At 61.3% G+C, this 111160-nt stretch carries 120 protein-coding genes, 1 other RNA gene and 1 riboswitch (1 of these 122 cut by a window edge); of the genes, 38 read left to right on the top strand and 83 right to left on the bottom strand.

The features are described from left to right. The 3 genes from aceE to ampD form a co-directional block, all read right to left on the bottom strand. On the bottom strand, positions 1–2337 hold the 5' portion of the coding sequence (gene aceE, locus ACVDHI_RS13220; protein WP_039040509.1) for a pyruvate dehydrogenase (acetyl-transferring), homodimeric type. 324 nt of this gene lie to the left of the window's left edge; the window shows 2337 of its 2661 coding nt (coding positions 1–2337); it begins with the start codon at positions 2335–2337; its stop codon lies off the left edge, out of view. 83 nt (positions 2338–2420) lie between these two features. Beyond that, on the bottom strand, positions 2421–3185 hold the full coding sequence (gene pdhR / locus ACVDHI_RS13215; RefSeq protein WP_010675815.1) for a pyruvate dehydrogenase complex transcriptional repressor PdhR: 765 nt from the start codon (positions 3183–3185) through the stop codon (positions 2421–2423). Positions 3186–3461: 276 nt separating this feature from the next. Further along, positions 3462–4034 (bottom strand): 1,6-anhydro-N-acetylmuramyl-L-alanine amidase AmpD, encoded by a 573-nt coding sequence (ampD, locus tag ACVDHI_RS13210; protein ID WP_048208561.1) that lies wholly within the window; start codon positions 4032–4034, stop codon positions 3462–3464. A gap of 128 nt (positions 4035–4162) precedes the next feature. On the opposite strand from ampD, the gene ACVDHI_RS13205 reads away from it, so the two are divergent. From ACVDHI_RS13205 to yacG, 9 genes are all read left to right on the top strand, one after another. Further along, positions 4163–4633, top strand: coding sequence for a retropepsin-like aspartic protease family protein (locus ACVDHI_RS13205; RefSeq protein WP_042015101.1), 471 nt, complete (start codon positions 4163–4165; stop codon positions 4631–4633). A 3-nt stretch (positions 4634–4636) separates the two neighbouring features. Next, positions 4637–5500: a carboxylating nicotinate-nucleotide diphosphorylase gene (gene nadC / locus ACVDHI_RS13200; RefSeq protein WP_041213995.1), complete on the top strand. Its 864-nt coding sequence runs from the start codon at positions 4637–4639 to the stop codon at positions 5498–5500. Positions 5501–5810: 310 nt separating this feature from the next. Continuing rightward, positions 5811–6245 carry a pilin gene (locus ACVDHI_RS13195; protein ID WP_042015100.1) on the top strand — a complete coding sequence of 145 codons (435 nt, stop codon included), beginning with the start codon at positions 5811–5813 and terminating at the stop codon, positions 6243–6245. Between the two features lie 3 nt (positions 6246–6248). Continuing rightward, complete coding sequence (tapB, locus tag ACVDHI_RS13190; RefSeq protein WP_041213997.1) at positions 6249–7955, top strand: PilB family type IVa pilus assembly ATPase TapB; 1707 nt, start codon at positions 6249–6251, stop codon at positions 7953–7955. Positions 7956–8082: 127 nt separating this feature from the next. Further along, positions 8083–9324 (top strand): type II secretion system F family protein, encoded by a 1242-nt coding sequence (locus tag ACVDHI_RS13185; protein ID WP_010675822.1) that lies wholly within the window; start codon positions 8083–8085, stop codon positions 9322–9324. Positions 9325–9402: 78 nt separating this feature from the next. Then, a complete protein-coding gene (locus ACVDHI_RS13180) occupies positions 9403–10278 on the top strand; it encodes a prepilin peptidase (RefSeq protein ID WP_167826411.1) in 876 nt (291 codons plus the stop codon). An 18-nt stretch (positions 10279–10296) separates the two neighbouring features. Beyond that, positions 10297–10911 (top strand): dephospho-CoA kinase, encoded by a 615-nt coding sequence (gene coaE / locus ACVDHI_RS13175; protein WP_114522704.1) that lies wholly within the window; start codon positions 10297–10299, stop codon positions 10909–10911. Between the two features lie 37 nt (positions 10912–10948). Further along, positions 10949–11671, top strand: coding sequence for a cell division protein ZapD (gene zapD, locus ACVDHI_RS13170; RefSeq protein ID WP_010675825.1), 723 nt, complete (start codon positions 10949–10951; stop codon positions 11669–11671). Positions 11672–11681: 10 nt separating this feature from the next. Then, the gene (gene yacG / locus ACVDHI_RS13165) at positions 11682–11876 is read left to right on the top strand and encodes a DNA gyrase inhibitor YacG (RefSeq protein ID WP_039040499.1); all 195 of its coding nucleotides are present in this window, start codon (positions 11682–11684) and stop codon (positions 11874–11876) included. A 55-nt stretch (positions 11877–11931) separates the two neighbouring features. On the opposite strand, the gene mutT is transcribed toward yacG, so the two are convergent. The 20 genes from mutT to ACVDHI_RS13065 all read right to left on the bottom strand — a co-directional run bounded on the left by mutT (position 11932) and on the right by ACVDHI_RS13065 (position 34844). Next, a complete protein-coding gene (gene mutT / locus ACVDHI_RS13160; RefSeq protein ID WP_174213873.1) occupies positions 11932–12336 on the bottom strand; it encodes an 8-oxo-dGTP diphosphatase MutT in 405 nt (134 codons plus the stop codon). A gap of 8 nt (positions 12337–12344) precedes the next feature. Further along, a complete protein-coding gene (locus tag ACVDHI_RS13155; protein WP_447212162.1) occupies positions 12345–13529 on the bottom strand; it encodes a tetratricopeptide repeat protein in 1185 nt (394 codons plus the stop codon). Between the two features lie 65 nt (positions 13530–13594). Beyond that, positions 13595–16315, bottom strand: a complete 2721-nt coding sequence (gene secA / locus ACVDHI_RS13150; protein ID WP_041211791.1) for a preprotein translocase subunit SecA — start codon at positions 16313–16315, stop codon at positions 13595–13597. A 57-nt stretch (positions 16316–16372) separates the two neighbouring features. Beyond that, a complete protein-coding gene (locus ACVDHI_RS13145; protein ID WP_039040495.1) occupies positions 16373–17278 on the bottom strand; it encodes a M23 family metallopeptidase in 906 nt (301 codons plus the stop codon). A gap of 140 nt (positions 17279–17418) precedes the next feature. After that, positions 17419–18342: a UDP-3-O-acyl-N-acetylglucosamine deacetylase gene (gene lpxC, locus ACVDHI_RS13140; protein WP_010675831.1), complete on the bottom strand. Its 924-nt coding sequence runs from the start codon at positions 18340–18342 to the stop codon at positions 17419–17421. A gap of 102 nt (positions 18343–18444) precedes the next feature. Continuing rightward, positions 18445–19596, bottom strand: coding sequence for a cell division protein FtsZ (gene ftsZ, locus ACVDHI_RS13135; RefSeq protein ID WP_005305686.1), 1152 nt, complete (start codon positions 19594–19596; stop codon positions 18445–18447). Positions 19597–19635: 39 nt separating this feature from the next. After that, positions 19636–20895, bottom strand: coding sequence for a cell division protein FtsA (gene ftsA / locus ACVDHI_RS13130; RefSeq protein WP_010675832.1), 1260 nt, complete (start codon positions 20893–20895; stop codon positions 19636–19638). Beyond that, on the bottom strand, positions 20876–21628 hold the full coding sequence (locus ACVDHI_RS13125) for a cell division protein FtsQ/DivIB (protein ID WP_029314839.1): 753 nt from the start codon (positions 21626–21628) through the stop codon (positions 20876–20878). The genes ftsA and ACVDHI_RS13125 overlap by 20 nt, the downstream gene beginning before the upstream one ends. A gap of 97 nt (positions 21629–21725) precedes the next feature. Next, positions 21726–23180: a UDP-N-acetylmuramate--L-alanine ligase gene (gene murC, locus ACVDHI_RS13120; RefSeq protein WP_167826409.1), complete on the bottom strand. Its 1455-nt coding sequence runs from the start codon at positions 23178–23180 to the stop codon at positions 21726–21728. Between the two features lie 110 nt (positions 23181–23290). Then, positions 23291–24358, bottom strand: coding sequence for an undecaprenyldiphospho-muramoylpentapeptide beta-N-acetylglucosaminyltransferase (gene murG / locus ACVDHI_RS13115; protein ID WP_042880173.1), 1068 nt, complete (start codon positions 24356–24358; stop codon positions 23291–23293). Continuing rightward, positions 24355–25539, bottom strand: a complete 1185-nt coding sequence (ftsW, locus tag ACVDHI_RS13110; protein WP_042880174.1) for a cell division protein FtsW — start codon at positions 25537–25539, stop codon at positions 24355–24357. Before ftsW ends, murG begins: the two co-directional genes overlap by 4 nt. Beyond that, positions 25536–26819: a UDP-N-acetylmuramoyl-L-alanine--D-glutamate ligase gene (murD, locus tag ACVDHI_RS13105; RefSeq protein ID WP_042015091.1), complete on the bottom strand. Its 1284-nt coding sequence runs from the start codon at positions 26817–26819 to the stop codon at positions 25536–25538. Before murD ends, ftsW begins: the two co-directional genes overlap by 4 nt. A 3-nt stretch (positions 26820–26822) precedes the next feature. Further along, positions 26823–27905, bottom strand: coding sequence for a phospho-N-acetylmuramoyl-pentapeptide-transferase (gene mraY, locus ACVDHI_RS13100; protein ID WP_010675838.1), 1083 nt, complete (start codon positions 27903–27905; stop codon positions 26823–26825). Beyond that, entirely contained in the window at positions 27899–29254 is a 1356-nt protein-coding gene (murF, locus tag ACVDHI_RS13095) for a UDP-N-acetylmuramoyl-tripeptide--D-alanyl-D-alanine ligase (RefSeq protein ID WP_201969874.1), read from the bottom strand. Before murF ends, mraY begins: the two co-directional genes overlap by 7 nt. Beyond that, a complete protein-coding gene (murE, locus tag ACVDHI_RS13090; protein WP_447212161.1) occupies positions 29251–30735 on the bottom strand; it encodes a UDP-N-acetylmuramoyl-L-alanyl-D-glutamate--2,6-diaminopimelate ligase in 1485 nt (494 codons plus the stop codon). Before murE ends, murF begins: the two co-directional genes overlap by 4 nt. Before the next feature lie 95 nt (positions 30736–30830). Beyond that, the gene (locus ACVDHI_RS13085) at positions 30831–32597 is read right to left on the bottom strand and encodes a peptidoglycan glycosyltransferase FtsI (protein ID WP_010675841.1); all 1767 of its coding nucleotides are present in this window, start codon (positions 32595–32597) and stop codon (positions 30831–30833) included. Then, complete coding sequence (gene ftsL / locus ACVDHI_RS13080) at positions 32594–32908, bottom strand: cell division protein FtsL (RefSeq protein WP_010675842.1); 315 nt, start codon at positions 32906–32908, stop codon at positions 32594–32596. Before ftsL ends, ACVDHI_RS13085 begins: the two co-directional genes overlap by 4 nt. 3 nt (positions 32909–32911) lie before the next feature. After that, positions 32912–33850 (bottom strand): 16S rRNA (cytosine(1402)-N(4))-methyltransferase RsmH, encoded by a 939-nt coding sequence (gene rsmH, locus ACVDHI_RS13075; RefSeq protein ID WP_042015088.1) that lies wholly within the window; start codon positions 33848–33850, stop codon positions 32912–32914. Next, positions 33851–34309, bottom strand: coding sequence for a division/cell wall cluster transcriptional repressor MraZ (gene mraZ / locus ACVDHI_RS13070; RefSeq protein ID WP_223953960.1), 459 nt, complete (start codon positions 34307–34309; stop codon positions 33851–33853). 238 nt (positions 34310–34547) lie between these two features. After that, positions 34548–34844: a hypothetical protein gene (locus ACVDHI_RS13065; RefSeq protein WP_041211797.1), complete on the bottom strand. Its 297-nt coding sequence runs from the start codon at positions 34842–34844 to the stop codon at positions 34548–34550. A 255-nt stretch (positions 34845–35099) separates the two neighbouring features. Between ACVDHI_RS13065 and ACVDHI_RS13060 the strand changes: the two genes are divergently transcribed. After that, positions 35100–35957: a lytic transglycosylase domain-containing protein gene (locus tag ACVDHI_RS13060; RefSeq protein ID WP_045522257.1), complete on the top strand. Its 858-nt coding sequence runs from the start codon at positions 35100–35102 to the stop codon at positions 35955–35957. Here the strand turns inward: ACVDHI_RS13060 and ACVDHI_RS13055 are convergent. The 11 genes from ACVDHI_RS13055 to lafA (ACVDHI_RS13005) form a co-directional block, all read right to left on the bottom strand. After that, on the bottom strand, positions 35893–36351 hold the full coding sequence (locus ACVDHI_RS13055; RefSeq protein ID WP_042015087.1) for a PilZ domain-containing protein: 459 nt from the start codon (positions 36349–36351) through the stop codon (positions 35893–35895). The genes ACVDHI_RS13060 and ACVDHI_RS13055 overlap by 65 nt on opposite strands. Next, positions 36338–37285 carry a lateral flagellar motor protein LafU gene (lafU, locus tag ACVDHI_RS13050; protein ID WP_447212160.1) on the bottom strand — a complete coding sequence of 316 codons (948 nt, stop codon included), beginning with the start codon at positions 37283–37285 and terminating at the stop codon, positions 36338–36340. The genes ACVDHI_RS13055 and lafU overlap by 14 nt, the downstream gene beginning before the upstream one ends. Further along, positions 37285–38142 carry a lateral flagellar motor stator protein LafT gene (gene lafT / locus ACVDHI_RS13045; protein WP_041211799.1) on the bottom strand — a complete coding sequence of 286 codons (858 nt, stop codon included), beginning with the start codon at positions 38140–38142 and terminating at the stop codon, positions 37285–37287. The genes lafU and lafT overlap by 1 nt, the downstream gene beginning before the upstream one ends. Before the next feature lie 50 nt (positions 38143–38192). Then, a complete protein-coding gene (gene lafS, locus ACVDHI_RS13040; protein WP_045522170.1) occupies positions 38193–38903 on the bottom strand; it encodes a lateral flagellar system RNA polymerase sigma factor LafS in 711 nt (236 codons plus the stop codon). A 5-nt stretch (positions 38904–38908) separates the two neighbouring features. Beyond that, positions 38909–39367 carry a lateral flagellar basal body-associated protein LafF gene (lafF, locus tag ACVDHI_RS13035; RefSeq protein ID WP_041211801.1) on the bottom strand — a complete coding sequence of 153 codons (459 nt, stop codon included), beginning with the start codon at positions 39365–39367 and terminating at the stop codon, positions 38909–38911. Positions 39368–39406: 39 nt separating this feature from the next. Beyond that, positions 39407–40435: a flagellar hook-length control protein FliK gene (locus ACVDHI_RS13030; protein ID WP_447212159.1), complete on the bottom strand. Its 1029-nt coding sequence runs from the start codon at positions 40433–40435 to the stop codon at positions 39407–39409. Between the two features lie 11 nt (positions 40436–40446). Continuing rightward, a complete protein-coding gene (locus ACVDHI_RS13025) occupies positions 40447–40785 on the bottom strand; it encodes a LafX (protein WP_447212158.1) in 339 nt (112 codons plus the stop codon). A gap of 120 nt (positions 40786–40905) precedes the next feature. Next, entirely contained in the window at positions 40906–41298 is a 393-nt protein-coding gene (gene lafC, locus ACVDHI_RS13020; protein ID WP_041211804.1) for a lateral flagellar export chaperone LafC, read from the bottom strand. Between the two features lie 39 nt (positions 41299–41337). After that, positions 41338–42621 (bottom strand): lateral flagellar capping protein LafB, encoded by a 1284-nt coding sequence (gene lafB / locus ACVDHI_RS13015; RefSeq protein WP_447212157.1) that lies wholly within the window; start codon positions 42619–42621, stop codon positions 41338–41340. Positions 42622–42734: 113 nt separating this feature from the next. After that, complete coding sequence (lafA, locus tag ACVDHI_RS13010) at positions 42735–43601, bottom strand: lateral flagellin LafA (RefSeq protein ID WP_447212156.1); 867 nt, start codon at positions 43599–43601, stop codon at positions 42735–42737. A 179-nt stretch (positions 43602–43780) separates the two neighbouring features. Continuing rightward, positions 43781–44647, bottom strand: a complete 867-nt coding sequence (lafA, locus tag ACVDHI_RS13005) for a lateral flagellin LafA (RefSeq protein WP_045522180.1) — start codon at positions 44645–44647, stop codon at positions 43781–43783. A gap of 210 nt (positions 44648–44857) precedes the next feature. On the opposite strand from lafA (ACVDHI_RS13005), the gene fliB reads away from it, so the two are divergent. Continuing rightward, positions 44858–46021, top strand: coding sequence for a flagellin lysine-N-methylase (gene fliB / locus ACVDHI_RS13000; RefSeq protein WP_447212155.1), 1164 nt, complete (start codon positions 44858–44860; stop codon positions 46019–46021). A gap of 60 nt (positions 46022–46081) precedes the next feature. On the opposite strand, the gene ACVDHI_RS12995 is transcribed toward fliB, so the two are convergent. The 12 genes from ACVDHI_RS12995 to lfgB form a co-directional block, all read right to left on the bottom strand. Further along, on the bottom strand, positions 46082–47083 hold the full coding sequence (locus tag ACVDHI_RS12995; RefSeq protein ID WP_042015081.1) for a hypothetical protein: 1002 nt from the start codon (positions 47081–47083) through the stop codon (positions 46082–46084). A 19-nt stretch (positions 47084–47102) separates the two neighbouring features. After that, a complete protein-coding gene (gene lfgL / locus ACVDHI_RS12990) occupies positions 47103–48002 on the bottom strand; it encodes a lateral flagellar hook-associated protein LfgL (protein ID WP_447212154.1) in 900 nt (299 codons plus the stop codon). A 10-nt stretch (positions 48003–48012) separates the two neighbouring features. Beyond that, positions 48013–49332 carry a lateral flagellar hook-associated protein LfgK gene (gene lfgK / locus ACVDHI_RS12985; protein ID WP_041211811.1) on the bottom strand — a complete coding sequence of 440 codons (1320 nt, stop codon included), beginning with the start codon at positions 49330–49332 and terminating at the stop codon, positions 48013–48015. After that, positions 49332–49730, bottom strand: a complete 399-nt coding sequence (locus ACVDHI_RS12980) for a rod-binding protein (RefSeq protein WP_041211812.1) — start codon at positions 49728–49730, stop codon at positions 49332–49334. Before ACVDHI_RS12980 ends, lfgK begins: the two co-directional genes overlap by 1 nt. A gap of 8 nt (positions 49731–49738) precedes the next feature. Beyond that, on the bottom strand, positions 49739–50845 hold the full coding sequence (gene fgIL / locus ACVDHI_RS12975; protein WP_041214014.1) for a lateral flagellar basal body P-ring FlgIL: 1107 nt from the start codon (positions 50843–50845) through the stop codon (positions 49739–49741). A gap of 8 nt (positions 50846–50853) precedes the next feature. After that, positions 50854–51525 carry a flagellar basal body L-ring protein FlgH gene (gene flgH / locus ACVDHI_RS12970; RefSeq protein WP_041211814.1) on the bottom strand — a complete coding sequence of 224 codons (672 nt, stop codon included), beginning with the start codon at positions 51523–51525 and terminating at the stop codon, positions 50854–50856. After that, positions 51525–52310, bottom strand: coding sequence for a lateral flagellar basal-body rod protein LfgG (lfgG, locus tag ACVDHI_RS12965; protein WP_041211815.1), 786 nt, complete (start codon positions 52308–52310; stop codon positions 51525–51527). Before lfgG ends, flgH begins: the two co-directional genes overlap by 1 nt. A gap of 74 nt (positions 52311–52384) precedes the next feature. Beyond that, positions 52385–53119, bottom strand: a complete 735-nt coding sequence (gene lfgF, locus ACVDHI_RS12960) for a lateral flagellar basal-body rod protein LfgF (protein WP_041214015.1) — start codon at positions 53117–53119, stop codon at positions 52385–52387. 10 nt (positions 53120–53129) lie between these two features. Then, positions 53130–54323 (bottom strand): lateral flagellar hook protein FlgEL, encoded by a 1194-nt coding sequence (gene flgEL, locus ACVDHI_RS12955; RefSeq protein WP_045522183.1) that lies wholly within the window; start codon positions 54321–54323, stop codon positions 53130–53132. Between the two features lie 17 nt (positions 54324–54340). Further along, entirely contained in the window at positions 54341–55024 is a 684-nt protein-coding gene (locus tag ACVDHI_RS12950) for a flagellar hook assembly protein FlgD (RefSeq protein ID WP_447212153.1), read from the bottom strand. Then, positions 55025–55450: a lateral flagellar basal body rod protein FlgCL gene (gene flgCL, locus ACVDHI_RS12945; protein WP_041211819.1), complete on the bottom strand. Its 426-nt coding sequence runs from the start codon at positions 55448–55450 to the stop codon at positions 55025–55027. A gap of 2 nt (positions 55451–55452) precedes the next feature. Next, positions 55453–55842: a lateral flagellar basal body rod protein LfgB gene (gene lfgB, locus ACVDHI_RS12940; RefSeq protein ID WP_041211820.1), complete on the bottom strand. Its 390-nt coding sequence runs from the start codon at positions 55840–55842 to the stop codon at positions 55453–55455. 61 nt (positions 55843–55903) lie between these two features. Between lfgB and lfgA the strand changes: the two genes are divergently transcribed. From lfgA to flgN, 3 genes are all read left to right on the top strand, one after another. Beyond that, positions 55904–56695, top strand: coding sequence for a lateral flagellar basal body P-ring formation protein LfgA (gene lfgA, locus ACVDHI_RS12935; RefSeq protein ID WP_447212152.1), 792 nt, complete (start codon positions 55904–55906; stop codon positions 56693–56695). Positions 56696–56774: 79 nt separating this feature from the next. Next, a complete protein-coding gene (gene flgM / locus ACVDHI_RS12930; RefSeq protein ID WP_041211822.1) occupies positions 56775–57047 on the top strand; it encodes a flagellar biosynthesis anti-sigma factor FlgM in 273 nt (90 codons plus the stop codon). Further along, entirely contained in the window at positions 57044–57487 is a 444-nt protein-coding gene (gene flgN, locus ACVDHI_RS12925) for a flagellar protein FlgN (RefSeq protein ID WP_042015073.1), read from the top strand. The genes flgM and flgN overlap by 4 nt, the downstream gene beginning before the upstream one ends. A 4-nt stretch (positions 57488–57491) precedes the next feature. Here flgN and lfiJ read toward each other — a convergent pair whose 3' ends face one another. The 16 genes from lfiJ to rsmI form a co-directional block, all read right to left on the bottom strand. After that, on the bottom strand, positions 57492–57908 hold the full coding sequence (gene lfiJ / locus ACVDHI_RS12920) for a lateral flagellar protein LfiJ (protein WP_041211824.1): 417 nt from the start codon (positions 57906–57908) through the stop codon (positions 57492–57494). Positions 57909–57917: 9 nt separating this feature from the next. Next, positions 57918–59249, bottom strand: a complete 1332-nt coding sequence (lfiI, locus tag ACVDHI_RS12915; protein WP_041214019.1) for a lateral flagellar FliI-like assembly ATPase LfiI — start codon at positions 59247–59249, stop codon at positions 57918–57920. Beyond that, positions 59242–59934, bottom strand: a complete 693-nt coding sequence (gene lfiH / locus ACVDHI_RS12910; protein WP_041211826.1) for a lateral flagellar assembly protein FliH — start codon at positions 59932–59934, stop codon at positions 59242–59244. Before lfiH ends, lfiI begins: the two co-directional genes overlap by 8 nt. A gap of 12 nt (positions 59935–59946) precedes the next feature. After that, positions 59947–60975: a lateral flagellar motor switch protein FliGL gene (gene fliGL, locus ACVDHI_RS12905; protein WP_447212151.1), complete on the bottom strand. Its 1029-nt coding sequence runs from the start codon at positions 60973–60975 to the stop codon at positions 59947–59949. Then, on the bottom strand, positions 60962–62707 hold the full coding sequence (gene fliFL / locus ACVDHI_RS12900; protein ID WP_373369055.1) for a lateral flagellar M-ring protein FliFL: 1746 nt from the start codon (positions 62705–62707) through the stop codon (positions 60962–60964). The genes fliGL and fliFL overlap by 14 nt, the downstream gene beginning before the upstream one ends. Before the next feature lie 17 nt (positions 62708–62724). Further along, positions 62725–63051: a lateral flagellar hook-basal body complex protein LfiE gene (gene lfiE / locus ACVDHI_RS12895; RefSeq protein ID WP_080767903.1), complete on the bottom strand. Its 327-nt coding sequence runs from the start codon at positions 63049–63051 to the stop codon at positions 62725–62727. Between the two features lie 11 nt (positions 63052–63062). Continuing rightward, positions 63063–64325 carry a lateral flagellar response regulator transcription factor LafK gene (gene lafK, locus ACVDHI_RS12890; RefSeq protein WP_324061498.1) on the bottom strand — a complete coding sequence of 421 codons (1263 nt, stop codon included), beginning with the start codon at positions 64323–64325 and terminating at the stop codon, positions 63063–63065. A gap of 251 nt (positions 64326–64576) precedes the next feature. Beyond that, positions 64577–64664, bottom strand: a riboswitch (cyclic di-GMP riboswitch). 194 nt (positions 64665–64858) lie between these two features. After that, positions 64859–66934, bottom strand: coding sequence for a lateral flagellar biosynthesis protein LfhA (gene lfhA, locus ACVDHI_RS12885; protein ID WP_041211829.1), 2076 nt, complete (start codon positions 66932–66934; stop codon positions 64859–64861). A gap of 3 nt (positions 66935–66937) precedes the next feature. Beyond that, positions 66938–68074: a flagellar biosynthesis protein FlhB gene (gene flhB / locus ACVDHI_RS12880; protein ID WP_128312872.1), complete on the bottom strand. Its 1137-nt coding sequence runs from the start codon at positions 68072–68074 to the stop codon at positions 66938–66940. After that, positions 68071–68853 (bottom strand): lateral flagellar biosynthetic protein LfiR, encoded by a 783-nt coding sequence (lfiR, locus tag ACVDHI_RS12875; RefSeq protein WP_324061500.1) that lies wholly within the window; start codon positions 68851–68853, stop codon positions 68071–68073. Before lfiR ends, flhB begins: the two co-directional genes overlap by 4 nt. Beyond that, positions 68850–69119, bottom strand: a complete 270-nt coding sequence (fliQ, locus tag ACVDHI_RS12870; protein WP_041211832.1) for a flagellar biosynthesis protein FliQ — start codon at positions 69117–69119, stop codon at positions 68850–68852. Before fliQ ends, lfiR begins: the two co-directional genes overlap by 4 nt. Before the next feature lies 1 nt (position 69120). Further along, positions 69121–69855 (bottom strand): flagellar type III secretion system pore protein FliP, encoded by a 735-nt coding sequence (gene fliP, locus ACVDHI_RS12865; RefSeq protein WP_041211833.1) that lies wholly within the window; start codon positions 69853–69855, stop codon positions 69121–69123. Further along, entirely contained in the window at positions 69855–70232 is a 378-nt protein-coding gene (gene lfiN / locus ACVDHI_RS12860) for a lateral flagellar motor switch protein LfiN (protein ID WP_041211834.1), read from the bottom strand. Before lfiN ends, fliP begins: the two co-directional genes overlap by 1 nt. A 7-nt stretch (positions 70233–70239) precedes the next feature. Then, entirely contained in the window at positions 70240–71115 is an 876-nt protein-coding gene (gene lfiM / locus ACVDHI_RS12855) for a lateral flagellar motor switch protein LfiM (protein ID WP_190285528.1), read from the bottom strand. Between the two features lie 219 nt (positions 71116–71334). After that, positions 71335–71721: RNase P RNA component class A (rnpB, locus tag ACVDHI_RS12850), an RNA gene on the bottom strand. 62 nt (positions 71722–71783) lie between these two features. Next, positions 71784–72617 (bottom strand): 16S rRNA (cytidine(1402)-2'-O)-methyltransferase, encoded by an 834-nt coding sequence (gene rsmI, locus ACVDHI_RS12845; RefSeq protein ID WP_041211835.1) that lies wholly within the window; start codon positions 72615–72617, stop codon positions 71784–71786. A gap of 199 nt (positions 72618–72816) precedes the next feature. On the opposite strand from rsmI, the gene ACVDHI_RS12840 reads away from it, so the two are divergent. The 4 genes from ACVDHI_RS12840 to dolP are packed head-to-tail and all read left to right on the top strand — an operon-like array spanning position 72817 to position 76103. Further along, positions 72817–74607, top strand: coding sequence for a penicillin-binding protein activator (locus ACVDHI_RS12840; protein WP_447212150.1), 1791 nt, complete (start codon positions 72817–72819; stop codon positions 74605–74607). Further along, entirely contained in the window at positions 74525–74920 is a 396-nt protein-coding gene (locus ACVDHI_RS12835; RefSeq protein WP_080770042.1) for a YraN family protein, read from the top strand. Before ACVDHI_RS12840 ends, ACVDHI_RS12835 begins: the two co-directional genes overlap by 83 nt. Positions 74921–74929: 9 nt before the next feature. After that, the gene (locus ACVDHI_RS12830; protein WP_010675848.1) at positions 74930–75520 is read left to right on the top strand and encodes a D-sedoheptulose-7-phosphate isomerase; all 591 of its coding nucleotides are present in this window, start codon (positions 74930–74932) and stop codon (positions 75518–75520) included. Between the two features lie 4 nt (positions 75521–75524). Then, positions 75525–76103 (top strand): division/outer membrane stress-associated lipid-binding lipoprotein, encoded by a 579-nt coding sequence (gene dolP / locus ACVDHI_RS12825; RefSeq protein WP_010675849.1) that lies wholly within the window; start codon positions 75525–75527, stop codon positions 76101–76103. 43 nt (positions 76104–76146) lie between these two features. On the opposite strand, the gene ACVDHI_RS12820 is transcribed toward dolP, so the two are convergent. The 8 genes from ACVDHI_RS12820 to zapE all read right to left on the bottom strand — a co-directional run bounded on the left by ACVDHI_RS12820 (position 76147) and on the right by zapE (position 82329). Beyond that, complete coding sequence (locus ACVDHI_RS12820; protein ID WP_029314842.1) at positions 76147–76578, bottom strand: ClpXP protease specificity-enhancing factor; 432 nt, start codon at positions 76576–76578, stop codon at positions 76147–76149. Next, a complete protein-coding gene (sspA, locus tag ACVDHI_RS12815) occupies positions 76575–77204 on the bottom strand; it encodes a stringent starvation protein SspA (RefSeq protein WP_039040485.1) in 630 nt (209 codons plus the stop codon). Before sspA ends, ACVDHI_RS12820 begins: the two co-directional genes overlap by 4 nt. A gap of 87 nt (positions 77205–77291) precedes the next feature. Continuing rightward, positions 77292–78026 (bottom strand): cytochrome c1, encoded by a 735-nt coding sequence (locus ACVDHI_RS12810; RefSeq protein ID WP_039040484.1) that lies wholly within the window; start codon positions 78024–78026, stop codon positions 77292–77294. Further along, entirely contained in the window at positions 78023–79240 is a 1218-nt protein-coding gene (locus tag ACVDHI_RS12805; protein WP_010675853.1) for a cytochrome b, read from the bottom strand. The genes ACVDHI_RS12810 and ACVDHI_RS12805 overlap by 4 nt, the downstream gene beginning before the upstream one ends. Positions 79241–79242: 2 nt before the next feature. Beyond that, entirely contained in the window at positions 79243–79833 is a 591-nt protein-coding gene (petA, locus tag ACVDHI_RS12800; protein WP_010675854.1) for a ubiquinol-cytochrome c reductase iron-sulfur subunit, read from the bottom strand. A 299-nt stretch (positions 79834–80132) separates the two neighbouring features. Further along, complete coding sequence (gene rpsI, locus ACVDHI_RS12795) at positions 80133–80525, bottom strand: 30S ribosomal protein S9 (RefSeq protein ID WP_005336286.1); 393 nt, start codon at positions 80523–80525, stop codon at positions 80133–80135. 14 nt (positions 80526–80539) lie between these two features. Then, positions 80540–80968 (bottom strand): 50S ribosomal protein L13, encoded by a 429-nt coding sequence (gene rplM / locus ACVDHI_RS12790; protein WP_005336289.1) that lies wholly within the window; start codon positions 80966–80968, stop codon positions 80540–80542. A 266-nt stretch (positions 80969–81234) separates the two neighbouring features. Further along, the gene (zapE, locus tag ACVDHI_RS12785) at positions 81235–82329 is read right to left on the bottom strand and encodes a cell division protein ZapE (protein WP_042015058.1); all 1095 of its coding nucleotides are present in this window, start codon (positions 82327–82329) and stop codon (positions 81235–81237) included. Positions 82330–82468: 139 nt separating this feature from the next. Between zapE and ACVDHI_RS12780 the strand changes: the two genes are divergently transcribed. The 12 genes from ACVDHI_RS12780 to ACVDHI_RS12725 all read left to right on the top strand — a co-directional run bounded on the left by ACVDHI_RS12780 (position 82469) and on the right by ACVDHI_RS12725 (position 93432). Then, the gene (locus tag ACVDHI_RS12780) at positions 82469–82849 is read left to right on the top strand and encodes a YhcB family protein (RefSeq protein ID WP_010675856.1); all 381 of its coding nucleotides are present in this window, start codon (positions 82469–82471) and stop codon (positions 82847–82849) included. Positions 82850–82930: 81 nt separating this feature from the next. Then, positions 82931–84289, top strand: a complete 1359-nt coding sequence (locus ACVDHI_RS12775) for a Do family serine endopeptidase (protein WP_041214027.1) — start codon at positions 82931–82933, stop codon at positions 84287–84289. A gap of 89 nt (positions 84290–84378) precedes the next feature. Beyond that, positions 84379–85506: an outer membrane-stress sensor serine endopeptidase DegS gene (degS, locus tag ACVDHI_RS12770; protein WP_010675858.1), complete on the top strand. Its 1128-nt coding sequence runs from the start codon at positions 84379–84381 to the stop codon at positions 85504–85506. Between the two features lie 308 nt (positions 85507–85814). Then, entirely contained in the window at positions 85815–86177 is a 363-nt protein-coding gene (locus ACVDHI_RS12765; RefSeq protein ID WP_010675859.1) for a transcriptional regulator, read from the top strand. Then, positions 86178–86543 (top strand): SFCGS family glycine-rich protein, encoded by a 366-nt coding sequence (locus tag ACVDHI_RS12760; RefSeq protein WP_010675860.1) that lies wholly within the window; start codon positions 86178–86180, stop codon positions 86541–86543. It abuts the gene before it with no gap. Beyond that, entirely contained in the window at positions 86543–86839 is a 297-nt protein-coding gene (locus ACVDHI_RS12755) for a DUF4312 family protein (RefSeq protein WP_134996879.1), read from the top strand. Before ACVDHI_RS12760 ends, ACVDHI_RS12755 begins: the two co-directional genes overlap by 1 nt. A gap of 25 nt (positions 86840–86864) precedes the next feature. Beyond that, positions 86865–87641, top strand: a complete 777-nt coding sequence (locus ACVDHI_RS12750) for a DUF4311 domain-containing protein (RefSeq protein ID WP_010675862.1) — start codon at positions 86865–86867, stop codon at positions 87639–87641. Between the two features lie 11 nt (positions 87642–87652). Further along, complete coding sequence (locus ACVDHI_RS12745; RefSeq protein WP_041211843.1) at positions 87653–88303, top strand: DUF4310 family protein; 651 nt, start codon at positions 87653–87655, stop codon at positions 88301–88303. Between the two features lie 142 nt (positions 88304–88445). After that, positions 88446–89585 (top strand): amidohydrolase/deacetylase family metallohydrolase, encoded by a 1140-nt coding sequence (locus ACVDHI_RS12740; RefSeq protein WP_447212149.1) that lies wholly within the window; start codon positions 88446–88448, stop codon positions 89583–89585. Further along, a complete protein-coding gene (locus ACVDHI_RS12735; RefSeq protein WP_447212148.1) occupies positions 89569–90684 on the top strand; it encodes a DgaE family pyridoxal phosphate-dependent ammonia lyase in 1116 nt (371 codons plus the stop codon). Before ACVDHI_RS12740 ends, ACVDHI_RS12735 begins: the two co-directional genes overlap by 17 nt. Beyond that, positions 90684–91424 (top strand): 2-dehydro-3-deoxy-phosphogluconate aldolase, encoded by a 741-nt coding sequence (dagF, locus tag ACVDHI_RS12730; protein ID WP_128296245.1) that lies wholly within the window; start codon positions 90684–90686, stop codon positions 91422–91424. The genes ACVDHI_RS12735 and dagF overlap by 1 nt, the downstream gene beginning before the upstream one ends. Before the next feature lie 103 nt (positions 91425–91527). After that, on the top strand, positions 91528–93432 hold the full coding sequence (locus ACVDHI_RS12725; protein ID WP_323884392.1) for a BglG family transcription antiterminator: 1905 nt from the start codon (positions 91528–91530) through the stop codon (positions 93430–93432). Between the two features lie 15 nt (positions 93433–93447). On the opposite strand, the gene npr is transcribed toward ACVDHI_RS12725, so the two are convergent. From npr to ACVDHI_RS12675, 10 genes are all read right to left on the bottom strand, one after another. Continuing rightward, positions 93448–93720 carry a PTS phosphocarrier protein NPr gene (npr, locus tag ACVDHI_RS12720; RefSeq protein ID WP_010675868.1) on the bottom strand — a complete coding sequence of 91 codons (273 nt, stop codon included), beginning with the start codon at positions 93718–93720 and terminating at the stop codon, positions 93448–93450. Positions 93721–93740: 20 nt separating this feature from the next. Then, positions 93741–94607, bottom strand: coding sequence for an RNase adapter RapZ (gene rapZ, locus ACVDHI_RS12715; protein WP_010675869.1), 867 nt, complete (start codon positions 94605–94607; stop codon positions 93741–93743). Positions 94608–94647: 40 nt separating this feature from the next. Next, a complete protein-coding gene (gene ptsN / locus ACVDHI_RS12710) occupies positions 94648–95094 on the bottom strand; it encodes a PTS IIA-like nitrogen regulatory protein PtsN (protein WP_010675870.1) in 447 nt (148 codons plus the stop codon). 2 nt (positions 95095–95096) lie between these two features. Continuing rightward, positions 95097–95384, bottom strand: a complete 288-nt coding sequence (gene hpf, locus ACVDHI_RS12705; protein WP_005305957.1) for a ribosome hibernation promoting factor — start codon at positions 95382–95384, stop codon at positions 95097–95099. A gap of 20 nt (positions 95385–95404) precedes the next feature. Next, positions 95405–96844, bottom strand: coding sequence for an RNA polymerase factor sigma-54 (locus ACVDHI_RS12700; protein ID WP_039040474.1), 1440 nt, complete (start codon positions 96842–96844; stop codon positions 95405–95407). Positions 96845–96909: 65 nt separating this feature from the next. Beyond that, positions 96910–97635, bottom strand: a complete 726-nt coding sequence (gene lptB / locus ACVDHI_RS12695; RefSeq protein WP_010675872.1) for an LPS export ABC transporter ATP-binding protein — start codon at positions 97633–97635, stop codon at positions 96910–96912. Positions 97636–97647: 12 nt separating this feature from the next. After that, positions 97648–98166 (bottom strand): lipopolysaccharide transport periplasmic protein LptA, encoded by a 519-nt coding sequence (lptA, locus tag ACVDHI_RS12690; protein WP_010675873.1) that lies wholly within the window; start codon positions 98164–98166, stop codon positions 97648–97650. Beyond that, positions 98153–98713 carry an LPS export ABC transporter periplasmic protein LptC gene (lptC, locus tag ACVDHI_RS12685; protein ID WP_039040473.1) on the bottom strand — a complete coding sequence of 187 codons (561 nt, stop codon included), beginning with the start codon at positions 98711–98713 and terminating at the stop codon, positions 98153–98155. The genes lptA and lptC overlap by 14 nt, the downstream gene beginning before the upstream one ends. Then, on the bottom strand, positions 98710–99264 hold the full coding sequence (gene kdsC / locus ACVDHI_RS12680; RefSeq protein ID WP_041214035.1) for a 3-deoxy-manno-octulosonate-8-phosphatase KdsC: 555 nt from the start codon (positions 99262–99264) through the stop codon (positions 98710–98712). The genes lptC and kdsC overlap by 4 nt, the downstream gene beginning before the upstream one ends. Continuing rightward, a complete protein-coding gene (locus ACVDHI_RS12675) occupies positions 99264–100259 on the bottom strand; it encodes a KpsF/GutQ family sugar-phosphate isomerase (protein WP_447212147.1) in 996 nt (331 codons plus the stop codon). The genes kdsC and ACVDHI_RS12675 overlap by 1 nt, the downstream gene beginning before the upstream one ends. Before the next feature lie 206 nt (positions 100260–100465). On the opposite strand from ACVDHI_RS12675, the gene mlaF reads away from it, so the two are divergent. Genes mlaF through murA form a run of 7 tightly spaced genes read left to right on the top strand, consistent with a single transcriptional unit; the run spans position 100466 to position 104987 of the window. Next, a complete protein-coding gene (gene mlaF / locus ACVDHI_RS12670; RefSeq protein WP_029314846.1) occupies positions 100466–101266 on the top strand; it encodes a phospholipid ABC transporter ATP-binding protein MlaF in 801 nt (266 codons plus the stop codon). Further along, on the top strand, positions 101266–102045 hold the full coding sequence (mlaE, locus tag ACVDHI_RS12665; RefSeq protein WP_010675878.1) for a lipid asymmetry maintenance ABC transporter permease subunit MlaE: 780 nt from the start codon (positions 101266–101268) through the stop codon (positions 102043–102045). Before mlaF ends, mlaE begins: the two co-directional genes overlap by 1 nt. A gap of 7 nt (positions 102046–102052) precedes the next feature. Beyond that, the gene (gene mlaD / locus ACVDHI_RS12660) at positions 102053–102550 is read left to right on the top strand and encodes an outer membrane lipid asymmetry maintenance protein MlaD (protein WP_279987305.1); all 498 of its coding nucleotides are present in this window, start codon (positions 102053–102055) and stop codon (positions 102548–102550) included. A 2-nt stretch (positions 102551–102552) separates the two neighbouring features. Further along, a complete protein-coding gene (mlaC, locus tag ACVDHI_RS12655; RefSeq protein ID WP_039040470.1) occupies positions 102553–103185 on the top strand; it encodes a phospholipid-binding protein MlaC in 633 nt (210 codons plus the stop codon). Next, a complete protein-coding gene (locus ACVDHI_RS12650; RefSeq protein WP_279987306.1) occupies positions 103182–103454 on the top strand; it encodes an STAS domain-containing protein in 273 nt (90 codons plus the stop codon). Before mlaC ends, ACVDHI_RS12650 begins: the two co-directional genes overlap by 4 nt. Next, the gene (ibaG, locus tag ACVDHI_RS12645) at positions 103454–103711 is read left to right on the top strand and encodes a BolA family iron metabolism protein IbaG (protein ID WP_010675882.1); all 258 of its coding nucleotides are present in this window, start codon (positions 103454–103456) and stop codon (positions 103709–103711) included. The genes ACVDHI_RS12650 and ibaG overlap by 1 nt, the downstream gene beginning before the upstream one ends. Positions 103712–103730: 19 nt before the next feature. Then, entirely contained in the window at positions 103731–104987 is a 1257-nt protein-coding gene (gene murA, locus ACVDHI_RS12640) for a UDP-N-acetylglucosamine 1-carboxyvinyltransferase (protein ID WP_041211853.1), read from the top strand. Between the two features lie 91 nt (positions 104988–105078). Here murA and pmbA read toward each other — a convergent pair whose 3' ends face one another. Continuing rightward, positions 105079–106422 (bottom strand): metalloprotease PmbA, encoded by a 1344-nt coding sequence (pmbA, locus tag ACVDHI_RS12635; RefSeq protein WP_010672690.1) that lies wholly within the window; start codon positions 106420–106422, stop codon positions 105079–105081. Between the two features lie 114 nt (positions 106423–106536). Between pmbA and yjgA the strand changes: the two genes are divergently transcribed. Next, complete coding sequence (gene yjgA, locus ACVDHI_RS12630) at positions 106537–107061, top strand: ribosome biogenesis factor YjgA (RefSeq protein WP_010672689.1); 525 nt, start codon at positions 106537–106539, stop codon at positions 107059–107061. An 86-nt stretch (positions 107062–107147) separates the two neighbouring features. Here the strand turns inward: yjgA and ACVDHI_RS12625 are convergent, their stop codons facing one another. Together ACVDHI_RS12625 and tmaR are read right to left on the bottom strand one after the other, a co-directional pair. Then, a complete protein-coding gene (locus ACVDHI_RS12625; RefSeq protein WP_029313573.1) occupies positions 107148–110231 on the bottom strand; it encodes a transglycosylase domain-containing protein in 3084 nt (1027 codons plus the stop codon). A 213-nt stretch (positions 110232–110444) separates the two neighbouring features. Continuing rightward, on the bottom strand, positions 110445–110762 hold the full coding sequence (gene tmaR, locus ACVDHI_RS12620; RefSeq protein WP_010672687.1) for a PTS system regulator TmaR: 318 nt from the start codon (positions 110760–110762) through the stop codon (positions 110445–110447). Positions 110763–111160 lie beyond the last annotated feature (398 nt).

Genomic DNA, 111160 nt, shown 5'->3' with positions numbered 1-111160 from the left:
CGGGTGCAGCATGTTCCAGCGATCCGCGTCCTGACCGTCACGAGCCAGTTCGTTGAAGGAGGTGACGCTGAACACGTCGGAACCCACGCCGTACTCGCTGGCCAGGATCTGGGCGGCAGTGCGCACGTGCCCCAGGATGGAACCACAACCCAGCAGCTGTACCTTGGCCTTGGTGCCGGCCACGGTTTCCAGCTTGTAGATACCCTTGCGGATGCCTTCCTCTGCGCCTTCCGGCATGGCCGGCATGGCATAGTTCTCGTTCAGGGTAGTGATGTAGTAGAACACGTTTTCCGGGTTCTCACCGTACATGCGGCGCAGGCCGTCCTGTACGATCACCGCCACTTCATAGGCGTAGGACGGGTCGTAGGAGATGCAGTTCGGGATGGTGTTGGCCAGGATGTGGCTGTGACCATCTTCGTGCTGCAAGCCCTCTCCGTTAAGAGTGGTACGACCGGAGGTCGCGCCCAGCAGGAAGCCACGGGCTTGCTGGTCGCCGGCTGCCCACGCCATGTCGCCGATCCGCTGGAAGCCGAACATGGAGTAGTAGATGTAGAACGGGATCATCGGGCAGTCGTTGGTGCTGTAAGAGGTGGCAGCAGCCAGCCAGGAGGACATGGCGCCCAGCTCGTTGATGCCGTCTTGCAGAACCTGACCCTGCTTGTCTTCCTTGTAGTAGGAGACGATGTCGCGGTCTTGCGGGGTGTACTGCTGACCGTGCGGGCTGTAGATACCGATCTGGCGGAACAGGCCTTCCATACCGAAGGTACGGGCTTCGTCAGCCAGGATCGGGACGATGCGCTTGCCGATGGACTTGTCTTTCAGCATCACGTTCAAGGAACGCACGAACGCCATGGTGGTGGAGATTTCGCGCGCCTGTTCACCCAGCAGCGGACCGAAGGCATCCAGCGCCGGGATTTCCAGCTTGGTGGTGCTCTCGCGCAGACGGGTCGGTACATAGCCCTTCAGTGCGGCACGGCGGGCGTGCAGGTACTTGTGCTCTTCGGTACCCTCTTCGATCTTCAGGTACGGCAGGTTTTCCAGCTGCTCGTCGGTGACCGGCAGGTTGAAACGATCGCGCAGGTGACGCACGGAGCCCAGATCCATCTTCTTGACCTGGTGAGCGATGTTCTTGCCTTCGGCCGCTTCGCCCATGCCATAGCCCTTGATGGTCTTGGCCAGGATCACGGTCGGCTTGCCCTTGGTCTGTGCAGCCTTGGAGAAGGCAGCGAACAGTTTGCGGGGGTCGTGACCACCGCGGTTCAGGGCGAAGATCTCCTCGTCGGTCATGTCTTTGACCAGCGCGGCGGTTTCCGGGTAACGGTTGAAGAAGTGCTCGCGCACGTAGGCACCGTCGCGGGACTTCATGGTCTGGTAGTCACCGTCCACGGTCTCGTTCATCAGCTGGATCAGCTTGCCGGAAGTGTCTTTCTTCAGCAGCTCATCCCACTTGCGACCCCAGATGACCTTGGTCACGTCCCAGCCAGCGCCTGCGAACAGACCTTCCAGCTCGTTGATGACCTTGCCGTTGCCGACAACCGGACCATCCAGACGCTGCAGGTTGCAGTTGACCACGAACACCAGGTTGTCGAGCTTTTCACGCACGGCAACGGTCAGGGCACCCTTGGCTTCCGGCTCGTCCATCTCGCCGTCACCCAGGAAGGCGTAAACGGTCTGCTCGGAGCAATCCTTGATGCCACGGTCGGTCAGGTACTTCAGGAAACGCGCCTGATAGATGGCGGCGATGGGGCCCAGACCCATGGAAACGGTCGGGAACTGCCAGAATTCCGGCATCAGTTTCGGGTGCGGGTAGGAAGGGATACCCTTTCCATCCACTTCCTGACGGAAGTTGTCCAGCTGCTCTTCGGTCAGACGACCTTCGGCGAATGCACGGGCGTAGATGCCCGGGGAGATGTGACCCTGGAAGTAGACCAGATCGCCACCGTCCTTCTCGTTGCGGGCACGGAAGAAGTGGTTGTAGCAGACTTCATAGATGGTCGCGGAAGAAGCGAAGGAAGACATGTGACCACCCAGGTCCAGGTCTTTCTTGGAGGCGCGCAGCACGATCATCATGGCGTTCCAGCGGATGATGGCGCGAATGCGGCGTTCCATTTCCAGGTCGCCCGGGTAGGCCGGCTCGTCGCTGGACGGGATGGTGTTGATGTAGTCGCGGTTTGCCTTGGCAGCCACGTCCACACCGCTTGCGCGGGCTTTCTCGGCCAACTGTTCAAGGATGAACTGAGCGCGTTGCGGACCCTCTTCACGCAGCAGGGATTCCAGAGAGGCAAGCCACTCCAGCGTTTCTATCGGGTCCACATCGTTCTTCAGGATATCAGACATGGCTGGTTCCTATGTTGTTGTGATTGCACGGCATTGCACGGCGAAGGGCGCAAGCATTCGACAATTAAGAAAGCCTTGTGGGATTAGTTTTCCTGCTGACGGATCCGACGCATGGATCGCTGGATCCGGCTGTCTTCCCTCTGCATATCCAACAAGGTGTCCTCGATAAAGGCCAGGTGCTCATGACAAGCAGCCCTGGCCCGCTCCGGAGCCCCCGACAGGATAGCCTCGATCAGGCTCGCACGATGGCGACGGATCTTGGCGACCACTCCCGGACGGCGATTCAAAATTTCGTTATTGCGTAAAATGTTCTGCTCGAGCATGGGGCCCATGGCCCGCAACAGATGCAGCAGCACCACGTTGTGGGAGGCCTCGGCCACGGCCAGATAGAACTGGGTCACGGCGGCCGATTCGACCACCAACGACCCTTGCTGACCGGCTTCTTCGATGGCGGCTTGCGCCAGGCGAATCCGTTCGAAATCAGCCTCGGTGCCCCGCAGCGCCGCATAGTAGGCACAGATGCCTTCCAGCGCGTGACGAAACTCCAGCAGGTCGTACTGGGCTTCCGGGTGAGTGCTGAGCAGTTCGAACAGGGGGTCGGCGATCCCCTTGCTCAGGGCATTTTGTACGTAAGTGCCACCGCCCTGACGACGATACAAGAGTCCTCTCGCTTCCAGGCGCTGGATGGCTTCGCGCAAGGAAGGGCGCGACACCTGAAACTGGATGGCGAGTTCCCGCTCGGGCGGCAACTTCTGGCCCGGCTGCAGGCTGCCTTCCAGAATCATGCTTTCCAGCTCGGCGACGATGGCGTCGGCCAGCTTGGGCTGAGTTATCTTGATATAGGGCATGAGGCTACTTTGTTAAATTGGTATTACCAATTTTATGGTTGGGGCGAAAATTAGCAGAGGGCTTGAAAAAAGTCCACCCAAAAGATGATCTGAATCAAGAAGCTCGGTTGCCACTTTGGGGGTAAAAGCGCGGAATCATGATATAGCTCATAGAAAATGGTCTGACCAATATTTGTGAGCTTGCTCACCGATAACATTTGGCCAACAGCATGAAAAATGGCTTGCCAGACAAGGCAAGCCATTGATTCTAAAAACACAAAATAATTTTTAGATTTTTCACTCAAAGTGAAGCTTTTCCCGATAGCGAGGCCATTCGAAACTGTCACCCGGATCCGTCTTGCGGCCCGGCGCGATGTCGCAGTGGCCGACAATACGGTCCGCCGTGATGGCGGGATAACGGTGAACAATCGCCCGGCTGAGGTCCGACAGTACCTCGTATTGCTTGTCGCTGTAGGGAAGCTCGTCGGCCCCTTCCAGTTCGATCCCGATGGAAAAATCGTTGCACGCCTCCCTCCCCTCCCAGCTCGAGACTCCCGCATGCCATGCCCTGGCGCCAAAAGGCACGTACTGTACCAGCTCCCCATCGCGGCGGATCAGACAGTGGGCCGAGACCCTCAGTTGGTGAATACCGGCGAAATAGGGGTGAGCACCGGGATCGAGGCGCCCCAGAAACAGATCGTCGATAAAGGGGCCACCAAACTGCCCAGGGGGCAGGCTGATGCCGTGTATCACCAGCAAGGAGACATCCTCCGGGCTGAGCCTCTCATTGTGATGGGGGGAAGGCACCTTGCGGGCCTGCTCGCACCATCCTTCTCGATCGATGGAAAACAGGGTTGTGGGTTGTGTCATCGTCTGCTCGACTCACAAATGGAAGCGATGTGCCTCTGGCGGGATGGGAAAACTGGGAACAAGTCTCTGAATTCATGGATAACGCTATGTTAGGCTGAGCCATTCACTCGCGCGATATGGGACACACTATGCACCCGATGGCACGCCGTCTCTGGCTGCTCGCCTGGCTCTCGCTGCTGGGTCTGCTGACCCTCTACTTTCATGGTCGTGAACAACCGTCGGTGACCGCCAGCGGCGATCTGCTGCTCAGGGCCGATGCCAGCGGCCATTATCGTCTGGAGGGTGCCATCAACGACCAGCCGGTGCAACTGCTGCTGGACACAGGAGCAACCCGGGTGACCATACCGAGCCAGGTGGCCGCCCGGCTCGGCCTCGTCGCCACGGGCCGCAGCCGGGTCAACACGGCAGCCGGAGAGATCCAGGTCGAAACCGGCCGGATCGAAAGTCTGGCGATGGGTCCGCTGACCCTGTACGATTTGTCCGTCTTTATCAATCCGGCTGCCGACGGGGAGGAGATCCTGGTGGGCATGAATGCCCTGGGCAGGCTGGAATTGCGCCAGAAAGACAGGCAATTGCTTCTCAGACCCTTGCAGGAATAAGGCATGTTACAACAGGACATCCGCCGCGCCGTGCGCGCCGCACTTCTCGAAGACTTGGGCGATGCCCTCACCGCGCTGGATCAACCGGATGCCAGCGCCGACATCACGGCCCAGCTGATCCCGGCCGATCGCATCTCGACCGCGCGAGTCATCACCCGCGAGGCGGGCGTCTTCTGCGGCCAGCCCTGGGTCGACGAGGTGTTTGCCCAGCTCGGTGGCGAAGTGAAGGTCGAGTGGAAAGTGCAAGATGGTGAACGCCTTGCCCCCAATCAGGAGCTGTTCCGCCTCCATGGCCCCGCCCGCGTGCTGCTGACCGGCGAGCGCAATGCGCTGAACTTCGTGCAGACCCTTTCCGGGGTCGCCACCCTGACCGCCCGTTATGTAGCCGAGCTGGAAGGCACTGACTGCCGCCTGCTCGATACCCGCAAGACCCTGCCAGGCCTTCGCAGCGCCCAGAAGTATGCGGTCACCTGCGGGGGCGGCAAAAACCACCGTATCGGTCTGTTTGATGCCTACCTCATCAAGGAGAACCACATTCTCGCCTGCGGCGGCATCGCTGAAGCAATCAGCGAAGCGCGCCGTCTCAATCCGGACAAACCGGTGGAAGTTGAGGTCGAATCCCTGGCCGAGCTGGAGCAGGCCTTGGCCGCACGGGCCGACATCGTGATGCTGGACAACTTCGACATCCCCATGATGCAGGAAGCCGTTCGCCTCAATCAGGGAAGAGCCAAGCTGGAAGTCTCCGGCAACGTCACCCTCGATACCCTTGCCGGATACGCCGCGACCGGGATCGACTTCATCTCGGTGGGAGCGCTGACCAAGCATGTGCGGGCACTGGATCTCTCCATGCGCTTTGTCGCGGCTTGAGCAAGCCCCATCCGTTGCTCGTGCCCAAAAATATTACAGGGCTCGAAACTTGCAAAAGGCGCCATCGGCGCCTTTTCTTTATGCAGGATCCCACGACATAAGGAGTGTGAAGATGGGCCCTCCCGCCTCATGACAAGTGCCAATGGAAGCCATTTAATCTTTGATTTTTCTACACATTTCACTAAATGACATAAAAGTGGCTAACAAGGTCCCCGCCTCTGTTGCCAACCCGAAGCGCTCGGATAAGATACCAGCGTGGATAGCATTCCACCGGTGCTTATCAGGAAACATGGAAAAAAGGATATTTCACATGAAAAGACAGTCAGGGTTTACGCTAATCGAATTGATGATCGTCGTTGCGATCGTCGCCATCCTCGCCGCCATCGCCTTGCCGGCGTATCAGAGCTATACCAAACGCGCCAAATTCTCCGAGGTCATTGCCGCTGTAGGTCCGGCCAAGACCGCCGTAGAAGTCTGCGTTCAAGGGTGGGCTGGCACATCTGCAGCCCTTGGTAACAGTTGTGCAACTGCAGGTCAGAATGCCCTCTCGGGCGCTAGTGCTGTCACACAGAATTTTGCCAGCGCTGCAGTTACTAATGCTGCCGGAGTTATCACTGTTACAGGTACTGCCGCCGCAGCCTTGGATGGCTCGACTTATTCACTCGTCACTTCTGGAGCAGTCCAAGCCGGACGGCAAGTTTTGTGGAAAATTTCTGGCTCTTGCGTCACCGACGGCAAATGCTAACGCATGACCTCTAGCCTCAATAGCGGCCTGGCCACCAGCCTGGCCGCTTCTTCCCTCCTCAGTGAGCCGGACTCACAGCGCTATCTGAGCCAGGCCAAGGCGCAGCGCAAGCCCTTTGTCACCTTCCTGATTGAAAACGACATCCTCGACAGCAAAGCCCTCGCCGATTTCTGCGAGCTGGAATATGGGGTACCTCTGCTGGATCTGGCGGCCTTTGATCTCGCCGAGATCCCGCAGAAATACCTCAATCAAAAGCTGATTGAAAAGCACCATGTCCTGCCCATCTACACCCAGGGGCATACTCTCTATATCGCCATGTCCGATCCGACCAATGTGTCGGCTCTGGAGGATTTTGGCTTCAGCTTCGGCCTGCATACGGAAGCCCTGCTGGTCGAAGAGAGCAAGCTGACCGCCGCCATCGGCAAGCTGATGGAGAGCGAGCAGGATACCCTGGGCATGGATCATATCGACGAGGCCGAGATCTCCGAACTCGAGGTCTCCGACGAGAGTTCCCGCCTCGACGAGAGCGTCAACACCGCGGACGATGACGCCCCCATCGTCAAATACATCCACAAGATCATGATGGATGCCATCAAGCGCGGGGCCTCCGACCTGCATTTCGAACCCTACGAGACCAAGTACCGGATCCGCTTTCGGGTAGACGGCATACTGCACGAAGTCGCCACGCCGCCGGTCAACCTGGCCAACCGCTTCGCGGCTCGCCTCAAGGTGATGGCGCGGCTCGACATTGCCGAACGGCGCCTGCCCCAGGATGGCCGCATCAAGCTCAAGATCTCACGCAACAGATCCATGGACATGCGGGTCAACACCCTGCCCACCATGTGGGGCGAAAAGATCGTGATCCGGTTGCTGGACTCCTCGGCCGCCCGACTCAATATCGATCAACTCGGCTTTGACGACCGGCAGAAGACGCAATACCTGCACGCCCTCTCCAAACCTCAGGGCATGATCCTGGTGACCGGCCCTACGGGGTCAGGCAAGACGGTCTCACTCTATACCGGCCTCAACATCCTCAATACCAGCGAGGTCAATATCTCCACCGCCGAAGATCCGGTTGAGATAAACCTGCCCGGCGTCAACCAGGTGCAGATCAATCCCAAGGCGGGGCTCACCTTCGCCAGCGCCCTGCGCTCCTTCCTGCGCCAGGATCCCGACATCGTCATGGTGGGGGAGATACGGGATTTGGAAACCGCCGAGATCGCCATCAAGGCCGCCCAGACCGGTCACCTGGTGCTCTCCACCCTGCACACCAACTCGGCGGCAGAAACGCTTACCCGGATGATGAACATGGGGGTGCCGGCCTTCAACATCGCCTCTTCGGTCACCCTCATCATGGCCCAGCGCCTTGCCCGCAAACTCTGCGATCACTGCAAGGCGCCGGAAGTGGTGCCGGAAGCCGAGTTGCTGGAGCTGGGCTTCACCCAGCAGCAACTGGCCGCCGGGTTGCGGCTGTTCAAGCCCGTGGGATGCAAGGAGTGCTCGGGAGGCTACAGAGGCCGGGTCGGCATCTATGAGATCATGCTGATGTCCGACAACATCGCCAAACTCATCATGCAGGGAGCCAACTCGCTGCAGATTGCCGCGATAGCCCAGAAGGAAGGGATGCGCACCCTGCGTACATCCGGCCTCGAGAAAGCGCGTCTTGGCGTCACCAGCCTGGCCGAAATCAACAGGATCACCACCAACTGAGTTCGCAGTGCCCGAGTCATCTCGCCGGGTGAAGCCGCTGCCATCACCCCGATGACCTTCTTCAAGCCAAGATGAGCCGGACAGGCAGCAGCATCCGGCCACCGTCGCCCAATTGCAGGATGCAGTGATGGCCACATTAGCTCAAAAACGCAACGCACCGAAAAAAGTCTTCTCCTACCGCTGGCACGGCGTCAACCGCAAGGGGCAGAAGGTCTCAGGCGAGCTGCAAGCCGACAGCATCACCACCGTCAAGGCCGAGCTGCGCAAGCAGGGCGTCAACGTCACCAGGGTCAGCAAGCAGAGCCAGGGGCTCTTCTCCAAGGGCGGCGCCAAGATCAAGCCGATGGACATCGCCGTCATCTCCCGCCAGATCACCACCATGCTCTCCGCCGGCGTGCCTCTGGTGCAGAGTCTTCAGATCATTGCTCGCGGCCACGAGAAAGCGGCGGTGCGCGAACTCATCGGCCAGATCGCCGCCGATGTGGAAACGGGCACCCCGCTCTCGGAGGCGTTGCGCCGCCATCCCCGCCACTTCGACGACCTCTATTGCGACCTGGTCGAGGCCGGGGAGCAATCCGGTGCCCTGGAGACCATCTACGACCGTATCGCCATCTACCGCGAGAAGAACGAAGCCCTCAAATCCAAGATCAAGAAGGCCATGTTCTATCCGTCCATGGTCATTCTGGTGGCCATCGTCGTCACCTCCATCCTGCTGCTCTTCGTCATTCCCCAGTTCGAGGATATCTTCAAGAGCTTCGGTGCCGAGCTGCCCGCCTTTACCCGGTTCGTCATCGCCATCTCCCGCTTCATGCAGGAGTGGTGGTACGCCATCTTTGGCGGCGCTGCTCTCGCCGTCTTCCTCTATGTGCGGGCCTGGCGAAAATCCCAGAAGGTCAGGGACAACACGGACAAGTTCATCCTCACCATTCCCGTGGTGGGCAACATACTGCACAAGGCGGCCATGGCCCGTTTTGCCCGCACCCTCTCTACCACCTTCTCCGCCGGTATCCCGCTGGTGGATGCCCTGGTCTCGGCGGCCGGAGCATCGGGCAACTATGTCTATCGCACTGCGACCATGGCCATTCGCAACGAGGTGGTGGCCGGCATGCAGATCAACGTCGCCATGCGCACCGTGGATCTTTTCCCCGACATGGTGACCCAGATGGTGATGATCGGTGAGGAATCCGGCGCCATCGACGACATGCTCTCCAAGGTCGCCGCCATTTTCGAACAGGAGGTGGACGACATGGTCGACGGCCTCACCAGCCTGCTCGAACCCATCATCATGGTGGTGCTCGGGGTGCTGGTCGGCGGCATGGTCGTGGCCATGTACCTCCCCATCTTCAAGCTGGGCTCTGTGATACACTGACCCCCTCGACAGAGGGCCGGGCGGTGCATTTCCCCCCGGCCATCTGTCATCCCCGTTCCCGACACAAGCGATTGATCTATGGTGCCTTTGATCGAACTGGCCCAGGGCTTGCCCTGGCTCTATCTCTCCTTGATTTTCCTTTTCTCCCTGATGGTGGGCAGCTTCCTGAACGTGGTGATCCATCGCCTGCCCATCATGATGGAGCGGGCCTGGCATGCCGAATACAGCGACTATTTCGGTGACGATGAAGAGACTCCTCCTGCAACCGGACGATACAACCTCATGGTGCCTCGCTCCCGCTGCCCCCACTGCGACCACCCCATAGGGGCACTGGAGAACATTCCCCTGCTGAGCTGGCTATGGCTCAGGGGGCGCTGCCGCAACTGCCACGCCCCCATTTCGGCTCGCTATCCCCTGGTCGAGCTGCTCACCGCCCTGCTGTCGGTCTCGGTGGCAGCCGCGCTTGCCCCCGGCTGGGGCACCCTTGCCGCTCTGCTGCTCACCTGGACATTGGTCGCACTGACCTTCATCGACCTGGACAAGATGCTCTTGCCGGATCAGCTCACCCTGCCCCTGCTCTGGGGTGGCCTGCTGTTCAATCTGGCGGGCGGTTTCGTGCCCCTGGCCGATGCGGTAATCGGTACCATGGCTGGCTATCTGGTGCTCTGGAGCCTCTATTGGGCCTTCAAGCTGCTCACCGGCAAGGAAGGGATGGGCTATGGCGACTTCAAACTGCTGGCGGCGCTGGGCGCCTGGCTGGGCTGGCAAGCCTTGCCCATCGTGCTGCTGCTCTCCTCGCTGACGGGCGCCATCATCGGCATCGGTCTCATCCTGCTGCGCAACCATCACCAGAGCAAACCCATTCCCTTTGGCCCCTATCTCGCCATCGCGGGCTGGATAACGCTGCTGTGGGGCGATAGCATCACCCGCTGGTATCTTGATGTCGTGCTCTAGCAAAAGGATCTCTGACCCATGTATGTAGTCGCAATCACAGGGGGAATCGGCAGCGGCAAGACCACGGTTGCCAACCGCTTTGCCGAGCTGGGCATCGAGGTGGTTGATGCGGACATCATCGCCCGCGAGGTAGTGGAGCCCGGCACCCCTGCTCTGGCTGCCATCGCCGCCCATTTTGGCCCGGATGTCGTTGCCCCCGATGGCCAGCTCGATCGCCGCCGGCTGCGAGAGCGGATCTTCACCGATTCGCAGGCCAAGGAGTGGCTCAATGCCCTGCTCCATCCCCTCATCCGCAGCGAGATGCTGCGCCAGTGTGAGGCAACCCGCTCCCCCTACTGCCTGCTGGTCGTCCCCTTGCTGGTGGAAAACAGGCTCACTTCCCTCGCCGATCGGGTACTGGTGATCGATGTGGACGAAGCGACACAAATCGAGCGTACCTGCCGCCGCGATGGCGTCAGTCGGGAACAGGCCCAGGCGATACTGGCGTCCCAGGCGAGCCGCAGCGAGCGCCTGGCGATGGCCGACGACGTCCTGGACAACCAGAGTGGTACGAGTGAGACCATCTGGCAGCGAATTTTCGCCCTGCACCAGACATATCTGGCATTTGCCTCTCAACAAGCCCAGCAACTGTGAGTACACTAGGCCGGTTTATGGCTGGCCAGGATTAGGCATGATTTACGATTTTCCCCTCAATGAAAAAAGCCGGACCTATCTTCGTCTGGAGTCCCTGTTTTCCCAGATCCGCGACAATCTGGAGAGTGACCAGTCCTGGGCACATATCGCCTTCTTCAAGGGGTTGTTCGATTTGCAGGAGTTGCTGGAGCGTGGTGACCTGCGTGCCGATCTCATCAAGGATCTGGAACGCCTCGGCCAACGCCTGAGCCACTGGGCCAGTCTACCTGACGTCGATCTCGAGCAGATCCAGCGGATGCAGCAGGAGAGTACCCAGCTCTCCCGCAACTTGCTGAACTCCCCGCGCCCCGGTGCCCGTCTGAAAGAGGATCGCCTGCTCGGCTCCATTCGTCAGCGCTTCTCCATTCCGGGTGGTCTGTGCGCCTTCGATGTGCCGCAACTGCACCACTGGCTGGCGACCCCGGCCGTCACCCGCCACCAGCAGATGCAGCAATGGCTGAGTGACATCACCCTGTTGATGAACGCCATCTCCCTGTTGCTGCGCCTGTGGCGCGAGTCGGGCAACTTCAGCGACCAGGTGGCCACCAACGGCTTCTTCCAGGATACCGCCGAAGGGGCTGAACTGATCCGCATCCGTCTGGCGGGCACCCAGCCCTGCTATCCGACCCTGAGCGGCCACAAGAACCGCTTCGCCCTGCGCTTCCTGCCGACGACGGAGCAGCAGATAGGCGACGTCTCCTTCCAGCTCGCCTGTTGTTGAGGAGCGCCCCATGGTAACCAAGGTAAAGTGTCCGACCTGTCAGAGCGAGATCGAATGGGGTCCGCAGAGCCCGTTTCGCCCCTTCTGCAGCAAGCGCTGCCAGCTGATCGACCTCGGCGAGTGGGCGGATGAACAGAAGCGCATCCCGGGCGAGATCAACCCGGATCTGCTGCCCGACCCGGAACAGGGCGATCCCTGGCAATGAACACTTCACGATCAAAAAAGGGCCCTCAGGCCCTTTTTCGTTGGTATCGATCCTTTCAGGCAAGCGAGGCCTGCAACCGCGCGACGATGGGGCCGTTGGCATCCGGGAAGTGGTATTCGTGCAGCGAGGCCAGTGGCACCCAGCGGCACTCCTGTCCCTCCTTGCCAAAGGGCTCGCCGTGGAAGCGGGTCACCTTCCAGATATCCAGCAAGACCTGCTTGTCGGGGTAGTCGTGGTGCAGCTCCATGAAGGGGGCACAATCCTGCACCCGGATCCCGATCTCTTCCCACAATTCCCTGTCCAGCGCGGTGAGCAGATCCTCCCCCGACTCCACCTTGCCACCGGGAAACTCCCAGCGGTCCCCCTGATGGCGATCGGCTGAGCGTTTGGCGATGAAGATATCGCCCCGTTCGTTCTCGATGACGCCCACCGCCACCCAGATCCGTTTCTTCTGTTCCATCATTGTCCTCAGCGTAAACACGGCAAACGGGCGATCCAGGGGGCAAGCCGAATGGCCTGCTGATCCCCCCAGGCCCTGAAGAGATCCTGCCCGACATGCTCATTGCCCGGCGGCGCAACCTGCGGCCAGGGCACCGCACCGGGCGGAGTGAAACAACGATCGTGTACCCGCGCGCTCTGGCGCAGATAGCGCCATAAACAGTCTCGCAAGAACCACTGGTCGATGTTCGGTGTTTCCATGGTACTGGGCTGATAGCTCGCCATCAGCGGCGCAAGGGGAGGTAGCACACCGGCCACACCGCCCCACATGCCGGCCAGCACCAGATCGGTGTGGCTCCACCAGTCACGCATGATATGGAACCAGCGCCCCGATGCAAGCCAGTCATCGACCGCCAGCCGCTCCCGCAGATTCAGCACGGAGTCCGCATCGCGCACAAGGAAGCGCCCCACTCCGGGATCATTGGCGACCAGGAAGCGCCAGCAGAGGCGCTGACGCTGGGATTGGCCATCGGGCTGCACCTTTATCTCTGCGCCATGTTCCTGCAGGCAGGCCAGAAACCCCTGAGAGACACTGCCATCCACATAAAAGCGCACCCGCCAGCCCGGATAGAGGTAAGCGGCGGCCAGCACATTGTCGAGCGCTCCCCGCAAATAGCGGGGCTGTGCCCCCCACAAGGAGAAGGCGATGACTGCCTGCTTCTCCCCCTGCTCCGCGAGCCAGACATCCGGTCCCTCTGCCGGCAGCACCCACCCCGCGACGGGCTGCGAGACGGCCTCATCCTTGAGAGTCAGGGCACGGGTTCCCGCTTGTGCCGCTTCTTCATAGCGTCCTAGCTTGGCAAGGGAAGTGCAAAGCCCGTCATGGACCAGATAATCATCCGGCTCGCGCCGCACCAGTTCGACCAGGTGCGTCACGGCCCGCTCATGTTGATCGGAGCGCGAGAGGCAGACACAGAGATTGCGCAGCACCTCAGTGTTATCGGGCGCGGACCGGTACGCCAGCGTCAGCACCTGTGCCGCCGAGGCGGGATCGCCGGATAAAAAGAGGTAATAGGCAAACTGCAGTTGTAGGGGAACGGATTTGTTCGTCTCTGCGTTCAGCCTGCTCAGCACACAACGGATCGCCTCCTGGCGTCTCTCCTGCAGCCAGTGCCCATGTGCCTCCCCATCCCATCCCGCCGGCAATCTGCTCATCGTCCCCTCCTTGGTCCGAAAATGAATACACCGCCCGGAGGCGGTGTATTCATCATGGCAGGGTGTCAGGTCAGCTGACCGTGACAGTGCTTGTATTTTTTACCCGAACCACAGGGGCAGGGATCGTTGCGCCCGATCTTCTGCTCGTCGCGCACGAAGGTGGTATGGCCCTCGGCCCCACCCGTATCCTCGTCAGCCAGCTGGTTTTCGGCCGTGGCATGGGTGTAGGTACGGGGAGCGGCTTCGGCCTGCTGGCGCTGCTGCTCTTCCATCGCCTCCACATCCCGCTCCTGCACCTGTACCCGGCTCAGGATGCTGACCACGTCGCGCTTGAGGGTCTCCAGCATCTGGGTAAACAGATCGAAGGATTCGCGCTTGTACTCCTGTTTGGGGTTCTTCTGTGCGTAGCCGCGCAGATGGATGCCCTGGCGCAGGTGATCCATGGCCGCCAGGTGCTCCTTCCACAGACCATCCAGCGTTTGCAGCATCACCGCCTTCTCGAAGTTGCGCAGCACCTCCTTGCCGACCAGCTCTTCCTTGTGGGCATAGAGCTTGGTGGCTTCATCCAGGATGCGTTCGCGCAGCTTCTCTTCATACAGCTTGTCGTCTTCCGCCAGCCACTGCTGCAGCGGCAGATCCAGGGCGAAATCGGACTTCAGACGCGCTTCCAGACCCGGCACGTCCCACATCTCTTCCAAGGACTGGGGCGGGATGTACTCATCGATGATGGCGCCGTAGACGTCGTCACGGATGACGTGAATGGTCTCGGAGATGTCGTTGGTGTCCAGCAGTTCGTTGCGCTGCTCGTAGACCACCTTGCGCTGATCGTTGGCCACGTCGTCAAACTCGAGCAGGTTTTTACGGATGTCGAAGTTGCGACCTTCCACCTTGCGCTGGGCATTCTCGATGGCCTTGGTCACCCAGGGATGCTCGATGGCTTCGCCCTCTTCCATGCCCAGCTTCTTCATCATGCCGGTCACGCGGTCGGAGGCGAAGATCCGCATCAGGGTATCTTCCATGGAGAGGTAGAAGCGGGAGGAACCCGGATCACCCTGACGACCGGAACGGCCGCGCAGCTGGTTGTCGATACGACGGGATTCGTGACGCTCGGTACCGATGATGTGCAGGCCACCGGCCGCCAGCACTTCGTCATGACGCACCTGCCAGGCCGCTTTCAGCTCGGCAATCTGCTCGCTTGACGGGTTTTCCAACTGGGCGATCTCCGCCTGCCAGTTGCCGCCCAGCACGATGTCGGTACCACGACCGGCCATGTTGGTGGCGATGGTGACGGCGCCGGTCTGGCCGGCCTGGGCGACGATCTCCGCTTCCATGGCATGGAACTTGGCGTTCAGTACCTTGTGCGGGATATTTTCCTTGGTCAGGATGCCGGAGAGCAGCTCGGAGTTCTCGATGGAGACGGTACCGACCAGCACGGGCTGGCCGCGCTTCACGCACTCGCGAATGTCCTGCACGATGGCCGCGTATTTCTCTTGGGCGGTCAGGTAGACGAGATCGCCCATGTCCTTGCGCACCATCGGCTTGTTGGTCGGGATGACCACGGTATCCAGGCCATAGATCTGCTGGAATTCAAAGGCTTCGGTATCCGCAGTACCGGTCATGCCCGCCAGCTTGTCGTACAGACGGAAGTAGTTCTGGAAGGTGATGGAGGCCAGGGTCTGGTTCTCGTTCTGGATCTTGACCCCTTCCTTCGCTTCGACCGCCTGGTGCAGACCGTCTGACCAGCGACGACCCGGCATGGTGCGGCCGGTGTGCTCGTCGACGATGACGATCTCGTCCTTCTGGACGATATAGTCGACGTTGCGCTCGAACAGGGTGTGCGCGCGCAGGCCGGCATTGACGTGATGCAGCAGGCTGATGTTGGTGGCGGAGAACAGGGAGTCATCCTCGGCCAGCAGCCCCTCTTTCTTGAGCAGCTCTTCCACGAAGATCTGGCCGTTTTCGGTCAGCAGCGCCTGGCGGTTCTTCTCGTCCACCGTGTAGTGGCCGTCGCCGGTGTACTCCTCGGAGTCTTCCTTGTCCTGCTTGACCAGCAGCGGGATCAACTTGTTGATCTGGGTGTACATGGCGGAGCTGTCTTCCGCCGGACCGGAGATGATGAGCGGGGTGCGGGCTTCATCGATGAGCACCGAGTCCACCTCATCCACCAGCGCGTAGTTGAGAGGACGCTGTACGCGCTGCTCCGGCGAGAATGCCATGTTGTCGCGCAGGTAGTCGAAACCGAATTCGTTGTTGGTACCGTAGGTGATGTCGGCAGCGTAGGCATCGCGCTTCTGGGACGCATCCATGCCGGGCACGTTGCAGTCCACCGTCATGCCGAGGAAGGCGAACAGCGGGCGGTTGGCTTCCGCATCACGCTTGGCCAGATAGTCGTTCACCGTCACGACATGCACACCGCGGCCGGTCAGGGCGTTCAGGTAGGCCGGCAGCGTGGCCGTCAGGGTTTTACCTTCACCTGTCTTCATTTCGGCGATGCGGTTGGAGTTCAGCACCATGCCGCCGATCAGCTGGACGTCGAAGTGACGCATGCCGAACACACGGCGGGAGGCTTCACGGACGGTGGCGAACGCTTCCGGCAGCAACTGCTCCAGTGTTTCGCCCTGCTCCAGACGCTGACGGTACTCGGCGGTCTTCGCCTGCAGTTCCTGATCGGACAGTGCCTCGAACTGAGGCTCCATCGCATTGATTTGTTTTACAATTTTGCGCAAAGCCTTGAGCGTTCTGTCGTTCCGGCTGCCGATAATCTTGGTGAGCAGTGTGCTAATCATGGGTACCAACTGTTTTGGTTATATAAGCGTTCCGTCACTGGAACCTGAAGAAAAAACCTAACCCCGTCTGGCATTCAGAAAGCGCGCGGGGTTGACCTGACGACCATCTTTCAACACTTCGTAATGCAAATGAACTCCGGTTGCACGACCGGTTCGCCCCATCAGGGCAATCTTCTGGCCCTCATCGACCAGGGTGCCCACATCCACCAGTAACTTGGAATTGTGGGCATAGCGGGTGACCAGACCATTGCCATGGTCAATCTCCACCATGTTGCCAAACTCCGGATGGCGCCCCGCCCAGCTGACAATCCCCTTGCCTGTCGCCAGGATGGGGGTGCCGGGCCTGCCGCGGAAATCCACCCCTTTGTGCATCTTGGCGCGACCGTTGAACGGATCGACCCGCCCACCGAAACCGGAGGAGATCCAGACACGCTCCTGCTTGACCGGTGAGCCGGGGATGAATCCCGCATCGGTGATATGGTGGTTCATGATGAAGGATTCAAGTACCGACAGCTGTTCTTCGCGGCTGCTGAGCTGACGGCTGAGGTGTTCCATGGAATCTTGCAGTTCACCCAGGCTGACTTCCAGGTCTGCATCGTAGGAAGGGCCGCCCATCGGGGGCAGCTCCTTGAAGTTGAACTCCTCGGGATCGAGGTCCGCCTTCTCGGTCAGGCGCTCGCCGAGGGCGTTGAGGCGACCAAGTTGTCCCTGCATGGTGCCCACCTGGGCGGCCAGCATGGCAAGCTGTTCGCGGGCTTCATCGGCCCCTTGCGTGGATTTTTGCTGCTGCGCCAGGGTCAGCGCCACTTCCAGCGCCTCCATTTTCTGCTGCCAGCTCTGCCAGAGCCAGCCGCCCCCCAAGGCCAATACAGTGAAGAGAATACCGCCGACCCAGGCCAGACGTTGTTTGGGTAAGTGCAACCTGCGGCGCTGCTTACCGTGGAGGATCAGGGTAATGCTCATAGAAATCTGTCTTCTCGGTCAGGTGAGGCCAAGGGCCTGCACGGGCAATAAAACCGGGAGATAATCGGTATTAAAGGATGGAATAAACAAATGACAGGACGTCGGTGCGGAGAGATGACCGACGTCCTGTTGCACAGCTATCAGGCCAGAACCAGACCGTTGTCGTAGTAAGCGATGGGCGCTTTGTCGCCCTCACCCTCGAAGGTCACCAGTTCCCAGGCCTCCTGCTGGGCCAGCAGGGCACGCAGCAGCTTGTTGTTCAGGGCATGGCCCGTCTTGTAGGCACGGAATTCACCGATGATACTGCGATTGCACATGTACAGATCGCCGATGGCATCCAGCATCTTGTGCTTCACGAACTCGTCTTCGTAGCGCAGACCATCTTCGTTCAGCACCCGGTAGTCATCCAGCACCACGGCGTTTTCCAGGCTGCCGCCCAGTGCCAGGTTCTGGGAACGCAGGTACTCGATGTCACGCATGAAGCCGAAGGTACGGGCACGGCTGATCTCTTTCACGAAGGAGCTGCCGGAGAAGTCCAGCACGCAACGCTGGTTGCGGCCTTCAAACACCGGATGCTGGAAATCGATCTCGAGATCCATCTTGAAGCCGTTGCGATAGGGGTGGAATTCCGCCCACTTGTCGCCGTCTTCAACCCGGATGCTCTGCTTGATCCGCACGAACTGCTTGGGTGCGTTCTGTTCACGAATACCCACTTCCTGCAGCAGATAGATGAACGGATGCGCACTGCCGTCCATTACCGGGATCTCGGGGGCATCAACCTCGACATAGAGGTTGTCGATGCCCATCCCGGCCAGAGCGGCAGACAGATGTTCGATGGTCGACACGCGAACACCGGCTTCGTTCACCAGAGCGGTACAAAGCACGGTATCACGCACCTGATCGGCGTTGGCTGGCAGCGCGACCACAGGATTCAGATCGGTACGCAAGTAAACGATCCCTGTGTTAACAGGCGCCGGACGGAACGTCATAGTGACTTTCCGGCCCGAATGCAGGCCCACACCGGTGGCCTGGACACTCGTTTTCAAGGTTCTTTGTCTAATCATGGGCGTATCCGCTTTAACAGCTCAAATTCCTGACCAGATGGTCGTTGCCGGGCCATCTTAGCACAATCCTTAAGCAACAAACAAACCAGAGCCATCAGAGGCTTAGTCTGCCTGCTTGCGCAGGAACGCAGGAATATCGAGATAATCCGGTTCGCGACGAGCTTGCGGCTCGGCGTTCACCACCTTGGCCGGGGCCTCTTCCATCACGCGAGACTGCAGGGCTTCGCTGATCAGGGGCTGACGGGCCGGACGCTCTTGAACCATGTTGTTCTTGACCAGAGTGATGTCGGGCTTGCGCTCGGCACCGATACCGGTCGCCACTACGGTAACGCGCAGTTCGTCGTGCATTTCCGGGTCGATTACGGTACCCACCACCACGGTAGCGTTCTCGGACGCGAAGGCCTTGACCGCGTTACCCACGGTCTCGAACTCTTCGATGGTCATGTCCATGCCAGCAGTGATGTTGACCAGGATGCCGCGGGCACCGGCCAGATCCACGTCTTCCAGCAGCGGGCTGGAGATGGCCTTCTCGGCCGCTTCTTCGGCACGGTCGTCACCGGAGGCGGAGCCGGTACCCATCATGGCGGTACCCATCTCGCGCATCACGGTCCGCACGTCCGCGAAGTCGACGTTGATGAGGCCCGGGCGGGTGATCAGTTCGGCGATGCCTTGCACCGCACCCAGCAGCACGTCGTTGGCCGCCTTGAAGGCGTCCAGCAGGGAGATGCCGCGACCCAGCACCTTCAGCAACTTGTCGTTGGGGATGGTGATCAGGGAGTCGACGTTCTTGGAGAGCTCTTCGATGCCGTGAGCGGCGAAGCCCATCCGCTTCTTCCCTTCGAAGGAGAACGGCTTGGTCACGACGGCAACGGTCAGGATACCCATCTCGCGGGCCACTTCGGCCACGATCGGGGCAGCGCCGGTGCCGGTACCACCACCCATGCCGGCAGCGATGAACACCATGTCGGAACCGGTCAGCAGCTCGCGCAGCGCTTCCCTGTCTTCCATGGCGGCGTCACGACCCACTTCCGGGTTGGCCCCGGCACCCAGACCCTTGGTGATGCCACCGCCGATCTGCAGGGTGGTATTGGCGCTGGAGTTACGCAGTGCCTGGGCGTCGGTGTTCACGGTGATGAACTCGACACCTTCGATGTTTTGACGAACCATGTGCTCGACTGCGTTGCCGCCGCCGCCACCCACACCTATCACCTTGATGACGGCTTCGTCAGTGTGGCTATCCATAAATTCAAACATGTTGTCTCTCCGCTTTATTTGCCTGACTCAGCAAAATCTTTAGAACTCGCCACGCAACCAGTTGCTGACCCGTTTGACCAGCCCACCTACGCTTGCCTTGGCGGCATATTCCTTGTTACTGCCGGTGGATTGGTTGGTGCGGCCGTACTGCAACAACCCGACCGCAGTCGAGTACACCGGTGCCTGTACGTAGTCACTCAATCCCCGGATATTCATGGGCTCGCCCACCCGGACCTGGCTCTGGAAGATCTGCTCTGCGCACTCCACAATGCCTTCGATCTGGGCCGCGCCACCGGTCAAAACCACACCGGCGGCCAGCTGATGCTTGACCCCCTGTGCCTTCAATTCGCTCTGCACCCGCACCAGCTCGTCATTCACCATGGAGAGCAGCTCGGTGTAACGGGGTTCAATCACTTCCGCCAGTGTCTGCCGTTGCAGGCTGCGCGCCGGGCGACCGCCGACACTGGGCACTTCGATATTGTCTTCCTTGCTGACCAGGCGGCCGAGGGCGCAGCCGTAGCGCACCTTGATCGCCTCCGCATCCAGCGGCGGCGTGCCGAAGGCATAGGCGATGTCGCTGGTCACCGTGCTGCCGGCATAGGGAATCACCTTGGTGTGACGCAGGGCGCCGCCGGTAAAGAGCGACATGTCCATGGTGCCGCCACCGATGTCCACCACGCAGACACCCAGCTCCTTCTCGTCTTCGGTCAGCACGGCGTAGCTGGAGGCCAGGGCGGAGAAGATCAGCTGATCCACCCGCAGACCCACCTTCTCCACACACTTCTCGATGTTGCGCGCCATGTCGTTGTGGCAGGTGATGAGATGCACCTTGGCTGCCATCCGCACGCCGGAGAGGCCGACCGGGTTCTTGATCCCTTCCTGATAGTCGATGGCGAACTCCTGGGGCAGCACGTGCAGCACCCGGAGCTCGTCCGACAACCGCACCGACTTGGCGGTGTGGATGACGTTGTCCACATCCTCCTGGGTCACCTCTTCGTCGGAGATGGGCACCATACCGGTCTCGTTGCGGCAATCGATGTGCTTGCCGGACAGCCCCAGATAGACGGAACTGATCTGGCAGTCGGCCATCATCTCGGCCTCTTCCACCGCGCGGCGCAGGGACTTGACCACGGAGTCGAGGTCATTGACCCCGCCCTTCTCCATCCCGCGAGAAGCGTGGCTGCCCATGCCGATGACATTGAGTTCGCCATCGGGCAATACTTCGCCAACCAGTACCGCCACCTTGGTCGTGCCGATATCCAGTCCGACAATCAAATTTCTATCTGCGGTGTTGGTCATTCACTTTCTCTTCGCTTTTCTTCCAGCCAACTGCCATCCCGGTGTCGTATCGAAGATCCACGTAAGCAACCCGCTCACGGGGCTCGATGACCGGAAAGGCATCGATAAACCGCTGCAGACGAAGCGCGATATCCGAGCGCCCCACAAACAGCTGAATGTTGCCATCCAGGGTCAGTTCCCAGGCATGGCGGGGGGTCAGATTCACCCCCAGCAACTTGTATCCCTTGGCCGCCAGCAGCGTTTCGTACTGATGGCTGGCTTCCAGCACCTTGGCGGCCTGATCATCGGGCCCGGACAACTGCATCAGGGGCTTCTTCACCCTGTCCGGGGCACTGAATACCTCACCCTTGGTGTTGACGAAGCGGTTGCCGTTCCAGCGAGCCGCCACATCCTGTTCCGTGAGATAGACCTTGATCTTGTTCGGCCACTTCTTTCGTACCGAGACCTGTGCCACCCAGGGCAGAGCGTTCAGACGCGCCTGCAATTCGTTCACATCCAGCTCGAAGAAGTTGCGAAGTTCGGCACCATCCAGCACGGCAGCACGCAACTCATCGGCCTTCAAATATTCGTGTTGCCCCTGCAGCAACAGCTCGCTCATGGGCAACCGACTGGCATCCGTCAGCCAGTCTTTAACATCCAGCGCAGTCTGGTAGAGCCCCCACATGACCAGGATGAAAAATGCCACCCCGGCGATGAAGCCCCCCTTGGTGCGCCCTTGTGCCCTTGCCTCCACCCGATCGATCCCCGTAAAACGCGCCATGCCGGCCACTTGCAGACCGGTTCGCCATTATATAGGCCTCGGCTTGGCGGTCAAAATACTCATTGGGCCCTCAGGCACCGGATTTCATGCTATCCACGCTCAATTTCATCTCGCCGAGACGACGGGCCAGCGCACCGACGTTACCCGCCCCCTGGGTCAATACCAGATCCCCCTCGCCAATCAGGTCGGCCAGCACCGCGGGCACATCGTCCGGCGTTGCGACAAAGATGGGCTCCAGGGTGCCGCGGGAGCGGATGGAACGGCACAGGGCACGACCATCGGCACCGGGGATGGGCTCCTCACCGGCGGCATAGACCTCCAGCATCACCAGCACGTCCACCTTGGAGAGCACGTCTGCGAAATCTTCGTAGAGATCCCGGGTCCGGCTGTAGCGGTGGGGCTGGAACACCATCACCAGCCGCTTCTCGGGCCAGCCGGCACGAGCGGCGTTGATGGTTACCTTGACCTCGCTCGGGTGGTGACCGTAGTCGTCCACCAGCATGGCCTTGCCGCGACCCGTCTCGAACTCGCCATATTGCTGGAAGCGGCGACCCACCCCTTCGAACTTGGCGAGCGCCTGGATGATGGCCTCGTCGCCGATGCCGTCTTCGGTGGCCACCGCGATGGCAGCGGCGGCGTTGAGGGCGTTGTGGATGCCCGGCAGATTCAGGGTCACCTCCAGCTCACCCGCCCCTGCCCGGCGCACCCGGAAGCGGCTGCGATTGCTGGTCTGCACGAAGTCCAGCACCTGCACATCGGCATCATCGCTCAGACCGTAGGTGAGGGTAGGACGGGCGATCTCCGGCAGCATGCCGCGGATCACGGGGTCATCCACGCACACCACGGCCAGGCCGTAGAACGGCAGGTTGTGCAGGAAATCGATGAAGGTGGCCTTCAACCTGGAGAAATCGCCACCATAGGTGTCCATGTGATCCGCTTCGATATTGGTCACGATGGAGACCATGGGTTGCAGATGCAGGAAGGAGGCGTCGCTCTCGTCCGCCTCGGCAATCAGATAACGGCTGCTGCCCAGGCGGGCATTGGTGCCGGCGCTGTTGAGCAGACCGCCGATGACGAAGGTGGGGTCGCGATCCGCCTCGGCATAGATGCTCGCCACCAGACTGGTGGTGGTGGTCTTGCCGTGGGTCCCGGCGATGGCGATGCCGTGACGGAAGCGCATCAGCTCAGCCAGCATTTCGGCGCGGCGCACCACGGGAATACGCAGCTCGCGGGCAGCCAGCAGCTCGGGGTTGTCCTGCTTGATGGCGGTGGAAACCACCACCACGCTGGCACCGTCCACATGCTCGGCACTGTGACCGACAAAAATGTGTGCGCCCAAAGAGGCCAAGCGTTCGGTCACCCCGTTGCGGGCCAGATCCGAGCCGGTCACCTGATACCCTTCATTGGCAAGCACTTCCGCAATACCGCCCATACCGGCGCCACCGATGCCGATGAAGTGGATGCGACGCACGCGGCGCATTTCGGGGATAACGGTACGCAGTTTTGCCAGTTCAACCTTGGTCATAGTTCTTTCTCAATTCGCGGCCACAGGCCATTTTCATTCGGCGACATTCATCAGTTCGAAGACAGAAGCGGGGCCTTGGCGGCACATCTTGGCCTTCCATCTCGTTTGGCTCAGCCGGTGGCGAGCCGTTTGCACTCATCGGCAACCCGTTCGGCGGCATCGATGATGGCGACCCGGCGCGCGGCCTGGGCCATGTTCAACAGGGTTTCCCTGCGCCCGGCGAGCCAGGATAGGCGCGACGCCAGAGCCGCCGGCGTCAGCTCGGACTGGGGCAGGAACTCGGCCGCACCGCCGTCGACCAGGGTCAGGGCGTTGCGTGTCTGGTGATCGTCCACCGCATGAGGCAGGGGCACGAAGATCGCGGCCACACCGGCGGCGGCCACTTCGGAGACGGTCAATGCGCCGGCGCGGCACACCACCAGGTCCGCCCAGGCATAGGCATCCGCCATGTCCTTGATAAATTCACTCACCTCGGCCTCGACCCCCAGCCCGGCATAGGAAGCAGCCACGGCCTCCCCGTTGCCCTTGCCGCATTGGTGACGCACCTCGATGGGCACACCGGCAGCTGCAACCGCAGGAGGCACCTGCTCGTTGAGGACCCGGGCCCCCAGGCTGCCACCAACCACAAGCAGGCGCAGAGGATTACTGCTGCTACGCAGTTGGGGATCCGGCAGCGCCACCACCTCGGGGCGCACCGGGTTGCCCACCACGGCGGTGCGGGCATTGGGGGCGAAGGCACCCGGGAAGGCCATCAGTACCCGCCTGGCGATACGGGCCAGCAGCTTGTTGGTCAGGCCGGCGGCGGCATTCTGCTCGTGAAGCAGTAGCGGAATGCCGGACAGCCAGGCGGCCACGCCACCCGGGCCGGAGGCAAAGCCCCCCATGCCCAGCACCACATCGGGCTGGATGGTCTTGAGCACCTGGCGGGCCTGCAGCACGGATTTGATGACACGGTAGGGCGCCGCGAGCAGACGCTTGATGCCGTTGCCACGCACCCCCTGGATGTCGATGAAGGAGATGGGATAACCATGGGCAGGCACCAGCTCCGCCTCCATCCGGTCGGCAGTGCCGAGCCAGTGGATGGTCCAGCCCTGGGCCTTGAGGCGATCGGCGACGGCCAGGCCGGGGAACACATGGCCCCCGGTACCACCCGCCATCACCAGTAACGTCTTGCTCACGCAACCTCCCGCACGCGCGCCTGGGCACTCGCCTGGCGCAACTCGAAATCGATACGAATCAACATGCTCACCGCCACCATCATGATGATGAGACTGGAGCCGCCATAACTGACCAGCGGCAGGGTCAGCCCCTTGGTAGGCATCATGCCGCTGGCGGCACCGACGTTGACGAAAGTCTGGAAGCTGAACCAGATGCCGATGCCGATGGCCAGATAACCTTCATAGAGCCGCTCGGCCACCAGCGCCTGGTGACCCAGCTTGAGCGCCTTCACCGCCAGCGCAAAAATCAGGAAGAGTGCGCCAAGCACCCCCACGTAGCCCAGCTCTTCGCCCAGAATGGCGAACACGAAGTCGGTGTGGGCCTCCGGCAGGTACTCCATCTTCTGGATGGAGTTGCCGAGCCCCTCGCCAAACCAGCTCCCCCGACCAAAGGCCATCAGGGACTGGGTCAGCTGATAGCCGCTGCCAAAGGGATCGGCCCAAGGGTCGAGGAAAGAGGTCACCCGCCGCATCCGGTAGGGCTCCGCGATGATCAGGGTCACCACGGCGCTCACCCCCACCAGGATGAGACCGATGAACTGCACCAGCCGGGCACCGGCCAGGAACAGCATCCCGAGGGAGGTGACGAACATCACCACCACTGACCCGAGATCCGGCTGGGCCAGCAGCAGGATGGCCACCACGAACAGCACCGCCATGGGTTTCATGAAACCGATGAAGCGTTCGCGCACCTCGCTCTGGCGGCGCACCAGATAGCCCGCCAGATAGACGAACAGCGCCAGCTTGCCGAACTCGGCCGGCTGCAAGTTGAAGGGGCCAAGCGGCAGCCAGCGTACCGAACCGTTGACGCTGCGCCCCACCAGCAACACCATCACCAGCAGCACGATGGCCAGCAACAACATGGGGCCGTTGTACTGCTGCCAGCGTGCCATGGGTACCTGCAACACGAACCAGGAGATACCCAGCGCCATCACCAGGAACATGCCGTGGCGCTTCACGAACATGAAGGGATCGTTGTTGATGGCGATCCCCTCAGGGATGGAAGCGGACGCCACTATCACCAGCCCGACGCCCATCAGGGCGAGGGCCAGCACCACCAGTTGCCGATCGTAGAGACCGGCGGGGCGCGCCGGTAGCAACCAGCGCTGCAAGAATCCCGCAACCACGCGCAGGGCGTTCATAAGCCCATCACCAGTTCGGTGAAGCGATCGCCGCGCGCTTCGAAGGATTTGAACTGATCCAGGCTCGCGCAGGCCGGGGCCAGCAGCACCCAGTCTCCGGGCCTGGCGTCGGCCGCCGCCTTGGCGACAGCAGCGTCAAGATCGGCAACCCGCTCGGTCTGTTCGCCCAGGGCCAGCAGCACCTCGGCATCCTGGCCAAAGCAGTACATGTGATCGATCTGGCTGCCGAGCAGGGCCTGCACCGGGCCGAAGTCCTGGCCCTTGCCCTGGCCACCGGCCAGCAGCAGCAGGCGGCCCTTGACCGCTTCACGCACCCCGGCCACGGCGGCCAGGGTCGCCCCCACGTTGGTGGCCTTGGAGTCGTTGATCCAGCGCACCCCATTTACCTCCCGCACGAAGCGGGCACGGTGAGGCAGGCCTTCAAAGCGGCGCAGCACGGCAAGTTGTGCCTCGCGGGGAATACCCACCGCATCGCACAGGGCCATGGCCGCCAGGGCATTGGCCTGGTTGTGGGCACCCACTATCTTCATCTCGTCCACCGCCAGGAGCGGCTCACCGTGCAAAGTCAGCCAGTGACGGCCCTCCAGCTCGCAGCGACCGTAGCCGTTGCAGTCGAGGCCGAAACTCTGCCACACCTGACCCACATCGGGCAGGGTCTGGGGATCGTCGCGATTGATCAGGATGTGCTGGGAGTGCTGATGGATCTCCATCTTGGCGGCGCGGTAATCCGCCATGCCGGCATAGCGATCCATATGATCTTCACTGAGGTTCAAGACCACGGAGGCGGCGGCCCGCAGGCTGTAGGTGGTCTCGAGCTGGAAGCTGGAGAGTTCCAGCACGCAGAGATCCATGGGCTGCTTGAGGAGCGACAGCGCCGGGGTGCCGATATTGCCCCCCACACCGACCTTGAGTCCCGCCTCGGCGATCATCTCACCCACTAGCGTGGTGACCGTGCTCTTGCCGTTGGAGCCGGTGATGGCGATGACGGGCGTCTGGGTTTCACGCACGAACAGTTCGATGTCACCGACGATGCGCACTCCGAACTCGGCGGCGGCCTTCAACTCCGGAGTCGCCAGAGCGATGCCCGGGCTCGCCACTATCATGTGCGCCTGCTTGAGCCGCTCAGCGTCCAGCCCGTGGATGAGCTCCACCTCGGGGGGAAGCTCGTCCTTGCCCGGCGGATTGGCACGGGTGTCCATCACCAGCGGCGTGACGCCGCGGTCGAGGAAGTAATCGACGCAGGAGAGTCCGGTTTTGCCCAGTCCGATGATGATGACCATGGCTTACCTCACCTTCAGGGTGGCGAGGCCAAGCAGCACCAGCATGAGGGTGATGATCCAGAAGCGCACGATGACGCGCGGCTCCGGCCAGCCCTTCTTCTCATAGTGGTGATGGATGGGGGCCATGCGGAAGATCCGCACGCCGCGCAGTTTGTAGGATCCGACCTGCAGGATCACCGAGACGGTCTCCATCACGAAGACGCCCCCCATGATCACCAGCAGGAACTCCTGGCGCACCAGCACCGCGATGGTACCGAGCGCGCCGCCCAGGGCCAGGGAACCGACGTCCCCCATGAAGACCTGGGCCGGGTAGGTGTTGAACCAGAGGAAACCCAGACCCGCGCCCACAATAGCGGTACAGACGATCACCAGCTCGGAGGTGTAGGGCACGTAGGGAATGTGCAGGTAGTTCGCGAAGTTGACGTTGCCGGTCGCCCAGGCGATCAGGGCGAAGCCTCCCGCCACCATCACGGTCGGCATGATGGCCAAACCATCCAGGCCATCGGTCAGGTTGACCGCGTTGGAAGTACCGACGATGACGAAGTAGGTCAGCAGGATGAACATCAGGCCGAGCTGGGGCATCACATCCTTGAGGAAGGGGACCACCAGCTGGGTCTGACCATCGTGGGTGGCCGTGGCGTAGAGGAAGACTGCCACACCCAGCGCGACCGCGGACTGCCAGAAGTACTTCCAGCGGGCGATGAGGCCGTCGGTGTTCTTGCGCACCACCTTGAGATAGTCATCGGCAAAACCGATGGCGCCATAGGCCCCCAGCACGAACAGCACCAGCCAGACATAGGGGTTGTCGAGGCGGCACCAGAGCAGCACAGAAGTGAAAATGGCTGCAATGATCATCAGGCCGCCCATGGTCGGGGTGCCCTTCTTGCTGAGATGGGATTCGGGACCGTCGTTGCGGATCACCTGGCCGAACTTCATGATCTGCAGGCGACGGATGAGGCGCGGCCCCATCCAGAGCGCCACCACCAGACCGGTGATGATCGACAGGATGGCGCGAAACGTCAGGTAGGAGAAGACGTTGAAGAAGGTGAAGTGCGGGGTGAGCAGTTCCGCCAGCCAGACTAGCATGTGGCTGACTCCTGATGGCCCTTGACCATCTCGACGATATCTTCCATGCGGGAGCCACGGGCGCCCTTGACCAGAATCGAAATTTCCTGATGTGTCTTTATCATTTGCGCAAGCACTTCAAACAACGACGCCTTGTTATCGAAATGTCGGCCAGCCGCGGCATCTGCGGTGTGGCGACTCTGTTCCCCTACGGTCAGCACGGCATCGAGGCCCTGCTCACGGGCGTGGTGTCCGACCCGGGCATGCTGCGCGGCGGACTCCTCACCCAACTCTTTCATGTCACCGAATACCAGCACCTTGTAGCCGTTCATGGCGGTCAGGGCATCGATACCCGCCAGCACGGACTCCACGCTGGCGTTGTAGGTGTCATCCACCAGGGTGAGGCCACCCCAGCGTTGCACGCAGAAACGGCCCTTGACCGGCGCCATCTGCTCCAGCCCCGCCTTGACGGACGCAAGCGATGCGCCCAGGGCCAGGGTCCCGGCGGCAGCAGCCAGGGCGTTGGCCACGTTGTGGCGGCCCGGAATGGCCAGGGTCAGGTTCACCTCTCCCTGGGGCGTCACCATCACGAACCCGGCACAACCCTGCTCGTTGAGCACGATGTCGCGGGCGTGGAACGGCTGACGCTGATCCTCGAGGGAGAAGGCGCACTGGATGCCCTTTTCACGCCACTTCGGCCAGAACTCGTTGTCGGCATTGACGATGGCGGTGCCGCCCTCGCCTAACCCTTCGAAGATTTCGCTCTTGGCATGGAACACCCCTTCCAGGGAGCCAAAGCCTTCCAGGTGCGCGGCAGCGACGTTGTTGATGATGGCGGCGTCGGGTCTGGCGAGCGACGTGGTCCAGGCGATCTCGCCCGGGTGGTTGGCTCCCAGCTCCATCACCGCGAACTGGTGTTGCGGCTCGAGGCGCAGCAGGGTCAGCGGCACCCCCACCTCGTTGTTGAAGTTGCCGGCGGTGGCCAGCACCTCCCCTTCACAACGCAGGATGGCCGTCGCCATCTCCTTCACTGTGGTTTTGCCACAGCTGCCGGTGATGGCGAGCACTTTCGGATTGATGCGCTCGCGCACCAGCCTGCCCAGACGCCCAAGCGCCTTGAGGGTGTCGCCCACCACCAGTTGTGGAATGGCCAGCGGCAATTCGCGCTCCACCAGCAGGGCACTGGCGCCGGCGGCAACCGCCTGGTCGCAGAAATCGTGGGCGTCGAAACGCTCGCCGCGCAGGGCAACGAACAGCGCCCCCGCGCCCAGGGTACGGGTGTCGGTGCTGACCGCCGTGATCTCATGGTCGCCCCCGATCAGACGGGCATCGAGCACCTGCGCCAGGTCGGCAAGCCTGAGGGTCATCATTTGAATGACTCCATTAATGTGTGCAAGGCGGCTGCGACGGTTTCCCGATCGCTGTAGTGCCGCTTGTCGGTTCCAATGATCTGATAATCCTCGTGGCCTTTGCCGGCCACCAGGATGATGTCCTCTTTGCTCGCTTGGCTCAGTGCCAACTGGATTGCCTTGGTCCTGTCGTGCTCAATCTGCACGGCGCCGGGATCGCGAAGACCCGCCACCATGTCGGCCATGATCCGGGCCGGCTCCTCGGTACGGGGATTGTCGTCGGTCAGGATCACGCAGTCCGCATGCAGCTCCGCCATGGCAGCCATCATGGGACGCTTGCCGCGATCCCTGTCGCCGCCGCATCCCACCAGGCACCAGAGCCGGCCGCGACAGTGCACCCGCAGGGCCTGCAATGCCTTCTCCAGCGCATCCGGGGTGTGGGCGTAATCGACCACGGCGAGCGGCGCATCGCCACCGCCGAAGCACTCCATGCGACCGGTCACCGGTTGCAGTCTGGGGGCCGTCGCCAGCAGGTCATCGAAGTCGTAGCCGAGCACCAGCATGGCGCCCATGGCGCCCAGCACGTTGCTGACGTTGAAGCGGCCGAGCAAGGGGGCGGATAATACACCATTCCCCCAGCTGGAGTTAATGCGCGTATCAAAACCTTGTTGGTGGAAATGGGGATCCTGCGCCGTCAGTTGTCGTCCGGCATGGTTTTCAATCGGACCATGAACCCCGAAGGCCACCGCACCGGGATAGGTCGCCAACCATTGCCGTCCCAGATGGTCATCGGCGTTGATGACGGCGCAAGGCTCATCCACCAGCTTCAGCAGCTCCTCCTTGGCGGCGGCATAGGCCTCCATGGTGCCGTGATAGTCCAGATGATCCCGGCTCAGGTTGGTGAAGACTGCCGCGGCAAACGGCAGGGCCGCCACGCGATGCTGCACCAGACCGTGGCTGGAGACCTCCATCGCCACCAGATCGGCCCCCTGCTGCTGCAAGGCGGCCAGATTGGCCTGCACCTGGACCGCGCTGCCCGTGGTGTTCTCTGCTTCGATGAGCTCGCCAAACAGACCGTTGCCTATGGTGCCCATGACCCCGGCCTTGCCCCCCAGCAGGGTGCGCCAGTTGGCCACCAGCAGGGCCGTGGTGCTCTTGCCGTTGGTGCCCGTGATGCCCACCAGTTGCAACTTTTGCGCAGGGTGACCGTAGAAATGGCCGGCCAGCTCGGAGAGACGAGCGGGAAGATCCCTCATGCCGATGCAGGGGATCTGGGTCGCCGGAGGGACGAATTCTCCGTCCTCCTCAAACAGCACGGCGGTCGCTCCCTGAGCCACCGCCTGTTCGATGAAGCGCCTGCCATCCACCTGATGGCCACGAATCGCCACGAAGAGCGAGCCGGGACCGACCCGCCGGCTGTCGAGCTGGAGATCGGTGAGGGAAAGCGCCGGTGCATCGATGCCGAAGCGGCTCATCAGTTGATCAAGTGTGCGGGGCGGCATGGGAAGCCTCCGAAAATGCGGGAATGCGGGCGCTCGTACACGCCATGGAAAACGCCCCGACAGCAGCGGGGCCGATGGAAAAAGCCGGATGCCCGTCAAGTACGCGGTGCGCCATTGTTGGCCTCCGTGCGGGCAAGCTTGGCGGGTACCTCGGGCGGGATCGCATCGGGACGGATGTTGAAGAGCTGCAACACGCCTCCCATGGCCTCCGCAAAGGGCGGGGTCGCCACAGCACCGCCGTAGTAGGCATCCCCCTTGGGCTCGTTGATCACCACCACCATGACGAAACGGGGATTGCTGGCTGGCGCGAAACCGGCAAACCAGGCCATGTAGTCCTTGCCATAGCCCCCAGCCACGGCCACCTTGGCGGTACCACTCTTGCCACCGACCCGATAACCGGGGATCTGGGCCTTGGGAATGGCATTGCTGACCACGTACTCCAGCGCCTGCAACATGGCAGCGGCGTTGTTGTGATCGATGACCTGCTCACCCTTGGGCGGCTTGGTCACCTTGATGATGGAGAGCGGTACCCGCTTGCCCTTGTTGGCCAAGGTGGCGTAGGCGGAGGCCAGCTGCAGCGGGGTCACTCGCAGACCATAACCGAACGACAGGGTGGCTCGCTCAATGTCGGACCAGCGGCGACGCTGGGGCAGCATGCCGCTGCTCTCCCCCATCAGGCCGCTGCCGGTGTCCATGCCGAAGCCCACCATGCTCAGGGTGTTGATCATCTCCTGGGCCGGCATCCGCAGCGCGATGCGCGACATGCCGATGTTGGAGGAGTAGCGCAGGATGTCGTACAGGTTGGTCGCCTTGTGGATACTCACGTCACGGATCTGCTTGGCCCCGATGAAGAGGGGACCGCCCGGGATGAAGTCCTTCCAGCTGGTGACACCGGCTTGCAAGGCACTAAGCAAAATCAATGGCTTGACCGTGGAACCCGGCTCATAGGTATCGGTCACCACCCGGTTTCGCACCCGGAAACTCTGGTACTGGCCGCGGTTGTTCGGGTTGTAGGAGGGGGTGTTGACCATGGCGAGCACCTCGCCGGTCTTCACATCCAGCATCACCATGGAGCCGGAGGTCGCCTTGTTCTCGTCGGTGGCCCGTTTGAGGGCGCGATAGGCCAGCGCCTGCACCCGCTGATCGATGCTCAGTTGCAGATCGTTGGCGTGTTTGCCCTCTTTCACCAGGCCCAGGCGCTCGATGACGCGGCCCTGCCTGTCCTTGCGCACCCTCATCTCGCCAGGGGTCGCGGTCAGCCACTCGTTGTAGCTGCGCTCAATCCCCTCGATGCCGCTGCCATCGATGTTGGTCACCCCCACCAAGTGGGAGCTTATCTCGCCGGTCGGGTAGAAACGGCGCGCCTCGGGGCGCAGATAGATGCCCCCCAGCTTCAATCCCTTGATGTACTCGGCCACCGCAGGCGTCACCTGACGCTGCAGATAGACAAAGCGCTTGCTCGGGTTGGCGATGCGATGCTTGAGGGTGTTGATGTCGAGCTTGAGCACGGCGGAGAGTGCCAGCCAGGCACGCTCGTTGTGGATGGCACCGGACTCATGCACCGTCTTAGGATCGGCCCAGACCGCTTCGACCGGCACGGATACCGCAAGCTGTTCGCCATTGCGGTCCGTGATCATGCCGCGCACCGCCTGGGTGGAGGTGGTGCGCAGGGAGCGCATGTCCCCCTCCTGGCGCAGTCTGTCCGGATCGATCACCTGGATCCAGGCCAGCCGCAGGATCAGCCCCGCAAACGCGATGCCGATGAAGAAAACCAGGGTACGAAAGCGCCACGGGTAGAGTGAGGGTGCTTTCGCCTTGGCTTTGTCCTTTGCCGGAGCCTTGGTGGCGGCCTTGCGTGTCATGGTTGTGTAATTACCTTTTCAGTGGTCACCAGGGGACGAGCCATCTGCAACTTGTCCATGGCCAGACTCGCCACCCGGGAGTGCTCAGCCAGTGTGCCCTGTTCCAGCAAGAGGTGGCGCCACTCGATGTTGAGCCTGTCCTCCTCCGCCATCAGATCGTTCTGCTTGGCCGTCAGACCCCGGGTCATGTTGGTCACCAGGATCACCGCAAAGGCGGTGACCAGCACGGCGACGGTCAACAGGACCTGCAACTTGTGGCGCCAGAGATCCGCAACGATCTCCCTGGCGAGGTGAACACGCACATCGCTCATCGCTTACTCCGCAAGACGCTCTGCGACCCGCAGCACCGAGCTGCGGGACCGGGTGTTTTCATTGACCTCGTGGTCGGAAGGCTTGAGCGCCTTGCCGATCGACTTCAGCTTGCGACCACCGGCAAGCTGGGCTTCGGTCAGGGGGATCCCGTGGGGTACTTCCGGACCTTTCTCATGCTTGCGAATAAAATGTTTCACCAGCCGATCTTCCAGAGAGTGGAAGCTGATGACGGAGAGACGACCGTGAGGAGCCAGCACGTCCAGCGCGCCGTTGAGGGCGGTTTCGATCTCGTCCAGCTCGCTGTTGATATAGATGCGGATGGCCTGGAAGCTGCGGGTCGCCGCGTGCTTTCCCTTCTCCTTACTCGGGTTGACCCGGGCAATCATCTCCGCCAGCTGGCGGGTGCGCACATAGGGCTCGGTCACCCGATCGTGCACGATGGCGCGAGCAATCTTCTTGGCGAAGCGCTCCTCACCGAAGGTTTTCAGCACCCAGGCGATGTCGTCCACATCGGCACGGGCCAGCCACTCGGCGGCACTCTGACCGGAGGTGGGATCCATCCTCATGTCGAGCGGGCCGTCCTTCATGAAGCTGAAGCCACGCTCGGCATCGTCAAGCTGGGGGGAGGAGACACCGAGATCCAGCAGGAAACCATCGACCTTGCCCAGCAGGCCGCGTTCGGTCAGATAGCGGGTGATGCCGGAGAAGGGACCGTGCACGATCTCGAAACGGGGATCCTGGATCTTGGCCGCCTCGGCAATGGCCTGGGGATCCCGGTCGATGGCGATCAGACGGCCGTTCGGGCCCAGATGCTGGAGAATGAGACGAGAGTGACCACCCCGGCCAAAGGTACCGTCGACGTAGATACCGTCCGGCTTGATGGCCAGCCCTTCGACGGCTTCGTGCAACAGCACTGTGATGTGTTCAGCGGCTTGGGTCATTTATAAAGAAAAATCCTGTAGTCGTGGTGAACTTGCCCAGTCGTCCTCGGGCAGGCCCAGGATGTCGTCGTTGATCTGTTGTTGCCAGCGGGCTTCATCCCACAGCTCGAATTTGTTGAGCTGGCCCACCAGCATGATCTTCTTGTCCAGCCCGGCATGGCTGCGCAGCGGCTGGCTGAGCAGCAGACGGCCATTGCCATCCAGTTCGCATTCGGCCGCGTGGCCGAGCAGCAGACGCTGCAGGCGGCGTTCCGCCGGGTTGGTGCTGGAAAGGGTCTTCAGCTTGCGCTCCACCTCTTCCCATTCATTCAGGGGATAAAGCAGCAGACAGGGATGGGCGATGTCGATGGTGCAGACCAGCTGGCCGTCGCATTCGTCGCGCAGCCAATCACGAAATTTGGTCGGAATCGCCAACCGCCCCTTGCTGTCCAGGCTGATGGCGTGAGCGCCACGCAACAAATTGCAGTCCCCGAAGGTGAGTTATGGGGGCTAGATGCCCAATAAAACCACTTTGATCCACTTTTCTCCACCATGAAGTTTAAGGACGAGCAGGGGGCTTTTCAAGCAAGGATCTCGGGCATGGGGAACATATTGACGCAGCGTGATGGGACTACCGATTAAATGAATTGATTTTCCACAAGTTATTCATGGGGGAATTAAATCATCCCGGCGAAGTGCGCCTCGTAATTAATCGATTTCACGGGGAAATGATGAAACGGAACAGCACGACGGCGCACAGGATAATGCTGACGCCCACCACGGGATAGATGATATAGCCATCCCCCACCCGACGGGCTCGCAGCACCACCAGCTGGCAGAGCAGCAGGTTATAGACGATGAGAAGAAAAGTCAGCAGTAGATTGGCGCCCAATGTCAGCTCGTCGGCATACATGATATAGAGCCACATCAAACCAAAATTAACGAGGATCAGATAAAGCAGAAATTTCTGAATCGCCCTGCCCGCCTTTGGGGTCTTTTTTACTCGTGTTATCATGCTTATCACGTCCTGGATACCACATGAACAGTCGACAGATATTGTCAAAAACTGTTGAGATACATCGTGTTTTTATCATTTTCCCGCCAGGCTCTGTCCGCTGTTGCCAAAATATCCCTGCGCCTTCTCCCCGGGCTCTCGCTACTGAGCAGTGCCGTTTGTTACTCCTATGATCATTATCACTGGCAGGCGGGTTTTCCTACCCCCGTTGTCGGCCCGGGTGCCGAACTGGTCAACGAGCAGACCCGCTTTCTGCTGCGCCAGCGCAGCCACCTGCAGACGAGGCTCGCCGAGTCCCAGCCCATGATCCGCTGGGTCACGGAGCAGGTTCAGACGCGAAAACTCCCGCCCATGCTGGCACTGCTGCCCCTGATCGAGAGCAGCTACCGGCTTGACGTGATCTCCTCGGCGGGCGCCGCCGGGCCCTGGCAGTTGATGCCGGATACCGCAGCCCGCTTCTCCGTCCCCATGACGAACGGCTTCGATGGCCGCTATTCCCTGCCATTGGCGACGGAGGCGGCGCTCTCCTACCTCGGGTGGCTGCATCAATTCTTCGGGCAGGACTGGTTGCTGGCACTGGCGGCCTACAACGCGGGAGAGGGAAGAGTACTGAAGGCGGTGCTCAACGGCGGGACACGCAATGTGTGGGAGTTGCAGTTGCCTACCGAAACGCGCCTCTATGTGGCGCGCTTCCTCGCGCTCTCCCAATTGCTGGACAGAGCGGCGCAGCACGGGTTTGTCCTGCCGCCCTGGCAGGCGGGAGAAAATATCCGGGTATGGCGGCAGCCGGGGGGCTGCTCATTGCTGGAGTGGGCCATGGAACGGGGGGTTGCCATGAACGAGGCAAGCCGGTGGAATCCCGCCTGGCGATTGCCCGATCCCCGGGAGGTGAGTGACTGCCCCATCGTTTATGGCGGAGGCAAGGCCCCTCCTGCACCGCGCCATCAAGAGACACGCCCGCAGCTGGTGCGGGCCGTGTCCCTGGAAAGCCTGCACGATCCCCTGCTGTTGCTGCCTGCACGGGGACTGGACATGGGGCGGGGAGGCCTCACTCTTGAGCGGTTGCCGGATCCACTGGGATTGGAGCAGGCTCGCCCTCTGCTGGCGCCATGAAACAGTGGCGCCAGTGGCTCAGAACAGGCGCGAGATCCACCGAGTCAGGATCGACCCATCGCGCGCCGTAGAAGCTGAGGTACTGGCCTATGGCCCTGCGATGGGTGATATGACAGGCCAGCACGATCCGCGGTGACAACGACAGGCTGACGTTATCGGGCAAGGTAAAACGGGCGGGGGCGAGGAAACCGACCCCACCCGGTCCGATATCCTTGATGACCGCCCGTCCGATGCGCTTGTCGAACAGCAGGCCAGAGACCATGAGCCGGGCCGCGATGCCGCAACTCTGGGATTCCAGGGGCGTGGTCCCGTCATGAAGATACCAGCGCGGCAGTTTGCGCCTGGGATCCTTGAACGGTGTCACGGGGGGGAGATCGGCGTCAGGGGTTTCCATGGGCAACGGCGTCCTTGGCTGTCCGGGTGGCGGCTTGGGTTTGGGCACTGAACAGCAGCTCCAGGCTCTTTTCCGCCTGGGTCGTCATCACCAGCAGCTCGATGCGGCGGTTCTCGCTGCCTTTGGGATCGGCGGTGTTGTCCAGCATGGTATCCGACATGGCGACCACCTGACCCACCCGCTCGGGAGGCATGCCGCCAGCAAGCAGGACACGCCTCGCCATCATGGCGCGATCGGAGGAGAGCTCCCAGTTGCTGTAGTTGTCACCGGCAAAGGGGGTGCTGTCGGTGTGGCCCGAGATCATGACCCGGTTCTCCACTCGCTGGAAGACAGGGGCCAGAGCCATCAGCAGGTGACGGAAATAGGGGCTGATGCGGGCGCTGCCACGGCTGTACATCTCGCGCTCGTCATCGTCGCGGATCAGGATCCGCAGACCCTGGGGCACCAGTTGCAGCTCCAGGTTGTTTCTGGCCTGCATCTGATCCGCCATGGACCCGATGAAACCGGCCAACTGCGCCATCTGCTTTTCTCCCTCAATCTTGCCCGCCAGCAGGCTCTCATAGCCTCCCTTGGCACCATCGGTAAAGATGCTGCGATCCCGCTCCATGTGTCTGGGCATGCGCTGCCCCTCCTCCACGAACTGGGGACTCAACTCCTCCAGTACCGAGGGGTTGCCGCCAAGATCCACCGGATAGGGGCTGTTGCTGATGTCGAACGGGTTTGCCTCGCTGTCCATGATGCTGTAGTCGCGCAGACGGCTGGCCACCACATCCCGCTCCTCCTGGCTGGAGACGGCCAGGATCCAGAGCACCATGAAGAAGGCCATCATGGCCAGGGTGAAGTCGGCGAAGGCCACCTTCCATGCACCGCCCCCCTTGGGAGCGCTGCTGCGCCGCTGCTGGCGCTTGATGACGATCTGCTCGTGGTTGCGCATCACATGGCCCTGTTGGTCACCCAGTCTTCCAGTTCGAGGAAGCTGGGTTTCACGTCAGGTTCCAGCATCTTGCGGCCGGAATCGACGGAGAGCAGCGGCGTCTTGCCCCGCAGCTGAGCGATCAGGATCGACTTGATGCACATCAGCATGCCGATACGGCGCTTGACCATCTCTTCCATGGCATTGCTGATGGGCTCCAGCAGGCAATAACAGAGGAAGATGCCGATGAAGGTGCCCACCAGGGCGGCCGCCACATGCACCCCTATGTTGCTGAGGGGGCCGTCGAGTTGCTGCATGGTGATGATGATCCCCATCACCGCCGCCAGGATCCCGAAGCCGGGGCAGGCCTCCCCTGTCTTGTGCAGCGCATGGGCGGGCTTGAGCATGTCCTCCTCGATGGCCATGATCTCCTGCTCCAGTATGGTGTCGAGCTCATGGGGCGTGATCTTGCCCATGCCCAGCAGACGCAGGTTGTCGATGATGAAGCCCAGCAGTTGCGGATCTTCCGATACCTGGGGATACATGAGGAAGACGGAGCTCTGCTGCGGATTCTCCACGTGCTCGTCCAGCGCCTTCATCCCCTTGTTGCGGGTCTCTTCCAGCAGTTGGTGCATCAGGGTCAGCAGTTCGCGATAGATCTCCTTCTCGTCCTTGTTGGACTTGAAGCAAAGCTTCATCTGGCGCCACATTTCATGCATCACCTCCTTGGAATTGCCAAGGAACATGGAGCCGACCGCCGCCCCTATGATGATGATGAGTTCGGCAGGCTGCCACAGGGCGATGGGGCGCCCCCCGGCCATCATGAAGCCGCCGATCACACATACGAAAATGACACCAAGACCAATCTGTTTTTGCATGGATGCTCCCGCAGAAATCAACAAGACTCCCCCCGCGGGGAGAGGCATAACTATATGGAGTCGACCAATCGCTGCTTGAGCTGAAGGACGCACTGCTTGTGGAGCTGGCACACCCGCGACTCGGTCAACCCGAGCACCAGTGCAATCTCCTTCATGTTCAATTCCTGCTGGTAATAGAGGGAAAGCAGCAGCTGTTCACGCTTGTCCAGGGTGCCGAGCACCTTGCCCAAGGTCATGGCCAGATCCTGATCGTCAGACTCGGATGCGGGCGCCCTGCCCCCGTTCTCCAGCCACTCCTCCAGACTCTGCAACGCCTCGGCCTGGCTCGCATAGGCGAGCTGGCGCACCTCCTCGACGGTGCAGGAAAGCGCCTGTGCCAGCTCCTGCTCGGTCGGGTTGCGCCCCAGACGATTGAACAGCTCCCGCTGTACCTGGTTGTGACCGTGCACCTGCTGGCGCAGCTGACGGGGGCGCCAGTCGAGGCGCCGCAGCTCATCCAGCATGGCTCCCCGTACCCGCTTGAAGGCATAGCTCTCGAACTGGGCATCCGGTTCACCCCCATAGCGACGCCAGGCTTCCAGCAGCCCCATCATGCCGACCTGCTCCATGTCCTCCTGATCGAAGCTGGCGCTCACCTGACTGCGCAGGTGAGTGGCTGCCCGCTTCACCAGAGGCAGATAACGGCTCAGGATCACCTGCTCACCGGTGCGGGGAGCGGAGGCGGTCAGTTCGCAGGGAGTATCCCAACCAGCGTCCATCATGTTCGCTACTGCACCAGGACCTTGGTGACCAGCACTTCATCCAGATAGGGCTTGTAGCCATACCCCTCCAGGGTTCCCACCAGTTTGCCGAGCAGAGAGGTCTGAAGGGCCGAGATGTTCTGCAGCTCCTGCTTCACCGCTTCATGGGAGCGATGGCTGAAATATTGCACCATGGCATTGCGGATCAGGGGGGTCAGCTCGTTGAGCGTCTCCAGTTGCTGGGGATTGTGGGTGACCAGCGCCAGCTCAAGCACCAGATAGTGGGGCTCTCTGTCCCCCTCCAGGCTGATGACGAAACGCTCCATCGGTTTGAACAGCGGCGTCTTGCTCAGCTCGGGCTTGGCCTCTGCCAGACCCAGCCAGACGGCAACCGTATCCCGCTTGAGATAGGCGCCATAGGCCAGCGCCGCCAGCAGGCACAGCGCCATCATTATCACCATCAACCACTTCATGACACGCCGCATAATTTGAAATCACTCTCGCTATTGCCAGATCTTGAAATGTCACACCAGGGTGTTGAGCCAATCCTGGCCAGCACTACCCGATGCGTCCTGTTCTTCCTGCCACTGTCGTCGACCTGCCAGGATCTTTTCCTGCTGCCAGCGATCCCCCCGCTCCTGCTCTCCCCCCTGGCCCACGTTCACCTCGACGCCACCGGCATGATGGGGAGCCAAACTCATGCGAAGCCGCTCCATCGACTGGATCAGGGCTTCACGCACCGCCGGGTTGGTCACGTTGAGCTGCACGTTGAGCCGATCCCCTTCCATCCTCACGGTCAGTTCGAGGCGACCCAGCTCGGGGGGATCGAGGCGGATATGGGCCTGCTTGATGCTATGGTTCACCTGCAGCTCGACCCTGTCTTTAAGCACATCGACCAGCTGCTGGCCCCACTGGGCCTCGCTTGCGGCAAGACGCGCCGGTGCCCACTGGTATTCCGCAGGCCTGGCGGCAGAGAGCGCGGGCGACAACCCCGCCATTGCCTTGAATTCGGTGACGCTGACCTCCCGCTCCGGGGCGGGCTCCCCGGGAAGAGGCACCACCACTGCCGCACTCCGGGTCGCAGGCTGCTCGCCCTGGGTGGTTGGCTGGAGCATTCGCATGGCCAGCTCCCCGGTGGGTTGAGGGAGGCTCTCCTTGCCAACGGAAACCGGCGGCACCGGCATCCGCTCCCCTTCCATTCGCTCGAACCCGCTGAGGGCGCGCAGCACAGGCGAGGAGGCGGGTTGCACCTCCCCGACGGGGGCAAGGCCGGCACTCGATGACAAACGGGCAGGAGGAAGGCGTCCCTCCTCCTGTCGGACAAAAGGTGGTGGCATCTGGTTGAAGGCGGCGAGTTGCTCGGCGACATCCGCAGCCACTTCGACGCTCTCCTCCTGCTCCGTCTCGTCGACGGGGGCGGAAGGGGCGGTGGACGGAGGAAGCATCGCCTCCTGCGGAAGATCCATAGGCTGGTACTCTTCCCCCTGCCCGTCAGGCTGGCGGGAGAGGCGGGTAAAACCACCGGATGGGGAAGTGGGCAGTGTCTCTGCCACGGGGAGAGGGATCATGCCCATGTTTGCGCCTCGTCGTAGGCCTGCAATCCTTCCCGCTTGCGGGAGAGGCTGTCCCACTCCTGCTTGCGCAGCGCCGTTTCCTGCTCACAGAGCGCGAAGGCTTCCCGATGCCAGTGACGCACCTGATCCCGGGCCGGCATCAGGGATTGCCACAATGCAGGCTGGCTGTTCAGATGCGCCACCAGCTGGGCCAAACGATGATCCGCCAGCCGCACCGCATCCCACTGTCCGGCGCGGGCCTGCTGCAAGATAAGACGCCCGAGCCCCAGAAGCTGGCGCTGACGTGTCTCGCGTTCCGCACCGGGGGGCACGGCTCCTGTCATGGACATGATGATGGCCTCAAAATAGGACGACCTTGCGGGCAAGCAAGGAGCAGGCCAAATATATAAACATTATATTTCAATACGTTAATTCCGACCTTTGCCCCATGAGGAAGGTGGATTTCCGCATCAACGGGGATGGCGGGCCATCGCTTCCCAACCCTCTTTCAGCTCCAGCAGGATGCGACGCACCTCTGCAAAGCCCGCGACATCGTTGGCCACACTGATCTCGAACAGCCGCTGGCCGCAGTAGTCGTAGAGACGGTGCAGGTTGCTGGCCAGCTCCCCGCCCTTGTCCATGTCGAGGGCACTGTCGAGCCCTCCCAGGATCTGCAGACACTTGTTGATGGACTGCCCCTTGCGCTCGTACTGCCTGGCCAGAATGTGGCCCTCGGCCCTGGCTATTTCGTCGAGCAGGCCATCCATCAACATCAGCACCAGCTGGTGCGGATCGGCGCTCGCTGCCTTGGCCTGGGTGGCGGCGAACTGGTAGGCGTCATAGCCTTCTTGGGGTTCAAACATGAAAAACTCGCTTATTCAAAGTGTTACGGGCTAGCCGTCTCACAAGCCGCCCATGGTCTGCAACATCTGGTTCATGGTGGTGAACTGATTGAGGTAGCGCTTATACGCGGAATCCATGCGCCGATCCAGCGCCTCCATCCGCTCGTTCACCCGCTTCTCGTTCGCTTCAAGACCTGTCTTGCGTCCCTTGAGTGCTCCGTCCCGCTTGGTATAGGGGTCCAGGACATTGCTCATCCGCTTGAGCAGACCGTCGTCGCCCATGAGTGCCTTGCCGAGCAGCTCGGGATCCTTCTCCAGCGCCTTGTTGAAGTCGGTCTCGTTGAAGGAGAGCTTGCCCGCCTTGTCGGTCTTGATCCCCAGGCTCCCCAGGGTCAGATCATCGGGCAGCTCCCGCACGCTGCGGGCAATCACGCTCTTGAGGCTGCGAACACCGCTGTCGGAGGAGAGGGCTCCCGGTGCCTTGGGATCGCTGGAGGTCATCTTGGCCAGCTCGTCCACCAGCTCGTTGTAACTGTCGACAAACTTCTTGAGGGAGCCGGTAACCGCCTCCTTGTCCTGATCCACCGTGACCAGCAGCGGAGCGTCATCCGCCTTTTGCGCCTTGGTCAGCTGGAACGTCAGGCCATCCACCACGTTCTCTATCTTGTTGCTGGCAGAGGTGATGGTGAGAGGGTTGTCCCCCCCTATGCGCAGCTTGGCGTCCTGCGCCTGGGTGATGTCCGTCTTGCCGGCCATCGCCACCCCGATGGCATTGGCGCCATCCCCGCTGTACCCCAGGGTGATGGCGTTCTCCACGCCGCTCTCCTTGCTGGTCAGTACCATGCTGACCTTGCCGTCGGTACGTACCAGGGTCGCCTTCACCCCCGGGTTGTCCTTGGCATTGTTGATCTGGGAGACCAGATCCTTGACGGTGGCGCCAGCCGGGAGAGAGGTCAGGTCGATGTCCAGGGTCTTGCCCTTGACGGTCAGGGAGAAGACACCGTCTGCCGGCAGCGGTGCCGTGTCACTGTCAAGCTGCAAGCCGACCTGATGGGACTGGGCAAGCTGCTCCACGAAGAAGCTGTACTGACCCGAGCTGGCCTTGCCATTGCTCGTCACCGTCATGAGCCCTTCCTGGGACAGGGTGGCCTTCTGAGCCTGCAGGCTGCTCGCCTTGTTCAGATCCTTGAGCAGGGTCTGGAAACTCGACAGCTTGGTGGTGAGGCTGCTGATGGCGCTCTGCTGCGCCTTGACGCTGTCCAGCTGCTTCTTCAGCAGCTTGTCCATGTTCTGGCGCTCGACGGCCACCAGTTGCATCGCCGTGCTAGCCGGATCTATTTGCATCTTTATCCCCTTATTCGGTGGCATGCCTGTTGGAAAAGACCGGCTCGGCCCTTTCCAACCGGCAAGCGGTTGTCAAACAAGAGCCGCCCCTCTCGGGGCGGCCCGGCAAACCATCAACGCAGCAGGGAAGTCACCATGCCGGTCATCTGGTTGGAGTTGGACAGCACGGACATGCCAGCCTGCATCAGCATCTGGTTCTTGGTCATGTTGGTGCTCTCCTGGGCGAAGTCGGCATCCATGATGCGGCCGTTCGCCATGTCGGTGTTCTCTTTCATGTTGGAGAGGTTGTTGACGGTGTGCTCCAGACGGTTGATGTTGGCACCGAACTGGGAACGGGCGGTACCGATGGCATCCAGGGCATCTTCCATCTTGGTGATCTGCGCATTGAAGTCAGTAGAGGCCAGGGCGGAGGCCGCCACATCGGCCGTGGCCAAGTCGGAGGTCGCCGTGGTGATAGCGGTGTTGACGGCCTTGACGTTGGTGTCGGCCTTGACGTCCAGCTTCTCGGCGGCAGTACCACCGATCTGGAAAGTCACAGTACCGGCTTCGAACTTGCCACCAGCGCCGATCAGAGCCTCACCACCGAAACGGGTGTTATCGCTGATGTTCTTCAGCTCGGCAGACAGCTCCTTCATTTCGGTGCCCATGGCCAGACGGTCTTCCGCGCTCGCGGTGCCGTTGGCGCCCTGGGTGGCCAGGTCTTTCATGCGCTGAACGATGTTGGTCATCTCGTCCATGGCACCTTCGGCGGTCTGCATCATGGAGACGGCGTCCTGGGCGTTGCGCATGCCGACCTTCTGGCCGTTGGACTGGGCTTGCAGACGGGTGGCCATCTGCAGACCGGCGGCGTCATCGGCGGCGGAGTTGATGCGAAGACCGGTACCCAGGCGCTGCATGGCGGTGCCCAGCATCTTGTTGGTGTTGTTCAGCTGGTTCTGAGTGGTCAGAGAAGCGAAGTTGGTATGAATGGACAAACCCATGATCTATTCCTCGAAGAAGGCTGCTACCGCAGCGGATAACCGTACGAAGGAGAGAAGCGACAGGTGCGAGGCAAGACTTGAGCTGCGGGTGAAAAATATGATGAAAAAAGAGGGCGCAGGAGGAGCTGGGAGGGGAAACGGGAAAAAGGCACCCACCAGGGGGATGGGTGCCACCAACATCAACGCAGCAGGGAAGTCACCATGCCGGTCATCTGGTTGGAGTTGGACAGCACGGACATGCCAGCCTGCATCAGCATCTGGTTCTTGGTCATGTTGGTGCTCTCCTGAGCGAAGTCGGCATCCATGATGCGACCGTTCGCCATGTCGGTGTTCTCTTTCATGTTGGAGAGGTTGTTGACGGTGTGCTCCAGACGGTTGATGTTGGCACCGAAGGAGGAACGGGCGCTGCCGATGTCTTTCAGGAAGGTTTCCATCTCGGTGATAGCGGCATTGGCTTTGGTCTGATCACCGATACCGCCACCCTTGACTGCGGTACCATCCAGGCCGGAGCCAGCGGTGGAACCGGTCACTTTCTTCAGGTCGGTGGAGATGTCCACGCTCAGGGTCTCGGCGGCGGAGCCACCGATCTGGAACTTGACCGCACCCTTCTCGAAGTTGCCAGCGGCTTTCTTCAGCAGGGACTGGCCACCGAAGGTGGTGTTGTCGGTGATGTTGGCCAGCTCTTTCGACAGCTCGCCGAACTCGGCGTTCAGGGCGGTGTAGTCTTCGGTGCTGGTAGTGCCGTTGGCACCCTGGGTAGCCAGATCCTTCATGCGCTGAACGATGTTGGTCATCTCGTCCAGGGCGCCTTCAGCGGTCTGCATCATGGAGATGGCATCCTGGGCGTTGCGCATGCCGACCTTCTGGCCGTTGGACTGGGCTTGCAGGCGGGTAGCCATCTGCAGACCGGCCGCGTCGTCGGCGGCGGAGTTGATGCGAAGACCGGTGCCCAGGCGCTGCATGGCGGTGCCCAGCATCTTGTTGGTGTTGTTCAGCTGGTTCTGGGTGGTCAGGGAGGCGAAGTTGGTATGGATGGACAAGCCCATGATGTATTCCTCGAGTTAAACGCTGCACAGCAGCCCGTTAGGTTGACATCAGATAGAGACGACCCCTTTCGCGCAGAAATGTAATCTTCCCTCCGCATATTTTTCTTCTGGCCCCCTCCCGGGCATTCCGGTATCCCGGGTGCTCGCCGCCTCCCCCATCCGGCATGCTTATTGCTTTTAAAACGTCCTCTCTCACTACCGGATGGCGACATGGCTGCTTCGCTCTACACACCGCATTTCGTTCAACATTTCCAGTGCATCGGCGATCGCTGCGAGGACAACTGCTGCCACAGCTGGACCATCAGCATCGACAAGCAGACCTTCCGCAGCTATGAACGCCACCCCGACCCCACGGTCAAGTCCCTGAGCAAGCTGCACATCATCAAGGTGAAGCAGAGCAACGAGCGCTGGGGGGAGATAAAGCTCGACGAACAGGGCGCCTGCCCCTTCCTCGATGAAAACCGCCTGTGCCAGATCCACAGCAAGGCGGGTCCGGATGCCCTGAGTCACACCTGCAAGACCTACCCCAGAGCCCAGACCCGCATCGGCAACCAGCTCAAGAGGTCCCTGATGCTCTCCTGCCCCCAGGTGTGCCGCCAGTTGTTGCTTGACCCCCTGGCGATGCAGACCGAGGTCACCGAGCTCACCCAGCCCCTGCCCTTCGCTCCGCCCCCCTCCAACGCCATGGCGACGTTGCACAGCCTGAGCATTCACGTGCTGGCCGCCACGGATATCCCCGTGGCGATTCGGCTATGGCTGGTCGGCATGCTGATCCATCGGGATCCTGCACAACTCTCCCACGAGGCCTTCCTCGATCAGGTGGCGGTACTGGCCGAACGCGGGGAGCTCAACACCATGTTCGAGCAGTTGCCCGTCCTGCCCAGACTGCAGTGGTGGGGCCTCAGAACCATGACCCACCAGTTGCTGGCCTACTCCCAGGGGAGACGGGGGCGGCAGACCATGCAGGTCTGCCTCGACAAGATCAACGGGGTACTGGAGGGAACCTACGACGAGGACAAGCTTGCACGCCTGCAGCAAGTCTGGCACGACAGGGTCGCCCCCTTCCTGGCCAGCCATCCCCAGATCCTGGACAACTACCTGCTCTACTACGTCTATCACCACAACTTCCCGCTGCAGCAGGGCGACAAGTGCCAGGCATATCAACTGCTGGTGGTCGACTACTTTCTGCTGCGCAACTACCTCTGCCTGCTGGCCATGGACAAGGAGCTGGACGAGCAGGACGTGGTCAACCTCTTCTACAGCTACCACACCATACGCCAGCACAATGCGAGTTTTATCAAGACCATAGAACAGGGGCTCAATGACTCCGGCTTCGCGTCGGACATCTCCCTGTACGCCCTGCTCAAGCCCTGAAAACAGAAAACCGCCAGCGAGCTGCATGGCGGTTTTCTGTCGTGAACGGGACCTGGCACCCTAGGTGAGCAGCGCCACCACATTCTGGCGCGAGACGTTGGCCTGGGCAAGCAGACCGGACATGGTCCCCATGAAGCCCCCTTCCTTGAGCTGGAGGCTGAGCTTGCCCTGCAACTGGACCAGCTCCTCCTGCTGCAGGTTCTGGCTGCGTGACTTCACCCGATCGAGCTGCTTCACCATCCGCTGGCGAAACTGCTTGAGCTCGCGCACCGACTGCTCTATCTCCCCGAGCAGTCGCTTCAACCGTTGCTGCTCCTGTTTGATCTCCCCCTTGTCGAGCCCCTCGCCGAGCTGGGTCAACTGCCCCGCCTTTGGCTTGAACTGCACGGGTACCGGGTTGCCGGCGGGAATGCGGATGCCCTCACCGCTCAGCAGCACGGGTTCATCCAGCTTGCGCCTGTGCTGATCCGGCACGCTCAGCTCCAGCTTGCCCAGCTCGTTCAGGCGCGCCTGGATATGCTCCTTGCGCAGCGCGCGATCCAGACGGGCGGCCGCCTCCGCTTCACTGGCATCGGCGGGCAGCAGCACCTCGACGGCGCTGCTGGTCTGAGGGAAGGAGAAGACAAGACGCTCGGCACTCGCCCTTGGGCTCAGCAGATCGAGCCGCTCCGCGCTGTAGTGCACCCTGCTGTCCGTGGCCGACGCCAGCAAGCGTGGCCTGAGCTCGCTCGTCAGTGGCGCCTGCGGCTGGGTCAGCTTCTCTTCCAGTACCTTGAGGCGGGAGACCAGATCCCCGCTCGCCGCCTTCTGCTGGCCGAGCTGCTGCTCCAGGCGCTTCAGCTCGCCCCATACCTGGCTCAGGGCCTGTTCGCCCCCCTGGGCATGGGCGATGCGCTGCTGCGCCGTGCCGATCAGGGCCCAGCGATCGAGCCGGATGACATTGGGCTGGCGTTCATTGCGAGGAGTCTGGGGAGAAGTAGCCTGGGCAGTCGAACGACCTTGCAACCTGGGTTGGGCCGGCGTTTCGGCCACGCTCCCCGGACGGGTTTGTTGAATCTGCATCCTGGCTCCTTAGACAGATTTAGGGCATGTAGTTGAACAGGCTCAGGCCATTCACCTTGGCAAAGGCCTGCTGTTGCACCTGCAGAGCCATCAGCACATGCGCCTGCTGGGTCACGGCCCCCGCGTAGTCGAGGGACTCTATCTGATTGCTCACTTCCTTGCTATAGGTGCTCTTCTCGGCATGACCCTCGTCCATCTGGTCCAGCAGGTTGATGCGTGCCCCTATGGTGCTCACCATCTGGCTGATGTCATCCTGCAGGGTCTTGCTGCGATCCAGCATGGCTCTGGCCTGATCCGCCGCATCCGGTGCGCCGGCATCGAAGGCCGCTACCATGTCGTCCAGCTGCTTGAAGAAATCCCCGTTCTGGATAAACAGGCTGTCTGCGGTCTGGTTGAGGGACACCGTCACCCCCCGGGCAATCTCCACCTCCCGCACCAGGGCATCCCCCTGATAGAGATAGCCGCCACCCGGACCCTGGACGATGGGGGTCTTGTCCACCTGGCTGCCGCTGAACAGGCTTGAACCGTTCTCGTTGCGGGCATTGGCGAGATCCAGCAGTCCCTCCTTGATGATGGCCGCCTCGCTGGACACCGCCCGGCGATCGTCCTCGGAGAGGGAACCGTTGGCCGCCGTCTGGGTCAGCTCCCGCAACCGGCTCAGCATGTTGGTCATGGTCTCGAACTGCAGCTCCCCCTGGGATAGCTGGCTCTTGGCATTGGCGATGTTCTTCTGGTACTGGGCCATAGCCACCTGCTCTTTCTTCAGACCGAGCAGTTGCACGCTGCCCACGGGATCGTCCGAAGGCTGCAGGATCCGCTTGTTGGAGGAGATCTGGCGATCCAGCCGGGCGTAGTCGCCAAAGCCCCGCTGCAGGTTGTCGAGCATGCTGAGCTGGATCTGGTTGGTGCTGATGCGCATGCGGACTCCGTCAGAACATGTTGAGAATGGAATTGAAGAGTTGATCCGAGGTGCTGATCACCTTGGCATTGGCCTGATACGCCTTGGTGTAGGCCATCACCTTGACCCCTTCCTCATCGAGGTTGACGCCGCTCACGCTGCTGAGCTTGGTGGCGAGCTGTTTCTCCATGTTGGCATCGGCCTCCATGGTCGCCTTGGCCTGACCGCTCTGCACCGCCATCTTGCCAAGCAGGGCACTGTAGGCATCGTACTGATCATCCTTGATGGTCAGCAGCTCCTGCAGGTTGCGGTTGTCGCCGTTGCCGCCCCCCGCCTTGGCGAAGGCGAGGTGATCCCCGGTAAAGCCGTCGGCCACCTTGAGGGTGCCGGAGGGATTGAGGGGGTCGTAGCTGAACAGGGGTTTGCCGGGATCGCCGTTCAGATCGACGCCACCCGCCTGCTTGGCGTTGAAGTCATCCGCCAGCTTCTTCGCGATCTGGTTCAGCTCATCGCGCAGGGGGCGCAGCACTGTGGTGCGATATTCCAGCACGCCCGCCAGGGTGCCGCCCTGAAGTCTGGGGACCTCGAAGGATTGCGGCCCGAAGCTCAGGCTCAGGGTGTCGCCGGCCAGAGAGAGGGTGCTGCTGCTGCCGGCCAGCACCAGGGGCTGGCCCTGGGGCAGGCTCAGGGAGAAGGAGCCGTCGCTCTGACGGTTGACCCGCACCTCCATGAAGGTCGACAGCTCACGCACTATCTGCTCGCGGCTGTCTTCCAGCGCCGAGGTGTTGACCCCTTTGGAAGCCTGCTCGCCGATCTGGGTGTTGAGCTCCGCCACCTGTTTGAGATAGCTGTTCACCTGGGTGATGGTGCTGCCCAGCTGATCGTCGATCTGCTTCTCCTGGGTCAGCAGGCTCTCGTTCAACTGGCCGAAGCGGTTGGCCAGGGCACCGGCCGAGCTGACGATCTGGCTGCGCTGCGCCGGTGTTTCCGGGCTGTCGAGGGCGGCGCTCAGGGACGCGAAGAAACTGTCCAGCCCCTTGGTGATGTTCATCGACTCGCTGCCGAGCAACTGCTCCGTCGTATTGATGTACTGGTGAAACGCATAGGAGGAGCCGGTCGCGGAGCGGCTGCGCCAGTGCTGGGAGACCAGATAGTCATCGGTGATCCTGCGAACCCCGGTCACCTCGACCCCCATGCCGTTGTCCATCCGGCCAAAGCCCGACAGGCTGCCCATCATGGCCTCCTGGCGGCTGTACCCGATGGTATTGACGTTGGCGATATTCTGGGCAGAGATGTTCAATGCGATCTGCGATGCATTGAGTCCGCTAAAACCGATACTGAGCAGCGACATCAGTCAACTTTCCTCATTTTTGCCGAATTCAGAGGCTGACTGAAGGCAGCCAGGGTCTGGGAGTCTGAAGCGACCACCGGCTCGGCATTCTTTAATGTGGGGGCCAGTTGATTGACCATCTGCTCCTTGAGCCCCATGCCGCCGCGCTTGACCAGGCTCATCGCGAGCTGGCTGTCGTACATGTCGCGGTAGAGGGACTCCCCCTTGATAAGCCTGTCCTCTTCATCCTGCATGGCGTCGGACGCCGAACGCATGTGCTTGAGCACCGTCTGCAGGAAGCTCACTTCGAACTGGCCGGCCGCCGCCTCCAGGGCCGCGCGCTGATCCGGGTTGCTCTTTATCTGCTGCAGTTCATTGAGATCCTGATAGAAACCAGGCTCCGAGGTAATTCTGGTCATAGAGATCCTTAGATGACCACCAGCTCGCCTTCGAGGGCTCCCGCCTCGTCGAGGGCTTGCAGGATGGCCATGACATCATCCGGGGTCGCCCCCAGGGAATTCACCGCCTTGACGATCACCTCCAGGGAGGTGCCATCCGGCCAGACAAACATGTTGTTGCGCTCCCGGTCAACCTGGATCTGGGAGTTGGGCGTCGTGGTGGTCCGCCCGTTGGAGAAGGCGTTGGGCTGGCTCACCGTCTGGCTCTCCCCTATGGTCACCGTCAGGCTGCCATGGCTGACCGCCGCCTTGTGCACCTTGACCCCCTGCCCCATGACCACGGTGCCGGTACGGCTGTTGAAAACGACTCGCGGCCGCTCCTTGCCCATGTCCACCTGGATGTCCTGCAACAGGGCCATGAAGGAGATCCGCTGGCTCTCGTCCCGGGGAGCCGCAATCTGGATGCGACCGGCGCTGACCGCCTTGGCCACGGGGCCGAGCTGGCGGTTGATCTCCCGTTCCACGTTGCGGGCCGTCTTGAAGTTGGGCTGGTGCAGGTTGAGCGTCACTTCCGGCTTGTCCGAGAAATTGCTGGCCACCTCCCGCTCGATGATGGCACCGTTCGGGATGATGCCGGCCGTTGGCACGTTGATGGTCACGGAGGAGCCGGATTGCCCCTCCGCCTTGACCCCGGCCACCACCAGGTTGCCCTGGGCGACCGCATAGACTTCACCGTCGATCCCGCGCAGGGGAGTGAGCAGCAGCGAGCCGCCTCTCAGACTCTTGGCATCGCCGATGGAGGTCACGGTCACGTCCATCTGCTGACCTTTGCCGGCGAGGGCGGGCAGCGTCGCCTGCACGGAGACGGCAGCCACGTTCTTGAGCTTGGGATCGATGTCATCGGGCAGTTGTACCCCGAACTGCTTGAGCATGTTGGTCATGGACTGGCCGGTGAATTTGACCTGGCTGCGATCCCCGGTACCGGAGAGGCCGACCACCAGGCCATAGCCCACCAGCTGGTTGGCTCTCATCCCCTGCACGTCGGCAATGTCCAGCAGGGCCCGTTTGGCGGGGGCAGCGGCGCCGGCCACGCCCGACAGCGCCAGGCAGAGCAGGGCGATATACCATCTGTTCATCGAAATCCTCACAAGGGGGAGAAGGCGGAACTGAAGAAGCGCGACAGCCAGCCCATCTGGTTGCTGTCGGCCAGGGCGCCGCGACCGGCATAGGTGATGCGGGCATCGGCGATGCGCTGGGACGAGATGCGGTTGCTCTGGTCGATGTCCTCGACCCGCACCATGCCCCCCAGACGGATGTACTCATCCCCCTGGTTGAGGCGGATCCACTTCTCCCCCCGGATCCCCAGCACCCCGTTGGGCATCACTTCGGCCACGGTGACCGTGATGGCCCCCGCCAGAGTATTCTGCTGGCTGGAGGTCGCCCCGCCGTCGAAGTCGCGATCCGCCTTGATAGAGGCACTCCAGTCCGGTCGGGAAACACCGCCGATGGAAGGCACAGGCACGCTCAGATTGCTGTTCTTGTTCATGCTGGTGTTGGCCTTCTTGCTGGACTGGGTGCGCTCCTCCAGCATGACGGTCAGGATGTCGCCGACCCGGTAGGCACGGCGATCCTGGAACAGGGTCATCATGTAGTCGTTACGGTAGAGGCTGCCATCCTCACCCACCCCGGCTTTCGTCAGCTCGGAGCGGGAAGGAGCCCACTTCTCGTCACCGGGCTCGGGGGCCTGCAACTCATAGGTGGAGCAGCCCCCCAGCAGCAGGGCGAGCACGACGCAATACCACACCGGCCTCATCATCACAGCGCCTGGGTCACGAATTTGAGCATCTGATCGGCGGAGGAGACCACCTTGGCATTCATCTCGTAGGCGCGCTGGGTGGTGATCATGTCCACCATCTCTTCCACCACGTTCACGTTGGAACTCTCCAGGGTGAACTGCTTGATGGCCCCCATGGCCTCTTCACCCGGAACCCCTTCGATGGCTTCACCGGAGGCACCGGTCGCCCGGTAGAGGTTGCCCCCCAGGGCTTCCAGACCGGCCGGGTTGGAGAAGTTGGTCAGGGTGATGCGCCCCAGCTCCACGTTCTCCTGCTGTCCCGGCAGGGTGGCGCTCACGGTGCCGTCGGTGCCGATGGCGATCTTGGTAGCGTTGTCCGGGATCTGGATCTGCGGCAGCATGGGCAGGCCGTCGGCATTGACCAGCAGCCCTTCCGCATTGCGGTGCCATTGACCGTTGCGGGTATAGGCCGTCTCGCCATCCGGGCGCTCGACGCTGAAGAAGCCGGCCCCCACCACCGCCATGTCCAGCTCCTGGTTGGTGTTCTGGAACTGCCCTGGCGTGAATACCTTCTGGGTGCCGACCACCCGCACACCGTTACCCATCTGGATGCCGATGGGGGACAGGTTCTGCTGATCCTGCTGGGCACCGGGCTGGCGCTGAACCTGATAGAACAGATCCTCGAACGCCACCCGATCGCGCTTGAAACCGACCGTGTTGACGTTGGCCAGGTTGTTGGAAATGCTGGCCATCTTGGCATCCTGTGCCGACAGACCCGTCTTGCTCACCCACAGCGCTGCATGCATCTTCGTTTCTCCACCTGATTCGTTCGAACGGGGTGCATCCCGTCAGTATTCATTCCCGGCCGCATGGCCGACCGTCAGCCCTGGCCAGAGATCAGCCTGGCACCCTGCCTGGCCTGCTCGTCCGCCGTCTTCATCAACTTGACCTGCAACTCGAAGTTGCGGGTCAGGGACATGCTGCCGATCAGCTCGTCCACCGCGTTCACGTTGGCCCCCTCGAGGAAACCGGACGCCAGCACCACCTGCTCGCTGATCTCCGCATCCCCGCCCTGGCGCTGGCGAAACAGGCCGTCAGCCCCCTTGACCAGCTCGGCCGGATCCGGGTTCACCAGCTTGAGCCGGCCCACGTCCAGACGGGCGCCGCCCCCCGGCGGGGTGATGCTGAGGGAGCCATCCTTGCCAAAGCTCAGATCCCGATAGGCGGGCAGCACCATCTCGCCGCCATCCCCAAGCACGGGGCGGCCGTTGAGGGTCAGCAACCCCTCCCCGTCCACCTCCAGGTTGCCGGCACGGGTGTAGGCCTCCTTGCCGTCTGCGGTCTGCACGGTGAGAAAACCGTCGCCGCGGATCGCCACGTCCAGCTTGCGGCCGGTCTGCATCAGGGCGCCCGCCCGAAAGTCGGTTCCCGCCTGCTCTTCCCTGGCCATGACCCGGCTCTGGTAGCCATCGCCGGTCAGGGCATAGGCGGACGCCCGCTCGAAGTCGGCACGAAAACCGGCGGTATTCACGTTGGCCAGGTTGTTGGCCCGGATCTGCTGGGCCATGAGGGTGTGTTGCGCCCCCGACATGGCGGTATAGATAAGCTTTTCCACGGATCACGCCTTAGAAGGAGTTGAACAGGACCTGGGTCATCTTGTCCGCCGAGCTGATGGTCTTGGCGTTGGCCTGGTAGTTGCGCTGGGAGGTCATCAGGCTGACCAGTTCCCCGGTCAAGTCGACGTTGGATGCCTCGTAGGCGCCCGCCGTCAGGCCGCCCAGGGTCCCGCTGCCCGGTGCCCCCAGCACGGGCTGGCCCGAGCTGAACGACTGCTGCCAGGTGGTGTTGTTCGCTTGCAGCAGGCCCTGGGGATTGGCGAAGTTCGCCATCACCACCTGACCCTGGAGCAGGCTCTGGCCGTTGGTGAAGGTGGCGTAGACGCCGCCGTCCGCATCCACCCTGACCCCGGTCAGATCCCCGGCGGTATAGCCGTTAGACTGGTTGCGCGTGGCGTTGAAATCGGAGGCGTACTGGCTGACCCGGGCCAGATCGGCGGTGAGGGTGATGGGCTCGGCACCGGCGGGGGCCAGGTTCAGCACGGGGGCAGTGGTCGGCGACTTCAGGGTGCCGTTGGTGTTGAACTCCATGGTCACCGGCGCACCGGTCTGGGTCCCGTTGAAGGCATAGTTGACCTGCCAGGTATTCTCGCCGGTCTTCACGAAATACTGGGTGACGGTGTGCTCGACCCCGAGAGAGTCATACACCTTGCTGGACTGGGAGTAGCTGAAACTGTCCGCCTTGGCGGGATCGAAGGGGTGCAGCCCCTGGTCGATGACGCTGGCGTCCGCCTTGAGGTTCGCCACGAACTCCAGGGTGTCGGACGGCTTGGCCGCCAGGCTGCCCGCCTTGACCTGAATGTCACCCACCACGCCGGATTGCAGCTCACCCGCCTCGTTGGTCACATAACCCTGCAGACGGTTGCCGCTGGCGGTGATCAGGTAGTTGCTGGCATCACGCTGGAACAGGCCGGCCCGGGTATAGGAGGTCTGACCGTTGTCATCCTTGAGCACGAAGAAGCCGTTGCCGGAGATGGCCAGATCCAGGCCCCGCCCGGTACGGGTCACATCCCCGTTGCGATCGAAGTTCTGGGAGACGTTGCTCATCTCCACGCCGCCAGCCTGGCCGCCACCGTAGATGGCGGCAAACTCGGCACGGCTGGACTTGAAACCGGCGGTGCTGGCGTTGGCCACGTTGTTGCTGATGACGCTCAATTCCTGGTTGACGGCGCGCAGGCCACTCAGTCCGATATTAAAAGACATGTTTCGCTCCTATCTGGTTACGCCGACTTGCCAAACTGGACGGCGCTGAACAGGGGAACCTCCCCCACGCCTGCCACTTGCAGCATGATCTCGCCCGTGCCCGGCAAGCTGACGCGCTCCACCTGGCTGGCTACATAATTGCGGGTGGTGGTGGCGACTCCCCCCAGGGAAGCCTTCACCTCGAAGCTGTATTCGCCAGCGGGCAGCACCGGCAATTCGTAATCCAGCGCCCCCGCCTTGCTCTCGCCCCAGTTCTTGGTGGCGACCAGGGTGCCGTGCTTGTCATAGACCTTGAGCTCGACCGTGTCGGCCGCGCCGCCCAGCTCCACCTGACCGCGGCTCGCCTTCTCCTGCTCCTGGCCAAGGGTCTGGCTCGGCACCATCACTTCCTTGCCGATGAGATCCGTGCTCTGGAGCACCTGCTGGGTGTCCATCATGTTGATGGACTTCTGCTGCAGCACTTTCAGGCTCTCGACCCCTTCCACCATGCTGAACTGGGCCAGCTGGGTAACGTACTGGGCACCATCCAGGGGGTTGGTGGGATCCTGGTTCTGGATCTGGGCCACCATCATCTGGAGAAATTCATTGCGAAGCTGGACCCCCTGCCCCTCGGAAGTACCGTTGGCGGCGATCTCAGAGGTGGCGGCGCGCTGGCTGGCGCTGCGGGCGGTATCCAGGCTGCTGACTTGAGGCAGGCTCATTTACACCCCCTGACCAAGACGCAGCAGCCCTTGCTGCATGCTGTTGATACGGTTGATCACCTCGACCGAGGTCTCGAATCCCCGGGAGGCGCTCATCATGTCCGCCATCTCTTCCACCGCGTTGACGTTGGAGTAGTAAACGAAGCCATCCCCGTCGGCCAGGGGATTGGTCGGCTCCAGACGTTTTTCCACCTGGCGGTCAGACTGGACGATACCGGCTATCTGCACCTGGGCGGCCCCCAGCCCTTCGGCCTCCTGCACCCGCTGATAGAGGGTGGAGAAGACGGGCTTGATGGCGCGGAAGGCGGCCTCTTCGCTGCCGGCGGCGCTGTCGACGTTGGCGAGGTTGGAAGCAACGGTGTCAAGGCGGACGGTCTGCGCCCGCATGGCGCTGCCGGCGATGTCATAGATGCGATTGAACGACATGATTAACGGCCCTCGATCGCCTTGGCGATCCCGGTGATTTTCATATTCAGGAAGGTGAGACTGGTCTGGAAGTCGGTGGCATTGCTGGCAAACTTGCTCTGCTCCACGCTGAGCTCGGCGGTGTTGCCATCCATGGAGACCTGATAGGGTATGCGGTAGAGGGGATGTTGCATGTCATTGCCCATGGTGCCCTCGCTGATGGTGCTGCCCGGCTCTCCTGCCTCCACCTGCCGGGCGACCCGGCCGAGGATGGCCTTGTAATCCACATCCCGTGCCAGATAGCCCGGGGTATCCACATTGGCCAAGTTCCCTGCCAGAATACGAGCCCTGTCTGCCCGCACATCGAGGGCATAGGGGTGTACGCCAAGCGCACTGTCAAATGAGATACTCATGCTTCATCCTTCTTGTGAACCAGTCAGACCGGTGCATCCTTTATCAAGACTCATGCCAATCATGAAAAACCGTTGTTTCCGCTGGTCAGGCCATCACCCCTGGCTGACAAGAGTGACAAAAGGGGAAGCATTGTTTCCCATAGGGAAGCGAGCAGGTCTCCTTGCCCTGCTACTCCTGGCACTCCCCTCGTGGGCGGCCCCTTCGTCGCTGTCGCAGCAGTTGACCGACGGTCTGAGGGCAGATGCCGAAACGGCACTGGGGGAGTATCTGCGCCAGCAAGGCTGGCCAGAGACCCGGGCCGACTATCAGGTCTGGCTCTCCCCCGCCGTGGCCCACCTGCCGGCATGTAGTCAGGCGGTTCGCTTCCAGGCTGGCGGGCAGTATCGCCAACCCTGGGGGCGGCGCCCCTATCTGGTGGAATGTACCGAGCCCGCCTGGCAGTTGCGGGCCCGGGTGGAGGTCACCCTGATGTTGCCGGTCTGGGTGGCGGCAAGGGACATCCCCAAGGGACATGTCATCGCCCCGGAGGATCTGCTGGAGAAATCCCTCGATGCCAGCCGGTTGCAGCGGGGCTTCACCCACAGCTCGCAGCCCCTGGCAGGCAGCAAGAGCCTTCGCCATCTGAGGATGGGGCAACTGGTCGGTGAACTCGATCTGCAACAGGCCTGGGCCGTCCGGGCAGGGGAAGGGGTGCTGATCCGGGCCGGGCAACCGGGCTTTTCCGCCACGACCCGTGGAACGGCCTTGTCAAACGGCGCCATCGGTGAAGGGGTGAGGGTCAGGAATCTCGGCTCCGGCAAAGAGATCCAGGCCTGGGTGGTTGACAAGGGGGAAGTCGAAACCCGCTTTTAGCACAGAAATGGCGAGTTTGATTCAAGTTCGGCCACCTCAGGGTCGCCTGTCACAAGAGAGACCACCAGGAATTCACGTTATGAAAATCACACGCACCGACCCTGTCTACGTTCAACCCCAGTCTCAGCGCAAGGCGGGAGCCACACCGGCACCTCAGCCCCAGGCCAGCCAGGGGGAAGCCAGGATCAGCGCCACCGCCCAGACCATCAATCAGGCGAGGGTCGAGCTGGCCTCCACCTCTGATGTGGACATGGAGAAGGTCAACCAGATCCGCCAGGCCATCAGCGAGGGTCGGCTCGAACTGGACATGGATGCCCTGAGCCAGGCCATTCTGGACATGCATCGCCGATGAGTCTGCCTCCCAAACAACGGATCCAGCAGTTGATCATCGGCATCCGGCAGGATTGTGGCCGCTACGCCGACCTGCTGCAGTTGCTGCTCAATCAGTACCGTCTGCTGGCAAGCCACGACGTGGCCGGGCTGACGGAACACAACCGGCAACAGACCCGGCTCATGGGCGAGATCCAGCACCAGGTCAGGCTGCGCTGCGAACATCTCCAGGCACTGGGGCTCAAGCCTGACGAGCGGGGCATGGCCATCCTCATCGGCAAGCTCCCCTCCCCGCTGCGCCAGCAAGTGGACGAGCAGTGGCAGCGGCTGGAGCAGTTGCTGCTGCAGTGCCGTCGCCAGAACGAGCAGAACGGCCGCCTGCTGGCAGGCCAGATAGAGACCATCCACACCCTGCTGGGCCAGGAGTCATCCTATGGCAGGCAGGAGCACTTCCCCGACTGACCCTTTACGTTCCCTGCCGGGCACGATGACCCAGTGCGGCGAGTTCGTCGAGCTGCCGCTGCTCACCTGACTCCTGACGCTGACGGGCCGCCAGGGCCCGCTTGTCCAGCAACAGCTCCAGCCCCTTGACCCGACCGAACTGCCTGACGAGCTGCCCCTCGTGATGAGCCAGATCCTGGCTGGCGAGCGCACACTGCTGCAACTGGTGGGTCAGCAGGTGGCGAAGCTGCCCCTGCATCTGCTGCTTGTTCTGCCACAGCAGGGGATGAAAGCTCGACGAGCCCGGGTGCATCGTCTCGATGACCTCCTGCAGCCTGAGGGCTCGGTGCTCCTCCTTCATCGCGACCTCGCGCAGACGCTGCCGCTCTTTGCCCATGGCCTCCAGGGCATCCTGCTGCAGACCGAGATAGGATTTCAGCACGCCGCCTCCTTATGCCCTGCCGAGCACATGCTTGAGACCGCCCAGCACCTGGGTGATGGGTGTCTCTTCCTGAATGCCCTGCTGCAGGAAGCTGGCGATGGCAGGATAGCGCTGGACCGCCTCGTCCATCTGGGGATCCGCCCCGGGCTGATAACCCCCCAGGGGCAGCAGCTCACGCACCTGCTGGTAACGACCCCAGAGCTGGCGCAGATTCACCGCCAGCCCCTGCCATTCGGGAGAGACCACCTGAGGCATCACCCGGCTCACCGAGGCACCAATGTCGATGGCAGGATAGTGCCCCTCCTCCGCCAGGCGGCGGGTCAGCACGATGTGACCATCGAGAATGGCCCTGGCGGAATCCACCACGGGATCCTGCTGGTCATCCCCTTCCGCCAGCACGGTATAGAAGGCGCTCAGGCTGCCCTCGGGGTGCGTGCCGTTGCCCGCCCGCTCCACCAGCTGGGTGAGCAGGCTGAACACCGAGGGCGGATAGCCGCGGGTCGCAGGGGGTTCGCCGATGGCCAGCGCGATTTCCCGCTGGGCCTGGGCGTAACGGGTCAGGGAGTCCATCAGCAGCAACACATCCTGACCCTGTTCGCGGAAATATTCGGCGATGCGGTGGCACAGCTGGGCGGCGCGCAGCCGCATCAGGGGGGATTGATCCGCCGGTGCCGCGATCACCACGGCGCGGGCAAGCCCCTCGCTGCCCAGGCTGTGTTCGATGAACTCCCTCACCTCCCGGCCACGCTCGCCGATGAGCCCCACCACCACGATGCGGGCGCTGGTATTGCGGGTCATCATGCCGAGCAGCATGCTCTTGCCCACACCGGAACCGGCAAACAGTCCCAGACGCTGGCCCTTGCCCACCGTCAGCAGGCCATTGATGGCCCGGATGCCCACGTCGAGCGGCTCGCGTACCGGGGTGCGCAACAGGGGATTGGGAGGGGAGGAAAACAGGGGAACCCGTTCCCCTTCCTCTTTCAGGGGACGGCCATCCAGCGGTTGCAGCAGGCCATCCACGACCCGGCCAAGCAGATGCTCGCCGACCCGGATGGTCTCCTCTCCGTCGACGGGCAGCACCCGGGCGCCGGCATAGAGACCGCTCATGGGCTGGAGCGGCATCAGGTAGGAAATGTCCCGGTTGAAGCCGACCACTTCCGCCAGCAGGGCGGCGCCGGTGGCGGTCTCCACCTCGCAGCGCTGCCCCATGATGAGCTGGCACCCCACGACTTCCAGAGTCAGGCCGGTCACGCGCACCAGCCTGCCATAACGACGATAGCCGGGCACCTCCTCCAGGCTATCGAGGGCACAGGTCAGCGCCTGTTGCAGCGCATCATGCATCCGAAGAGAGTTCCAGGGTCTGGTTGAGTTGTTCGATGCAGCGGCCGAGGCGCTCCCCCGTGTTGATCTCGACCACCGCGGCCCGTGTCTCGATGCGGGCGTCCCCCACGGCCAGTGCCGGGTCCACCTGCAACGGCCACTTCTCGCAGCGGGTCACCCCCTGCTCGGCCAGGCGCTGCCGGTCTCCTTCGTTGAGGTAGATCACCAGCTCTTCCGACTCGCTCGGCAGGCTGGCCATGGCCTGCTCCACCTGCTGGAGCACCTGCTGGGGATTGAGGGTGAACTCGGCCTGGATCACGCGCTTGGCCACCTGGGCCACCAGCTGGGCGACCAGGGCCTTCTGTTCCAGCATCCGGGCCCGGGTCAGGGATTCCCACTGCTGCTGCAACGTTGCAAAGGGCACCATGGCCTCATCGAAGGCGGCACGTCCCTCGGCCAGCCCCTGGGCCAGACCACGCACCTGTCCCTGTTGCAGCCCCTTGGCTTCCCCCTCGAACAGGCCACTGGCCAGCCCCTGCTGGTACCCGGCCTGATACCCTTCCGCCTGCCCCTGCTCCAGCCCCTGCTGGTAGCCGTATTCGAACTCTTCCTGCTGGCTTCTGGCCTCTTCCCCGCTCTGGCCCAGCGCCGGGAAGCGGTAGAGACGGGTGGCACCTGCCGCCAGTTTGCGCACATGCTGACTCATGCCTGTCTCCTGTTAACTGACGGTGGGCTCTTCGAACAGCTGGAACTCGATCTCGCCCTGCTCCACCAGCTCGCGCACCAGCTTCATGGCCTCTTCCCGGGCCTGCTCCACCTTGCGCAGGGAGACGCTGCCCTGATCCTGGATCTGGGCCTCCAGTGCCTGTGCCATCCGTTTGGGCATGGCGCCAAGCACCACCTTGCGGAAGCCGGCATCGGTGTTCTTCAGGGCCAGGGCCAGCAGATCCGCCGGCAGCTCCTGCACCAGACGTTGCAGGGTATCGTCGCTCTGGCGACGCAGGGCCATGAAGTCGAACATGTTCTTCTCGATTTCGAGGGCCAGCTCACCATCGTGCTCCCGCAGCAGGATGAGCATCTGCTCCTTGTTCCCCTGATAGCGATTGAGGATATCGGCCACCTGGCGCACCCCGTTGACCTTGGCGCCGGACTGATCGGCCACATAGGCGAGGCAGCGATCCAGCGTGAGCCGCAGCTCACCCAGCACGTGTTCGCTGACCGAGCTGAGGCTCGCAACCCGCACCAGCAGATCGTCGTGCACCGACCCCGGCAGGGCATCGAGCACGGCAGAGGCGGTCTGGGGTGGCAGGAAGGCGAGCAAGACAGCCTGCATCTGGGGATGCTCATTGCGGAAGAAGCGGGCCAGCACATCCGCCGGCACCCATTGCAGACGCTGGATGTCCTGGCTCATCGCATCGCCATAGAGGCTGTCGAGCAGGCTGCGGGAAAGCCGCTGGCCCAGCGCCAGATCCAGGGTCTGTTCCAGATATTCCCGGGAGGCGCTGCCGATGCCGCTCTGCTCGCGATACTGGTTGAAGAACTGCTGCAGCGTCCACTTGGCTTCTATCGAACTCACGCCGGAGAGGCTGGCCATCTTGGAGATGAGGCGCTGCACTTCGTCGCGGGACAACTTCTGCATCACCTTGGCCGCCGCCTCGGTGCCCATGCTCAGCAGCAGGATCGCGGCTTTTTCCAGATTGTCGATGTCGATGTCGACCGCGTTCTGATTCAGATTAACGTTGCTCATTGCCACTCACCCATTGTCTGACCACTTCCGCCACCCTGGCCGTGTCCTTGTCTACCAGCAGTTGCAGGTGCTTGAGCTGGACTTCCAGCTCGGAACCCGGTTCGGGCAGCGCCTCCAGATCCAGGGAGGAGAACTGGGGCTCGAGCCGGAACTCGGACTGAGACTGGGACAGGCTCTTGCCCGTCGCAGACTCTTCCAGTTCCCCATCCCCTTCCCGGCGCATGGAGAGGCCCATGGTCGGCTCCTGCTCCTCGTCCGGCTCCTGTGCGGCATCAGTGTCGGGATATTGCTGGGTACGCACCAGGTGCTTCACCAGAGGACGGATGCCGAAGAACACCAGGGTCAGCCCCAGCAAACCACCCACCAGGTAACGCAGGGAGTCTTGCCAGTAAGGGGTTTCCAGCCAGCTCGACGCTGGCGGCTCCACCGGCACCGCACCGGTGAAATCGAAGACCTGCAGACTGATCTGGTCGCCACGGGTGCCGTCAAAGCCCACCGAGCGCTCCACCATCTGGCGGATCTGCTCGAGCTGTTCCGGACTCCACCCCTCCTTGGGGGCGCTCTGCTGATTGAGCAGGATGGAGACGTTCATCTTCTCCAGTCGTCCCTGCTGATAGCGGGTATGCACTATGGTGCGGCTGCTTTCATACTGCCTGCTGACTTCCTGCCGCTCGGTGCGGGTATCGTTCTTGGCAGGCTCCTGGGCAGCATTCCCCTCGGTGGCGGCCTGATCGGTCTTGGGAGCGGTTTCGGGCGGTCGATTGGAGAGCGCACCGGGGATACCGAGGGCCAGGGCATCGATGGTCTTGTCCGATTTGTTGGACTCCCTGGTCACCACGGCATTGGGATCGAGCTGTTGCTGGGTCTCTTCCACCGCATTGAAATTGACGTCCGCGGCGATCTGCACCCGGAAGTTGCCCGTGCCCAGCATGGGGGAGAGCATGTCGCTGGCACGCTGGCGAATGTACTGCTCCAGCTTGCGCACATATTCCATCTGCTGGACGCTCTGCTTGCCGAAACCGGCCTTGTCGCCGAGCTCGGCACTCAGCAGCTGGCCGCTTTGATCCACCACGGTGACGGCCCCGGGCTTCATGCCGGAGATACTGCCCGCCACCAGGTTGGCAATCGCCTCGACCTGGCCCGGCTCCATGGTCTGGCCCGGTTGCAGATCCAGCATCACGGACGCGCTGGGTTTCTCCTCGTCGCGCCCCACGAACAGGGTCCGCTTCGGAATGGCCAGATGTACCCGGGCACTGCGCACCGCATCCAGGGAGATGATGGTTCTGGCCAGCTCCCCTTCCAGGGCATGGCGGTAGCGCGCCCCTTCCATGAATTCGCTGGTGCCAAGGCCGGTGACGTTGTCGAGCCCCTCCAGGCCGGACGGCATGGCCGCCCTCACGCCCCGCGCGGCCAGCGCCATGCGGATGTGGGCCAACTGGCTTTCAGGTACCAGGATCTGGCCGGAGCTTTTCTCCAGCCGGAAGGGTACCTGCTCCTTCTCCAGCATCTCCATGATGTTGGCGGTGTCGTAAAGCTCCTGCTTGCCGTAGAGGGGCACGTAATTCTTGCTGGAGGTCCAGAGGATGACCACTATGGTGGCGGCAACCACGGCGGCCAGCAGCGCGATGGTCAGAATGGATTTGTTGTCGCGAGACAGGGTACGCCAGTTGCGCACCCCGTCCTGCACCCGGGCCAGCAGGGAGCCCGACGCCCCCGGTGCGGAGGATACCAGTTCAGTCATGATCAACCTCAGAGCGGCATGCGCATGATGTCATCAAAACCCGTCATCAGTTTGTTGCGCACCTGCATCAGGGCGGAAAAACTGAGACCGGCCTTCTGGCTGGCCACCATGGCCCCCACCAGATCGTCGCTCTGACCCGCATCGACGGCGGTCATCAATCGGGAGGCGATGTTCTGCTGCTCGTTGACGCGGCCGACGACGTCGCGCATGGCGTCGCTGAACGAGACGCCTGACGCCTCGTTCGGTTCGATGGAAGGGGGTTGACTGGCGACTCGCTGCATTTCCTGCATCTGCTGCAGGAGCGTCACCTGTGATGACATGATCTCAATCTTCACTCGGTTATCCCTTAGTTTTGTATCTGCTGCTCGACATCGATGCCCTGCTCGCGCATGGCAGCCAGCTTGTATCTAAGTGCCCGGGTCGTCATTCCGAGGGCTTCGGCCGTGCGTGTCCGGTGACCACGGAAACGGCGCAACGTCTCAAGGACGAATTGAAATTCAGCATGCCGCTTGGTCTCGCTGAGCCCCTCGGGGGCCGCAAGCGTCTGCGGTTGCGGGGTGTCGGCTTCGGCGGCGTAATGGGGCAACATCAGATCGACGGCCTGAATATGCAAGCCGCGAGCCATAATTAGCGCTCGCTGAATCACGTTGTCCAGCTCACGCACATTGCCAGGCCAGTCATAGGAGAGCAGTTGCTGACGGGCACTCTCGCCGAGGCGATACCCCTGCTGTGCGGCGTAGCGTTCGATGAAGTATTCCGCCAGAGGCAGGATGTCATCCCGCCTCTCCCGCAGTGCCGGCCAGCTCATGGGGAGCACGTCGAGCCGGTAGAAAAGGTCCTCGCGAAACGCGCCCTGCAGCACCAGCTCCCTCAGGTCCCGGTTGCTGGCGGCGATGATCCGCACATCCAGCGCGATCACCTGATGACTGCCGAGGCGTTCCACCTCTTTCTCCTGCAACACCCGCAGCAACTTGGCCTGCAGCGCCAGCGGCAGTTCGGAGATCTCGTCGAGCAGCAGGGTGCCGCCCTGGGCCAGCTCGAATTTTCCCTGCTGGTTGGCGGTTGCCCCGGTGAAGGCCCCCTTGCTGTGTCCGAACAGGATGGATTCGAGCATGGCTTCCGGGATGGCCGCACAGTTGATGGCCACGAAAGGCTTGCCGGCCCGGCTGGACATCTCGTGGATGTAGCGAGCCAGTCGCTCCTTGCCTGTCCCGGATTCGCCACCGATGAGGATGGTGGCCGATGTCTTGGCTGCCCGCCGGGCAAGCTGCAACACCTGCAGGCTCTGGGGGGACGTGGCGATCAGATTGGGAATGGCCTGGCGCAGGCGCAGGGCCCCTCTCACCACATCGAGGATCTGGCGCTGGCTGAAGGGCTTGATGATGTAGTCGATGGCGCCGGCCCGCATGGCTTCCGCCGCCAGGTAGGCCTGATGCTCGTTGACCAGAATGACGCAGTCGGTCCCTGCCAGCGTCTGCACCATGGCGGGCCCTGCCTCGGTCATGACCGCCATGTCGAGCAGAATGAGATCGACCGCATGGTTCGAGAGAAATTGCTTGGCCAGCGACACGGAATCGACACAGGAAACACGATAACCGGCACTGAGCAATATACGTTCAACATCGTTTCCATTTGATAACGAAGCTGAAACTAATAATAAATGAGCATGCATTTCAATACCGGTCGGTATTGAATTTTCCTTGCTAGATAAATCAGAAAACATATATCCCGAACCTGTGATTGCACATGAATCAATCAACAGAACTGATGCGTGAAAAATAAAGACACACAAATAGAGACCGCACCCTTTATTGAGTGAATGGTCTATATCGGTATAAAAACAAGGCGGGAAATCATGGCCTTGGTAACCCCGCTATCATTAGCATCAATGCTGTTAGACCGGAGGCTTTGCGTCCTGACTTTTCAGTTCAGTTTGCCTTTATCATGCGACGACCCGTATTTGGATGGCATGGCTACGTTGTCCCTGAAGCCATGTGATACATCCGACTATTTCTATTTTTTTCTTAACTGTCAGTATGTATCGCGTCAAAAGTCGTCACATGATAGCGGCTTTATATGACAATTCAAGCAGATATGCGGAATAGGCGCTTCCTGTCCCTGTGACGCCAAGGCAATTCCACTTCAGCCCAGAGTCCCGATGACTTCGACTCGCAAATCTTCCGGTATCTCGTTATAGGAGAGCACCTTGAGGCCTTTCGAGAAGGAACGGGCATAACGGGCTATCAGCGGTCTGAGCTGGGGCATCACCACCAGCACGGGCGCATATCCCTGTTGCTGCAGTTGCTCCTTCACCAGCGGCATGTTCTGCTGCAACTGCGCCAGCAACTGGGGATCCACCGGGAAGCTGTCCAGCTGGATCTTGCCCTGCTGCTGTGACTGGCTCATGGCCGTCAGCAGGGTCTGCTCCAGCCGGTCATCCAGGGTGAAGGCCGCCAGCACGTCGCGGGACCCGATCGCCTGTCTGACGATCTGGCGCTTCAGTGCGCAGCGCACATCGGACGCCAGCAGGACGGGATCCTTGGTCAGCTCGCTCGCATCCAGCAAGGTGGTGGCGATGGTGCGGATGTCGGTGAGGCTGATCTGCTCCTTGAGCAACTGGCGGAAGACCCGCAGTTGCTGCATCTGGGTCAGGGCCAGATTGAGCTCTTCCGCAAGACGGGGGGACTGGGTCGCCAGATGCTGACCCAGCTTGCCCACCTCGTCATGACCAAACAGGCCGTCGAGCTGCTCCCTGAGCAGCTTGCTGGCGTGAGTCGCGATAACGGTGGCGGAATCCACCACCGAGTAGCCCAGATTGAGGGCCTTGGCCTTGTTGTCCGGCGAAATCCAGACCGCACTCATGCCATAGGCCGGATCCTGTGTCAGCTCGCCATCCAGGGCGCCATAGGTCTCACCGCTGCTGATGGCCATCAACCGCTGGCAATCCACATTGCCCGAAGCCAAAGGGATGCCGGATAGCTTGATGCGGTACTGATCCGGCTGCAATTGCAGGTTGTCCCTCACCCGGATCTCGGGCAGCAGGAAGCCGTACTGCTCGGAGAGTGTCTTGCGAATACCGCGTACCCGGGCCAGCAGCTCGGCCCCCTTGTCCGCCTCCGCCAGCGGTACCAGTCGATAACCCAGTTCGATGGCGACCGCGTCCACCGGGGGCAGGTCCTGCCACTCCAGCCCCTGGGGCTCCGGCTGCACCATCTGGCGCGTCAGCGCCTCGGCCGCATCCAGCGCGGGATCCTGCACCCGGCGCTTGCTGACGCTCCAGCCGGTCCAGGCCAGCACGGCCGCAAAGCTGAGGAAGGCCAGCATGGGCATGCCGGGAACCAGCCCCAGGATCAGCATGACGGTCGCCGCCGTGTAGATCACCCGAGGAGAGGCCAGGATCTGCTGGCCAACCTGATCCGACATCTCCCCTTCGTCACTCACGCGGGTGACGATGATGGCTGCAGCCGTGGACATCAGCAGGGAGGGGATCTGGGCGACCAGACCGTCACCTATGGTGAGCAGGGCATAGATGCGGAAGGCATCGGAAACCGGCAGCGAGTGCTGGAAGATGCCGATGGCCAGGCCCCCGACGAGGTTGATGATGAGCACCAGCAGACCGGCGATGGCATCACCACGCACGAACTTGGAGGCCCCGTCCATGGCCCCGTAGAAGTCCGCTTCCCTGGCGATCTCCTCCCGTCTTGCCCGGGCCTGGTGCTGATCCAGGGTCCCCGCATTGAGGTCGGCGTCGATGGCCATCTGCTTGCCCGGCATGGCGTCCAGGGTGAAGCGGGCGGACACTTCCGAGATCCGCTCGCCCCCCTTGGTGATCACCACGAAGTTGATGATCATCAGAATGACGAAGACCACCAGACCCACCACGTAGTTGCCACCGATGACCACTTCGCCGAAGGCCTGGATCACCTTGCCGGCCGCTTCGTTGCCTTCATGGCCGTGCAGCAGCACCACCCGGGTGGAGGCGACGTTGAGGGAGAGCCGCATCAGGGTGGCCACCAGCAGCACGGTCGGGAAGACGGAGAAGTCGAGGGGCCGGCGGGCCGAGACGGAGACCAGCAGCACCAGCACCGCCAGCACGATGTTGAAGGTGAACAGGGCATCCAGCAGCCAGCCTGGCAGAGGCAGTATCATCATCGCCAGGATGGCCAGCAGCATCATGGGGATGGCTGTATAGGATTGGGTAAAGACACGCCAGTTCACAACTTACCTCTCAGGTTGACGTAATTCGGGCGGCACGTGCAGGGGGGCAAGGGGATTGGGTTTCCTGCCCTTGCCAGCCTCATAGGCCCGTAGCTGCAATACATGGTTCAATACATAGGCGACCGCGGTGTACAGACCCGCCGGCACTTCCTGATCCACCCGGGTGGAGTAGTAGATGGCCCGGGTCAGCTCGGGCAGGCTCATCACCCGCTTGTCATGGGCTTTGGCCACCTCGCGGATCCGCTCCGCCATGCCGTCCACCCCCTTGGCAATCACATAGGGGGCGTTGGCCCGCTCGGGATCGTACTTGATGGCCACCGCATAATGGGTCGGGTTCACTATGATGACATCGGCCTGGGGCACCCGCTGTTCGATGCGGGCCCTGGCCAGCATCCCCTGCACCTGGCGGATCCTCGCCTTGATCTCCGGACGCCCCTCGCTGTTCTTGTGCTCGTCCTTGACCTCCTGCTTGGTCATCTTCAACTGCTTGTTCAAGGACCAGCGCTGGTAGGGCACATCCAGCACCGCGATGAGCATCTGCACACTGCCTAGCAAGATGAATGCCTGGGAGAGGATCCGCAGCGCCTGTTCCATGGCCGCCTGGGGCGGCATGCGGTTCATCATCATCAGGGTGGGCCACTGGTGCTGGAGCAGCATGGCCAGGGTGCCGCCGATCAGCAGCACCTTGAGCAGGGATTTCAGAAGTTCCATCAGACTGTGGGTGGAGAACATCCGCTTGAGCCCCTTGAGCGGGTTGAGCTTCTCCCCGCTTGGCATCAGCTTCTTCCAGACCAGCACCATGCCGCCAGGCACGCTACTGAGCAGCACCAGCAGCAGGGCCAGCACGCCGAACAGAGGCAGCAGCACCCACAGCATCCCGATCAGGGCGTCCGCGGTCCACTGGATCATCATCTGGGGATCCCGTGCCCCTTGCCAGTTGAAACGCTGAGGCTGCTTCATCAGCTCGGCAAAGAAGAGCCCGAAACTCGGTACCATCCACTGCATGACCAGACCGCCGACGAGCAGCAGGCCGGCCGAGCTCAACTCCCTGGAACGTGCAATCTGGCCCTCTTCCCGCGCCTTGCGCCGTTTCTGGGAAGAGGCCTCTTCGGTTTTGTCCTGGGCGCTGTGCTGGCTCATGTCGGCGTCAATGCCCTGAGCTGGGTCAGCACGTAACCGACCAGATCCAGGTAGCGGGCCGGGACGCCGCTGATGGAGATGGCCATGGTGAGCAGCCCCAGCAGCAACGTCATGGGGAAGCCCAGAGAGAAGATGTTCAGGGAAGGGGCCGTACGATTGAGCACCCCGAAGGTGAGGTTCACCATCAGCATGGCCACCACGGCAGGCAGGGTCAGGATGAGGGCGGCTCCGATGCTCCAGCCAAACAGGCCGATGACCCCCTTCAGATCGAGGACGTAGAGCGATGTTCCCGGCGGCCAGGTGCGCAGGCTCTGCACCAGGACATCCAAAGTCACCAGATGGCCGTTCAGACCGAGGAACAACAGGGAACAGAAGACCAGCATGATCTGGCTGACGATGGGCGCCGTGTCTCCGTTGGAAGGATCGTTCATCACCGCCATCCCCAACCCCATCTGCATGGAGAGGATCTGCCCCGCCATGGTCATCACCATGAACAGCATCTGTATGCAGAGCCCGAACAGCAGACCGAACAGCAACTGCTCCAGGGTCAGCACCACCATGCCGGCACTGAGGGGTTCCAGCGCCGGCATGCCTTTCATCATGGGGGCGATCAGCAGACTGATGACGAAGGCCAACAGGATGCGAACCTGTGCAGGCACCCGGCCGTCACCGAATACCGGCATCACCCAGAAGGCGGCCGCGATGCGAATGAAGGGCCACCACCACTGTCCCAGCCAGGCGGTCAGCTCGGCCGCACTGAACGACAGCAGGGAGTTCATCCGATAAGCCCGGGGATCTTCTGGAACAGGTCGGCGAACAGGGTGGTGATCTGCGACAGCAGCCAGTTTCCCGTGAAGATGAGGGTCAGCAGGGTCACGATGAAACGGGGCAGGAAGCTCAGTGTCTGTTCCTGGATCTGGGTCGCCGCCTGGAAGATGCTGACCACCAGCCCGACGATGAGACCGGGCACGATCAGCACCGAGACCATGATGACCACCAGGTTCACGGCCCCGCCCACCAGGGCCACACTCTGCTCGGGGGTCACGTCAGCCTCCCCCGCCGAAACTGGCCGCCAGGGTACCGACCGTCATGGACCAGCCATCCACCAGCACGAAGACCATCAACTTGAATGGCAGCGAGATGATGAGAGGGGAGAGCATCATCATCCCCATGGCCATCAACACGCTGGCGACCACCAGATCGATGACCAGAAAGGGGATGAACAGCATGAAACCTATCTGGAAGGCGGTGTTCAGCTCGCTCAGCACGAAGGCTGGCAACAGCACGCCGAACGGCACCTCGCTCTTGGCGAGGGTGGTCGGCTCTCCGGAGATGCGCAGCATCTGCTCGAGATCCGGCTCCCTGGTCTGGGCCAGCATGAATTGGCGCAGCGGTTTTTCGGCGCGGGCCAGCCCTTCCGTCAACGTGATTTCGTTCTGGTCGTATGGCACGAAGGCGTTCTGGTACATCTCGGTCCAGACCGGCCTCATGATCACCAGGGTCAGGATCAGGCTGATGCCGATCAGCACCCGGTTAGGTGGGCTTTGCTGCAATCCCAGGGCCTGACGCAGGATGGCCAGCACTATGATGATCCGGGTAAAACTGGTCATCATCAGCAGCAGGGTCGGCAGCAGACCCAGCAGGGTCATGAAGAAGAGGATCTGCAGCTTGACGCTGTAGTCCTCTCCCCCAGCTTCGCTCGGCGATACCGAGAACAGCGTCATGTCCGCGCCCCAGCTCGGCAACGCCAGCAGGAGCAGGGCAACCAGCAGATAACGCATCAGTCGTTCATGCCGCCCAGCAATTTGGTGTCCACGACGTCCACCAGCCGCAGCCCGTATTTGCCGTTGACCACCACCACCTCGCCCCTGGCCAGCAGGCGCCCGTTGACGCGGACATCCAGCGGCTCGCCCGCCAGCTTGTCCAGCTCGATGACGGCCCCCTCTTCCACCTTCATCAGCTCGCCCAGCGCCACCTCGGTGCTGGCCACTTCCAGCGTCACCTTGACCGGAATGTGGTGAAAGAAGGAGAGATCCCGCTGTTTGGTACTGCTGGTCGGCGCCATGTAGTCGGCCGCACTCGGCATGCTGATGTCGTCCCCAAACAGCTGATCCAGGCCATCCAGATCCAGCGGGTCATTCATGTTGTGCTCGTTCACGCTTCGACTACTCCTCTACCACTGTTGCCACCTGGTACACCAGGCTGCCTTTATGTTCGGCAATGCGTCCATTGAAACAGGGGCGCTGGCCGATCAGGGCTGGCACCACCTCGGGTAAATCCAGCGAGAGCACGTCTCCCACCTTGAGGCATTCGAGATCCGCCAGCGTCATGGACATCTGCCCCATGACCACCCGCAGCCGCACCGGCACCTGGATCAGCGCCTCTTCCAGTTGCGCCACCTGCACACGCTGACCTTCAGCGATACCGGGCGCCTCTTCGGGGGGCGCCAGCCAGAACTGCCAATCGTGCTGGCTGCCACCGGCCAGCATACTGGCCTGCGCCTTCCAGAGCGGGCCTGCGGGCAGGGCCTCCCGGGAGATCAGATTCAGCTGCCAGGAGAGGTCTCCCTGCCCCTGACAGGTCGACCAGATTTCCACCTGGTACTGGCACAGCCGCAGCAGCAGTCGCTGTTCGGTGTCGGTCAATCCCCTGCCATGGGGCGTAGTGGCCCCCTTGTGTTGCAGAGTGCCGCCGAAAAACAGCACGGCAAGCCGATAGATGACCGCAGGAGAGATGGAGAAAAAGGCGACACGCTGGGCATCCAGAGGAGTACGGGCTTCGACCCAGACCTGATGATCATCCTCCTCTTGCGGCAACGCAGAAGAAAAGTCCTGGTAACCCAGATCGCAATCCGCCGCATTGAACAACTGGGCCATGCAGCCCGACGCCTGCTGGGAAAAGACGCTCAGTTGGGTGTTGAGTTGCCTGAGACGGGCCTGATTGGCCCTCTCGACCCCCAGCAAGTCATATTGAGGCAGGGCTCTGCCCCGCTCGGCACAGATCAACCGGGAAGGGGTGTGCATTACGCCGCTTGATGACATTACAAATCCACCTTTGCCATTTTCATCTCGTCCTGCTGCATGGAGACATGCCGGCTCCATGATCGATACCGATAGCCCAGACGACACAGAGCGACCGAAAGGGGCGAGAACTTTATTACAAAACCCCAAAAGGCGCCACGCGACCGCGTGACCAGCCGAAAATAAAAATCCCGGCACCAAAAGGTGCCGGGATTTTGAGGTAATCACTTACCAGAAAGAGGTCGGAGTCGGCCTGTAAGCCGGGTTCTGTACCGGGTTGCCCCGGGTAGCAATCATTCCTCTAGGCCAGCAATCGCTCGCTGGCTCAAGCAACCTACCCGCCCCCAACGCGGGCCGCGCCAATAGGGGCCTATTTGGTCTTGCTTCAGGTGGAGTTTACCGTGCCACGAACTGTTGCCAGTCGCGCGGTGCGCTCTTACCGCACCCTTTCACCCTTACCTGATCCCTTGCGGGCCATCGGCGGTCTGCTCTCTGTTGCACTGGTCGTAGGCTCGCGCCCCCCAGGCGTTACCTGGCACCCTGCCCTGTGAAGCCCGGACTTTCCTCCCCTCCGCCCGTCTGCCCCGAGGGACACAACGACGAAGCAGCGATTGCCCAGCCAACTCCGAGGCGCGGATTATAGCCTCGCGAGACGGACGGGGTAAACCGTCAATTCCGGTTTACGGCAATTAATAGTGCTCGAGACCGTATTTGTAGAGGGCGTTCTTCTTCACCCCGTGGATCTCGGCGGTGAGGGCTGCAGCCTTCTTGAGGGGCAGCTCGCTGACCAGCAGGCCCAGGGTGCGGATCGCCTCCGCAGGCAACTCGTCATCCACCTTGCTGGCACCGGCGACCACCAGCACGATCTCCCCGCGGCAACGGTTATCGTCCTCTCCGAGCCAGGCCAGCATCTCGGAGGCGGGCAGACCGTGGATGGACTCGAAGGTCTTGGTCAGCTCGCGGCACACCACCACCTGGCGCTCACCAAGGATGCGAGCAATGGCTTCCACCGTCTCCTGCACCCGGCGCGGCGATTCGTAGAACACCAGAGAGCGGGTGTCTTCGATGACGGCTTGCAGGCGATCATCCCGCCCCTTGGCCTTGGCCGGCAGGAAACCCTCGAAGGCGAAGCGGTCGGTGGGCAGCCCGGCGGCGGACAGCGCCGTGATGGCGGCGCAGGGACCGGGCAGCGGCACCACCTTGACCCCGGCTTCGCGACAACGGGTGACCAGGTGATAACCGGGGTCGCTGATGAGCGGCGTCCCCGCATCGGAGACCAGGGCCACGCTCTTGCCCTCCTTGATGCGGGCGATCAGCACATCCGCCTTTTGCTGCTCGTTGTGATCGTGCAGAGCAAAGGTCGGTACCGAGATCTGGTAGTGGCTGAGCAGGATCCCGGTATGCCGGGTATCCTCGGCGGCCACCAGATCGACGCTGCGCAGCACGTCCAGTGCTCGCTGGGTGATGTCGGCCAGATTGCCGATCGGAGTGGGGACTATATACAGGGTTGGGATGTCACTCATGGGAGCTCCGAGTGTCCCGACAATTGTGTCGCCATATTGGCCCGTTTACACTATGGAGAATTTCAACACTGGTCGGGGAATGAACTTGAACCGGGTTATAAAGCAGCTAAGTGTATCACGACTCTTCGGCATCCTACTCGCGGCAGTCCTGCTCGCCGCCTGTGCGTCGGAGCCCAATCAATCTTCCGGACAACCCGGCATGCCGTCAGCCTTCTCGGATCTGACCAAGAATGCCCAGTGGTATCTGGAGCAGGTGGATCCCGCCAAACCGGCAGAGGCCTTCGTGTGGCAGATGATGGCGGCGCGCAGCTATCTGGCGCTCGGCCAGGCCAAACCGGCTGCCGCCCTGTATCAGCAGTTGCAGAAGCAGGCGAAGAGCCCGGTGCAGCAGGCGCAGTTGCAACTGCTGCAGGCACACCTGCTACTCGCCCAGGGCAACGCCAACCAGGCGCTGATCCTGCTGGAAGGCAAGCCGGATGTGGTTCTGGATGCCGATACCCAGAAGGACTGGTACCGCCAGCGCGTGGTGCTGCAGCTCGACATCAACAACAAGTTTGGTGCGGCCAAGTCGCTGATCCTGCTGGAACCTTATCTGGCCAAGAATGAGCTGGCCACCAATCACCAGCAGATCTGGTCACTGCTGAAAAGCATGACACCCTCCACCCTGCAGGCGCTGGAAGAGGCACCGGCCCCCGACGTGACCACCGGCTGGCTGCGTCTTGCGGCACTGGTGAACGAATTCGGGGCACAGCCGAGCCAGCTGGCCCGCCAGCTTGCCGGCTGGAAGCAGAGCTTCCCTAACCACCCTGCCCAGAGCGACATGCCGGCCGGCCTTGGGGATCTCGCTATCACGGACAACGGTTCGCTGCAGCAGATCGCCGTCTTCCTGCCGCTCTCCGGCAACCTGGAAGCCCAGGGCGCCGCCATCCGCAACGGCATGTTGATGTCCTACAAAGAAAATCAGAGCCAGTTCACCCTGAACTTCTACGATACCCAGGGCAAGGCGATGGGGGATCTCTACAAGCAGGCGATTCAGGAAGGGGCCAACATGGTCATCGGCCCTCTGCTCAAGGATCAGGTGGAGGAGCTGCTCAAGTCGAATCCGACCGTGCCGGTGCTGGCGCTCAACGAGCTGGACAAGCCGATCGTCAACGACAACACCTTCTATTTCTCGCTCTCCGCCGCTGCCGATGCGAGCCAGGCGGCCCAGTACCTCTATGGTCAGGGCTACCGCAAGCCGCTGCTGATCGCGGCACAAGGCCGGATTGGCTACAGCAGTATCAAGGCGTTTGAACAGGCCTGGGCCGGCGTCAGCCAGGAGAAGCCCGTGGTTGCCACCTTCGGGGCGCGCAACGAAGTGCAGGGCATGGTCAAGAACGCTCTGAGCGGCCGTTCCACCGCACGAGCCGGGGAGATTGTCCAGCTGTCCGATGCCGCGCCGCGCAGCATCGACGCCGTCTATGTGGTGGCCAACAGCCTGGAGACCCGGATGATCAAGCCCTATGTGGACATCTCGGTCAACCCCATGGGCAGCCTGCCCATCTACAGCAGCTCGCGGGGATACGACGGCGGGACGACCGAGGTGGCATCCGAGCTCAACGGCATGCATATCTCCGACATGCCGCTGCTGCTGGGTGGCTTCGAGACGCAGCGTGAACAGATTGCCCTGCTCTGGCCCCAGACCCAGGGCGACCTGCTGCGCCTGTTCGCCCTCGGCTACGATGCCGTCAGCCTGGCAGGCAACCTGCCGCAAATGCGCAAGGTCAATGCCATGCAGCAACCCGGCATGAGCGGCCAGCTGAGCGTGGATCCCCAGGGCAACATAGTGCGCATGCTGGACTGGGCCACCTACCAGAATGGCAAGCTGGTCAGCGACAGCGCCGCCCCCCAGCTGGAGGATGCGACTCATGAAGAGGCTACTGACACAACTTCACCAGCAGTGGTTGAACCTGTTGCCGTCGGCAGCGACGAGCAAGGGACAACACTTTGAGCAAATAGCGGAACGCTGGTTGCAGGCCCGCGGCCTGCAACCCGTGACCCGCAACTACCGCTGCCGTGGCGGCGAGATCGATCTCATCATGCGCCAGGGAGAGACCCTGGTGTTCGTTGAAGTGAGATATCGCGCCAACGCCACTCATGGCGGTGCAGCCAGCTCGGTCACCCGGCGCAAGCAGCACAAGATCGTGCTGGCCGCGCGCCACTATTTCAAGCAACATGCCATCAATGAGGCCAACCAGGCCTGTCGATTCGATGTGATCGCGTTCGAGGGCGACCAGCCGGACTGGATCCAGAACGCGTTTTAAGAGGACCCCATGACTGATCCCATCAAAGAGAATTACACCGAAAGCATCCAGACCAAGATAGCCGCCGCCGAAGCACTGCCGGATGCCATCCATACGGCAGCCCAGATGCTGACCATCTGCCTGCTCAATGGCCACAAGGTGATGGCATGTGGCAATGGTCCCTCCTCGGCATTGGCACAGCTATTTATTTCCGAGTTGGTGAACTGCTATGAAACTCCTCGCCCCTCCCTGCCCGGTCTCGCCCTGACGCCCGACATGGCGACCATCAGCGCCATCGCCACGGATCACGGTTTCGAGGAGGTCTATGCCAAGCAGATCCGAGCTCTGGGACAACCAGGCGACATCCTGGTGGTCATCACCACGACAGGCAACAGCCGCAGCCTGATCAAAGCCGCGGAGGCCGCCCTCTCCCGCGACATGACCATCATTGTTCTCGGTGGCGGAGACGGGGGAGAGATCGCCGGTCTGCTGGGCCCCAATGACGTGGAGATCCGCGTTCCTTCCGCTCGCCGTCCTCGTATTCTGGAAGTGAACCTGTTGACCCTGCACTGTCTCTGTGATCTCATCGACCAGACACTTTTCCCGCAACAGGAAGACTGAAACCATGAAGAAGCCTATTCTCGCTCTTGCCCTGCTGACCGGCGTCCTGCTGCTGCAAGGCTGTGCTGCCGTGGTGGTCGGTGGCGCGGCTGGCACCGCCAAGGCGAGCGGCGATCGCCGCACCCTGGGTGCCCAGTGGGACGATCAGACCATAGAGCTGAAAGCCGCCAACCTGTTGGCCGACAACAAGCCCCTGAGCGCCGCCAGCAAGATCAGTGTCTACAGCAACAACGGCCGTGTGCTGCTGGTGGGTCAGACACCCTCTGACGCTTACAAACAGGAAGCGGGCAGAATCGTGAGCCGGATTGAAGGGGTTCGCCATGTCTACAACGAGCTGCGCCTTGGCAAACCAGTCAGTATCGGCGTGCGCAGCAATGACACCTGGATCACCTCCAAGGTGCGGGCCGACATGCTGGGCACCAAGAACTTCGATAGCGCCAAGGTGAAGGTTGTCACCGAGAATGGCGAGGTGTTCCTCATTGGGTTGGTCACCCGCCAGGAAGGGGATCAAGCCGTGGAAATCGCCCGCCACGTCAGCGGCGTTAAGCAGGTGATCAAAGCCTTCGAGTTTGCCCAGAATTGACCATCTGGCAGGATGAAAAAACGCAGCCTTCAGGCTGCGTTTTTTATTTGATGACTTTCAGAGTCGGGCGACCGCTCGGGCGCGGTGGTTCCGGCTCGGGGTCAACCGACGTGGGTGTCTGTGCCTGTTCCAGCCAGAGGTCATACCCGGGCTCCGGCGGGAACAGGGTCCCCACTCCGTTCTCTCTGGCATGGATGGCCAGTACGGCCGCCATGGGGATATAGACCTGCTGCGATACGCCACCGAAACGGGCGCTGAAGCTGACAGCGTCATTGTCCATGTGGAACTGGCCCACGGCCCGGGGGGCTATGTTCAGAACAATCTGGCCATCCTGCACGAACTGCATCGGTACCATCACATGGGGAATGTTGGCATTGACCACAAGATGGGGAGTCAGATCGTTATCCAGCAACCAGTCAAAAAACGCCCGCAGCAGATACGGGCGACTGGGTGTCATTGTCGGTTCCATGCTCATACGCCGGCACGGATCTCGCGCTCGGCCTCGGTCAGGGAAGCCTGGAAGGATTCACGCTCGAACAGGCGCACCATGTAAGCCTTCAGCTCTTTGGCGCCACGGCCGGTGAAATCGATGCCCAGGCTCGGCAGACGCCACAGCAACGGCGCCATGTAGCAGTCGACCAGACCGAACTCTTCGCTCATGAAGTAGGGCATCTCGCCGAAGATGGGGGCGATGGCCAGCAGGTTGTCGCGCAACTCGGCACGGGCGGCTTCGGTATCGGTGCCCGCCATGATCTTGTCGGCCAGAGAGTACCAGTCCAGCTCGATGCGGTGCATCATCAGACGGCTGTTGCCGCGCGCGACCGGATAAACCGGCATCAGGGGCGGATGCGGGAAACGCTCGTCCAGATACTCCATGATGATGCGCGAGGTGTACAACGCCAGCTCGCGATCCACCAGAGTCGGTACAGTGTTGTACGGGTTCAGCTCGGCCAGCTCATCCGGCAGGTTGGCAGGATCAACCTGGCAGATATCCACGCTAACACCCTTCTCCGCCAGGACAATACGCACCTGATGGCTGAACATATCGTTGGCACCGGAAAACAGCGTCATTACCGAACGCTTATTGGCAGCTACAGCCATTGAACCCTCCCGTCATTAAAAAGCAGAAACGGCAATGAAGCATGTCTGTCTTCATTGCCGTGCGTCATATTACTCCGATCTGGTCGCTTAGTGAACGTCGCGCCAGAATTCCTTCTTCAACAGCACAGTGAAGATGAAGAAGATAGCGATGAATCCGAGTACCCAGAAGCCCATGCGTTCGCGCTCCTGCTGCACCGGCTCAGCCGAGTAGACCAAGAAGTTTACCAGATCCAGTACCGTCTGATCATATTCTTCGTTGTTCATTTCACCGTTGCCGTCAGATTTGATGCTGACGACTTGCTGCATCTCCACGCCATCCAGGGTGTGCGTCTCGAACTCGGCGCGGGGCGTCCCCTGCAACGGCTCCAGCACATGGGGCATACCCACGGACGGGAAGACGGCGTTGTTCACCCCGAATGGACGGGTCTCGTCCACGTAGAAGGAACGCAGATAGGTGTAGATCCAGTCTGCACCACGCACCCGGGCAACCAGGGTCAGGTCGGGGGGCGGCGCGCCGAACCAGCGCGCAGCATCCTTCTCGGACATGGCGCTCTTCATCAGATCGCCGATCTTGGCGCCGGTGAAGACCAGGTTCTCCTTCATCAGATCGTCCGGAATGCCGATGTCGGCCGCCACCCGGTTATAACGCTGGTACTGGGTGGAGTGACAGCCGGCACAGTAGTTCATGAAGGTGGCGGCCCCCCGTTGCAGGGATGCCTTGTCACTCAGATCGTACTCCGCCTTGTCGAGGGGGAAGCCACCGCCAGAGGCCAACACCAGACCAGGCAGCAGGGCCAGCACTGCAAAAATTATTCTTTTCATTTGAATGTCACCCTCTCCGGCAGCGGCTTGGTGTTCTCATTCTTGCTGTAGAAGAACAACAGGACGAAGAATCCGAAATAACCCAGAGTACAGAGCTGTGCAATCAGCGTCAGGGTCGGGGTTGATGGCAGCACGCCCAGCACCCCCAGAATAATGAAGCAGACCACGAACTGGGCGATGTTCAGCTTGTGCAGGGTGCTGCGGTAACGCACCGAGCGCACCTTGCAACGATCCAGCCAGGGCAACAGGAACAGCACCACGATGGAGAGGCCCATCATGATGACCCCCAGCAGCTTGTCAGGCACCGCACGCAGGATGGCGTAGAAGGGGGTGAAGTACCAAACCGGGGCGATATGCGCCGGTGTCTTCAGGCCGTTGGCCACCTCAAAGTTCGGTTTCTCGAGGAAATAGCCCCACATATCCGGCTTGAAGAAGATGATGGCACAGAAGAAGAACAGGAAACCGGCTACCCCGATCATGTCCTTCACGGTGAAATAGGGGTGGAACGCGACCGCATCCAGTGGCCAGCCGTTCTCGTCCTTGTGCTTCTTGATGTCGATGCCATCGGGGTTGTTGGAGCCCACTTCGTGCAGCGCCAGGATATGCATGGCCACCAGCATCACCAGTACCAGCGGCAGAGCGATGACGTGCAGCGCAAAGAAGCGGTTCAGGGTCGCACCCGAGATGACATAGTCCCCCCGGATCCACAGAGTCAGATCGTCACCGATAACGGGGATGGCACCGAACAGCGAGATGATGACCTGGGCCCCCCAGAACGACATCTGCCCCCAGGGCAGCAGGTAACCCATGAAGGCCTCGGCCATCAGCACCAGGAAGATCAGCATGCCGAAGATCCACAGCAGTTCCCTTGGCTTCTGGTAAGAGCCGTAGATCATGCCGCGGAACATGTGCAGGTAGACCACGATGAAGAAGGCGGATGCCCCGGTGGAGTGCATGTAGCGAAGCAGCCAGCCGTAATCCACATCCCGCATGATGTATTCCACGGAAGCGAAGGCACCTTCCGCCGAAGGGTTGTAGTTCATGGTCAGCCAGATGCCGGTGATGATCTGGTTGACCAGCACCAACATGGCAAGAGAGCCGAAGAAGTACCAGAAGTTCAGGTTCTTGGGCGCCGGATACTTGGCCATATGGTCGTTGTACATGGCCGTGAGCGGGAAACGATCATCGATCCAGCCCATGAGTTTGGCAAACATGGTCAGGCCTCCTTGCCATCGGCACCGACCAGAATGGTGGTGTCGCTAAGAAATTGGTATGGCGGAATGACCAGGTTCAGCGGTGCGGGGACGCCCTGGAACACTCGACCGGCCATGTCGAATTTGGAGCCATGGCAGGGGCAGAAGAAGCCGGAAGTTACCCCTTGAACCTGCTCGCCGAAGCTGTCGGGCAGATAGGAGGGGGAGCATCCCAGATGAGTGCAGATGCCAACGGCCACGAAGATTTCCGGTTTGATAGATCTGTAGCCATTGTGGGCATAGTCCGGTTGCTGTGGCTCGTCTGACGCAGGATCCCGCAGCTTGTCATCGTGTGCAGCCAGAGCATCCAGCGTCTGCTTGGTGCGCTTCACCACCCAGACCGGTTTGCCACGCCACTCGACGCGGATCAACTGACCCGGCTCCAGCTTGCTGATATCCACTTCAACCGGGGCGCCTGCCGCCTTGGCTTTGGCACTCGGATTCCATGACTTAATAAACGGCACTGCGGTAAAAGCAGCTCCTACACCGCCAACGGCAACCGTTGACCAGGTAAGAAATCTGCGGCGACCGGTATCAACTGGCGCATTGCTCATCCAAAAACTCTCCCATGTGGACTCCGCTCATTCTTATAGTGTCCCTGTTTACTTCTCCTCTCCCTGTGACAACTGCAATGGAAGCGGAGTGGCAATTGACACAGAAAGACCATGGAAATTTTAAAGAAAAGATAACAATTTGACAAGAAAGGGAGTCGATGGGCAAAAACAATAAATACACAATTTTTTGTCTTTTGTGACGTATGCTTAGCATTGTCACATGTAACATTACCAATAAAAAAAGCCTGGCAAATTGCCAGGCTTTTTTGACACTCCTGAGAGTGCGTACCAAAAGCGAATTAACGCTTGGAGTACTGCGGACGCTTACGCGCTTTGTGCAGACCGACTTTCTTACGCTCAACCTTACGGGCATCACGAGTAACAAAGCCAGCTTTACGCAGTTCGGAACGCAGGGTCTCGTCGTACTGCATCAGAGCACGAGTGATACCGTGGCGGATCGCACCAGCTTGACCGGAGATGCCACCACCGTTAACGGTGATGTACAGATCCAGTTTCTCGGTCATCTCGACCAGTTCCAGCGGCTGACGAACTACCATGCGGGCAGTCGGACGGCCGAAGTATTGCTCCAGGGAGCGCTGGTTGATTACGATTTTACCGCTACCCGCTTTGATGAAGACGCGAGCAGTGGAGCTTTTGCGACGGCCGGTACCGTAGTATTGATTTTCTGCCATGTTGCCAGTTCCCGTTAGATATCCAGTACTTGAGGTTGCTGAGCAGCATGAGCGTGCTCTGCGCCTGCGTAAACTTTCAGCTTACGGAACATGGCACGGCCCAGCGGACCCTTCGGCAGCATGCCCTTGACGGCAGCTTCGATTACCATTTCCGGCTTACGCTGAATCAGCTTGTCGAAGCTGATGGACTTGATACCACCCGGGAAACCGGAGTGAGCGTGGTACATTTTGTCGGTAAATTTCTTACCGGTTACGTGTACCTTCTCAGCGTTTACAACGATGATGTAGTCACCGGTGTCAACGTGCGGAGTGTACTCGGCTTTGTGCTTACCACGCAGACGAGCAGCGATCTCGGTTGCGATACGACCCAGAGTTTTACCTTCTGCGTCCACAATGTACCAGTCACGTTTTACGGTTTCTGGCTTGGCAACGAAAGTTTTCATTAAGTTAAACCCAATTACCTGTTACAGACCCAATTGCTTATGGGGGCTCTCCCACAAACAACAAACGATGGCCTACCTGTACCCCTTCGAATACAAGTAAAGCTTAAAGTGTTGCTGTCTTATCGACAGCTGTAACGTGGGCCGGGCGATTATAAGTGAAGTTGCCTTAAATATCACCTGCTAATTTCACTGCCATGAAGCTAGCAAATGTCGCCCGGCCCTACCTGCCGCAGATGCCCATCCGACTGGCAGGCGCGGTATTGTGACTAAGGAAGGTGCACTCTGGCAAGGTATTCGTGCGATTGCATCTCCTGAAGCCGTGAAAGGCAACGCTTGAATTCGAAATTCAGCAAGCCTTCGCCATAGAGCCCAGTCATGGGGACCGCCGCCGATATGATGAGCTTTACATGCCGCTCATAAAACTCATCCACCATGGCGATGAAGCGGCGGGCCGCGTCATCCGTGCCGCTGCCCATGGGTTGCACATTGGCCAGCAGGACAGTGTGGAACTCACGGGCCAATTCGATGTAGTCGCCCTGGGAGCGTGGAGTACAGCACAGCTGTTCAAACTCCATATAAAGCACCCCTTCCCCCACGCCCAGTGCACTCAGTTGGCGATGGTTGACTTCCAGTGCGGCGGCAGTCACCTGCCCAATCCCGGTCAACTGGCTGAAATAACGATCCAGGTTGCTCCTGGCCTGCTCATCCAGCGGGAAGTGATAGATCTCTGCCTGTTCAAGGGTTCGCAGCCGGTAATCGACACCGCCATCGACATTGATCACCTCGCAGTGACGCTCGATAAGCGCGATGGCAGGCAGGAAGCGAGCACGCTGCAACCCGTTGCGGTAGAGATCCTGAGGGGGAATGTTGGATGTGGCCACCAGCACCACGCCATGGCCAAAGAGTTCCTGGAACAGAGTGCCGAGCAGCATGGCATCCGTGATATCCGAGACGAAAAACTCGTCGAAGCAGATGACGTCGGTCTCGTCGGCCAGCTTGCGGGCGATCAGCTTGAGCGGATCGGACTGACCGGTCAGCCCTTTGAGCTCGTCGTGCACACGGTGCATGAAACGGTGGAAGTGGATGCGCAGTTTGCGCCCCCCCGGCAGGCTCTCAAAAAAAGTATCCATCAGCCAGGTCTTGCCTCTGCCCACACCACCCCACATATATAACCCCTGGACGGGGTCACGGGTTTTCGGCTTTTGCAGCCAACCCAGCAGGCCACGGGATCTGGTCGGAGTCGGGCTTGCGCACAGATCCTGATAGAGTCGCTCCAGGCGGGCGACTGCCATGGCCTGGGCCGGATCCGCCACAAAGCCGGGGCGCTGCAAATCCTGCTGATATTTTTGCTGCGGGGTCATCCTGTAAACCGCCTCCAAGTCCCTGAATGAGGGACAAAATGGTATCACGCTCTCGGGGGGCACGGTATAGTGCCAACGAGGCGTTGCGGTCCATCCGACCGCTTCAAATTCATCGTGTTAGCTGTAACAAGGAGCTTCTATGACTCTGTTTAACGGGATCCTGCTGGCGATCGCCGCCCTGATCATCGGCGTGCTGATCGGCCGCTTCTCTGTCCGTAGCCGGGATGCCGGACGCCTGGAACAGGAGCTGAAAAAAGCCCACAAGGAGCTGGAAAGCTACCAGGGGCAGATCACCACCCACTTCGCCGACAGCGCCGCCCTGATGGAGCAACTGGCCGAACAGTACCAGACCCTTTATCGCCATATGGCGGAACAGAGCAAGTTCCTGGCCAAGGTACAGGAACCACTGTTCCGCGAACCCGAAGTGGAAGAAACAGGCGATGCCGCCAACAGCGAGGAGCCGGGCCTTCCTCCCCGCGATTACGCCGGTGCGTCCGGCCTGCTCAAGCAGCCGGGCTGATCATCAGTTGAACTAATTACGCTTTATCGTGGTCAGACCTTGACGATTGCACTGCAACTTTTTCTGGGAGCTGTTTCTCATATGCGTAAATCTCTTTCTGTATTCAGTGTCTTAGCCCTCAGTGTCGGTATCGCCATGTCCTCAGCACCGGCGCAGGCCGCACTGCCCCTGATGGCGAACAACCAGGAGATGCCGAGCCTGGCCCCCGTCCTCGAGCAGGTGACCCCTGCCGTGGTCAACATCTCCGTCTCTGGCAAGAAGATCACCCGCCAACGCCTGCCGGAGCAATTCCGCTTCTTCTTCGGCCCCAACATGCCTGACGAGCAGGTGAGCGAGCAGCCCTTCCAGGCGCTTGGTTCCGGCGTCATCATCGATGCCAAGAAAGGCTACGTCATCACCAACGCCCACGTGGTCCACGAGGCGGACGAGATCAAGGTCAACCTGAAGGATGGCCGTGAGTATGCGGCCAAGAAAATAGGGGAAGACAAACAGTCGGATATCGCCCTGCTGCAAATCAAGGCCGAGGATCTGGTGCAGATCAAGTTCGCCGACTCCGACGAGCTGAGAGTCGGTGACTACGCGCTGGCCATCGGCAACCCGTTCGGCCTGGGCCAGACCGTCACCTCCGGCATTGTCAGCGCCCTGGGTCGCAGCGGCCTCAACATCGAAAATCTGGAGAACTTCATCCAGACCGATGCGGCCATCAACTCCGGCAACTCGGGCGGCGCCCTGCTCAACCTGCGCGGGGAGCTGATCGGCATCAACACCGCCATCCTGGGCCCCAACGGCGGCAACATCGGCATCGGCTTTGCCATCCCGTCCAACATGGTGCGCGATCTCTCCGAGCAGATCGTGAAATACGGCGAAGTGCGCCGTGGCCAGCTGGGGATTACCGGCACCGAGCTCACCAGCGAAATCGCCAAGACCTTCGGCTACAACAAGAAGGACGGTGCCTTCGTCAACCAGGTCATGCCTGACTCCGCCGCCGCCAAGGCAGGCATCAAGGCAGGTGACATCATCATCAGCATCGATGGCAAGCCCATCCGCTCCTTCGGCGAGCTGCGTGCCAAAATCGCCACCATGGGGGCCGACAAGCAGGTCTCGCTCGGCCTCATTCGTGACGGCAAGGAGCAGAGCGTCAAGGTCACCCTGAAGAAAGCGGATGACAGCGAGATCCTGGCCAGCGCCCTGCATCCGGCACTGGAAGGGGCCAAGCTGAGCACCATCACGGACCCCGTGACCGGCGTGGCCGTCTCCGACATCGATCCCCGCTCACCGGCAGCCGCCTCCGGCCTGCAAAAGGGCGACATCATCATCGGGGTCAACCGCCAGCGCATCAACTCCATGGGTGAACTGACCAAGGTGTTGAAAAACAAGCCGGAAGTCCTGGCGCTGAACATCCAGCGCGGTGACTCCTCCCTCTATTTGGTGATCCGTTAAGCCCCTCACACCCGCGGCAACCGCCGCGGGTGATTTTTATCCATCGATAATGTTATTCTCTGCCCGCAGCCTGTACGGACGAGAAAGACATGAAAATCCCACCTCTGATCAGCTACTTGGGCAAGTCCGTCGGCTTTGGCCTCGCCATGGCTGCGCTTTTGTTGCTGGTGTTTCCCAATTTTCGAGGCGGCGCTCCCCTGCCGGGCCTCATCACCAACGCCCGCGAGCTGAGCTTCTCCTACGCGGCCCATCGCGCCGGCCCTGCCGTCGTCAACATCTACACCCGCAGCTTCGCCGGCAATCGCGGTGAAAAAGCCGAACTCAGACCCCAGGGGCTGGGGTCCGGCGTCATCATGAACCAGCGCGGTCACGTGCTCACCAACTATCACGTCATCGCCGATGCGGACCAGATCATCGTCGCCCTGCAAGATGGCCGGGTATTCAGTGCAGAGCTGGTCGGCACCGACAAACTGACCGATCTGGCGGTGCTCTACATCGAATCGGACAACCTGCCGGTGATCCCGCAGGACCCGGATCGTCTGCCGGACGTGGGAGACGTGGTGCTCGCCATCGGCAACCCCTACAACGTCGGCCAGACCATCACCCAGGGCATCATCAGCGCCACCGGGCGTATCGGCCTCTCCAGCATGGGGCCGGACAGCAATGGCAGACAGGATCTGCTGCAGACCGATGCCGCCATCAACGAGGGCAACTCCGGAGGCGCCCTGGTCAATGGCCGTGGCGATCTGGTGGGTATCAATACCGCCGCCTACCACCTCAACGGCAATCAGGAGAGCTATGGCATCAGTTTTGCCATCCCCTACAAGCTGGCCAAGCGCATCATGGACGAGCTGATCGCCAACGGCCGGGTCATCCGCGGCTACCTCGGCATCTCCAGCGTCGAGATCAATCCCATCGTCGCGCGCATGCTGAACCTGGGGGACTTGCAGGGGTTGGTGGTGGAGAGCCTGGATCCCAATGGCCCAGCCACCAAGGCCGGTCTCAAACGTGGGGATGTGCTGCTCAAGATCAACGGAGAGGCCATCACCGGCGTGCGTCCCGTCATGGACAAGATCGTCGAGAGCCGCCCCGGCACCAAGCTCACCATCTCGGTGATCCGCAACGGCAAGCCGCTGGACGTCGATGTCATCATCGAAGAGGACCTGCGCTACCAGAATCAGACCCTGCCGACCAGCAGTGCGGCACCCGCCACCTGAGGGGCGGATCCTCGCAGGGCCCGACAGGGCCCTTTTTTGTGCCCGCTTTCCTCCGGCTCCCGCTTGTGCGTGAGACAGCTCACACATTGCGCCAATGAGCAATCGGGCGAAGGCGACGTCAAAACGCGCCACCGATCACACTCCCTTGCCGCCAGTCCGCTCCTTTCCTCTTCCTGAACGCCAAAAGGGCTTCTTTTGATGCCTTTCCCTCCGGATTTCCACTTCGAATCGGAAAAAACCTGCCTCCTCCCGCACTCTCCTCCGCTTTATGGTGAGCCCATCCTTTCTGCCAGCCTGGAGAGCAGACCTTGAATACCGACACCCATGACGCCCCCCTGACCCCGGACAGCCCGGCACTGCTGCGCAAGACCGACCTGACCCTGGCCCGCATTCACAACCTGCTGGCGGATCAGGGCATACGCCCCAACGACGTGCAGCAGCAGATGCTGGCCTCCCACGTCAAGGCCATGGTGTGGCGCTCCTACAGCGGGGAGTCCCTGCCGGAGGTCGACCTCAGCCTGTTCGAGGAGATCTCCCCCCTCTCCCTGCGCCTGGCCGAACAGGTCGTCGCCTGGCTCGACCGCCTCGCCTACGAGGAGGCGCACCTCTTGTCCGTCCATTTTGAAGTGGCCAAAGAAAACGAACTCAGCTCAGTAAAAGGAGAAAGCTAAATGACTGCCATCAAACTCGTGATTGGAGATCGTCTCGGCAAGGGTCAGAAAGTGGGGGCCGGCGCAGAAGCCGCCGGCGCCACCGTGACCGTCATCCCCGGCATGGCCGCCGACATGAAGCTCGGTGATGTGATGAACAAGGAGCAGGCCGACCTTGGCATCTCCTTCTGCGGCAGCGGTGGCGCGGGCGCCATCACGGCCCAGACCAAGTACGGCTACAAGTGCCGCTACGGCATGCGATCCATCGAAGAGGGTGTCACCGCCATCAACGAGGGGTGCGTGGTACTGGGCTTCGGCTTCATGGACAAGGAAGAGCTGGGCCAGAAGCTGATCGAAGCCTTCGCCAAGAAACACGGACGCGCCTGATGAAAGAGCACTTCACCACCCGGATCACGGTCAACGGCAAGGGGGCGACTCGCCAGCAGGCGTTCGCCGCCGCCCTCAGCCAGGTGCAACCCAGCCTGCTCAAGGAGAGCCCCAAGGTGATGCTGCGCATCGAACCCCTCGAGGTCGAGGTGCTCGAGGCCGAGGAGTCGGTACGGGTGGAGAAGTTCCTGTTCTTCTTCCTGCCACGCCAGCGCCACGAGTTCCGGGTCCGGCTGGCGATCACCGTCAAGGTCACCAGCCTGGATGTCGACAAGGTGGATTTCACCCAGGCCTGACCCCACAACCAAAAGGACAAGTTGGATGTTTCTAATCATTTTGATGAAGTCACTCATCATCGGCGGCCTGGTAGGCGTCGGGGTGGGGGCTGGCGCGGCGCGGATGTTCCACGCCCCGACCGTGCAGGGGATGGGCGCGTTCCGTACCCTGGGCGAGCTCAACTCCTGCGAAGGGGACCCCGCTTCCCACTTCTCGTTCGGTCTGGGCTTCTTCTTTAACGCCTGGGCCTCCACGGTCGCGGCCGGCGCCTTCACTCAGGACGTGGATCACCGCATCCTGCCGAACTGGGGTGCAGCGGCCCTGATGATCAAGAACCGGGATCTCGCCACCACCCTCCATGATCCCAAAAAGATGGCCATCGCCTGCGGCATCATAGGTGCCATCGTGGTCGCCTTCCTCAACAGCACCGCCGCCGCCGTGCCAGCAGCCCTGCAGGTCACCGCGGTCAAGGTACTGGTGCCCGCCGCCAACCTGCTGGTCAATACCGTCATGCCGGTGATCTTCTGGCTGGCCGCCATCGAGGCAGGCAAGAAGTCCGGCTTCTGGGCCACCATCTTCGGCGGTCTGGCCCAGCTCATCATGGGCAACGCGGTACCGGGCCTGGTGCTTGGCATCCTGATCGGCAAGGGGGTGGAAGAGAGCGGCTGGAACCACGTCACCAAGGTGATGATGAGTGCCATCGTCCTGCTGTTCGTGCTGAGCGGCTTCTTCCGCGGCTTTGACATGAAACTCATTGAATCCTTCCACCTGGGCGTTCCCCTGTGGCTGGAAAACGTCCACAACCTCATGAGCGGCAAATAAGGAAGCACACCATGGATGAGAAACTGAGAAACAACTTCTGGTATGCCGACTGGTCCTTCCCCATCTTTGTCGGTCTGCTCTCTTCCGGCGTCTTCGCCGGTACCCACATGTTCTACCTCTACGGGGTCGGCGCCTTCAACGAGGTGGCCTTCGTCGCCATGCTGAAAGCCGGCATGGACACGGGGGCCTATGGTGCAGTCGCCGCCTTCGGTGCCAGCTTCCTGTTCGCCCGCATCATCGAGGGCTCCTTGGTGGGGATCCTCGACATCGGCGGCGCCATCCAGACCGGAGTCGGCCTCGGGGTGCCCGCCCTGCTGCTGGGGGCCGGCATCGTCTATCCGGTGGAAAATTTCACCGCTTCCCTGATCACCGGCATGGGGATTGGGATGGCCATCGGCTACGTGATCATCTTGGCGCGCAAGTTCACCATCAACCAGAGCAACTCCACCTACGGCGCAGACGTCATGATGGGGGCTGGCAACAGCTCGGGCCGCTTCCTCGGTCCCCTCATCATCCTCTCCGCCATGGGCGCCTCCATTCCCATCGGGATAGGCTCCCTGCTGGGTGCCCTGCTGTTCTACATCTGGGAGAAGCCCATCACGGGCGGCGCCATCCTGGGGGCCATGCTGTTCGGGACCTTCTTCCCCATCGCCCTGGCTTAATCCAAGGCCGTCTCTTGGGCGGCATTCAAGAACCTGTTTGCGCTCTGTCGCGAGAGGTCGTCAGCAAGGTGAAGAGCAACACATGAGCCTTGGAAGCGGCCTCGCAGTAAGAGCGCAAGCAGGTTACAAGAGGGATATCAGCATGTACGACATGATCATCAGGGCGGGACGCCTGGGAAACGGGCAGCTTGTCGACGTCGCCATCAAGCATGGCAAGATAGCGGCGCTGGGTTCGCTGCCAGAGAGCACGGAGGCGAAGCAAACCCTCACTCTGGGCGGGCAGGTCCATGTGAGCGCCGGCTGGATTGACGGCCACACCCACTGCTACCCCGCCTCCCCCCTCTATCACGATGAGCCGGACAAGGTGGGCGTGGAATCCGGCGTCACCACCGTCATCGACGCCGGCAGTACCGGGGCCGACGACGTGGACGACTTCCAGCGCATAGCCGCCACCTGCAAGACCCGGGTGCACGCCCTGCTCAACATCTCCCGCATCGGCCTGCTGCGCCAGAACGAGCTGGCGGATCCGGCAGACATCGATCCCGCCCTCGCCCAGGCGGCCATCCGGCGCCATCCCGGCTTCATCGTCGGCATCAAAGCACGCATGAGCGGCAGCGTGGTGGGTGAAAGCGGTCTGCAACCCCTGCGCATGGCCAAGCAGATCCAGCAGGCCAATGGCAACTTGCCACTGATGGTGCACGTGGGCAACACGCCGCCGGATCTGGACGAGATCGTCGCCCTGCTGGGGGAGGGCGATCTGCTGACCCACTGCTTCAACGGCAAGCCCAACCGCATCCTGACCCCGGCGGGTGAACTGCGCCAGGCGGTGCGCGAGGCGATGCGGCGGGGACTCTTGCTCGACATCGGCCATGGCGGTGCCAGCTTCAGCTTCGAGGTGGCAGAGCTGGCCATTGCCCAGGGCATCCTGCCCCACACCATCAGTTCAGACATCTACTGCAAGAACCGCATCAAGGGGCCCGTCTACAGCCTTGCCCACGTGATGTCGAAGTTCTTCGCCATCGGCATGACCCTGGAGCAGGTGCTCGCCTGCGTCACCCACCAGGCCGCCGATGCCCTGCGCCTGCCCGGCAAGGGGCGACTCGAGGTTGGCGCCGATGCAGACATCACCCTGTTCGAGGTGAGCTGCGGCCCCACTCTCTTTACCGATACCGAGGCCGGCGCCCGCAACGGTGACCGGCAACTGCTCCCTCTCGCCGCCCTGGTGGGCGGCGAACTGGTTCTGACTCACTACGGGAAATTACACCATGCCTTCTGTGTATGAGAAATACCGGCTCAAACCGGTGATCAACGCCTCCGGGCGCATGACCATCCTCGGCGTCTCCACCCCCGAGCAAGAGGTGGTCGATGCGGTCAACTTCGGCCTCGGCCACTACTTCGAGGTGAAGGATCTGGTCAACAAGACCGGCGCCTACCTGGCCGATCTGCTGGGCGTTGAAGATGCGGTGGTGGTCTCCTGCGCCAGCGCCGGCATCGCCCAGTCGGTGGCCGCCGTGATAGTGCGCGGCGACCCCTATCGCCTCGAGCAGTTGCATGCTCATGCCCACGACGTGCCGAGCGACATCGTGCTGCCCAAGGGTCACAACGTGAACTTTGGTGCCCCCGTCGGCACCATGGTCAACCTGGGGGGCGGCAGGGTGGTGGAGGCAGGCTACGCCAACGAGTGCTCACCCGCCCAACTGGCCGCCGCCATCCATGCCAATACCGCCGCCATCCTCTACATCAAGTCCCACCACTGCGTGCAGAAGAGCATTCTGTCGGTGGCCGAGGCGGCCGAGGTGGCCAAGGCCCACGGGATCCCGCTCATCGTCGATGCGGCGGCCGAAGAGGATCTGCGTCTCTACTACAACCAGGGTGCAGATCTGGTCATCTACAGCGGCGCCAAGGCCATCGAAGGGCCCACCAGCGGCCTGGTGCTCGGCAGACGTCAGTATGTGGAGTGGGTCAAGCAGCAGGCTGGCGGCATAGGCCGTGCCATGAAGGTGGGCAAGGAGGGGATCCTCGGCCTGACCCACGCCATCGAGCGCTACCTGGCCAAAGAGAAGGAGAGCGGCACCGCCATGGTCGCCAAGATGACCCCCTTCATCGAGTGCCTCAACCAGCTGCCCGGCGTCACCGCCAAGGTGGTGTGGGACAGCGCGGGGCGCGACATCGCCCGCACCGACATCGCCTTCGACCACCAGCAGATCGGCATGACCACGGTGGAAGTGGTCTCCCGTCTGCAACAGAGTACCCCCGCCATCTACTGCCGCGGCTACAAGGCCAACGAGGGGCACATCGAGATAGACGTGCGCAGCGTCACCCAGCCCCAGCTCGACCAGATCCACTCCGCCATTGCCCACCTCGTTCAGGAGAACAACTGATGTCTCTTACCCCCAATTACTACAGCGATCGGGTCTGCCTCAACGTGCTGGCAGGTTCCAAAGAGAATGCCGTCGACATTTATGAGGCAGCCGAGGGTCATGTGCTGGTCGGCGTGCTCTCCAAGAACTACCCGGACATTCCCTCTGCCGTCGCCGACATGCAGGCCTACGCCAAGCTTATCGACAACGCCCTCTCCATCGGGCTGGGAGCCGGTGATCCGCGCCAGTCCGCCATGGTGGCCGAGCTGGCCCGCCAGTTGCAGCCCCAGCACGTCAATCAGGTGTTCACCGGGGTCGGGGCCAGCCGGGCGCTGCTCGGTCAAGCTGACACCCTGGTCAATGGCCTTGTCTCCCCCACCGGCACCCCCGGCATGGTGAAGATCTCCACTGGCCCCCTCAGTAGTCAGCAGCCCGATGGCATCGTCCCCATCGATACCGCCATTGCCCTGCTCAAAGACATGGGCGGCAGCTCGGTCAAATTCTTCCCCATGGGGGGACTCGCCTGCCGCGCCGAGTATCAGGCAGTGGCCGAGGCCTGTGCCCGCCACGGCTTCTGGCTGGAGCCCACCGGCGGTATCGATCTTGAGAACTTCGAGGAGATAGTGCGGATCGCGCTGGAGGCAGGAGTCGAGAAGGTGATCCCCCATGTCTACAGCTCCATCATCGACAGCGAGAGCGGCCAGACCCGGCCGGAGGATGTGCGTACCCTCCTCGCCATGGTGAAGGCACTGCTGGCATAGCAACCCCACAGGCACCGGTCCGATCACTGGGCGGTGCCTGGCTTGTTAATGACCCCCTTGTTAACATCGACCCACCATGCGCGACAGGAGTCCCCACCCCCTCATGACCAAGCTGCCCCACCCCAGACTCCAGCAACTGCTCGCCCTGCTTCACGCCGAGCCCCTGCCACAGGAGGAGCTGGCCCGCCGTCTCAATGTTTCCACCCGCACGGTGCGTACCGACGTGGCGACCCTGAACGAGCTCATCGCCACCCGGGGCGCCCACCTGATCCATCAGCGGGGCAGCGGTTACCAGCTCAAGATCTACAATCAGGGGCTGTTCGATGCGCTGCTGGCCGCCCAAGGGCAGGAGAGCCCTCTGCCTCGCACCAGCCGCGAGCGGGTGCTGCACCTCCAGGTCTTGCTGCTGACGGCGGAACAGGGGATCAAGCTCGACGAGCTGGCGGACACCTGGTATCTGAGCCGGGCGGCTTTGCAAGGGGACATGACGGAGGTGCGGGAGCGGCTCGCCCACTTCGGGCTCACCATCGACAGCAAACCCAGGGTGGGGATGCGCATTGCGGGAAGCGAGATGGCGATCCGCGCCTGCCTCACCCAACTGCTCTGCCAGGAGCTGCTGCACCAGCATCCGCTCCAGAGCCTGTTGCCCACCCTCTGCCCCAGCAAGACGCTGGAGGTAGTGGGCAACCACATTCACGAGCAACTCGGTCGCCATCAGCTACGCCTGGCCGACGAGAGCCTGCAGCAAGTCACCGTCTACTGTGCCGTCGCCCTGCTTCGCCAGGCGTCTGGCCACGAGTTGCGCCAGTTTGCCAGCGACGACATCACCCCGCCCCTGGCAGTGGTGGCCCGCGACATCTATGCCGAGCTGCCGACCCTGACTTCACCGGTGCAGGAAGAGATCGCCTGTCTCGCCATCCAGATCCAGGCTCGCCTCACTGCAGAGACGCCCCTGCTCAGCCCGGCCATGGCGGCCGAGAGCGAGCAACTGACTGCACACCTGCTGGGTTACATCCACCAGCACTACCCCTATGACCTGCGCGGCGACCCGCAATTGCGAGCCGACCTGCAGACCCACATCGGCGCCATGCTGCTGCGGGTCAAATACCAGATTGGCAGCCACAATCCCCTGGCGGATCACATCAAGCAGTATTACCCCCTCGCCTACGACATCACCCTGGCGGCCATCTCTGAGTGGATCAGGCAGACCCCCTACCGATTGACCCACCACGAGATCGGCTACCTGGTGATCCACATCGGGGTCGGCCTGGAGCGCCACTACGACATCGGTTACACCCGGCGCCCCCAGGCGCTGCTGCTGTGCGATGCGGGCAACGCCACCTTCCGGGTGCTGGAAGCACGCATCCGGCGGGAATACCCCCAACTGCAGCTGACCACGCTGGAGTCGGTGCGGGACTATGAGGGACTGGTGCGAGTCGAGCAGGATTTCGTCATCAGCACCCTCAAGGTGAGCGAGAAGAATGCTCCCGTGGTACTGGTCTCCCCCTTCCCGACCCAATACCAGCTGGAGCAGCTCGGCAAGCTGGTGCTCGTCGATCGCACCCGTCCCTATCTGCTCGACAAGTACTTCGATGCCGACCACTTCATGGTGGTCACCGAACCGCTCAGCCAAGCGGCGCTGTTTGATCGCATCTGCAGCCAGCTTGAGGCGGAGGATCTGGTGCAGAGCGGATTCCGGGGATCCTTGCAGGAGCGGGAGCGGATCGTCTCCACCATGCTGGGGGACGGCATCGCTCTGCCCCACTCCCTCGGCCTGCTGGCGCGCCGCACCCTGGTCTATACCGTGCTGGCCCCCCTGGGGATCGATTGGGGCAACGGCGAGAGCGCTACCCTCATCTTCGTGCTGGCCATCGCCAAGGCGGATTATGAGGAAGCCATGGGACTTTATGATCTGTTTCTGGCACTGATGAACGAAAAAGCCAGCAGAAGTCTGCTGGCTTGTCGGGATTTTGCCGCTTTCAAGGCGCTGGCTCGCAGCACACCTTGAGCACGCCGAGGCGTATTACTCCTCATTGAAGCCCGAGGTGAACAGCGCCACCACGGCGGCCAGGGCCTCCACCTCTTCGGGGCCCTCCACCTGCACCTCCACCTGTTTGCCCTGGGCGGAGTCCAGCATCAGCAGGCCGATCACGCTGTCCGCGTCGGCCTCGACCCCCTCTTCGTTGCGCAGCAACACGTGGGCATCGAACCCCTGCACCAGCTCGAACAGCATCATGGCCGGTCGCGCGTGAATGCCTAACTTGTTTTTGACTTCTACCGAGGCGGAAACGGTCATCTGAGCATCCTGTGGATCTGTCAGGCGGGGTTTGAACGCTTGTCCAACGTGCGATGGCGGATCTGCACGTTCTTGCCAAGCAACCGGAATGCGCTGGCCAGCCGCTCGGCGATGAACACCGAGCGGTGTTGTCCGCCGGTACAGCCGATCCCGACGGTCACATAGCTGCGATTGTTGCGCTCCAGGTGGGGCAACCAGGTCCCCAGCATATTCTCGATCTGCTGGATGAACAGCATGACATCCGGCTGGCTGGAGAGGTAGTTGGCCACGGGCTCATCCTTGCCGGTGAAGGGCTTGAGCTCCGGGATCCAGTGCGGGTTGGGCAGGAAACGGGCGTCGAACACGAAGTCCGCATCCTTGGGAATGCCGTACTTGAAGCCGAATGACTCGAACACCAGCACCAGCTCGTTCTCTTTCTTGCCGAGCACCCGGGTTTTGATGAGCTCGCTGAGATCGTGAATGCTGAGGTTGGTGGTGTCGATGCGCAGGTCGGCGGTCGAGGAGAGCGGTGCCAGCAGGTGGGTCTCTTCCCGGATCGCCTCGTCCAGCGAAAGCTTGTTGCGGGACAGAGGATGCAGACGGCGGCTCTCACCGTAGCGTTTGAGCAGGGTCGCGTTGTCCGCATCGAAGAAGAAGCTCGAAAACTTGACTCGCCCCTCGTTGCGCACCTGGCTCAGCAGGTTCTCCAGCCTGTCTGCCTGGGCAGGCAGGTTGCGCACGTCGATGCTGACAGCCAGTTTGTCATACTGGCTCTCCACCGACACGATCAACTGGGGCAGCAGGTTGACCGGCAGGTTGTCCACGCAGTAGTACCCGAGATCCTCGAGCACCCTCAGGGCCACCGTCTTGCCGGAGCCCGAACGACCGCTTACTACTATTAACTGCATCTTGTCCCCTCACGCCAACGTGGCTGTGTCAGACCCGGCCTCAGGCCGACGTCATGATCTGATAGAGTTCTTCGTCGCTGGTCGCCTGGCGCAGCTGGCGGCAGACGGCCTTGTCACCCAGTTTGGATGCCATCAGGGAAAGAGTCTTGAGGTGCTGCTTGCACTCGCTTTCCGGCACCAGCAATGCAAAGAGCAGGTCAACCGGTTGATTGTCGATAGAATCGAAAGGGATGGGCTCGGAGAAGGTCATCAACACGGCGGTCGGCGCGAAGGCGTCGTCAATCCGGCCGTGGGGGATGGCGATACCGGCTCCGATCCCGGTACTACCCATCTTTTCTCGCGCCAGCAGGCTTTCAAACAGGACCTGGCGGGAAGCGCCGAGGCGCTCTGCGGCCAGTTCACTGATGATCTCGAGCGCGCGTTTCTTGCTGGTACAAGGGACCGCACTCTTGGTGCAGTCCCGACTCAGTATGTGTTCAAGTTGCATAGTTATTTTTGATTTAACTTATCTTTGTGCTTGATGATCTGCCGATCCAGTTTATCCAGCAGGGTATCAATCGCCGCATACATGTCGGCATGCTGCGAATTGGCGAACACCTCTCCCCCGCTGACATGCAGCTTGGCTTCGGCGATCTGGTTCAGTTTTTCGACGCTCAACACCACGTGTACGTTGTTGATATGGTCAAAGTGACGCTCGAGTTTGGCAAATTTGTTGTTCACATAATCACGCAGAGCTTCGGTAATCTCGACATGGTGTCCGGTCAGGTTAATTTGCATAACGTCTTCCTTTTGTTTGCCTAAACCAGGCGTTTGCGCTGATTGGATGGCGGGATCAACAAGGATTCACGGTACTTTGCGATCGTGCGTCTCGCCACCATAATACCCTGTTCGGCCAGCAAATCCGCGATCTTGCTATCACTAAGCGGCTTGGCGGGGTTTTCCGCCGTCACCAGCTTCTTGATCAGGGCGCGAATAGCGGTCGATGAGCACTCTCCTCCTCCCTCCGTATTGACGTGACTGGAGAAAAAAAACTTCAGTTCAAAAATGCCGCGGGGCGTATGCATGTACTTCTGGGTCGTGACCCGTGAAATGGTCGACTCATGCATCTCCACCGCTTCCGCGATGTCGTTGAGTACCATGGGTTTCATGGCCTCTTCGCCGTACTCGAAAAAGCCCTGCTGCTGCTCGACGATGCAGCTGGCCACCTTGAGCAGGGTGTCGTTACGACTCTCCAGGCTCTTGATGAACCACTTGGCCTCCTGCAAATGAGAACGGATGAACTGGGTATCCGTGCTGCTGCGGGCATTGCGCGCCATGGCCGCATAGGCCTCGTTGACACGGATGCGCGGAGCAGAATCCGGATTGAGTTCAACCACCCACTTGCTACCCTTCTTGACCACGGACACATCCGGGATCACGTACTGGGATTCACTCTGGATGATGCCGTTGCCGGGTCTGGGCTCCAGTTGCTGGATGAGATCCAGCACCTCCTTGAGATCGCTCTCCTTGAGGCGGGTCTTGCGAGCCAGGGTGCGGTAGTCGCGATTGCCGAGCAGGTCCATGTGTTCGCGGATCACCTCTCTGGCTTCGTCGAGCCAGGGCAGGTCCGGCGAATACTGGCCGAGCTGGATCAGCAGACACTCTTGCACCGAACGGGCGGCGATGCCGACCGGATCGAAATGCTGCACCCGCTTGAGCACGGCTTCTATCTCATCCAGTTCGACTTCTACCTCCTCGCTGCTGACTGCAGCCTGAATATCCTCGAGGGTGGCAGTCAGATACCCGGATTCGTCGATAGCATCGATGATGGCAAGGGCGATGGCAGCATCCACATCACTGAACGGGGTGAGCCGCATCTGCCACAGCAGGTAGTCCTGCAGGTTCTCGGTGGTCTCCCCCTGATAGACGCTGTCTTCCCCGTCATGGATGGGGCCTGCACTCTGGGCCGTACCGGCCGAGTAGACCTCGTCCCAGGTGGTGTCCACCGGCAGTTCATCCGGCATGCTCTCCTGGGCCATGGCATCGCTGGAGTCGAGTTGACTGGCGTCCTGTGTCTCTGTCTGACTGGTTTCCTGCGCCTCGTTCTCCTCTTGCTCCAGCAAGGGGTTGTTGTCGAGCGCTTGCTGAATTTCCTGCTGGAGTTCCAGGGTGGAGAGCTGGAGCAGACGAATCGCTTGTTGTAATTGTGGCGTCATGGTCAGGGACTGACCGAGACGCAACTGTAATGTCGGCTTCATCTACGTCGGGATATCCTTATGTTCAGCGAGGCAGTCACCTAACAAAAATGAGGGGTGCCCCCTTACTATAGACTGAATTGATCGCCCAAATAGACGCGCTTGACCTGCTCATCGGCGAGGATATCGGCCGGCGCGCCCTCGGCAATCATCTTGCCGTGGCTGACGATGTAGGCCTTCTCGCACACATCCAGCGTCTCTCTGACGTTGTGGTCCGTTATCAGCACACCCAACCCGCGTTCTTTCAGATGCTGGATGATCTTTTTGATATCGATGACTGAAATAGGATCAACACCTGCGAAGGGCTCATCGAGCAGAATGAATCTCGGCTCTGCCGCCAGCGCCCGGGCGATTTCCACCCGGCGCCGCTCCCCACCCGAGAGGCTCTGGCCCAGGCTGTCGCGGATATGGGTGATATTGAACTCTTCCAGCAACTGTTCGACCTTATCTTCCCGCTCTTCGCGGCTCAACCCCTTGCGGGTCTGCATGACCCCCATCAAGTTGTCGAACACCGACAGGCGCCGGAAGATGGAGGCCTCCTGAGGCAGATAGCCGATGCCATTGCGGGCACGGATATGCATGGGCTGCAGGCTGATGTCCTGCTCGTCGATGGTGATGAGGCCGGCATCCCGCTGCACCAGGCCCACGATCATGTAGAAGGAGGTCGTCTTGCCCGCGCCGTTCGGGCCGAGCAGGCCCACGATCTGGCCCGTTCCCACCTCCAGGCTCACATCGCTGACCACCATGCGGCGCTTGTAGCTCTTTTGCAGACCCGTTGCTTTTAACACTGCCATGGCTGTTGTTTCCTACTTCTTCTGATCGGCGGGTTTGTCAAAGTTCTCCACCTGATCCGGCAGGAACACCGTCTTGACGCGCTGGGTGGGCCCCTTGCTCTCGGCAATCATCTTCTGCTTGACGATGTCGTAGCGAATGAGATCGCCGGTCACCTGGCTGTCTTCCTGCTTGAGCTGGCCATTGCCGGTGATGGTCACCAACCGGTTCTTAAGCTCGTAGCGGATGCTGTTGCCATGGGCATTGACCGGTTTGCCGTTGTCCAGTACCTGGAAGAAAGTGGCTGGGTTGCCATACGCGGTCATCACCTCAGCGCCCTTGTCGCCGGAGCGGATCACCACCACCTTGTCGGCCTTAATCTTGATGGTGCCCTGGGTGATGATGACATCCTCGCTGAAGGTGATGCGGTTGTCCTGCATCTCGGCCACCTGCTTGACCGCATCCACATAGACCTTCTCGGCGAAATCGGACTCTTTGGCATTCAGGGAACCGCACAGCAACAGGGCCGTGAGGGCCAGATTAACGTTTTTCATTGAAATAAGTGGCATGGCCTTTATCCAGTAACTCGAAATATTTACGTTCCAGGTGACCCTTGAGGCCAACGCCCTCGGTCTGGAACTCCTGGCCCACAATGCTGATGTGCTGGTTGCTTCTCATCCCCTGCGTCACCAGATCCAGCTCCAGATAGGAAGTATCCAGCGTGGAGATGAAGGACGCGGGCAGCAGACCGTCCAGATGCACCTTGTCACGGAGGATCACATTGTCATCGGTGTTGAGCACCCCGGTTTCGGCCGTCAGCTTCCATTCGGCCGCGCCCTTGTCATCGAACATGTAGACCACCGGCTTGGTGAAAGTGGCCTGCTCGAGTACCTGGTAGTACTCCGCATATTCGGATTCCAGCCGCTCGGTGCGCTTGCCCTGCTCGTTGAAACGGGTCGTCACCAACTCTCTGGCGGTGAAGTCCGGTTGAAAATTTTCCGTCTTGGTGGTCGGCTCGGGGACCAGCTCGATCTCCCCCAGCTGCCAGGCCGCCAGCGCAGCCAGAAACAGCAGGCCGAACAGCACAGTCTGTTTGTTCATCGCGACGCCTCGGGTTGATAGTCAGCCAATCCCTGGGCCTGCAAGATCAGGTCGCACACCTCGCGCACGGCCCCGACGCCACCGCCAAGCCGCGTCACCAGATCCGCCTTCGCCAGCACAAGCGGATGGGCATCGGCAACGGCGATACCCAAGCCGCAAGCCTGCATCACCGGCAGATCGATGGTGTCATCTCCCATATAGGCGGCTTGCGATGCATCCAGCCCGAGCTTGGTCAGCAAGGCCTCGAAGTGGGGCAGCTTTTTGTCTGCACCCTGCACCAGGTGCTGGACTCCCAGACTCTGCATGCGATCGCTGACGATGCGGGAGTTTCGCCCCGTGATGATGGCAATCTCGATGCCCGCATTGAGCAGGGCACGCATGCCGGCACCGTCACGGGTGCAGAAAGTCTTCAGCTCTTCGCCGTTATTGCCCATATAGATGAAGCCGTTGGAGAGCACCCCATCCACATCGCACACCAGCAGGCGGATCTGCGCCGCCTTCTCGTACTGGCTGCGCGTCACCGGACCATAGAGGGTCGGTACGTCTTGCATCAAATTACTCCGGCTTTCAGCAGGTCATGCATGTTGAAGGCACCCAGAGGGTGTCTCTCCCCATCCACGACCAACAACCCGTTGATTTTCCTGGTTTCCATCAGCTTGACGGCCTCGGCCGCCATCATCTCAGGCCCTACGGTAACACAGTTCACCGTCATGACGCGGCTGATGGGGGTGTGATGGATGTCCACCTGCAGGTCCAGAATGCGGCGCAGGTCACCATCGGTGAACAGACCGGCAAGCAGCCCTTGATCGTCCACCACCGCCGTCATGCCGAGCCCCTTGCGGCTCACTTCCAGCAGCGCCTGGCTGATGGTGGCATCTATCCCCACCTTGGGCAACAGCTCGCCGCTGTGCATCAGATCGCCCACTCGCAACAGCAACCGCTTGCCGAGGGACCCGCCCGGATGCGACAGCGCAAAGTCATCGGCGGTGAAGCCACGGGCCTCCAGCAGGGCCACGGCCAGCGCGTCCCCCATCACCAGGGTGGCGGTAGTGCTGGATGTCGGGGCCAGACCGAGGGGGCAGGCCTCTTTCTCCACCTTGATGCACAGGTGCACGTTGGCCTCTTTCGCCATGGTGGAAGCCGGATTGCCTGTCATGCAGATGAGTGGAATGCCGCGGCGCTTGAGCACCGGCAGCAGGGCCAGGATCTCGTCGCTCTCGCCGGAGTTGGAAATGGCGATGATGAGATCCCCGGCTGAGATCATGCCGAGATCCCCGTGGCTCGCCTCGCCCGGGTGCAGGAAGAAGGCGGGCGTTCCCGTGCTGGCCAGGGTCGCGGCAATCTTGTTGCCGACATGACCCGACTTGCCCATGCCGGTCACCACTATCTTGCCGCCACAGCGCAGCACCATCTCGCAGGCGCGCTCGAACGCCTCGTCAAGGTACTGGTAGAGTCCATCAATGGCTTGTTTTTCTATGTCCAGCACCGCTCGGGCGCTGCGACGGAAATCGAACAATTCAGACACTTTTTCAGGCTTTACAGACATAAAGGCACAGCTCCGGGCCGAAATTTGCTGCGGGATTATAAAAAAGTCTGCCGAGATAAGCGAATCGGATGCGGAATGGGCGGTCATTGACGCAGGTTGTTACATAAAACTGTCGCGTACTTGGGGGGGAAACCCGCTCAATAGTTGTTCCTCGCTGTTGCTTAGACCTAGACTAGCCCATAAAATTCGCTCTTCATTTATACCGGATGGACAATTGTTTGAACGATGACCTGATCACCATCTCCGACCTGACCTTCAGTCACGGGGATCGGCTGCTGTACGACAGGATCAACCTGACCATTCCCCGTGGCAAGGTCACCGCCGTCATGGGTCCGAGCGGGATCGGCAAGACCACCTTGCTGCGCCTGATCGGGGGCCAGCTCAAGCCTGAGTCCGGTCACATCCTGTTTGACGGGGAAGACGTTCCCACGCTCTCCCGTTCACGCTTGTATGAAGTGCGTAAACGGATGAGCATGCTGTTCCAGAGTGGCGCATTGTTCACCGGCATGACCGTCTTCGACAACGTGGCCTTCCCGCTGCGGGAGCACTCCGGCCTGCCGGAAGAGCTGATCCGCACCATCGTCATGATGAAACTGCAGGCTGTCGGTCTGCGCGGGGCGGCCAAGCTGATGCCGTCCGAGCTCTCCGGTGGCATGGCGCGTCGCGCGGCCCTGGCGAGATCCATCGCGCTGGATCCGGATCTCATCATGTATGACGAGCCCTTCGTGGGGCAGGACCCCATCACCATGGCGGTGCTGGTGAAGCTCATCAAGGAGCTCAACGATGCACTCGGCATCACCTCCGTCATCGTCACCCACGACGTGAAGGAAGTGCTGAGCATCGCCGACTACGCCTACATCATCGCCAACCGCAAGGTAGTGGCACACGGCACACCGGAGCAGCTGCGCGAGGAGCACAATCCCGAAGTCGAGCAGTTCCTCAAGGGATTGCCCGACGGTCCTGTTCCGTTTCATTTTCCGGCAGGCGACCTGCTACAGGATCTGTGATGTTGACAAGTCAGATAAGCAAGCTGGGCCGCAGCGGTGTGCGTTTCATCAACGCCGTCGGCCGGGCAACCATCATGCTGTTTCATGCACTGGCAGGACGGCCCCAGCCACGCAAGCACTTCCCGCTGCTGGTGCAGCAACTGTATGTGGTGGGAGTGCAATCCGTCGCCATCATACTGGTGTCAGGCCTCTTCATCGGCATGGTGCTCTCCCTGCAGGGTTACAACGTATTGAAGGATTTCGGCGCAGAGCAGAGCCTGGGGCCTCTGGTTTCCCTCTCCCTGCTCCGTGAGCTGGGTCCTGTGGTCACCGCCCTGCTGTTCGCCGGTCGTGCGGGCTCCGCCCTCACCGCCGAGATCGGCCTGATGAAGGCCACCGAGCAGCTCTCCAGCCTGGAGATGATGGCGGTCGATCCGCTGCGTCGGGTCGTGGCGCCCCGCTTCTGGGCCGGGGTCATCAGCATGCCGCTGCTGGCCTTCATGTTCAGTCTGATCGGCATCTTTGGCGGCAAGCTGGTTGGTGTCGACTGGCTTGGGGTGGACGAAGGCAGTTTCTGGTCCGCCATGCAGGCCTCCGTCGACTGGCAGGACGACATCATGCAAGGCGCCATCAAGAGCCTGATCTTCGCCCTGGTGGTGACCTGGATAGCGCTCTTCAACGGCTATGATGCCAAACCGACCTCGGCCGGGATCAGTCAGGCGACCACCCGTACCGTGGTTCACTCATCCCTGGCCGTGCTCGGTCTGGATTTTATACTCACCGCAGTCATGTTTGGATAAGGGAAAGATGAAGTTCAGCAAAGTAGAATTTCTGGTTGGCGCCTTCATGCTGGCTGGCATCGCGGCCATTCTGGCATTGGCACTGCAAGTGGCGGGATTGAGTTTCAAACCGGAAGGAGAAACCTATACCCTGCGCGCCCATTTCGATAATATCGGCGGCCTGAAAGTGCGCTCGCCGGTCAAGGTCGGCGGCGTCGTCGTCGGTCGTGTCAGCGACATCACCCTGGATCCCAAGAGCCAGGTCCCCATCGTTTCCCTGCAGATGCAGAAGAGTGCCGGCGAGTTCTCCGAGACCAGCACCCTCTCCATCCTGACCTCTGGCCTGCTCGGTGAGCAGTACATCGGTCTGGCACCGGGGTTCACCGATGAAGAGATGGGCACCAGCATGCTCAAGGATGGCGACATGATCGAAGACACCAAGTCCGCCATCGTGCTGGAAGATCTGATTGGCAAGTTCCTCTACAGCCAGTCCTCTCCGGCCAACACACCCGCAACCAAGGAGTAACCATGTTCAAGAAGATCGCCCTGATGCTGGGTCTGATGACCAGCATGCTGTTCTCCCTCGTCGCCCGTGCGGATGTCAATACTTCGGACCCCTATGCCCTCGTGGATCAGGCCGCCCAGCAGACCTTTGCCCGCCTGAAAGCCGATCAGGCCCAGGTGAAGAGCAACCCCGATCACCTGCGCGTCATCATCCGCGAGGAGCTGCTGCCCTACGTGGACAACCGCTTCGCCGCCTACAAGGTGCTCGGCAACCAGATCAAACAGACGACCCCTGCCCAGCGTGACGCCTTTGTGGACGTCTTCACCGAGTACATGGTGAGCTCCTACGCCGACGCCCTGGCACACTTTGACAAGCAGACCGTCAAGGTCCAGCCCGGCAAAGCCGCCGAGAGCAACATCACCGCCGTCAACGTCAGCGTGAAAGAGGCCGGCAAGCCGGACATCTTCCTCGAGTTCAAGCTGCGCAAGAACAACAAGACCGGCGAGTGGAAAGCCTTCGACATGGTTGCCGAAGGGATCAGCCTGCTCTCTGCCAAGCAGAACGAGCTGGGCGGCCTCATTCGCCAGAACGGCATCGATGCGGTGATCGCCCAACTGCGTGAACACAACGCCAAGCCGCTGGTGATCAAGTCATGATCCTGAGCGGTGACTTGCAGGCCCCGCAGGTCAACGATCTGTGGCAACGCCGCACCGACTGGTGGCAGAACGATCGGCTCGAACTCGGTGCCGTCACTACCCTGGATTCCGCCGGCCTTGCCCTGCTGGTCAAGTGGGCCAAGGCGGCACTGGCACGGGGTGCCACTCCGACACTGGTGGGTGCCTCCAACGATTTCCATACGCTGGCCAACCTCTACGGGGTGGCCAGCCTCTTTCATTCAACCCCGCTCACAACTGAGGACTCATAATGCAAGTCTCTGAAATTGAAGCGATACTCCTCGAGGCTTTGCCATTGTCCGAAGTCCATGTCAAAGGGGACGGCAGTCACTACCAGGTGATCGCCGTCGGCGACATGTTTGACGGCATGAGCCGGGTCAAGAAACAACAGGCCATCTATGCCCCGCTGATGGACAAGATCGCCACCAACGAGATCCACGCTCTCTCCATCAAGGCCTATACCGACGCCGAGTGGAAACGCGAGCGTAAATTCCAGCTGCCCTCCTGATTTGGTAAAGAAGTAAACCATGGACAAATTCAAGATCACCGGCCCCTGCACCCTCTCCGGTGAAGTGACCATCTCTGGCGCCAAGAATGCCGCCCTGCCCATCCTGTTTGCCACCCTGCTGTGTGACGAAGAGGTTCAACTCTCCAACGTACCGCGCCTGAAAGACGTGGGTACCACCCTCAAGCTGCTGGAGATGCTGGGCGCCACCACCAAGGTCAACGGCAACGTGACCGTGCTGACCGGTGCGGTAAACAATCATGTCGCCCCCTACGAGCTGGTGAAGACCATGCGTGCCTCCATCCTGGCCCTGGGCCCGCTGGCAGCCCGCTTCGGTGCAGCAGACGTCTCCCTGCCCGGCGGCTGTGCCATCGGTGCCCGCCCGGTCAACCTGCATGTCCACGGCCTGGAGCTGATGGGCGCGAAGATCGTCATCGAAGAGGGCTACATCAAAGCCCGCGTCGACGGCCGCCTGAAAGGTGCCCACATCCTGATGGACATGGTTTCCGTGACCGGTACCGAGAACCTGATGATGGCCGCCACCCTGGCTGACGGTCGCACCGTGATCGAAAACGCCGCCCGTGAGCCGGAGGTGGTCGATCTGGCCAACTTCCTCAACGCGCTCGGAGCTAACATTCAGGGCGCCGGCACCGATACCCTGACCATCGACGGCGTAGAACGTCTGCACGGTGGCAGCTACAGCGTGCAGCCCGATCGCATCGAGACCGGCACCTTCCTGGTGGGCGCCGCCGTGACCGGTGGCAAGATCACTTGCCGCAACACCGACCCCAGCCTGCTGGAAGCCGTACTGGTCAAACTGGAAGAGGCTGGCGCCCTGATTGAAAAGGGTGACGACTGGATCACCCTCGACATGACAGGTCGCACCCTGAAACCTGTCACCATCAAGACCGCCCCCTACCCGGCGTTCCCGACCGACATGCAGGCACAGTTCACCGTGCTGAACGCGGTCGCCCAGGGCACCGGCATGGTCACCGAGACCATCTTCGAGAACCGCTTCATGCACGTGCCCGAGCTGGTTCGGATGGGTGCCGACATCGAACTGCAGGGCAATGTGGCCATCTGCCGCGACACCCAGCAGCTCAAGGGTGCCCAGGTGATGGCGACCGATCTGCGCGCCTCCGCCAGCCTGGTGCTGGCCGGCTTCGTGGCCGAAGGGGCCACCATCGTCGATCGCATCTATCACATCGACCGTGGCTACGAAGACATCGAGCACAAGCTGCAAGGCCTGGGTGGTCGCATCGAGCGCATCAAGGAATAAGCTGGCTTCACCATGAGCCGACGATAAAAAGGCCCCCTCGCCAGGCGAGGGGGCCTTTTTCATGGCCGTGTACCAGATCGGACGGAGGGGATCAGTGCCCCGCCAGTTTCATCTGCTCGACCAGTACGGAGCCGGTCTTGAGGCTGGAACGCTCATCCTCATCACTGCCCACCGCCACGATATGGCTGAACATGTCGGCTAGATTGCCTGCAATGGTGATCTCCTCCACAGGATAGAGGATCTCGCCATTTTCAACCCAGAAACCGGCTGCGCCGCGGGAGTAATCACCATTGACGATGTTGACCCCCTGCCCCATCAGCTCGGTCACCAGCAGCCCGGTGCCCATCTCCTTGAGCATGCCCTGGAAGTCCTGGCCGGTATTGGAGACCTGCCAGTTATGGATGCCCCCGGCGTGGCCCGTGGTGGTCAGGCCCAGTTTGCGGGCGGAGTAGGAGGTGAGCAGCCAGCTCATCAGCTCGCCGTTGCGGATGATGTCCATGTCGCGGGTGCGAACCCCTTCCCCGTCGAACGGGGTGCTGGCAAGTCCTCCCGGCAAGTGGGGGAACTCCTGGATGGTGAGCCACTCGGGCAGGATCTGCTTGCCCAGTTTGTCCAGCAGGAAGCTCGACTTGCGATAGAGGTTCCCCCCACTGATGGCCATCACCAGATGGCCCCACAGACCGGCAGCGGTATCGGGGTGGAACAGCACAGGGGCATGGCGGGTGCTGATCTTGCGAGCCCCCAGGCGGGAAACAGTGCGCTCCACCGCCTCGTCAGCGATGCGCTGGGGGCTCCACAGCCCGTCCAGGGAGCGGCTGGAGGAGTAGCCGTAGTCGCGCTGCATGTCACCATCCTGCTCGCCGATCAGTACGCAGCTCAGGGAGTTGCGGGACGCTGCATAGCCTTTGACGAAGCCGTGGCTGTTGCCATAGACCTTGACACCCAGGTGGCTGGAGAAACTGGCTCCGTCAGAGTGCTTGATGCGGGCATCCCGTCCCAGGGCCAGCCGCTCGCACTCGATGGCCAGCGCGATGCCACGCTGGGGATCCAGCTCGATTTGGTGGCACAGTTGCAGGTCCGGGGCATCCCAGGCCAGCAGATCCGCATCCGCAAGACCGGCGCAGTCATCGGGAGAGGTGTGGCGGGCGATCTCCATGGCCGCTTCCACGGCGGCGCGAATGGCCGGCTTGGTCAGATCCGTGGTGGAGGAGGACCCCTTGCAACCATCGCGATAGACGGCGATGCCGAGTGCGCCATCCTTGTTGAATTCGATGCTTTCCAGCTCGCAGCCCCGGGTGTTCACCGAGAGGCCGGTCTGTTTGCTGATGGAGACTTCGGCAAGCCCGGCGCCCAGCCCTTTCGCTATCTCAAGGGCCTCGGCGACCACGGCCTCGAGATGGGATTGATCCTGGCGGATTTGATCTTGCTGGTCCATAACTCACATCTGTATGAAGGGAAGGAAAGGGGCTAAGCATATCAGACCCCTGCGCCCAGCGGGAGAAGCTGGTAACATATCCGCCAAACGTGAATGACAGGAATACAGAGACCGATGAGTCAATATCAAGACGACAACGAGTGGGAAGACTGGGGCCCCAGCAAGAGCCAGCTCAAGCGTGATGCCGAAGCCTTGCAGAAGATGGGGGAAGAGATCGTCTCCCTGAGTCACAGCGAGCTGGAGAAGATCCCCCTGGATGAAGAGCTCGCCGAAGCGGTCGAGCTGGGTCGCAAGCTCAAGCCGAAGAAGGATGAGTCCTTCCGTCGCCATCTCCAGTTCATCGGCCGTCTGATGCGTAGCCGCGATGTCGCCCCCATCGAAGAGGCCCTCTCCATCATCAAGATGCGTCACTCCACCGTGAACGCCCGCCTGCATCGCCTCGAACAGTGGCGCGAGCGGCTGATCACCGAAGGCGACAGCGCCCTCAACGAGCTGATGTCCCAGTTCCACGAGCTGGATCGCCAGAAGCTGCGTCAGCTGATCCGCACCGCCAACAAGGAGCGGGAGCTGAACAAGCCGCCGGTAGCCTATCGCGAGATGTACCAGTACCTGCGCGGTGAAATTGAAGATCTGTTGTAAGTGATGACTCACGTCCGCCTCAGGGCGGCGTGCAGTACACAATCAAACGGGGCCGAAATGGCCCCGTTTTTTCATACGCTATCCGCTCAGCTGCCCGCCATGCACTGGGTATGAGTAGCAGGTTGCAGATAGGGGACCAGCAGGGGGGCCATCCCCTTGAGCACCTGTACAGGCAGCGCCGACGTGAAGCGGAACTTGTCGGACTGGCTGCCGGGTACATAGGCCGTCAGCGTGCCGAAGTGATCATCCCCGATGTAGAAGACGAAAGTCGCAGTCCGGTTGCGAGCCAGTGAACTGGTCACATTGCCGTAGCGACCCACCGTCTCGATCCGGTTGTCCCCGGTCCCCGTCTTGCCCCCCAGGGCCAGGACAGTACCATCCTGCAAGGCGAAGGCCCCGGCGATGCGCCGCGCCGTCCCCCCTTCCACCACCTTGGAGAGTGCATTGCGCAAGGCGTTGGCCACCTCGGCAGGCATCACCCGTTCCCCCTGGGTGTTCGCCGGCTCAAAGACGGTGGCGAAGGGGGTCCCCTTGGCAAAGGAGAGGTGCTCGATGCGCAGGGTCGGCGCACGAATGCCGCCGTTCTGGATGATCCCCATCAGCTCGGCCAACGCAGCAGGACGATCGCCCGAGCTGCCCAGTGCGGTCGCCAGGGACGGAACCAGGTGATCGAACGGGTAGCCCAGGCGAGCCCAGCGCTGATGGATGTCGAGGAAGGCCTCAACCTCCAGCATGGTGCGGATCCGGCTATCCCGGGCACTGCGATGACGGGTCTTGAACAGCCAGCTGTAGACCTCCTGACGCTCGTCACGGCTGGCGGTTACCGCATCGGTAAAGGTGGCCTTGTCAAACTCCTTGAGATAGGCAAGCAACCACAGCTCGAGTGGATGCACCCGTGCGATATAACCTTGATCCGGCAGAGAATATTTGCCGGGGCCGTAATTGGTATAGAGCTGCTCTATGCGCTTCTCGGTCAATTTCTCCCGCGGCAGGCGCTTGGCCAGGAAAGCTGCAAAGTCGGCCTGGGAGGCTTCCGGCATCAGATAGCGATGCACGGCGGCGAGACGCACCGCGCTGGGTTTGAGACCATCGAGGAAGGTATCGAGCTGCTCTTCTGCACTCTTGCCACGATATTTGCGCCAGAACCTCAGCAGATAGGTCTGGCCCTCTTTGTCAGCAAACTTGGCCAGGTACTCGGTACGGCGAGGATCCCTGTCATCTTTCAACAACTGGGCACGATTTCCCTCCTTGTAGAGGCTGTAGCGGACGATGTCCCGCATCAAGCGCACGAAGGGCAGGTTGATGGATTCCCGCAGCGCATCGCGAATGGGCGGGATGCGACCGTTGTCTTCCTTGCGGAAGTTGTTGAAGGTGTGCATGCCACCGCCGGTAAAGAAGCCTTCATAGGGACTTGCGGAATACTTGCGGTCCAGTGCGGCCTCCAGCATCACCGGCAGGCTTCTGTCCTTGGCACTCATCAGATAGGCGATGGCCCAGCGGCTGATGTTGTCCTGATCGGACACTTCGATCTTTCGCAGGCTCTCCACCGGCATATTGCCGTAGCTGTCATGCAACTCGGTGACAATCTCGAGATAGGTCGTCAGCACCCGCAACTTGGCGGTGGATCCCAGTTCAAGCTTGCTGCCCTCATTGATGTCGAACGGCTGGTCCGTGTTGTCGGTCTGCACCCTCACCTTGACCCCTTCCGGCGTCTTCTCGAACAGGGTAAAGCTGTACTTCACATCACCCGTCTTCTCCGGCGAGAGCAGGCGCTCACCAAACAGGCCCACCTGGGCTGCGAATGCAGGGTCTGCCAGTTGCTGCAGATAGCGTGACACCTCGTTCTGCAGCGGCATATTGAGGGTGGTGTTGGCCATCAGATCCATGCGATCCAGGTCATAAAGCTGCACCCCGAGCTGACGACTGAGACGAGTGCGAGCCACCTGCAGTCCCTTGTTGTTGTTGACTCGAGTGATGGCAGGTGCCTGCAGGAAATCGCGGAAGACCAGCTTGGCCTTGAGAGCCGACTCCATCAGGGGGGGCGTGATCATTCCCTCCTGCACGAAGAGTCGCAGATAGCTGTCTGTCAGGGTCGACAGTGCTTCTCTGCCCTGCGCCAGGTAATAGGAAGGACGGCGGTGGGCGATCATCAGGGAGACAACCTGGCGCAAGGCAAGGCCCTGCTCGGCCAGGGTGGAATCCTGGTTGCGAGCGGGATCCAGCAGTCGATTCACCTCATCGACATTGGCGCCAAACCAGACCCAGAGGCCATCACCGAGACCGTGCACCTCGCCATAACCGGGCGCCGCAGAGAGCGGGACAGAGTTGAGGTAGGCCCAGGCAACCAGCTTGCGGGCCTCCAGGGTCTCGGGCCCCAGCCGATAGGCACGAACGCTGGCCGAGACCATTTGGCGGATCTTCTCGGTCGGCGAAACGGTCAGTCCATCGGGAGAATGACGATACTTCTCCACCTGGGTCGCCAGAGTGCTGCCGCCAGCAGATTGATCCTGCATGTCCAGCGCCTTGCCCACCTGAGACAGCGCCGCCTTGGCAAAGCGCGGCCAGTCTACGGCAGGGTTGGCCAGCGGTTCCTTGTTGCTCAGGAGTTCACGGTTCTCGATAAACAGCAGAGACTGGATGACCAAGGGCGGTATGGCATTGAAATCCGGATAGTAATGAGTCGGATACTTGTACTGGTAGAAAGGTTCTGCACGGCAGTCATAGAGTGTCAATCCTGCCTGGACCTTCTCGGTATAAGGCACGAAGAAACCGTGGCTGGCGTAGTTGTAGAGCGCATCGGAAAAACGGACCTGTTCGCTCACCTGGTAGCCACGCTGAACGAGACGTTCCTGGATCATGGGCATCAGCACATAACCGAGTCGCTTGTCGAACGGGCCGTCGTCGGGGAAGGCAATTTGCTTGCTGGGGCCGGGTTCGATCTGATAGGTCAGGGTGGCCGCATAGCGGGAGATCTCCTGTGACTGCAGTCGGGAGGTCTTCATTTCATAACCCACCAGGGCGATCGCGGCAGCCAGGCAAAGCAAAAAGATAAAACAGAACAACCAGCGCCACCAGGGTCGGCGTTTACGCTGTTGTTGCCCGTCCGTATTAGGTACGGATGAATCCTGAGATGCCACTTTATTTGAATCCGTCTGTTTTGATGCGCCCATATCAGCCCCACCATGGTTGCGCAATTTATTGTCTTTCAATCAAGCTTAGTCGTTTCAAGTCAAGGGCTTGAAATCTATTGACCGCTTTGCAGCGATGTTAACAGGGCGATTGTGAAAATGGGAGCCGATTGTTGCAACGCGGCAAGAGATCCGAGCTGCGGCATGAAAATGAAACACCGGCCAGAGGCCGGTGTTGACGAGAGCGGGGCGGTATTATTTGCTGGTGCTCATACTCTTCAGCTTGGTACTCAGCTCCTTGCGCTCCTTGGAAAGCTCGGCATTTTTGATGATATGGTCATCTACGCGCTCTTCATAATCGGTCCGCATGTTGGCGATGATGGCCTGAACCTCGTCAATGCTCATGCCGGGCTTGATATAGTCACTCAGGTTGTCGAGCAACAGTACCCGCTTCTGGTTGTCACGGATCTTTTTCTCGTTGTCCGCGATTTCACGCTTGAGCTTGTTCTGACGACGGGACATACGCACATATTCCAGCACATCGTTGAAGGTTGACTTGTTTACTTGTTCCATATCGGTACCACTGAGTGAAGGTGAATGAAAACAGGCGGAGAATCCCATACCAGAAAAAAAACCGAAACCATGGCACGGGCAAACCCGGAATGCCCCTTACTCTACCGAGTTATGATTCAGATACAACCCCAATCGCAGCGCGGGCGGCGGGTTTAGACAGAACGGCCCCGACTGGGTTATTACGCTAAAAATGATGAAAACAAAGAGAGCCAACATGTGGGTTCAATGTGACCAGAGCAGGCGCAACTTTTCCGGTACGGGCAACAAGTGAACGTGAACGACGAACAGCACCATAGTGCCCGCTTGCCCTCCAGTGAGGGCTGAATTTCAGGCAATAAAAAACCCCGCTCGAGTGAGCGGGGTTTCTTGTATTGGGTGCCTGGCAGTGTCCTACTCTC

The sequence above is a fragment of the Aeromonas sp. 25-248 genome (assembly GCF_053005425.1).
The sequence above is the reverse complement of the archived record's forward strand: the minus strand, read 5'-3'. Positions and strand labels throughout refer to the sequence as shown.

Bases quoted from the DNA above. Each gene is read 5' to 3' on its own strand.
- ACVDHI_RS12725 (WP_323884392.1), top strand. From the start codon at position 91,528: ATGACCAAGCTGCCCCACCCCAGACTCCAGCAACTGCTCGCCCTGCTT.
- lafA (WP_447212156.1), bottom strand. From the start codon at position 43,601: ATGGGTTTGTCCATTCATACCAACTTCGCTTCTCTGACCACTCAGAAC.
- ACVDHI_RS12760 (WP_010675860.1), top strand. From the start codon at position 86,178: ATGACTGCCATCAAACTCGTGATTGGAGATCGTCTCGGCAAGGGTCAG.
- flgCL (WP_041211819.1), bottom strand. From the start codon at position 55,450: ATGTCGTTCAATCGCATCTATGACATCGCCGGCAGCGCCATGCGGGCG.
- mutT (WP_174213873.1), bottom strand. From the start codon at position 12,336: ATGGAACAGAAGAAACGGATCTGGGTGGCGGTGGGCGTCATCGAGAAC.
- ACVDHI_RS13055 (WP_042015087.1), bottom strand. From the start codon at position 36,351: ATGGAAACCCCTGACGCCGATCTCCCCCCCGTGACACCGTTCAAGGAT.
- ACVDHI_RS12840 (WP_447212150.1), top strand. From the start codon at position 72,817: ATGCCGTCAGCCTTCTCGGATCTGACCAAGAATGCCCAGTGGTATCTG.
- ACVDHI_RS12780 (WP_010675856.1), top strand. From the start codon at position 82,469: ATGACTCTGTTTAACGGGATCCTGCTGGCGATCGCCGCCCTGATCATC.
- murD (WP_042015091.1), bottom strand. From the start codon at position 26,819: ATGGTCATCATCATCGGACTGGGCAAAACCGGACTCTCCTGCGTCGAT.
- petA (WP_010675854.1), bottom strand. From the start codon at position 79,833: ATGAGCAATGCGCCAGTTGATACCGGTCGCCGCAGATTTCTTACCTGG.
- ACVDHI_RS12995 (WP_042015081.1), bottom strand. From the start codon at position 47,083: ATGCAGATTCAACAAACCCGTCCGGGGAGCGTGGCCGAAACGCCGGCC.
- lfgG (WP_041211815.1), bottom strand. From the start codon at position 52,310: ATGCATGCAGCGCTGTGGGTGAGCAAGACGGGTCTGTCGGCACAGGAT.
- dolP (WP_010675849.1), top strand. From the start codon at position 75,525: ATGAAGAAGCCTATTCTCGCTCTTGCCCTGCTGACCGGCGTCCTGCTG.
- ACVDHI_RS12810 (WP_039040484.1), bottom strand. From the start codon at position 78,026: ATGAAAAGAATAATTTTTGCAGTGCTGGCCCTGCTGCCTGGTCTGGTG.
- mlaD (WP_279987305.1), top strand. From the start codon at position 102,053: ATGAAGTTCAGCAAAGTAGAATTTCTGGTTGGCGCCTTCATGCTGGCT.
- rsmI (WP_041211835.1), bottom strand. From the start codon at position 72,617: ATGAGTGACATCCCAACCCTGTATATAGTCCCCACTCCGATCGGCAAT.
- ptsN (WP_010675870.1), bottom strand. From the start codon at position 95,094: ATGCAACTTGAACACATACTGAGTCGGGACTGCACCAAGAGTGCGGTC.
- ftsZ (WP_005305686.1), bottom strand. From the start codon at position 19,596: ATGTTTGAATTTATGGATAGCCACACTGACGAAGCCGTCATCAAGGTG.
- yjgA (WP_010672689.1), top strand. From the start codon at position 106,537: ATGAGTCAATATCAAGACGACAACGAGTGGGAAGACTGGGGCCCCAGC.
- lfgL (WP_447212154.1), bottom strand. From the start codon at position 48,002: ATGCGCATCAGCACCAACCAGATCCAGCTCAGCATGCTCGACAACCTG.
- zapD (WP_010675825.1), top strand. From the start codon at position 10,949: ATGATTTACGATTTTCCCCTCAATGAAAAAAGCCGGACCTATCTTCGT.
- flgH (WP_041211814.1), bottom strand. From the start codon at position 51,525: ATGATGAGGCCGGTGTGGTATTGCGTCGTGCTCGCCCTGCTGCTGGGG.
- lafF (WP_041211801.1), bottom strand. From the start codon at position 39,367: ATGCGGCGTGTCATGAAGTGGTTGATGGTGATAATGATGGCGCTGTGC.
- lfiH (WP_041211826.1), bottom strand. From the start codon at position 59,934: ATGAGTCAGCATGTGCGCAAACTGGCGGCAGGTGCCACCCGTCTCTAC.
- lafB (WP_447212157.1), bottom strand. From the start codon at position 42,621: ATGCAAATAGATCCGGCTAGCACGGCGATGCAACTGGTGGCCGTCGAG.
- lptB (WP_010675872.1), bottom strand. From the start codon at position 97,635: ATGGCAGTGTTAAAAGCAACGGGTCTGCAAAAGAGCTACAAGCGCCGC.
- flhB (WP_128312872.1), bottom strand. From the start codon at position 68,074: ATGAGCCAGCACAGCGCCCAGGACAAAACCGAAGAGGCCTCTTCCCAG.
- ACVDHI_RS12820 (WP_029314842.1), bottom strand. From the start codon at position 76,578: ATGAGCATGGAACCGACAATGACACCCAGTCGCCCGTATCTGCTGCGG.
- rpsI (WP_005336286.1), bottom strand. From the start codon at position 80,525: ATGGCAGAAAATCAATACTACGGTACCGGCCGTCGCAAAAGCTCCACT.
- ACVDHI_RS12835 (WP_080770042.1), top strand. From the start codon at position 74,525: ATGAAGAGGCTACTGACACAACTTCACCAGCAGTGGTTGAACCTGTTG.
- tapB (WP_041213997.1), top strand. From the start codon at position 6,249: ATGACCTCTAGCCTCAATAGCGGCCTGGCCACCAGCCTGGCCGCTTCT.
- ACVDHI_RS13065 (WP_041211797.1), bottom strand. From the start codon at position 34,844: ATGATAACACGAGTAAAAAAGACCCCAAAGGCGGGCAGGGCGATTCAG.
- pdhR (WP_010675815.1), bottom strand. From the start codon at position 3,185: ATGCCCTATATCAAGATAACTCAGCCCAAGCTGGCCGACGCCATCGTC.
- npr (WP_010675868.1), bottom strand. From the start codon at position 93,720: ATGACCGTTTCCGCCTCGGTAGAAGTCAAAAACAAGTTAGGCATTCAC.
- lfiR (WP_324061500.1), bottom strand. From the start codon at position 68,853: ATGAACTCCCTGCTGTCGTTCAGTGCGGCCGAGCTGACCGCCTGGCTG.
- lfiM (WP_190285528.1), bottom strand. From the start codon at position 71,115: ATGTCATCAAGCGGCGTAATGCACACCCCTTCCCGGTTGATCTGTGCC.
- ftsA (WP_010675832.1), bottom strand. From the start codon at position 20,895: ATGACCAACACCGCAGATAGAAATTTGATTGTCGGACTGGATATCGGC.
- mlaE (WP_010675878.1), top strand. From the start codon at position 101,266: ATGTTGACAAGTCAGATAAGCAAGCTGGGCCGCAGCGGTGTGCGTTTC.
- ACVDHI_RS13185 (WP_010675822.1), top strand. From the start codon at position 8,083: ATGGCCACATTAGCTCAAAAACGCAACGCACCGAAAAAAGTCTTCTCC.
- rapZ (WP_010675869.1), bottom strand. From the start codon at position 94,607: ATGCAGTTAATAGTAGTAAGCGGTCGTTCGGGCTCCGGCAAGACGGTG.
- rplM (WP_005336289.1), bottom strand. From the start codon at position 80,968: ATGAAAACTTTCGTTGCCAAGCCAGAAACCGTAAAACGTGACTGGTAC.
- fliP (WP_041211833.1), bottom strand. From the start codon at position 69,855: ATGCGTTATCTGCTGGTTGCCCTGCTCCTGCTGGCGTTGCCGAGCTGG.
- fgIL (WP_041214014.1), bottom strand. From the start codon at position 50,845: ATGAACAGATGGTATATCGCCCTGCTCTGCCTGGCGCTGTCGGGCGTG.
- flgEL (WP_045522183.1), bottom strand. From the start codon at position 54,323: ATGTCTTTTAATATCGGACTGAGTGGCCTGCGCGCCGTCAACCAGGAA.
- ACVDHI_RS12675 (WP_447212147.1), bottom strand. From the start codon at position 100,259: ATGTCTGTAAAGCCTGAAAAAGTGTCTGAATTGTTCGATTTCCGTCGC.
- lafC (WP_041211804.1), bottom strand. From the start codon at position 41,298: ATGTTTGAACCCCAAGAAGGCTATGACGCCTACCAGTTCGCCGCCACC.
- lpxC (WP_010675831.1), bottom strand. From the start codon at position 18,342: ATGATTAGACAAAGAACCTTGAAAACGAGTGTCCAGGCCACCGGTGTG.
- ACVDHI_RS13025 (WP_447212158.1), bottom strand. From the start codon at position 40,785: ATGTCCATGACAGGAGCCGTGCCCCCCGGTGCGGAACGCGAGACACGT.
- dagF (WP_128296245.1), top strand. From the start codon at position 90,684: ATGTCTCTTACCCCCAATTACTACAGCGATCGGGTCTGCCTCAACGTG.
- murF (WP_201969874.1), bottom strand. From the start codon at position 29,254: ATGATGACCCTCAGGCTTGCCGACCTGGCGCAGGTGCTCGATGCCCGT.
- ACVDHI_RS13155 (WP_447212162.1), bottom strand. From the start codon at position 13,529: ATGAGCAGATTGCCGGCGGGATGGGATGGGGAGGCACATGGGCACTGG.
- ACVDHI_RS12755 (WP_134996879.1), top strand. From the start codon at position 86,543: ATGAAAGAGCACTTCACCACCCGGATCACGGTCAACGGCAAGGGGGCG.
- ACVDHI_RS13145 (WP_039040495.1), bottom strand. From the start codon at position 17,278: ATGAGCATTACCCTGATCCTCCACGGTAAGCAGCGCCGCAGGTTGCAC.
- ACVDHI_RS12745 (WP_041211843.1), top strand. From the start codon at position 87,653: ATGGATGAGAAACTGAGAAACAACTTCTGGTATGCCGACTGGTCCTTC.
- murE (WP_447212161.1), bottom strand. From the start codon at position 30,735: ATGCCGCCCCGCACACTTGATCAACTGATGAGCCGCTTCGGCATCGAT.
- mlaC (WP_039040470.1), top strand. From the start codon at position 102,553: ATGTTCAAGAAGATCGCCCTGATGCTGGGTCTGATGACCAGCATGCTG.
- ACVDHI_RS12625 (WP_029313573.1), bottom strand. From the start codon at position 110,231: ATGGGCGCATCAAAACAGACGGATTCAAATAAAGTGGCATCTCAGGAT.
- murC (WP_167826409.1), bottom strand. From the start codon at position 23,180: ATGACCAAGGTTGAACTGGCAAAACTGCGTACCGTTATCCCCGAAATG.
- nadC (WP_041213995.1), top strand. From the start codon at position 4,637: ATGTTACAACAGGACATCCGCCGCGCCGTGCGCGCCGCACTTCTCGAA.
- kdsC (WP_041214035.1), bottom strand. From the start codon at position 99,264: ATGCAAGACGTACCGACCCTCTATGGTCCGGTGACGCGCAGCCAGTAC.
- degS (WP_010675858.1), top strand. From the start codon at position 84,379: ATGAAAATCCCACCTCTGATCAGCTACTTGGGCAAGTCCGTCGGCTTT.
- ampD (WP_048208561.1), bottom strand. From the start codon at position 4,034: ATGACACAACCCACAACCCTGTTTTCCATCGATCGAGAAGGATGGTGC.
- sspA (WP_039040485.1), bottom strand. From the start codon at position 77,204: ATGGCTGTAGCTGCCAATAAGCGTTCGGTAATGACGCTGTTTTCCGGT.
- lfgA (WP_447212152.1), top strand. From the start codon at position 55,904: ATGAAAAACCGTTGTTTCCGCTGGTCAGGCCATCACCCCTGGCTGACA.
- yacG (WP_039040499.1), top strand. From the start codon at position 11,682: ATGGTAACCAAGGTAAAGTGTCCGACCTGTCAGAGCGAGATCGAATGG.
- tmaR (WP_010672687.1), bottom strand. From the start codon at position 110,762: ATGGAACAAGTAAACAAGTCAACCTTCAACGATGTGCTGGAATATGTG.
- mraY (WP_010675838.1), bottom strand. From the start codon at position 27,905: ATGCTAGTCTGGCTGGCGGAACTGCTCACCCCGCACTTCACCTTCTTC.
- flgN (WP_042015073.1), top strand. From the start codon at position 57,044: ATGAGTCTGCCTCCCAAACAACGGATCCAGCAGTTGATCATCGGCATC.
- ACVDHI_RS12830 (WP_010675848.1), top strand. From the start codon at position 74,930: ATGACTGATCCCATCAAAGAGAATTACACCGAAAGCATCCAGACCAAG.
- murA (WP_041211853.1), top strand. From the start codon at position 103,731: ATGGACAAATTCAAGATCACCGGCCCCTGCACCCTCTCCGGTGAAGTG.
- ACVDHI_RS12700 (WP_039040474.1), bottom strand. From the start codon at position 96,844: ATGAAGCCGACATTACAGTTGCGTCTCGGTCAGTCCCTGACCATGACG.
- hpf (WP_005305957.1), bottom strand. From the start codon at position 95,384: ATGCAAATTAACCTGACCGGACACCATGTCGAGATTACCGAAGCTCTG.
- ftsL (WP_010675842.1), bottom strand. From the start codon at position 32,908: ATGAGCGATGTGCGTGTTCACCTCGCCAGGGAGATCGTTGCGGATCTC.
- lafA (WP_045522180.1), bottom strand. From the start codon at position 44,647: ATGGGCTTGTCCATCCATACCAACTTCGCCTCCCTGACCACCCAGAAC.
- ACVDHI_RS13205 (WP_042015101.1), top strand. From the start codon at position 4,163: ATGCACCCGATGGCACGCCGTCTCTGGCTGCTCGCCTGGCTCTCGCTG.
- lafU (WP_447212160.1), bottom strand. From the start codon at position 37,285: ATGCGCAACCACGAGCAGATCGTCATCAAGCGCCAGCAGCGGCGCAGC.
- ACVDHI_RS12740 (WP_447212149.1), top strand. From the start codon at position 88,446: ATGTACGACATGATCATCAGGGCGGGACGCCTGGGAAACGGGCAGCTT.
- fliGL (WP_447212151.1), bottom strand. From the start codon at position 60,975: ATGAGCAACGTTAATCTGAATCAGAACGCGGTCGACATCGACATCGAC.
- mlaF (WP_029314846.1), top strand. From the start codon at position 100,466: ATGGACAATTGTTTGAACGATGACCTGATCACCATCTCCGACCTGACC.
- secA (WP_041211791.1), bottom strand. From the start codon at position 16,315: ATGATTAGCACACTGCTCACCAAGATTATCGGCAGCCGGAACGACAGA.
- pmbA (WP_010672690.1), bottom strand. From the start codon at position 106,422: ATGGACCAGCAAGATCAAATCCGCCAGGATCAATCCCATCTCGAGGCC.
- ACVDHI_RS12750 (WP_010675862.1), top strand. From the start codon at position 86,865: ATGTTTCTAATCATTTTGATGAAGTCACTCATCATCGGCGGCCTGGTA.
- lptC (WP_039040473.1), bottom strand. From the start codon at position 98,713: ATGAACAAACAGACTGTGCTGTTCGGCCTGCTGTTTCTGGCTGCGCTG.
- lfgB (WP_041211820.1), bottom strand. From the start codon at position 55,842: ATGAGTATCTCATTTGACAGTGCGCTTGGCGTACACCCCTATGCCCTC.
- ACVDHI_RS12980 (WP_041211812.1), bottom strand. From the start codon at position 49,730: ATGACCAGAATTACCTCGGAGCCTGGTTTCTATCAGGATCTCAATGAA.
- fliB (WP_447212155.1), top strand. From the start codon at position 44,858: ATGGCTGCTTCGCTCTACACACCGCATTTCGTTCAACATTTCCAGTGC.
- flgM (WP_041211822.1), top strand. From the start codon at position 56,775: ATGAAAATCACACGCACCGACCCTGTCTACGTTCAACCCCAGTCTCAG.
- ACVDHI_RS13195 (WP_042015100.1), top strand. From the start codon at position 5,811: ATGAAAAGACAGTCAGGGTTTACGCTAATCGAATTGATGATCGTCGTT.
- ACVDHI_RS12805 (WP_010675853.1), bottom strand. From the start codon at position 79,240: ATGTTTGCCAAACTCATGGGCTGGATCGATGATCGTTTCCCGCTCACG.
- lfiI (WP_041214019.1), bottom strand. From the start codon at position 59,249: ATGCATGATGCGCTGCAACAGGCGCTGACCTGTGCCCTCGATAGCCTG.
- ftsW (WP_042880174.1), bottom strand. From the start codon at position 25,539: ATGAACGCCCTGCGCGTGGTTGCGGGATTCTTGCAGCGCTGGTTGCTA.
- ACVDHI_RS12950 (WP_447212153.1), bottom strand. From the start codon at position 55,024: ATGAGCCTGCCTCAAGTCAGCAGCCTGGATACCGCCCGCAGCGCCAGC.
- ibaG (WP_010675882.1), top strand. From the start codon at position 103,454: ATGCAAGTCTCTGAAATTGAAGCGATACTCCTCGAGGCTTTGCCATTG.
- lafS (WP_045522170.1), bottom strand. From the start codon at position 38,903: ATGATGGACGCTGGTTGGGATACTCCCTGCGAACTGACCGCCTCCGCT.
- ACVDHI_RS13180 (WP_167826411.1), top strand. From the start codon at position 9,403: ATGGTGCCTTTGATCGAACTGGCCCAGGGCTTGCCCTGGCTCTATCTC.
- lafT (WP_041211799.1), bottom strand. From the start codon at position 38,142: ATGCAAAAACAGATTGGTCTTGGTGTCATTTTCGTATGTGTGATCGGC.
- ACVDHI_RS13085 (WP_010675841.1), bottom strand. From the start codon at position 32,597: ATGACACGCAAGGCCGCCACCAAGGCTCCGGCAAAGGACAAAGCCAAG.
- lptA (WP_010675873.1), bottom strand. From the start codon at position 98,166: ATGAAAAACGTTAATCTGGCCCTCACGGCCCTGTTGCTGTGCGGTTCC.
- ACVDHI_RS12775 (WP_041214027.1), top strand. From the start codon at position 82,931: ATGCGTAAATCTCTTTCTGTATTCAGTGTCTTAGCCCTCAGTGTCGGT.
- coaE (WP_114522704.1), top strand. From the start codon at position 10,297: ATGTATGTAGTCGCAATCACAGGGGGAATCGGCAGCGGCAAGACCACG.
- lfgK (WP_041211811.1), bottom strand. From the start codon at position 49,332: ATGTCGCTGCTCAGTATCGGTTTTAGCGGACTCAATGCATCGCAGATC.
- zapE (WP_042015058.1), bottom strand. From the start codon at position 82,329: ATGACCCCGCAGCAAAAATATCAGCAGGATTTGCAGCGCCCCGGCTTT.
- ACVDHI_RS12735 (WP_447212148.1), top strand. From the start codon at position 89,569: ATGCCTTCTGTGTATGAGAAATACCGGCTCAAACCGGTGATCAACGCC.
- ACVDHI_RS12650 (WP_279987306.1), top strand. From the start codon at position 103,182: ATGATCCTGAGCGGTGACTTGCAGGCCCCGCAGGTCAACGATCTGTGG.
- rsmH (WP_042015088.1), bottom strand. From the start codon at position 33,850: ATGACCCAAGCCGCTGAACACATCACAGTGCTGTTGCACGAAGCCGTC.